100 protein-coding genes (1 of these 100 only partly in view) are annotated in these 115,059 nt (G+C 66.5%); 49 read left to right on the top strand and 51 right to left on the bottom strand.

The window, feature by feature from the left end:
- From JYP50_RS16460 to JYP50_RS16470, 3 genes are all read left to right on the top strand, one after another.
- On the top strand, positions 1-211 hold a 211-nt coding region (locus JYP50_RS16460), incomplete at its 5' end, for a hypothetical protein (protein ID WP_206561655.1).
- An 11-nt stretch (positions 212-222) separates the two neighbouring features.
- On the top strand, positions 223-1,371 hold the full coding sequence (locus JYP50_RS16465) for an efflux RND transporter periplasmic adaptor subunit (RefSeq protein ID WP_206561656.1): 1,149 nt from the start codon (positions 223-225) through the stop codon (positions 1,369-1,371).
- 11 nt (positions 1,372-1,382) lie between these two features.
- Positions 1,383-4,544: a multidrug efflux RND transporter permease subunit gene (locus JYP50_RS16470; protein ID WP_206561657.1), complete on the top strand. Its 3,162-nt coding sequence runs from the start codon at positions 1,383-1,385 to the stop codon at positions 4,542-4,544.
- 225 nt (positions 4,545-4,769) lie between these two features.
- On the opposite strand, the gene JYP50_RS16475 is transcribed toward JYP50_RS16470, so the two are convergent.
- The 3 genes from JYP50_RS16475 to rep form a co-directional block, all read right to left on the bottom strand.
- Positions 4,770-5,816, bottom strand: coding sequence for an amidohydrolase family protein (locus JYP50_RS16475; protein ID WP_347136823.1), 1,047 nt, complete (start codon positions 5,814-5,816; stop codon positions 4,770-4,772).
- 77 nt (positions 5,817-5,893) lie between these two features.
- Positions 5,894-7,618 carry a potassium/proton antiporter gene (locus JYP50_RS16480; RefSeq protein ID WP_206561658.1) on the bottom strand — a complete coding sequence of 575 codons (1,725 nt, stop codon included), beginning with the start codon at positions 7,616-7,618 and terminating at the stop codon, positions 5,894-5,896.
- 10 nt (positions 7,619-7,628) lie between these two features.
- Entirely contained in the window at positions 7,629-9,626 is a 1,998-nt protein-coding gene (gene rep, locus JYP50_RS16485) for a DNA helicase Rep (RefSeq protein WP_206561659.1), read from the bottom strand.
- Positions 9,627-9,824: 198 nt separating this feature from the next.
- Between rep and JYP50_RS16490 the strand changes: the two genes are divergently transcribed.
- From JYP50_RS16490 to JYP50_RS16500, 3 genes are all read left to right on the top strand, one after another.
- A complete protein-coding gene (locus JYP50_RS16490; RefSeq protein WP_206561660.1) occupies positions 9,825-11,027 on the top strand; it encodes an acetyl-CoA C-acetyltransferase in 1,203 nt (400 codons plus the stop codon).
- 11 nt (positions 11,028-11,038) lie between these two features.
- Positions 11,039-13,195, top strand: coding sequence for a 3-hydroxyacyl-CoA dehydrogenase NAD-binding domain-containing protein (locus tag JYP50_RS16495; protein ID WP_206561661.1), 2,157 nt, complete (start codon positions 11,039-11,041; stop codon positions 13,193-13,195).
- Between the two features lie 126 nt (positions 13,196-13,321).
- A complete protein-coding gene (locus JYP50_RS16500; protein WP_206561662.1) occupies positions 13,322-16,186 on the top strand; it encodes a S8 family peptidase in 2,865 nt (954 codons plus the stop codon).
- On the opposite strand, the gene JYP50_RS16505 is transcribed toward JYP50_RS16500, so the two are convergent.
- From JYP50_RS16505 to JYP50_RS16535, 7 genes are all read right to left on the bottom strand, one after another.
- Positions 16,183-16,860 carry an NUDIX hydrolase gene (locus tag JYP50_RS16505; protein WP_206561663.1) on the bottom strand — a complete coding sequence of 226 codons (678 nt, stop codon included), beginning with the start codon at positions 16,858-16,860 and terminating at the stop codon, positions 16,183-16,185. The genes JYP50_RS16500 and JYP50_RS16505 overlap by 4 nt on opposite strands.
- Before the next feature lie 93 nt (positions 16,861-16,953).
- Entirely contained in the window at positions 16,954-18,474 is a 1,521-nt protein-coding gene (locus JYP50_RS16510; RefSeq protein WP_206561664.1) for a tannase/feruloyl esterase family alpha/beta hydrolase, read from the bottom strand.
- Between the two features lie 109 nt (positions 18,475-18,583).
- The gene (locus JYP50_RS16515; protein WP_206561665.1) at positions 18,584-19,777 is read right to left on the bottom strand and encodes an acetyl-CoA C-acyltransferase; all 1,194 of its coding nucleotides are present in this window, start codon (positions 19,775-19,777) and stop codon (positions 18,584-18,586) included.
- On the bottom strand, positions 19,774-21,006 hold the full coding sequence (locus tag JYP50_RS16520) for an acetyl-CoA acetyltransferase (protein ID WP_206561666.1): 1,233 nt from the start codon (positions 21,004-21,006) through the stop codon (positions 19,774-19,776). Before JYP50_RS16520 ends, JYP50_RS16515 begins: the two co-directional genes overlap by 4 nt.
- Positions 21,003-22,679: a class I adenylate-forming enzyme family protein gene (locus tag JYP50_RS16525; RefSeq protein ID WP_206561667.1), complete on the bottom strand. Its 1,677-nt coding sequence runs from the start codon at positions 22,677-22,679 to the stop codon at positions 21,003-21,005. The genes JYP50_RS16520 and JYP50_RS16525 overlap by 4 nt, the downstream gene beginning before the upstream one ends.
- A gap of 1 nt (position 22,680) precedes the next feature.
- On the bottom strand, positions 22,681-23,598 hold the full coding sequence (locus tag JYP50_RS16530) for an NAD(P)H-dependent flavin oxidoreductase (protein WP_206561668.1): 918 nt from the start codon (positions 23,596-23,598) through the stop codon (positions 22,681-22,683).
- A 72-nt stretch (positions 23,599-23,670) separates the two neighbouring features.
- Positions 23,671-24,465, bottom strand: a complete 795-nt coding sequence (locus JYP50_RS16535; RefSeq protein ID WP_206561669.1) for a DUF1295 domain-containing protein — start codon at positions 24,463-24,465, stop codon at positions 23,671-23,673.
- Between the two features lie 94 nt (positions 24,466-24,559).
- Here JYP50_RS16535 and JYP50_RS16540 point away from each other — a divergent pair, with 94 nt between their 5' ends.
- From JYP50_RS16540 to JYP50_RS16570, 7 genes are all read left to right on the top strand, one after another.
- Positions 24,560-26,083 (top strand): carotenoid oxygenase family protein, encoded by a 1,524-nt coding sequence (locus tag JYP50_RS16540; RefSeq protein ID WP_206561670.1) that lies wholly within the window; start codon positions 24,560-24,562, stop codon positions 26,081-26,083.
- Positions 26,084-26,150: 67 nt separating this feature from the next.
- Positions 26,151-28,466 (top strand): TonB-dependent receptor, encoded by a 2,316-nt coding sequence (locus tag JYP50_RS16545; protein ID WP_206561671.1) that lies wholly within the window; start codon positions 26,151-26,153, stop codon positions 28,464-28,466.
- Positions 28,467-28,575: 109 nt separating this feature from the next.
- On the top strand, positions 28,576-29,517 hold the full coding sequence (locus JYP50_RS16550) for a winged helix-turn-helix transcriptional regulator (RefSeq protein WP_206561672.1): 942 nt from the start codon (positions 28,576-28,578) through the stop codon (positions 29,515-29,517).
- A 103-nt stretch (positions 29,518-29,620) separates the two neighbouring features.
- Positions 29,621-31,291, top strand: coding sequence for a phenylacetic acid degradation protein PaaN (gene paaN, locus JYP50_RS16555; protein WP_206561673.1), 1,671 nt, complete (start codon positions 29,621-29,623; stop codon positions 31,289-31,291).
- 68 nt (positions 31,292-31,359) lie between these two features.
- Positions 31,360-32,601 (top strand): thiolase family protein, encoded by a 1,242-nt coding sequence (locus JYP50_RS16560; protein ID WP_206561674.1) that lies wholly within the window; start codon positions 31,360-31,362, stop codon positions 32,599-32,601.
- A 1-nt stretch (position 32,602) separates the two neighbouring features.
- Positions 32,603-34,117 (top strand): class I adenylate-forming enzyme family protein, encoded by a 1,515-nt coding sequence (locus tag JYP50_RS16565; protein WP_206561675.1) that lies wholly within the window; start codon positions 32,603-32,605, stop codon positions 34,115-34,117.
- Positions 34,118-34,165: 48 nt separating this feature from the next.
- A complete protein-coding gene (locus tag JYP50_RS16570; protein WP_206561676.1) occupies positions 34,166-34,612 on the top strand; it encodes a PaaI family thioesterase in 447 nt (148 codons plus the stop codon).
- Positions 34,613-34,707: 95 nt separating this feature from the next.
- Here JYP50_RS16570 and JYP50_RS16575 read toward each other — a convergent pair whose 3' ends face one another.
- Both JYP50_RS16575 and JYP50_RS16580 read right to left on the bottom strand, forming a co-directional pair.
- Complete coding sequence (locus tag JYP50_RS16575) at positions 34,708-36,216, bottom strand: YifB family Mg chelatase-like AAA ATPase (RefSeq protein WP_206561677.1); 1,509 nt, start codon at positions 36,214-36,216, stop codon at positions 34,708-34,710.
- A 110-nt stretch (positions 36,217-36,326) separates the two neighbouring features.
- Positions 36,327-36,590, bottom strand: a complete 264-nt coding sequence (locus tag JYP50_RS16580; RefSeq protein ID WP_206561678.1) for an accessory factor UbiK family protein — start codon at positions 36,588-36,590, stop codon at positions 36,327-36,329.
- A gap of 315 nt (positions 36,591-36,905) precedes the next feature.
- On the opposite strand from JYP50_RS16580, the gene JYP50_RS16585 reads away from it, so the two are divergent.
- The 5 genes from JYP50_RS16585 (at position 36,906) to JYP50_RS16605 (ending at position 40,392) form a co-directional block, all read left to right on the top strand.
- Positions 36,906-37,625: a TorF family putative porin gene (locus JYP50_RS16585; RefSeq protein ID WP_206561679.1), complete on the top strand. Its 720-nt coding sequence runs from the start codon at positions 36,906-36,908 to the stop codon at positions 37,623-37,625.
- Positions 37,626-37,690: 65 nt separating this feature from the next.
- Positions 37,691-38,029 (top strand): P-II family nitrogen regulator, encoded by a 339-nt coding sequence (glnK, locus tag JYP50_RS16590; RefSeq protein ID WP_116366988.1) that lies wholly within the window; start codon positions 37,691-37,693, stop codon positions 38,027-38,029.
- A 36-nt stretch (positions 38,030-38,065) separates the two neighbouring features.
- On the top strand, positions 38,066-39,337 hold the full coding sequence (locus JYP50_RS16595) for an ammonium transporter (RefSeq protein WP_206561680.1): 1,272 nt from the start codon (positions 38,066-38,068) through the stop codon (positions 39,335-39,337).
- A gap of 421 nt (positions 39,338-39,758) precedes the next feature.
- The gene (gene glnK / locus JYP50_RS16600; protein WP_206561681.1) at positions 39,759-40,097 is read left to right on the top strand and encodes a P-II family nitrogen regulator; all 339 of its coding nucleotides are present in this window, start codon (positions 39,759-39,761) and stop codon (positions 40,095-40,097) included.
- Between the two features lie 91 nt (positions 40,098-40,188).
- Positions 40,189-40,392: an SHOCT domain-containing protein gene (locus JYP50_RS16605; RefSeq protein ID WP_206561682.1), complete on the top strand. Its 204-nt coding sequence runs from the start codon at positions 40,189-40,191 to the stop codon at positions 40,390-40,392.
- Between the two features lie 49 nt (positions 40,393-40,441).
- Here the strand turns inward: JYP50_RS16605 and JYP50_RS16610 are convergent, their stop codons facing one another.
- Genes JYP50_RS16610 through lptM form a run of 5 tightly spaced genes read right to left on the bottom strand, consistent with a single transcriptional unit; the run spans position 40,442 to position 44,244 of the window.
- Entirely contained in the window at positions 40,442-41,158 is a 717-nt protein-coding gene (locus tag JYP50_RS16610; RefSeq protein ID WP_206561683.1) for an HAD-IA family hydrolase, read from the bottom strand.
- A gap of 45 nt (positions 41,159-41,203) precedes the next feature.
- A complete protein-coding gene (locus JYP50_RS16615; protein WP_206561684.1) occupies positions 41,204-41,926 on the bottom strand; it encodes a DUF484 family protein in 723 nt (240 codons plus the stop codon).
- 53 nt (positions 41,927-41,979) lie between these two features.
- The gene (gene dapF, locus JYP50_RS16620) at positions 41,980-42,810 is read right to left on the bottom strand and encodes a diaminopimelate epimerase (RefSeq protein ID WP_206561685.1); all 831 of its coding nucleotides are present in this window, start codon (positions 42,808-42,810) and stop codon (positions 41,980-41,982) included.
- 8 nt (positions 42,811-42,818) lie between these two features.
- Positions 42,819-44,075, bottom strand: coding sequence for a diaminopimelate decarboxylase (lysA, locus tag JYP50_RS16625; RefSeq protein ID WP_206561686.1), 1,257 nt, complete (start codon positions 44,073-44,075; stop codon positions 42,819-42,821).
- 13 nt (positions 44,076-44,088) lie between these two features.
- Positions 44,089-44,244 carry an LPS translocon maturation chaperone LptM gene (lptM, locus tag JYP50_RS16630; RefSeq protein WP_206561687.1) on the bottom strand — a complete coding sequence of 52 codons (156 nt, stop codon included), beginning with the start codon at positions 44,242-44,244 and terminating at the stop codon, positions 44,089-44,091.
- A 161-nt stretch (positions 44,245-44,405) separates the two neighbouring features.
- Here lptM and JYP50_RS16635 point away from each other — a divergent pair, with 161 nt between their 5' ends.
- A complete protein-coding gene (locus tag JYP50_RS16635; RefSeq protein WP_206561688.1) occupies positions 44,406-45,401 on the top strand; it encodes a DUF3187 family protein in 996 nt (331 codons plus the stop codon).
- 88 nt (positions 45,402-45,489) lie between these two features.
- Here the strand turns inward: JYP50_RS16635 and argH are convergent, their stop codons facing one another.
- Entirely contained in the window at positions 45,490-46,890 is a 1,401-nt protein-coding gene (gene argH, locus JYP50_RS16640) for an argininosuccinate lyase (RefSeq protein ID WP_206561689.1), read from the bottom strand.
- Positions 46,891-46,996: 106 nt separating this feature from the next.
- Between argH and JYP50_RS16645 the strand changes: the two genes are divergently transcribed.
- The 6 genes from JYP50_RS16645 to JYP50_RS16670 all read left to right on the top strand — a co-directional run bounded on the left by JYP50_RS16645 (position 46,997) and on the right by JYP50_RS16670 (position 53,059).
- On the top strand, positions 46,997-48,064 hold the full coding sequence (locus JYP50_RS16645; RefSeq protein WP_206561690.1) for a sensor histidine kinase: 1,068 nt from the start codon (positions 46,997-46,999) through the stop codon (positions 48,062-48,064).
- Positions 48,061-48,795 (top strand): response regulator, encoded by a 735-nt coding sequence (locus JYP50_RS16650; RefSeq protein WP_206561691.1) that lies wholly within the window; start codon positions 48,061-48,063, stop codon positions 48,793-48,795. Before JYP50_RS16645 ends, JYP50_RS16650 begins: the two co-directional genes overlap by 4 nt.
- A gap of 100 nt (positions 48,796-48,895) precedes the next feature.
- The gene (gene hemC, locus JYP50_RS16655) at positions 48,896-49,825 is read left to right on the top strand and encodes a hydroxymethylbilane synthase (protein WP_206561692.1); all 930 of its coding nucleotides are present in this window, start codon (positions 48,896-48,898) and stop codon (positions 49,823-49,825) included.
- 40 nt (positions 49,826-49,865) lie between these two features.
- Positions 49,866-50,591 carry a uroporphyrinogen-III synthase gene (locus JYP50_RS16660; protein ID WP_241263238.1) on the top strand — a complete coding sequence of 242 codons (726 nt, stop codon included), beginning with the start codon at positions 49,866-49,868 and terminating at the stop codon, positions 50,589-50,591.
- Complete coding sequence (locus JYP50_RS16665; protein ID WP_206561694.1) at positions 50,592-51,815, top strand: uroporphyrinogen-III C-methyltransferase; 1,224 nt, start codon at positions 50,592-50,594, stop codon at positions 51,813-51,815.
- A gap of 2 nt (positions 51,816-51,817) precedes the next feature.
- Positions 51,818-53,059: a heme biosynthesis HemY N-terminal domain-containing protein gene (locus tag JYP50_RS16670; protein WP_206561695.1), complete on the top strand. Its 1,242-nt coding sequence runs from the start codon at positions 51,818-51,820 to the stop codon at positions 53,057-53,059.
- Between the two features lie 581 nt (positions 53,060-53,640).
- On the opposite strand, the gene ubiD is transcribed toward JYP50_RS16670, so the two are convergent.
- From ubiD to trxA, 3 genes are all read right to left on the bottom strand, one after another.
- Positions 53,641-55,128 carry a 4-hydroxy-3-polyprenylbenzoate decarboxylase gene (gene ubiD / locus JYP50_RS16675; RefSeq protein ID WP_206561696.1) on the bottom strand — a complete coding sequence of 496 codons (1,488 nt, stop codon included), beginning with the start codon at positions 55,126-55,128 and terminating at the stop codon, positions 53,641-53,643.
- Positions 55,129-55,267: 139 nt separating this feature from the next.
- A complete protein-coding gene (rho, locus tag JYP50_RS16680; protein WP_206561697.1) occupies positions 55,268-56,536 on the bottom strand; it encodes a transcription termination factor Rho in 1,269 nt (422 codons plus the stop codon).
- A gap of 253 nt (positions 56,537-56,789) precedes the next feature.
- Positions 56,790-57,116, bottom strand: coding sequence for a thioredoxin TrxA (gene trxA, locus JYP50_RS16685; protein WP_206561698.1), 327 nt, complete (start codon positions 57,114-57,116; stop codon positions 56,790-56,792).
- Positions 57,117-57,332: 216 nt separating this feature from the next.
- Between trxA and JYP50_RS16690 the strand changes: the two genes are divergently transcribed.
- Both JYP50_RS16690 and JYP50_RS16695 read left to right on the top strand, forming a co-directional pair.
- A complete protein-coding gene (locus JYP50_RS16690) occupies positions 57,333-59,468 on the top strand; it encodes an FAD-dependent oxidoreductase (protein ID WP_206561699.1) in 2,136 nt (711 codons plus the stop codon).
- Between the two features lie 7 nt (positions 59,469-59,475).
- A complete protein-coding gene (locus JYP50_RS16695) occupies positions 59,476-59,736 on the top strand; it encodes a GIY-YIG nuclease family protein (RefSeq protein WP_347136824.1) in 261 nt (86 codons plus the stop codon).
- On the opposite strand, the gene JYP50_RS16700 is transcribed toward JYP50_RS16695, so the two are convergent.
- The gene (locus JYP50_RS16700) at positions 59,733-61,637 is read right to left on the bottom strand and encodes an ABC-F family ATP-binding cassette domain-containing protein (RefSeq protein ID WP_206561700.1); all 1,905 of its coding nucleotides are present in this window, start codon (positions 61,635-61,637) and stop codon (positions 59,733-59,735) included. The two genes, JYP50_RS16695 and JYP50_RS16700, sit on opposite strands and share 4 nt — an antisense overlap.
- Positions 61,638-61,685: 48 nt before the next feature.
- Here JYP50_RS16700 and JYP50_RS16705 point away from each other — a divergent pair, with 48 nt between their 5' ends.
- Together JYP50_RS16705 and JYP50_RS16710 are read left to right on the top strand one after the other, a co-directional pair.
- On the top strand, positions 61,686-62,150 hold the full coding sequence (locus JYP50_RS16705; RefSeq protein WP_206561701.1) for a TIGR02444 family protein: 465 nt from the start codon (positions 61,686-61,688) through the stop codon (positions 62,148-62,150).
- A 253-nt stretch (positions 62,151-62,403) separates the two neighbouring features.
- Positions 62,404-63,165, top strand: coding sequence for an FKBP-type peptidyl-prolyl cis-trans isomerase (locus JYP50_RS16710; protein ID WP_206561702.1), 762 nt, complete (start codon positions 62,404-62,406; stop codon positions 63,163-63,165).
- Positions 63,166-63,185: 20 nt separating this feature from the next.
- On the opposite strand, the gene JYP50_RS16715 is transcribed toward JYP50_RS16710, so the two are convergent.
- From JYP50_RS16715 to gshA, 4 genes are all read right to left on the bottom strand, one after another.
- On the bottom strand, positions 63,186-63,674 hold the full coding sequence (locus JYP50_RS16715) for a sigma D regulator (protein ID WP_206561703.1): 489 nt from the start codon (positions 63,672-63,674) through the stop codon (positions 63,186-63,188).
- An 89-nt stretch (positions 63,675-63,763) separates the two neighbouring features.
- Positions 63,764-64,270 carry a disulfide bond formation protein B gene (locus JYP50_RS16720; RefSeq protein ID WP_206561704.1) on the bottom strand — a complete coding sequence of 169 codons (507 nt, stop codon included), beginning with the start codon at positions 64,268-64,270 and terminating at the stop codon, positions 63,764-63,766.
- Between the two features lie 64 nt (positions 64,271-64,334).
- On the bottom strand, positions 64,335-64,922 hold the full coding sequence (locus JYP50_RS16725) for an ACP phosphodiesterase (protein ID WP_206561705.1): 588 nt from the start codon (positions 64,920-64,922) through the stop codon (positions 64,335-64,337).
- Between the two features lie 14 nt (positions 64,923-64,936).
- A complete protein-coding gene (gshA, locus tag JYP50_RS16730) occupies positions 64,937-66,523 on the bottom strand; it encodes a glutamate--cysteine ligase (protein WP_347136827.1) in 1,587 nt (528 codons plus the stop codon).
- Positions 66,524-66,750: 227 nt separating this feature from the next.
- Between gshA and JYP50_RS16735 the strand changes: the two genes are divergently transcribed.
- Positions 66,751-68,463 carry a BamA/TamA family outer membrane protein gene (locus tag JYP50_RS16735; protein WP_206561706.1) on the top strand — a complete coding sequence of 571 codons (1,713 nt, stop codon included), beginning with the start codon at positions 66,751-66,753 and terminating at the stop codon, positions 68,461-68,463.
- 414 nt (positions 68,464-68,877) lie between these two features.
- Here JYP50_RS16735 and JYP50_RS16740 read toward each other — a convergent pair whose 3' ends face one another.
- Entirely contained in the window at positions 68,878-69,945 is a 1,068-nt protein-coding gene (locus JYP50_RS16740) for a phosphotransferase family protein (protein ID WP_206561707.1), read from the bottom strand.
- A gap of 235 nt (positions 69,946-70,180) precedes the next feature.
- On the opposite strand from JYP50_RS16740, the gene JYP50_RS16745 reads away from it, so the two are divergent.
- Positions 70,181-71,320, top strand: coding sequence for a PilT/PilU family type 4a pilus ATPase (locus JYP50_RS16745; protein WP_206561708.1), 1,140 nt, complete (start codon positions 70,181-70,183; stop codon positions 71,318-71,320).
- Here JYP50_RS16745 and JYP50_RS16750 read toward each other — a convergent pair.
- The 6 genes from JYP50_RS16750 to moaA form a co-directional block, all read right to left on the bottom strand.
- On the bottom strand, positions 71,317-71,685 hold the full coding sequence (locus JYP50_RS16750; RefSeq protein WP_206561709.1) for a PilZ domain-containing protein: 369 nt from the start codon (positions 71,683-71,685) through the stop codon (positions 71,317-71,319). The genes JYP50_RS16745 and JYP50_RS16750 overlap by 4 nt on opposite strands.
- Before the next feature lie 9 nt (positions 71,686-71,694).
- Positions 71,695-73,359, bottom strand: coding sequence for a DUF1631 family protein (locus JYP50_RS16755; RefSeq protein WP_206561710.1), 1,665 nt, complete (start codon positions 73,357-73,359; stop codon positions 71,695-71,697).
- A gap of 113 nt (positions 73,360-73,472) precedes the next feature.
- Positions 73,473-73,679, bottom strand: coding sequence for a hypothetical protein (locus JYP50_RS16760; RefSeq protein WP_206561711.1), 207 nt, complete (start codon positions 73,677-73,679; stop codon positions 73,473-73,475).
- A gap of 3 nt (positions 73,680-73,682) precedes the next feature.
- Positions 73,683-75,092 (bottom strand): vWA domain-containing protein, encoded by a 1,410-nt coding sequence (locus JYP50_RS16765; protein WP_206561712.1) that lies wholly within the window; start codon positions 75,090-75,092, stop codon positions 73,683-73,685.
- A 13-nt stretch (positions 75,093-75,105) separates the two neighbouring features.
- Entirely contained in the window at positions 75,106-76,047 is a 942-nt protein-coding gene (locus tag JYP50_RS16770; RefSeq protein ID WP_206561713.1) for an AAA family ATPase, read from the bottom strand.
- A 33-nt stretch (positions 76,048-76,080) separates the two neighbouring features.
- Positions 76,081-77,088, bottom strand: coding sequence for a GTP 3',8-cyclase MoaA (gene moaA, locus JYP50_RS16775; RefSeq protein WP_206561714.1), 1,008 nt, complete (start codon positions 77,086-77,088; stop codon positions 76,081-76,083).
- Between the two features lie 114 nt (positions 77,089-77,202).
- Here moaA and JYP50_RS16780 point away from each other — a divergent pair, with 114 nt between their 5' ends.
- The 5 genes from JYP50_RS16780 (at position 77,203) to JYP50_RS16800 (ending at position 82,059) form a co-directional block, all read left to right on the top strand.
- Complete coding sequence (locus tag JYP50_RS16780; protein WP_206561715.1) at positions 77,203-78,282, top strand: hypothetical protein; 1,080 nt, start codon at positions 77,203-77,205, stop codon at positions 78,280-78,282.
- A gap of 62 nt (positions 78,283-78,344) precedes the next feature.
- Positions 78,345-79,664, top strand: a complete 1,320-nt coding sequence (locus tag JYP50_RS16785; protein WP_206561760.1) for an SLC13 family permease — start codon at positions 78,345-78,347, stop codon at positions 79,662-79,664.
- Positions 79,665-79,758: 94 nt separating this feature from the next.
- On the top strand, positions 79,759-80,748 hold the full coding sequence (locus JYP50_RS16790; RefSeq protein ID WP_206561716.1) for an aromatic ring-hydroxylating oxygenase subunit alpha: 990 nt from the start codon (positions 79,759-79,761) through the stop codon (positions 80,746-80,748).
- A gap of 80 nt (positions 80,749-80,828) precedes the next feature.
- Positions 80,829-81,449 (top strand): paraquat-inducible protein A, encoded by a 621-nt coding sequence (locus JYP50_RS16795; RefSeq protein ID WP_206561717.1) that lies wholly within the window; start codon positions 80,829-80,831, stop codon positions 81,447-81,449.
- Entirely contained in the window at positions 81,442-82,059 is a 618-nt protein-coding gene (locus JYP50_RS16800) for an SRPBCC family protein (protein ID WP_206561718.1), read from the top strand. Before JYP50_RS16795 ends, JYP50_RS16800 begins: the two co-directional genes overlap by 8 nt.
- 4 nt (positions 82,060-82,063) lie before the next feature.
- Here the strand turns inward: JYP50_RS16800 and JYP50_RS16805 are convergent, their stop codons facing one another.
- Positions 82,064-82,543 (bottom strand): peroxiredoxin, encoded by a 480-nt coding sequence (locus tag JYP50_RS16805; protein WP_206561719.1) that lies wholly within the window; start codon positions 82,541-82,543, stop codon positions 82,064-82,066.
- A 51-nt stretch (positions 82,544-82,594) separates the two neighbouring features.
- Between JYP50_RS16805 and JYP50_RS16810 the strand changes: the two genes are divergently transcribed.
- Entirely contained in the window at positions 82,595-83,242 is a 648-nt protein-coding gene (locus JYP50_RS16810) for a class I SAM-dependent methyltransferase (RefSeq protein WP_347136828.1), read from the top strand.
- Positions 83,243-83,270: 28 nt separating this feature from the next.
- On the opposite strand, the gene JYP50_RS16815 is transcribed toward JYP50_RS16810, so the two are convergent.
- A complete protein-coding gene (locus tag JYP50_RS16815) occupies positions 83,271-83,945 on the bottom strand; it encodes a TetR/AcrR family transcriptional regulator (protein ID WP_206561720.1) in 675 nt (224 codons plus the stop codon).
- A gap of 11 nt (positions 83,946-83,956) precedes the next feature.
- Positions 83,957-84,505, bottom strand: a complete 549-nt coding sequence (locus tag JYP50_RS16820; RefSeq protein WP_206561721.1) for a phasin family protein — start codon at positions 84,503-84,505, stop codon at positions 83,957-83,959.
- A gap of 452 nt (positions 84,506-84,957) precedes the next feature.
- Between JYP50_RS16820 and JYP50_RS16825 the strand changes: the two genes are divergently transcribed.
- Positions 84,958-85,626: a hypothetical protein gene (locus JYP50_RS16825; protein ID WP_206561722.1), complete on the top strand. Its 669-nt coding sequence runs from the start codon at positions 84,958-84,960 to the stop codon at positions 85,624-85,626.
- A gap of 320 nt (positions 85,627-85,946) precedes the next feature.
- On the opposite strand, the gene JYP50_RS16830 is transcribed toward JYP50_RS16825, so the two are convergent.
- The 3 genes from JYP50_RS16830 to JYP50_RS16840 form a co-directional block, all read right to left on the bottom strand.
- Complete coding sequence (locus JYP50_RS16830) at positions 85,947-87,497, bottom strand: arylsulfatase (RefSeq protein ID WP_206561723.1); 1,551 nt, start codon at positions 87,495-87,497, stop codon at positions 85,947-85,949.
- Positions 87,498-87,910: 413 nt separating this feature from the next.
- Positions 87,911-88,240: a hypothetical protein gene (locus JYP50_RS16835; protein ID WP_206561724.1), complete on the bottom strand. Its 330-nt coding sequence runs from the start codon at positions 88,238-88,240 to the stop codon at positions 87,911-87,913.
- Between the two features lie 885 nt (positions 88,241-89,125).
- Positions 89,126-89,698 carry a hypothetical protein gene (locus tag JYP50_RS16840; RefSeq protein ID WP_206561725.1) on the bottom strand — a complete coding sequence of 191 codons (573 nt, stop codon included), beginning with the start codon at positions 89,696-89,698 and terminating at the stop codon, positions 89,126-89,128.
- Positions 89,699-89,981: 283 nt separating this feature from the next.
- On the opposite strand from JYP50_RS16840, the gene JYP50_RS16845 reads away from it, so the two are divergent.
- From JYP50_RS16845 to JYP50_RS16855, 3 genes are all read left to right on the top strand, one after another.
- Complete coding sequence (locus tag JYP50_RS16845; RefSeq protein ID WP_206561726.1) at positions 89,982-91,178, top strand: efflux RND transporter periplasmic adaptor subunit; 1,197 nt, start codon at positions 89,982-89,984, stop codon at positions 91,176-91,178.
- A 14-nt stretch (positions 91,179-91,192) separates the two neighbouring features.
- Positions 91,193-94,288 carry an efflux RND transporter permease subunit gene (locus tag JYP50_RS16850; RefSeq protein WP_347136829.1) on the top strand — a complete coding sequence of 1,032 codons (3,096 nt, stop codon included), beginning with the start codon at positions 91,193-91,195 and terminating at the stop codon, positions 94,286-94,288.
- A gap of 553 nt (positions 94,289-94,841) precedes the next feature.
- Positions 94,842-95,912 (top strand): class I SAM-dependent methyltransferase, encoded by a 1,071-nt coding sequence (locus JYP50_RS16855; protein ID WP_206561727.1) that lies wholly within the window; start codon positions 94,842-94,844, stop codon positions 95,910-95,912.
- 70 nt (positions 95,913-95,982) lie between these two features.
- Here JYP50_RS16855 and JYP50_RS16860 read toward each other — a convergent pair whose 3' ends face one another.
- Both JYP50_RS16860 and hslO read right to left on the bottom strand, forming a co-directional pair.
- Positions 95,983-97,542 (bottom strand): phosphoenolpyruvate carboxykinase, encoded by a 1,560-nt coding sequence (locus tag JYP50_RS16860; protein WP_206561728.1) that lies wholly within the window; start codon positions 97,540-97,542, stop codon positions 95,983-95,985.
- Positions 97,543-97,741: 199 nt separating this feature from the next.
- The gene (gene hslO, locus JYP50_RS16865; protein ID WP_206561729.1) at positions 97,742-98,620 is read right to left on the bottom strand and encodes an Hsp33 family molecular chaperone HslO; all 879 of its coding nucleotides are present in this window, start codon (positions 98,618-98,620) and stop codon (positions 97,742-97,744) included.
- A 200-nt stretch (positions 98,621-98,820) separates the two neighbouring features.
- On the opposite strand from hslO, the gene JYP50_RS16870 reads away from it, so the two are divergent.
- Positions 98,821-99,690 carry a TIGR03619 family F420-dependent LLM class oxidoreductase gene (locus tag JYP50_RS16870; RefSeq protein WP_206561730.1) on the top strand — a complete coding sequence of 290 codons (870 nt, stop codon included), beginning with the start codon at positions 98,821-98,823 and terminating at the stop codon, positions 99,688-99,690.
- Positions 99,691-99,953: 263 nt separating this feature from the next.
- A complete protein-coding gene (locus tag JYP50_RS16875; RefSeq protein ID WP_347136831.1) occupies positions 99,954-100,229 on the top strand; it encodes a polyhydroxyalkanoic acid system family protein in 276 nt (91 codons plus the stop codon).
- 77 nt (positions 100,230-100,306) lie between these two features.
- Here the strand turns inward: JYP50_RS16875 and JYP50_RS16880 are convergent, their stop codons facing one another.
- Together JYP50_RS16880 and JYP50_RS16885 are read right to left on the bottom strand one after the other, a co-directional pair.
- The gene (locus JYP50_RS16880) at positions 100,307-101,392 is read right to left on the bottom strand and encodes a patatin-like phospholipase family protein (RefSeq protein WP_347136832.1); all 1,086 of its coding nucleotides are present in this window, start codon (positions 101,390-101,392) and stop codon (positions 100,307-100,309) included.
- The gene (locus JYP50_RS16885) at positions 101,385-102,383 is read right to left on the bottom strand and encodes an AraC family transcriptional regulator (protein ID WP_206561731.1); all 999 of its coding nucleotides are present in this window, start codon (positions 102,381-102,383) and stop codon (positions 101,385-101,387) included. The genes JYP50_RS16880 and JYP50_RS16885 overlap by 8 nt, the downstream gene beginning before the upstream one ends.
- 115 nt (positions 102,384-102,498) lie before the next feature.
- On the opposite strand from JYP50_RS16885, the gene JYP50_RS16890 reads away from it, so the two are divergent.
- On the top strand, positions 102,499-103,677 hold the full coding sequence (locus JYP50_RS16890; protein WP_206561732.1) for a ferritin-like domain-containing protein: 1,179 nt from the start codon (positions 102,499-102,501) through the stop codon (positions 103,675-103,677).
- 323 nt (positions 103,678-104,000) lie between these two features.
- Here the strand turns inward: JYP50_RS16890 and rpsT are convergent, their stop codons facing one another.
- Together rpsT and JYP50_RS16900 are read right to left on the bottom strand one after the other, a co-directional pair.
- Positions 104,001-104,267 carry a 30S ribosomal protein S20 gene (gene rpsT / locus JYP50_RS16895; protein ID WP_206561733.1) on the bottom strand — a complete coding sequence of 89 codons (267 nt, stop codon included), beginning with the start codon at positions 104,265-104,267 and terminating at the stop codon, positions 104,001-104,003.
- A gap of 141 nt (positions 104,268-104,408) precedes the next feature.
- Positions 104,409-104,855, bottom strand: a complete 447-nt coding sequence (locus JYP50_RS16900) for a diacylglycerol kinase (RefSeq protein WP_347136834.1) — start codon at positions 104,853-104,855, stop codon at positions 104,409-104,411.
- A gap of 137 nt (positions 104,856-104,992) precedes the next feature.
- Between JYP50_RS16900 and JYP50_RS16905 the strand changes: the two genes are divergently transcribed.
- Together JYP50_RS16905 and JYP50_RS16910 are read left to right on the top strand one after the other, a co-directional pair.
- Positions 104,993-105,643 (top strand): TetR/AcrR family transcriptional regulator, encoded by a 651-nt coding sequence (locus JYP50_RS16905; RefSeq protein ID WP_206561734.1) that lies wholly within the window; start codon positions 104,993-104,995, stop codon positions 105,641-105,643.
- Between the two features lie 57 nt (positions 105,644-105,700).
- Positions 105,701-106,702 carry a tyrosine-protein phosphatase gene (locus JYP50_RS16910; protein WP_206561735.1) on the top strand — a complete coding sequence of 334 codons (1,002 nt, stop codon included), beginning with the start codon at positions 105,701-105,703 and terminating at the stop codon, positions 106,700-106,702.
- Positions 106,703-106,750: 48 nt separating this feature from the next.
- Here JYP50_RS16910 and JYP50_RS16915 read toward each other — a convergent pair whose 3' ends face one another.
- Positions 106,751-107,023, bottom strand: a complete 273-nt coding sequence (locus JYP50_RS16915) for a hypothetical protein (protein ID WP_206561736.1) — start codon at positions 107,021-107,023, stop codon at positions 106,751-106,753.
- A 275-nt stretch (positions 107,024-107,298) separates the two neighbouring features.
- Positions 107,299-107,520, bottom strand: coding sequence for a hypothetical protein (locus JYP50_RS16920; protein WP_206561737.1), 222 nt, complete (start codon positions 107,518-107,520; stop codon positions 107,299-107,301).
- Positions 107,521-107,689: 169 nt separating this feature from the next.
- Here JYP50_RS16920 and JYP50_RS16925 point away from each other — a divergent pair, with 169 nt between their 5' ends.
- From JYP50_RS16925 to JYP50_RS16935, 3 genes are read left to right on the top strand one after another with little or no spacing between them, the layout of a single operon-like run.
- On the top strand, positions 107,690-108,865 hold the full coding sequence (locus JYP50_RS16925) for a 1-acyl-sn-glycerol-3-phosphate acyltransferase (RefSeq protein ID WP_206561738.1): 1,176 nt from the start codon (positions 107,690-107,692) through the stop codon (positions 108,863-108,865).
- Positions 108,859-110,985, top strand: coding sequence for an ATP-dependent DNA helicase DinG (gene dinG, locus JYP50_RS16930; RefSeq protein WP_206561739.1), 2,127 nt, complete (start codon positions 108,859-108,861; stop codon positions 110,983-110,985). Before JYP50_RS16925 ends, dinG begins: the two co-directional genes overlap by 7 nt.
- 9 nt (positions 110,986-110,994) lie before the next feature.
- The gene (locus JYP50_RS16935) at positions 110,995-111,312 is read left to right on the top strand and encodes a YqcC family protein (RefSeq protein WP_206561740.1); all 318 of its coding nucleotides are present in this window, start codon (positions 110,995-110,997) and stop codon (positions 111,310-111,312) included.
- Between the two features lie 46 nt (positions 111,313-111,358).
- On the opposite strand, the gene JYP50_RS16940 is transcribed toward JYP50_RS16935, so the two are convergent.
- The 4 genes from JYP50_RS16940 to JYP50_RS16955 all read right to left on the bottom strand — a co-directional run.
- On the bottom strand, positions 111,359-112,912 hold the full coding sequence (locus JYP50_RS16940; RefSeq protein ID WP_206561741.1) for a cation:proton antiporter: 1,554 nt from the start codon (positions 112,910-112,912) through the stop codon (positions 111,359-111,361).
- Between the two features lie 95 nt (positions 112,913-113,007).
- Complete coding sequence (locus JYP50_RS16945) at positions 113,008-113,382, bottom strand: hypothetical protein (protein WP_206561742.1); 375 nt, start codon at positions 113,380-113,382, stop codon at positions 113,008-113,010.
- A gap of 98 nt (positions 113,383-113,480) precedes the next feature.
- On the bottom strand, positions 113,481-114,386 hold the full coding sequence (locus JYP50_RS16950) for a hydroxymethylglutaryl-CoA lyase (RefSeq protein WP_206561743.1): 906 nt from the start codon (positions 114,384-114,386) through the stop codon (positions 113,481-113,483).
- Positions 114,387-115,059, bottom strand: the 3' end of a protein-coding gene (locus tag JYP50_RS16955; protein ID WP_206561744.1) for an acetyl/propionyl/methylcrotonyl-CoA carboxylase subunit alpha. Its footprint extends 1,325 nt past the window's final position; 673 of the gene's 1,998 nt are visible here — the last part of the coding sequence; its start codon lies beyond the right edge, outside the window — the gene reads right to left on this strand; the stop codon is at positions 114,387-114,389.

Raw genomic sequence — 115,059 nt, forward strand, 5'->3', positions numbered from 1 at the left:
AAGCGAATCTGTTCTCGAAGAAAGACCTGATGACGTTGATCAGGCCTTTTCCACCCGAGCAGCCGGGGAGCCCTCCGCAGCTGGCGCTATGGGCGTGAAAAAATGTGGGACAGCAGTGGTATCCGGCCCTGTTTTCCAAGTATTGCTATTCTGTAATGCAACCTTTGCCGGACTGCACGGTCGGTTTGGTACACTTTTTTTCCGTTCCTAGGGGGAATGCCTGTGAGACTCCGAATTCTGGCCCTGGCGGCCGCGCTACTGTTGGTGGCGGGCTGCAGCGAGGAGGTCGCGACACCGCCCGTGGTGCAGGTGGTGGTCAGCGATGTTATCGCCAGGCCCTACCAGCCGAAATCCACCTACGTGGGGCGCCTGCAGGCCCGTGACGACGTGGCCATCCAGGCCAAGGTCACCGGTTACCTGGCCTCCCGTGAGTTTCGCGAGGGCGAGTTCGTGGAGGCCGGCGAAGTCCTCTACACCATCGACGATTCGGAATACGTGGCGGCCCTGGCCCGGGCCAAGGCGCAGCTGGCCTCGGCCACGGCGGCCCAGGCCAACGCCGAGCGCAATCACCGCCGCGGCAAGGAGCTGCTGCCCAAGGGGGCGATTTCCCAGGCGGAAATGGACGACCTGCTCGCCGCCAAGCTCGACGCCGACGCCCAGATCGAATCCGGGCGGGCCCAGGTCACCAGCGCCGAGGTCAACCTCAGCTACACGGTGATCAAGGCGCCGATCAGCGGCCGCATCGGCCGCAGCAGCGCCAGCCCGGGCGACCTGGTGGGGCCCAACACCGGCAACCTCACCACCCTGGTCAGCATCGACCCCATCGAGGCGCTGTTCCAGATCAGCGAGGCCACCTACGTGTCCACCGTGGGCGAACACATGGGCGGCGATCTCACGCCGGAGTCCCTGCGCAGCATCCGCGTGACCCTGGAGCTGGCCGACAACATGGTCTACCCCGAAACCGGCCGCATCGATTACTTCTCCAACCGCATCGACACCACCACCGGCACCATGGAGGCGCGGGCGGAAATCCCCAACCCCTCGGCCATTCTGGTGCCGGGGCAGTACGTGCGGGTGATCCTGCAGGACACCAATCCCCTGCGGGGCCTGTTCATGCCCCAGGCGGCGATCCAGGCCGACCAGCAGGGGCCCTTCGTCCTGGTGGTCAACGACAGCGGCGTGGTGGAGCGGCGCAATGTGGGCCTGGGCGACCGTTTCGGCCAGCACATCCTGGTGCGCCGCGGCGTGGAGGAGGGCGAGTCGGTCATCGTCCGCGGCCTGCAACAGGTGCGCCCGGGCATGCCGGTGGAGGTGAAGGTGCTGCCCGAGACGGGCGCCGGCGACATTCCCGGCGCGATCGTCGAGAGCTGAGGGGGTAGCGCGTGTTCAGTGCATTTTTTATTCGCCGGCCCAAGTTCGCGCTGGTCCTGGCCATTGTGATGACCCTGGTGGGGGGCATCGCCATCTCCGCCCTCCCGATCACCGAGTACCCGGCCATCTCGCCGCCCAATATCGTGGTCAGCGCCAACTATCCCGGCGCCTCGGCCGAGGTGGTGGAGGCCACCGTGGGCACGCCGATCGAGAACGCGGTCAACGGCGTGGAGGACATGATCTACATGTCGTCCAAGAGTGCCAACGACGGCAGTTACCGCCTGACCGTGACCTTCGCCGTGGGCACCGACGCCGACATGGCGCTGGTGCGGGTGCAGAACCGGGCCAAGCTAGCCGAGCCGGCGCTGCCCCAGGAGGTGACGGCCACCGGCCTCAGCGTCGACGAGCGCTCGCCGGACATCCTCAAGATCATCAGCTTCATGTCGCCGGACGAGTCGCTGGATTACAAGTTCATCTCCAATTACGTCAAGATCAACGTACAGGCCGCGCTGGCGCGCCTGGAGGGCATCTCCTCCGCCGACATCCTCGGCGAGGCGGATTACTCCATGCGCCTGTGGCTGGACCCGGACCATATGGCCAAGCTGGGCCTGTCGGTGACCGATGTCACCGCCGCCCTGCGCGAGCAGAACGTGCAGGTGGCGGCGGGCAAGGTCGGCGCGCCGCCCTTTGAGGGGCCCCTGCAGGCGGAGTTCACCCTGCAGACCAAGGGGCGCCTGAACGATGTGGAGGAGTTCGAGCGCATTGTGCTGCGGGCGCGGGAGGACGGCTCGGCGGTCTACCTGCGCGACGTGGCGCGGGTGGAACTGGGCCAAGCGGGTTACAACTTCTTCGGCGAAGTGGACGGCACCCCGGCGGTCAACGTGGCGCTCTACCAGATGGCCGACGCCAACGCCCTGGCGGCGGGTGAGGCGGTGGACGCGCTGGTGGCCGAGCTGGCGCAGAGTTTCCCCGAGGGCCTGGACTACAAGATCGGCTACGACACCACCCGCTATGTCTCCACCGCGGTGTCCCAGGTGGTGCAGTCGCTGTTCGCGGCGGTGGCCCTGGTGGTGCTGGTGACCTTTATCTTCCTCGGTAGCTGGCGCAGCACCCTGGTGCCCACCGTGGCTATCCCGGTGTCGCTGGTGGCGACCTTCGCGGTGCTGCTGGCGCTGGGCATGTCGATCAACACGGTGACCCTGTTCGGCCTGATCCTGGCCATTGGCATCGTGGTGGACGACGCCATCCTGGTGATCGAGAACTGCGACCGCCACCTGCGCGAGGAGCCCGGAATATCGCCGGTGGACGCCGCGCTGGTCACCATGCGCGAAGTCGGCGGCGCGGTGATCGCCACCACCCTGGTGCTGCTCGCGGTGTTCGTGCCGGTGACTTTCCTGCCCGGCATTACCGGCGAGATGTACCGGCAGTTCGCGGTTACCATCTGCGTGGCGGTGGTGTTTTCCTCGATCAACGCGCTCACCCTCAGCCCGGCGCTCTGCGCGCTGCTGCTGAAACCGGGCCAGCCGCAGGAGGCGCGCTGGTACCGCGGTTTTCTCGCCGGCTTCGGCAAGCTCACCGGGGGCTACGATGCCGGCGTGCAGTGGGTGCTGCGGCGCCTGCTGGTGGTGGCCGCCATCTTCGGCTTGTGGATGGGGGGGCTGGCCCTGGGCATGATCAAGGTGCCCACTGCCTTCGTGCCCGCCGAGGACAAGGGCGCGCTGCTGGTGAATGTGCAGCTGCCGGACGCATCGTCCCTCAACCGCACCCGGGACGTGATGGACAAGGTCCGGGAGCTGATCGCCGCGGACCCGGCGGTGGAGAGCGTGACCGCGGTGACCGGTTTCTCGGTGCTCACCGGCGCGCTGTCGAGCAACGGCGGCACCCTGTTCGTGGTGCTCAATCACTGGGATCAGCGCCCGGAGAGCAAGGACAGCGTGTTTAGCGTCACCCGGCGCATCAACGCCGGGGCCTTTGCCGCGATCCCCGAGGCCCAGATCATCGCCATCGCGCCGCCGGCGGTGCCGGGCATGGGCGCGGTGGGCGGCCTCGAGGTGATGGTGCAGGACACGCTGGCGCGCTCGCCGGCGGAGCTGGCCAGCGTGCTCAACAATTTCGTGGTGGAGGCCAACCAGCACCCGGCGCTGCAGAGCGTGTTCAGCACCTACCGCGCCAACGTGCCGCAGTTCTTCGTCGATGTGGACCGCATCAAGGCCAAGAACCTCGGCGTGCCCCTGAGCGAGATCTTCACCACGCTGCAGGCGCAGATGGGTTCGCTGTACGTCAACGACTTCAACATGTTCGGCCAGACCTACCGGGTGATCATGCAGGCCGAGGCGGAGTACCGCTCCGACCTCAACGACCTCGATCACTTCTACGTGAAGTCGAGCCAGGGCAATATGGTGCCCCTGTCGACCCTGGTGACCACGCGGCCAATCCTCGGCCCGGATGTGAGCTCGCGCTACAACATGTTCCGCGCGGCTTCGGTCAGCGGTGGACCGGCCCCCGGCTATAGTACCGGCGAGGCGATGCGGGCCATGGAGTCCGTGGCCGCGGACGTCCTGCCCCCCGGCTACCGCATTGAGTGGACCGGCATGGCCTACCAGGAGCTGCAGGCCGGGCAGACCGCGTCCATTGCCTTCGCCCTCGCGCTGGTCTTCGTCTACCTGTTCCTGGTGGCCCAGTACGAGAGCTGGTCGATCCCCGCGGCCATTATCCTGGTGGTGCCCATGGCCATCGGCGGCGCTATCGCGGCGCTGTTGCTGACCAACCACGCCCTCAACCTCTACGCCCAGATCGGGCTGGTGTTGCTGATCGGCATGGCGGCCAAGAACGCCATCCTGATCGTGGAGTTCGCCCGCCACCGGCGCGAGCAGGAGGGCGAGGCCATCCTGGTGGCGGCGCGCACCGCCGGCCGGCTGCGCTTCCGCGCGGTGTGCATGACCGCCATCTCCTTCATCCTCGGCATCCTGCCGCTGGTGTTCGCCACCGGCGCCGGTTCCGCGGGCCAGCGTTCCCTGGGCATCACCGTGTTTGGCGGCATGCTGGCGGCCTTGCTGGTGGGCACCTTCTTCATCCCCGGCTTCTACGCCATCGTCCAGGGCACGCGGGAGCGGGTGAAGGCGAAGCTGGGCATGGCGGGGCCGGAGCGGGTGACCGAGCAGGCGGCCGAGTAAGCCCACCCCCCAAAAAGGGGTCAGAGCCCTTTATGACTTTTCAACAAAGGGCTCTGACCCCTTTTTTCGGACCCCTTTTTTCGGTGGGTGATTGCACGTGCGGTTGGTCGAATGAATTCGACCCTACATGGTGTGGAGGTATCCCCCTGTAGGGTCGAATTCATTCGACCGGGGACCCAGTCCCACCCTGTCGAATTCATGCGACCACGTCCCCCGTGCCCACTCTTAATCCGCGCTGACACCACTCCCCGGCAACAGGCCCAGGAAATTATCCCGCGCCACCTGGCGCGCGACCGGTGCCGGCAATGCCTTGAGGAAGGGCTCGAAAGCCCGCATTTTCTCCCCCTGCTTCTGGTACTTGCCCAGCGCGTCGGAGCCGATCACAAAGCGCTCCGGGTAGCGCTCCACCAGCGCGACCCAGTCCGGGTCGGGGCGGTCGTCATCGTCCAGCAGGTAGGGGCGCAGCACGGTCCAGGACAGGTCCACGTAGAGGTTGTCGTGCGCCGCCAGCAGGCGGCTCAGCTCGGGCAACAGGAAGTCCATCTTGCCCTGGAAGCGGTGCAGGGTCTTGCTGGTGCCGGCGTGGGCCCAGATCACATTCACCGCGCGGTATTTGGCCAGGGCGTCCTCCAGTTCCCCCACGTACAGCGGGTTGCGCTCGCGCTTGGAGGTGATGTTGCTGTGCAGCAGCACCGGCAGGCCGTGGCGCCCGGCGAAGGCGTAGACCCGGTACATGGCCTCGCTGTTGGCGCGCGGGGTTTCGCCCTCGGTGAGGGCGGTGAGGTCGTCGTGGCGGGTGATCACCTCGCCGATGCCCTGCCACAGGCCCGGGTACAGGGCGACCATGCGTTCCAGGTGCAGGTCGGCGTTCTTGTCGGTGGGGTTGAAGCCGCACAGGAAGGGGCGCAGGCGGGCGCGTTGCGCCGGCGCCAGGGCCTCCAGCGCCTCGGCGAGGTAGGCGTCGGTGGCGCTGAACCAGTAGGTGGCGGCGTCATCCCCGGCGTAGGTGTCGGGGCGCTTGGGTTCGTCCTCCTGCCACTTCTTCATCAGCGCCATGCCCGAGACCATGCTGTCGCCGATACCGGCGGCGTCCATCGCCTCCAGCAGCTGCGGCAGGGGTGCGCCCTGCTGGAAGAAGTCCACCGCGTGCAGGTGGGCGTCACTGTAGCGGAAGTCGTTATCTCCGGCGATGCTGGCGGCGGATACGGCCAGGGCGAGCGCAAGGGCGGCCCGGCGGCGTAGTGGCAATGGGGAGAGGCGCTGCGGCGGCACGGCTACGGTATCCCTTCGGGTGATTACGGATGGCCGCGCCAGTGTAGCAGCGCCACCGCCGGTGTTCACCGGGCCGCTCAATGCGCGTGTAACTTGAGCCCCAGCTGCAGCACTTTGCCCTGCGCCATCTTCTTGACCACCAGTTCGAGGCTGTCGAGACGCAGGCGGTCGCCGACCACCGGCAGGTGGTGCACCCGTTTGCGCATCACGCTGTCCAGGTCGAGGCCGCGCAATTCCTCGGGGATGCGAACGCCATAGGCGGCGCCCACGTCGTCGATCAGGGCCTCGGAGCGCAGTGTAAAGGGGCCGAAGAAGTCGTGGGCCAGCAGGTGGGTGGGGGTGGGCAGGGCGGAAAACAGGTCCGGCAGTTCGCGCGTTTCGTGCGCCGGGGTGAGCAGGACTAGGTAGTCCCCCGGGCGCAGGTTGAGATCGGGGGCCGGCGGCAGGGCCTCGCCTTCGCGTATCACACCCACCACGCGCACCGCCTCGGGGAGCGGCAGGCGATCCAGGCGGTAGGCGTCCGCGGGGCTGCCCGGGTAGATGTGGTAGGCCAGCAATTCCCGTCCATCCTCGCCGGGCAGCGCCACTCCCAGGTGTTCGCGATCCTCGGCGTGGGGCGGCACGTCGAGGCCCAGGCGCCGGGCCAGGGGCGCGATGGTCCAGCCCTGCAGGCACAGCGACAGCAGCACCACGAAGAAGGTCACCTCGAAATAGGTGTCGCTGTACTCCAGTCCCGACAGGTAGGGAAACAGGGCGAGGATAATCGGCACCGCGCCCTTGAGCCCCACCCAGCTGATAAACACCTGCTCGCGCAGCGGAAAGCGGAAGGGCAGCAGGCACAGCAGCACCGCCGCGGGCCGGGCCACGAGCATCAGCACCGCGGCGATCACCAGCCCCGGGTAGATGATATCCACCAGGTTAGAGGGGGTGACCAGCAGTCCCAGCAGCAGGAACATGCCGATCTGGCTCAGCCAGGCGAGGCCGTCCATCAGCCAGCGGATATCGTGCAGGTAGTTCAGCGGGCGGTTGCCCAGCAGCAGCCCGATCAGGTAGATGGCCAGAAAGCCGGAGCCGCCCCACAGGTTGCTGAGGCCGAAGATCGACAGCCCGAAAGTCACCGCCAGCAGGGGGTACAGCACCCGCGGCAGGGTCAGGCGGTTGAGCAGTTGCAGCAGGACCCAGCCGCCGCCCAGGCCGAGCGCCGCGCCCAGGCCCATCTGCTGGAAAAACTCGGCGAACAGGGCCACGCCGATGCCGTCCTGCCCCGCGCTCAACAGCGACAGCAGGGACACGGTGAGGAAAATGGCCATCGGGTCGTTGGTGCCCGACTCGATCTCCAGGGTGGCGCCGCTGCGCTGTTTGAGCTGCAGGCCGGCGGCGTGCAACAGGCCGAACACCGCCGCGGCGTCGGTGCTGCCGACAATGGCGCCGAGCAACAGGCCGTTGAGCAGCGGCCAGTCCAGCACCCAGCAGGCGACCACGCCCACCAGGGCGCCGGTGATGGCGACGCCGAGGGTGGACAGCACCAGCGCCGGCCGCAGCCCGACGCGGAAACTGCTGACATGTGTGCGCAGGCCGCCGTCCAGCAGGATAACCGCCAGCGCGATATTGCCCACCAGGAAGGCGGTGCTCACGTCGTCGAAGCGGATGCCGCCCGGGCCGTCCTCCCCCGCCAGCATGCCCACCACCAGGAACAGCAGCAGCGAGGGCGCGCCGAGCCGCTGGGACAGCCCGGTGATGCCAATGCTGACCAGGCCCAGGAAGGCGCAGATCAGGATGAGCTGGTAGCTGGCGTCGATCACGGTTTGTGGATTAGGCGAACAGGGACTTGAGCCCCGCCAGGGTTTCCGCCGCCCGCTCCTCGTTGGCCTGCTCCGAGGGCTCGCCGCCGCCCTGCCACTGCAGGTCGTCCGGGGGCAGCTCGGCGAGGAAGCGGCTGGGCTCGCAGGGAATGGTCTCGCCGAACTGGCGCCGCGTGGACGCCAGGGTCATGGCCAGGGTCTCCCGGGCGCGGGTGATGCCGACGTAGGCCAGGCGGCGCTCCTCGGCGATATTGTCCTCTTCCACGCTCACCCGGTGGGGCAAAAAGCCCTCCTCCATGCCAACGATGAACACGTGGGGGAACTCCAGGCCCTTGGAGGCGTGCAGGGTCATCAGCTGCACGCAGTCGGGGCCGGCCTCCTCCTCGTCCTGCTGCTCCAGCAAATCGCGCAGGATCAGGCGGTTGATGGCCTCGTCGAGTTCCAGCTCCTCGTCGCGCATCAGGCGGTCGACGCTGTCCACCAGAAAGTGCACGTTGCCCATGCGCCGCTCGGCCACCCCCTCGCTGGAGCTGAGCTGCAGCAGCCAGTCCTCGTAGTTGATATCGCGGATCAGCTGGCGCACGCCGTCGGCGCCGGGCTTGCTGGCGCTCAGGCGGCGCATCTGCTCCAGCCAGTGCTGGAATTCCCGCAGGCGCTTGAGGCTGGCCTCGGGCATCACGCCCTCGCCGATGCGCTCGCAGGCGCCGCTCAGGCTCAGCTGGTGCTCGTTGGCGAACTCGCCCAGCGCTTCCAGGGTACTGGCGCCGAGCTTGCGCCGGGGCACGTTGGCGATGCGCAGGAAGGCGTTGTCGTCGTCGGCGTTCACCAGCAGGCGCAGGTAGGCCATGATGTCCTTGACCTCGTTGCGGGCGAAGAAGGAGGTGCCGCCGCTCAGGTGGTAGGGCACCTGGGCCTGCTGCAGGGCCAGCTCGATCAGCCGCGACTGGTGGTTGCCGCGGTAGAGGATGGCGTAGTCGCCGAAGCGGGTGCGCTTGCGCAGTTTGTGGTCCTGGATCTCCGCCACCACCTGCTCCGCCTCGGCGCGCTCGTCGGCGCAGCGGATCACCCGCAGCGGCTCGCCGTAGCCCAGCTCGCTCCACAACTGCTTGTCGAACACGTGCTCGTTGTTGGCGATCAGGGTGTTGGCGGCCTTGAGGATGCGCGAGGTGGAGCGGTAGTTCTGCTCCAGCTTGACCAGCTTCAGGCCCGGGAAATCCTCCTGCAGCAGCGCCAGGTTCTCCGGCTTGGCGCCGCGCCAGGCGTAGATCGACTGGTCGTCGTCGCCGACCACGGTGAGGCCGCCGCGCAGGCCCACCAGCTGGCGCACCAGCAGGTACTGGCTGGAGTTGGTGTCCTGGTACTCATCCACCAGCAGGTAGTGCAGGCGGTTCTGCCATTTCTCCAGCACCTCCGGGTGGTGTTCAAAGAGAATGGTGGGCAGCAGGATCAGGTCGTCAAAATCCAGCGCGTTGTAGGCCCGCAGGGCCTTCTGGTAGCGCAGGTAGGCCTGGGCGCAGAGCAGGTCCGCCGGCGAGCCGCCCATGGCCACGGCCTGTTCCGGCAGCACCCGGTCGTTCTTCCAGTTGGAAATGCGCTGCTGGATCACCCCCGCCTGGTCGCCCTCGGCGCCGTGTTCCTGGATCAGCAGGTCCTTGATCAGGTTCTTGCTGTCCTCCGAGTCGAAGATGGAGAAGCCGTTTTTGAGGCCCAGGTGCTTGCGCTCGAGGCGGATGACCTGTAGCCCCAGCTGGTGGAAGGTGCTCACCGTGAGGCCCTTGGCCTTGCTGCCCCCCAGTATCTTGCCCACCCGCTCTTTCATCTCCCGGGCCGCCTTGTTGGTAAAGGTCACCGCGGCGATGCGCTTGGCCTCAATGCCGCACTGCTCCACCAGGTAGGCGATCTTGCGGGTGATCACGCTGGTCTTGCCGCTGCCGGCGCCAGCCAGCACCAGCAAGGGGCCGTCGATATAGCGCACGGCTTCGCGTTGGCGGGGGTTGAGTTGGGTCACGCGGGATACTTCGGCCAGGATAAAAAAGAGGCGCCAGTGTAGCAGGAATTCCGGTGTCGGTTTCAGGCTGGCTGAAGGTTTAAGTCAACGCCAACTGACCTCTGCGGCTATGGTCCCGTGGCGCGAGTTTCGGTGAACTTGTTCCCCTCTGTAAAGCGGGCCGCGCGAGGTTCCGCGCCGGCATATTCGAGGAGAACTATGAGCCAAGACGCCTATATCTACGACGCCATCCGCACCCCCCGGGGCAGGGGCAAGCCCGGGGGCGGCCTGTACGAGGTCAAGCCCATCGACCTGGTGGTCACCCTGCTGCGCGAGATGCGCGAGCGCCACCAGTTGCCCGAGGCCCGGGTCGAGGACCTGCTACTGGCCACCGGCGAGCCGGTGAAGGAGCAGGGCCAGAATATCGCCAAGACCGCCCTGGTCTATAGCGGCTGGGACGAGGCGACGGTGGGCGCGCAGCTGAACCGCTACTGCGCCGGGGGCCTGGACGCGGTCAACACCGTGGCGATGAAGATCATGTCGGGCATGGAATCCCTGGGCCTGGCCGGCGGGGTGGAGAGCATGTCGCGCCTGGGCATCGGCGCTGGCGGCGCCGCCGCCGGCGACCCCTGGGTGGCGATGCACAGCTACGGCATCTCCCAGGGCCTGGCCGCGGACCTGATGGCCCACCTCGACGGGTTTACCCGCGAGGATGTCGACCGCTACGCCTGCGAGTCCCAGCGCCGGGCCGCGGCGGCCCGGGACGCCGGCTATTTCGACCGCGCCATCGTGCCGGTGCGCGATCTCAACGGGGTGACGGTACTGGACAGGGACGAGCTTATCCGCGCCACCACGGTCGACGACCTGGCCGGTCTCAAGCCCTCGTTCACCCTGTTCCAGCAGTACGGCCACGGCGAATTCCTCAAGTTCAAGTACCCGCAGGTGGAGCGCTTCGAGTGCATCCACACCCCCGGCAACAGCTCCGGGGTGGTGGACGGGGCCTCCCTGGTGCTGCTGGGCAACCGCCAGGCGGGCGACGAGCTCGGCCTGCGCCCCCGCGCGCGTATCCGCGCCTGCGCCCTCACCGGCAGCGAACCCACGCTGATGCTGGGCGGCCCGGCGCCGGCCTCACGCAAGGCCCTGGAACTGGCCGGCATGGGCGTCGGCGACATTGACCTGTTCGAGCTCAACGAGGCTTTCGCCGCGGTGGTGCTGCGCTACCAGCGGCTGCTGGATATCCCCGACGAGCGCATCAACGTCAACGGCGGCGCCATCGCCATGGGTCACCCGATCGGCGCCACCGGCGCCATGATCCTGGGCGCGGCGCTGGACGAACTGGAGCGGCGCGATTTGAACACCGCGCTGGTGACCCTGTGCGCCGGCGGCGGTATCGGCATCGCCACCATTATCGAACGGGTTTGAGGGAGACAACGATGAGCTACATTCGACTGCAAAAAGACGCCGACGGCATCGTCGAGTTGATCTTCGACCAGCCCGGCAAGTCCGTGAACGTCATGGGCGACGAATACGCCGAGGCCATGCCCCGGGCCCTGGACGAGCTGGAGGCGATGAAGGGCGAGATCGCCGGCGTGTACGTGCGCTCGGGCAAGCCCGGCCAGTTCTTCGCCGGCGGCGATATCACCAAAATGCTGGAGATGGACCTGGACCCGCCGCCGGCGGAGCGCGAGGCCCTGTTCCGCGGCCTGCTGGAGAGCAAGGCGCCCCTGCGCCGGCTGGAATCCCTGGGGGTGCCGGTGGTGGTGGGTATCAACGGCGCCGCCCTCGGCGGTGGCTACGAGATCGCCCTGGCCTGCCATTACCGTATCGCGCTGGATGACAGCAAGGTGCAGATCGGCCTGCCGGAGGCCATGCTGGGCCTGATGCCGGGGGCCGGCGGCGTGGTCCGCCTGGTGCGCCTGCTGGGCATGGAGAAGGCCCTGCCGCTGATCGCCCAGGGCAAGCGCCTGCGCGCGGCCCGGGCGCTGGAGGCGGGCCTGGTGCACGAGCTGGCCGACAGCGAGGACGCCATGGCGGCGCGCGCCAAGGCCTGGATCAAGGCCAACCCCGAGGCCAGGCAGCCCTGGGAGCAGCCCGACTACCGGATGCCCGGCGGCAGCCCCGACGACGAGGCGGCCCAGGGCCTGACCTATTTCGGCCCGGTGAACGTAATGAACCAGACCCGGGGCAACATGCCGGCGCAACAAGTCATCTTCGCCGCGGTGGTGGATACCGCGCGGGTGGACTACGACACCGCCCACCTGGTGGAGGCGCGCTACTTCCAGCGCCTGCTGCTCGACCCGGTCTCGCGCAACATGATGACCACCTTCTTCGTGCAGATGAACCAGCTCGACGCCGGCGCCTCGCGCCCGTCGGGCATCGACAAGCGCGCGGTGAAAAAGCTCGGCATCCTCGGCGCGGGGGTGATGGGCGCGGGTATTGCCTTCAATGCCGCCAAGGTGGGGATCGAGGTGGTGCTCAAGGATCTCGATCTGCAGCGCGCTGAAAAGGGCAAGGCCTACGCGACCGCCGCCTGCGAGCGCGACCGCCGCCTGGACGAGGCGGCCGCGCGGGCGCTGCTGGGGCGTATCCACCCCACCGGCGACGCCGCGGATTTGGCCGGTTGCGACGTGGTGATCGAGGCGGTGTTCGAGGATCGCCGCGTCAAGGCCGCGGTCACCCAGGAAGCCGAGGCGGTGCTGGGCGCCGACGCGGTGTTCGCCAGCAATACCTCGGCATTGCCGATCACCGAACTGGCCGGGGCCTCGGCGCGGCCGGCCAATTTTATCGGCATGCACTTCTTCTCCCCGGCGGAGAAAATGCCCCTGGTGGAGATCATCACCGGCCAGCAGACCTCGGACGAGGCGCTGGCGCTGGCCTTCGACCTGGCCCAGCAGTTGGGTAAAAAACCCATCGTGGTGAAGGACGCCCCCGGGTTCTTCACCACTCGGGTGATCGGCCAGACCATCACCCAGGGCCAGCGCATGCTGGCGGAGGGCGTAAACCCGGCGCTGATCGAGAACGCGGCGGCCTTCAACGGCTCCCCCATGGGCCCGCTGGAAACCCTCGACAGCATCTCCCTGGAAACCGCCTACCACAGCATGCAGGCGCAAAAGGCCGACGCAGAGGCGCGGGGCGAGGCCTTCGCGCCGGCGCCGGAATCCGAGGTGATCCGCATGATGGTGGAGGACTGCCAGCGCACCGGCCGGCAGGCCGGCGGCGGCTTCTACGACTACGACGACAAGGGCAGGAAGGTCGCCACCTGGCCGGGCCTGCGGGAGCGCTTCGCCCCCGAGGGCTATACCGATATCCCCTTCGAGGATGTGCGCGACCGCCTGTTGTTCCCCCAGGTGCTGGAGGCCATCCGCATCATGGAGGAGGGCGTGCTGACCAGCGTGGCCGACGGCAACATCGGCTCGATCATGGGCATCGGCTTCCCGCCCCACACCGGCGGGGTGTTCCAGTGCGTCAATGCCTATGGCGCCAGGGCCTTCGCCGAACGCGCCAGCGAGCTGGCCGAGCGCTATGGCGGGGACTTCGCGCCGCCGCGCCTGCTGTTGAAGATGGCGGAGCGGGGCGAGCAATTTCTCTAGGTTGTGGTAATGTGATATCGGGCTCGGGCATTCGAGTAGCGGCGGCGTGCCAGGTGGATTGGCTGGCCGCCCCGTCAGTGCCGGCTACACGGGCGATAACGCAGGGAAGCAGCAGGGAGAATAGGGATGTTGTTGACTCGACAGATACTTGTCGCCGGCCTGGTGCTGTCGGCGTTGGGAGGCTGCAAGGTCCGTATTGACGTGCCCGAGGGCGGCCGGGTCGAGACCGAGTCCGGCCGCTATCAATGCGACGAGGGCACCGTGTGCGAGCTGGATGTGCGCGACACGGATTTCGACGAGCGCTTCCTGGCGGTGGCGGACGGCGAGCATGTATTTCGGGGCTGGCGTCGGGGCGACGGCCATTTCTGTGGTGGCAGCCTGGACGCCTGCGCGCTCAGCACCACCGGTTTTCCCGGCAATGCCTCGCTGATGGAGGTGTTGCGCTCCGAGCAGGTCTTCCACCTGGCGCCGGTGTTCGAGCCGGCGGAATTTTACCCCGTTGCCGGTACGGTCACCGTGGCCGCGCAGTCCCGCGCGGACGGCGACGTCAACGACGCCATTGCCTCCTACACTCCCAACGACCTGCCCTCACAGGCGCAGCCGGTGTCCAACCCCGCCACCATCGGCGGCTACGCCAATGTGATTGATGTCGGCGAGCCGGGACCGTCGACCGAATTCGGCGACCCGGACGATTTTTACGCGGTGGACCTGCTGGCGGGGCAGGTGATCGCCCTGAACGTCGCGGACCCGGAGCAGGGCGACCTGGACCTCTACCTCTTCGACAGCAATGAACAGATTGTCGATTTCTCGCTCAATACCAGCTACCACGAATCGATCACCGTTGCGCGCAGCGGCCGCTATTCGGTCAACGTTTATGCCTATTCCGGGGCCTCCAACTACACGCTGTCGATAGGCCAGCCCGCCTCCGAAGCGGCCGGCGGCTTCACCGCCTCCGCGGACTTCGACCCCGAGACAGTGGTGGTGCAGTACCGGCAGGCGAACAACCAGCAGGCGCGGACGGCCTCCGCGGATGAACCGCAACCGCGTCTGGAAAACCTGACGAGCCTGTCGGCGGCGAGCGCGGCCCGGGCCGCCGGCGGCCCTGGCAAGGCCGGCCAGTTCCGCGGCGGGGAGCTGGAGCGCAAATGGCGGGCCCTGTCCGCGATCAAGGCCCTGAATACCCGGGCCGATGTGGCGTTCGCCGAACCCAATTACCGCTACCGGGCGAGCGCCCGACCCAATGACCAGTACTACCCGCTGCAATGGCACTACCGCCAGATCAACCTCGCCGAGGCCTGGGACATTACCCGCGGCAGCAGCGATGTCGTCGTCGCGGTGATCGATACCGGGGTGCTCGGCGGGCACCCCGACCTGGGCGGCAAATTCGTCGATGGCTACGATTTTATCAGCGACCCCTACCACTCGGGCGACGGCGACGGTATCGACCCGGACGCCGGGGATCCCGGTGACGGTGGCGTGGCGGGGCAGAGCAGCTATCACGGCTCCCATGTCAGCGGCACGGTGGCCGCCGCCACCAACAACGGCCGCGGTGTGGCCGGGGTTGGCTGGCGCACACGGGTCATGCCGATTCGGGTCCTGGGCGAGGAGGGCGGCACGGTTTACGACATTGCCCAGGGCATCCGCTACGCCGCGGGCCTCGGCAACGACTCGGGCACCGTGCCCGCCAGGCGGGCGGATGTCATCAATCTCAGCCTTGGTGGCGCCGGCAGTTCCCAGGCCCTGCGTAATGCCATTGCGCGTGCGCGAGAACGCGGCGTGATCGTCGTGGCCGCGGCGGGCAACGAGAACAGCAGCCAGCCCAGCTACCCGGCCGCCTACCCCGGGGTTATCTCGGTGGGCGCGGTGGGCCCCGACGGCGTGCGTGCGCCGTACTCCAATTTTGGCGCCACCCTCGATTTGGTGGCGCCCGGCGGGGATATGGGGGTGGACCTTGACGGCGATGGCAACACCGACGGCGTGATCAGCACCGTGGGCAGCGATACCGGGTCCGGGGTCAGCTACGAGATTGGCCTGCAACAGGGCACGTCCATGGCCAGTCCCCACGTCGCGGGCGTTATCGCCTTGATGAAGGCGGTGCGGCCGTCGCTGACACCGGCAGAGTTGGATCAATGGCTGCTGCAGGGGCGCCTGACCATGGACCTGGGCGAAGCCGGTTGGGACGGGCAGTACGGCCACGGCCTGCTCGATGCGGCGAAAGCCGTGCGCACCGCCCGCACCGCGGGGAGCGGCCCGGACACCTCGCCGCCGGTCCTGCGGGTCTACCCCAGGGATGTGGCCCTGGGCGTCGAATCCCAGCTCATTACCATTGGCAATGGCGGTGGCGGCGCGTTGCGGATCGACGGCATCGCCAGCTCGGTGGCCTGGCTGGAAGTATTGGCGGAGGCCGTGGACGACAATGGCCTGGGCCAGTACCGCCTGCGACTGCTGCCGGGCGATCTGTCCCCCGGGGTCTACGAGACCACGGTGCGGATCAACAGCTCCGCGGGGAGCGAGGTGGTGCGGGTGATCGCCAGCGTCGACGAAAGCGGGGCATCGGCAACCAGCGCGGGGGTGCTGTACGTACTGTTGATCGACCAGGCCGGGGAAACCGTCGACCAGCGTGTGCTGCGGCCGGAAGATGGCGGCTATGGTTTCCGTTTCGACCGCGTGAAGGAGGGCCGCTACCGCCTGACGGTTGGTTCGGACATGGATAACGACTTCTATATCTGCGACGCTGGCGAGGCCTGTGGCGCCTATCGCACCCTGTTCAACCCCGATGAAATTGTCCTCGATCGCCCGCGGCGGGGCCTGTCGCTCAATGCCAGCTTCAGTCCCAATATCAACAGCGCCGCCGCCGCCAGCGGGGAAGGCGTCCAGCAGGCCCCGCTGATGATCCGGCGCACGGGGCGCGAGGGGGGTGTCGACGACGGGGGAGAGCGGCTGCCCACACGCCGGCCGTGGACCGGGGAAAGCCGGGACGCCGGGCCTTAGTCGTCGCTGAAACAGGGCCTGTGGTGCTCCACCAGCTCCCGGTTCATGACCTCGTCCATGACCTGGCGCAGCGCGGTGTCGTGTTGCCTGTTCACCGCCGCAGGGGCAAATGTTCGCCGCAGCAGTTCAATGATCACTTGCGTAATGCCGATCATCGGCAGCGCCGCGGCTTCTTCCAGGGGAACCCAGCGAAGATCGTGCAGTTCGCCGTTGCCGCGCAAGGTGCCTTGCAGGTGGCGGGCGTCGGCCAGGAAAAAACGCGCGTCGAAGCGACGCGGGGGGCCGGGCGGGGTGATGGCGCGGGCGAAATAGTGCAGCCGGTCCAGGGCGGGCGCCACCCCTTGCTGGTAGATCGGCCGCCAGCTGGCCGAGCGGCTGTTCACCGGAGCCGGGGTGGGGCGGGTCAGTAGCAGCCCGGTCTCCTCGAAGGTTTCGCGCACCGCGGCCATGCCGATCCCCCGGGCCCGGCTGGGACTGGTGCTGCGGACCAGGCGGTCGCGCGCGGTGGTGTTCAGTTCAAAGGGCGCCGGCACCCGGGCATCCCCGGGGTCGACCCGGCCGCCCGGGAACACGTAGTTGTTGGGTACGAACACATGCTTCGCGCTGCGCAGTCCCATCAGCACTTCGCGCTGGTCACGCAGGATAATCAGTGTGGCGGCATCGACGGGGCGCATGCATTTTCCGGTTCGCGGTCAAACAGTGCCGCCAGTGTAGCCTGGACGCAACGCGCGGCCCAGGCTCTTTATCGCGTTTCGGTCCGCCTGGAATCAGGGCGTCTCGCAGGCAAAGTTCTCCGCCCGGCTGGTGTCACCACCTTGATAAACGGCGCGGGCCGGCAGGGCGCAGAGCGGGCGGCTGCGCTGGACCTCGCCGTCCGCGTCGCGTTGCAGTGCGCGTATGCGGTCCGGGGCCTCGCCCTGCTCCACCCAGCGATCGATAATGTCCAGCGGGTCGAATTCATCGGCGGTGAGCCCGGTGCGCTCCCAGCAGTGGCCGAAACCCGGAACGGTAACGAAGCGCGTTGTCTCCGCCAGCGACGATTCGCCGGTCACTTGCCGGGCCTGTTCGACGTAGTCGAAAAAGCGTTCCGGGAGCATCATCGGGTCCGCCAGGCCGTGGTAGTAGAACAGGCGGGTGCCGGCGGCGTTGAGGCCGCCGAGATCCGGGTTGGTCGCGTCCAGCAAGGGCGAGAGGGCGCGGATATTGTCGATTTCATCGGCCAGCGCATAGTCGTGGGGCCGAAAGGGCTCGCTGGAGGGAATGCCGTAGGCAAGACGCAGGTAGCCCTCGCTGGCGCGCTCGCCCCAGGCCCTGTCGTCGTCGGTGCCGACGAGCCACACGGTCCAATAGTCTTCCGATCCGGGCGCGACCCCGGGGAACAGTTGCTCGCCATTGGCGTTGGCGCCGCGGTAGAGGCGCTCGATGGCGGAGACTTCCGCGTCGGTGAGGCATTCGGCGGTTTCGCCGGCGCGGCAGCGCAGGGCGGCCACGTCGGGCTCGCACTGCTGTGGCCGTGAAACGATACCGTCCTCGACCCCGTCCAGCGCGTCGCAGCGCTGTTTCACGTGCCGGCTCAGCAGCGGAACCTTGGCCTGGTCGATGACGGCGCGCCCGTCCCGGTCGCGGGTGGTCTGCAACAACCACAGTCCGTAGATACCGCCATAACCGCTGAGGTCGAACACGCCATCGCCAGCGGCGATACCATCGAACAGGTCGGGGTAGCGCTGGGCGGCGTACAGGCCGAGACGGCCGCCGTTGGAGCAGCCGGAGAAGTAGGTGCGGCGCGGTTCCCGCGCGAAATAGGTCGATGTAATGTGTTGGCCGGTGGCCACCGCCAGCGGCATCCAGGCTCCGGCGAACAGCTCGAGCGCGCGCGGGTCGCCGATCGCCCAGTCCGTGTCGGTGTTCACCGCCTGGTGCCCGCTGTCGGTCTGGATGGCCGTATAGCCCGCCGCCAGCGCGGAGTTAAGGGTATTGCTGTGGCCGGGTTTGTCCGGCGCCAGGTAGCCGCAGAATCCGCCGCAGCCGGCCACCACGAACTTGCCGTTCCAGTCGGAGGCCGGCATGCGCATTACAAAACCGATCCGCTCCTCGATACGGCCTTCCACCTGGCAGAAGTCCGGTAGGTCCTCGCGGTCGGTGACCAGGGACGCCTTCTCGATTTTGGTGGCGGGGGCGTCTGTCGCGGCCAGGTTGGCGCAGGCCTCCGCGGGGGTGTTCGCCTGGGCGGGAAGTGTGCCGGCCACGGCGAGACCCAGGCCGGCCAGCAGCGCGGTACGAAAGCGCATGGGCATTTCCTTGTTAAAATTTTGGCTGTGGAGGAAAGACGCCCCGTTGTATCGCCATGGCGATTGCGGCAACCCCCGCGGCTAGCGGGGCGTCCTGGCTATCGTTCGATCAGGCGATGCGCTCGATCAACATCGCGCTGCCGGTGCCCGCGGCGCCAGCGGCGGACACGATGCCGCGCTGCAGGTCGCGGCGCTCGAGTTCGTCGAGCAAGGTGCCGAGCATCATCGAGCCGGTGGCGCCCATGGGGTGGCCCAGGGCGATCACGCCGCCGTTGACGTTGAGTTTGTCTTCGGGGAGGTCGAGTTCGCGCAGCGCCATCACCGAGATCGCGGCAAAGGCCTCGTGGATCTCGAACAGGTCCACGTCGGCGGCGGTCATGTGTTGCGCGGCCAGCAGGGCGCGGGTGGCCTCGACACAGCCGGACAGGACCTGGGTGGGGTCCGCCGCCACCGTATTGCTGGCCACGATGCGGGCCCGGGGCCTGGCATCCAGTGCGCCCTCGGCGGCCACCAGCACCAGCGCCGCGCCGTCGGCCATGGCCGGGGAATTGCCGGGGGTGTGGATGTGCCGCACGACATCCAGGCCGGCATGGGCGGCCAGCTGGAAGGCGTCGACACCGGCGGCGCCGGCCTTGGCGAACACGGGTTCCATGGCCGCCAGGCTTTCGGCGGTGGTGTCCGCTCGGATGCACTCGTCCGCCTCGCAGCGCGTGCCATCCGGCCGGTCAATGGGCACGATGGAACGGAAATAGCCGTTCTCCCTGGCGTGGGCGGCGCGCTGCTGGCTGAGCGCGGCCACCGCGTCGGCCTGTTCGCGGCTGACATCGTGCAGGGTGGCCACCAGGTCGGCGCCGTTGCCCATCATCAGCATTTTGCAGCGGGCGGCGAAGGCCGGGTCCTTGAACGCCCGCGCCTCGTCCGCCAGCATCGGCACCCGCGACATCATTTCCACGCCGCCGGCCACCGCGGTGTCCACCAGCCCCGCTTCGACCTTGAGCGCCGCCAGCGCCACGCTGTCGACACCGGAGGAGCAGTAGCGGTTGATGGTCATGCCGGGCACCGCGCTGGGCCAGCCGGCGTAGAGGGTGGAGGCCTTGGCGATATTGCCCGCCTGCTCGCCGTGCTGGGTGGCGCAGCCGAGGATCACGTCCCCCACCCGGGCCGGGTCCAGCCCGGCGCGCTCGCCGAGGGCCGCGTAGAGCTGCTTCAGCAGGTCGTGGGGCGTGAGCGGGTGCAGGCCGCCGGTATCCTTGGCGCGGCCGCGGGGGCTGCGAATGGCGTCGTAGATCAGGGCTTGGGTCATGCGTCGACTCCGATAATCAGGCTGGCGCAGGTGGTGGCGCTGCCGCCGAGGTTGAAGGTGGCCAGGTTGCGGGCATGCGGCAATTGGCAGTCACCGGCGCGGCCGGTGACCTGCCGGGCGCAGTCCAGGGCCATGCGCACGCCGGTGGCGCCCACCGGGTGGCCGAGGCCGATCAGGCCGCCGCTGGGGTTGATGGGAAAGTCGCCGTCGGCGGCGATGCGGCCCTCGACGACGGCCTTCCAGCTTTCACCGGGGGCGGTGAGGCCGCTGTGGTCGATGGCCATGTACTCGGTGACCGAGAAGCAGTCGTGGGTTTCCAGGCCGTCGAGGTCGGTGACCGCGGCCATGCCGGCGCGCCGCAGGGCGTCGCGGAACATATCGTTGACGTGGGGGAACAGCAGCGGGTGGCCGGCGCTGAGCCGCAGTTTATGTTCCAGCGACAGCGGCGCCGAGCGGTGGCCCCAGCCCTTGATGCGCGGGATGTCCGCCAGTTGCAGGCCGCGGCGCTCGGCGTGCTCCCGGGCGGCGGCCTCGCCGGCCAGAATCACGCAGGCGGCGCCGTCGGTGATCTGCCCGCAGTCCATTTTGCGCACCCGGCCCTCGATCACCGGGTTGAGGTCGTCGTCGGCGCTGAAACAGCCGGCGGGAAACTGCCAGTTGCGGCTCTGGGCCAGGGGATTGCGCTTGGCGTTGCCGAAATTGATCTCGGCGATGCGCGCCAGGTGATCGCCCTCGATACCGTGGCGGCTGTCGTACTCGCGGGTGATGCGGTCGAACATGAAGGGCCAGGGGTAGTTGCAGTCGGTGGCCTCGTGGCCGGCCCAGGCGGCGGCGCCGAGGTACTCCGCCCCGGTTTTGCCGTCGACATTGCGCATCAGCTCAAGGCCCACCACCGCCGCGGTCTGGTAGTGTCCGGCCTCGATGTCGCGCATCGCCGCCAGCAGGGCCATGGAGCCCGAGGCGCAGGCGGCCTCGTGGCGCGCGGTGGGGATGCCGTTCAGTTCCGGGTAGACCTCGGCGAAGAAGCCGTTGATCAGGCCCTGGCGGGCGAACAAATCGCCGACGAAGTTGCCGACATGCCCGACCTCGATCTGCGCCGGCTCGATGGCGGCGTCGGCAACACCGGCGGCCAGCGCCTCGCGGAACATGTCGTAGATTTCCAGGCCCTCGCGGGCCCAGTTGCGGGCGAAGTCGGTCTGACTGCCGCCCAGGATGTAGACGTGACTCATGATGGGGTCTCCTCGCTGACCAGATCCTGCAGGTTGCCGCGCACCACCTTGCCCACCGGGTTGCGGGGCAGGGCGTCCAGCACCACCAGGCGCTCGGGCAATTTGAATTTGGCGATGCCCTGTTCCAGCAGCCACTGGCACAGTTGTTCCAGGCTGGGGGGCTCGGTGTCCGGCGCGGGCACCACGCAGGCGCAGACTTTTTCGCCCAGCATCGGGTCGGCGTAGGCGCACACCGCCGCCTCCGCGAGGCCGGGGTAGCCCTCCAGCACGGTGTCGATGTCGCTGGGTGAGATCTTCATGCCGCCGCGGTTGATGATGTCCTTGCAGCGGCCGACGATGCGGTAGTAGTTGGCGGGCTCGCCGCAGATTTCCACCAGGTCGCCGGTGCGGAACAGGCCGTCGTCGGTGAACACGCCCTCGCCGCTGTGGCCGAGGTAGCCGTCGAACACCGCTGGGCCGCTAATGCACAGTTCGCCGGGGGTGCCCGGCGCGGTGATTTCGGCGCCGCTCTCGGTATCGATCACCCGGGTGATCGTGGAGGCGTGAGCCTCGCCCTCCCAGGGCATGCCGGGCACGCCGAGCCGCGGGAACATGGCGGCGCGGTATTCGGGGCTGGGGGCCGTCGCCGGGGTGGAGAACAGGCTGATGCCCTCGTTGGAGCCGTAGAAATTGACGATGGGCTTGCCGTAGTCGCCCTCAATTTTGGCGATCATCGCCGGCGACAGGGGCACCGAGCCGGAGCCGAAGGCGCGCAGCGAGCCGAAGTCGCATTGCTGCCATAGCTCGGGCCGCTGGGCCAGCTGATTGAGCAGAGCCGGCGGCGCGATGGTGAAGGTGGCGCGCTCCTGTTGCAGCTGGCGCAGGTACAGAGGCGGGTCCATGGGGTGGTGCAGCACCAGGTTGGCCCCCAGCAGGGCCGAGGGGAACAGGAAGCCGCCGATGGCCGCCATGTTGATCAGCGGGAAGGGCGCCAGCAGGGTTTCTCCCTCGCGGTAGTCGCCGGCGGCCATGGTATTGCGGGCGATGGCCAGCCACATATTGTGTGAGCGCGGCACGCCCTTGGGGGTGCCGGTGGTGCCCGAGGTCCAGGCCACGGTGACGATGTCGTTGGCGTCCGCCGGGTGCGCCGCCAGGTGGGCCGCGAGGGCTTCCCGGTCGAAGGTCTGTCCCGGGCCGCCGGCGGCGAGATCCGTGCCCACCGCCCACACCGGGCTCTCGGGCAGGGCCTCGCGGGCGCGCGCCGCCAGCTCCTGGTCGCGGAAGCGCGCCAGGGTAATCACCGCCGCCGGTTCCAGCACCCCGGCGAACTGCTTCAGCTCGTGGGCGCCGTACTGCACCGGGATCGGCGAGATGATCGCGCCCAACTGGCTGGCGGCGTAGTACAGCGCGACCAGCTCGCTGATGTTGGGCAGTTGCACCAGCAGGCGGTCGCCGGCGCCCACGCCCCGCGCCAGCAGTTCCGCCGCGAGCTGCTCACTGAAGGCCGCGAGGGCGGCGAAGTCCAGGCGGTGCGGCGGCAGGTCGGTGAGTTCTTCCTTGTTGGGTTGGTCGACCACCGCCGGGGCCTCCGGCGTGCGTCGCGCCCAGCCCGCCAACAGGGCGTGCAGGGTATCGCCGCCCCAGTAGCCGGCCTCGGTCATCGCGCGAATGCGCTCGGGTGTACTGGTGCGCATGTCAGCCTCCCTCGCGGGCGTTGTGGTATTCGGAAACGAGCCTATCGACCAGGTCGGCGATGGGCAGGATCTCGTCGATGGCGCCGGCGCCCTGGCCCGCGGCCCACACATCGCGCCAGCGCTTGGCGTCGCCGGCCGAGCGGGTGATGTCGATGGCGCCCGCCGCGGGCATGTTGTCAGGATCATAGCCGGCCTTTTCCAGGCTGCCGCGCAGCCAGTTGGCCTTGACTCCGGTGAGGGCGTCGGAGCAGATGATGTCCTCGCCGCTGGCGTCGACCACCATCTGCTTGTAGTCCTGCTCCGCCATGCTCTCGTGGGTGGCGATGAAACGGGTGCCCAGATAGGCGTAGGTGGCGCCGAGGACTTGTGCGGCGCGGATGGCGCGGCCGGAGGAGATGCCGCCGCCGAGCACGATGGGGCCGTCCCAGAAACGGCGCACCTCCTCCACGAAGGCGAAACCGGACAGCTGGCCGGTGTGCCCGCCGGCGCCCGCCGCCACCAGCACCAGCCCGTCCACGCCGGCGTCGATGGCCTTGCGCGCGAAGCGGGTGTTGATCACGTCGGCGTAGATCTTGCCGCCGTAACCGTGGATGGCTTCGACCGCGTCCCGGGGGCTGCCCAGGGCGGAAATCATGATCGGGGCCTGGTATTTCACCGCCAGCGCCAGGTCCTCGTCACGGCGGGCGTTGGAGCGGTGCATCATCAGATTGATGGCCCAGGGCGCGTCGCGCGCCGGGTCCAGCTCGCCGGTGATCTGCTGCAGCCAGGCCTCGAGGTCGTCGGCGGTGCGGGCGTTCAGCGAGGGGAAACTGCCGACCACTCCCGCCTTGCAGCTGGCGATCACCATATCGGGACCGGATTGCAGGAACATCGGGGCCTGGAAGGCAGGGATGCGCAGGTTGGGTAATGGTTCAATCATTGTGGCTTACCGTTTATCCGTATTAAAAGTTGCGATGCAGGTGCGATGGGGCCGGGCTTGGCCGGGCCGGACTCAGGCGCGCCGCCGCGGCGGCCAGGGCACCAGGCCGCTGGTCGCCGCCATGTAGTCCCGGTAGCCGGGTTTTTCCCGGGCCATTTTCTTGTCGAGGGTACGCTGGCCGGTGACATTGATCACCAGATGACTATAGGCCAGCGGACCGATAATGGTCAGCGCGCCCCAGGGAGCTTCGCAGGCAATCAGGAAAATACCCCACCAAACGCAGAGTTCACCGAAGTAGTTGGGGTGTCGTGAATAGCGCCACAGGCCGGTGTCGAGTACGGTGCCCCGGCGGGAGGGGTCGGCGCGAAATCGAGTCAGCTGGATATCGGCCACGGTCTCGCAAGCCAGTCCCGCCAGCCACAGCGCCGCGCCGCCGATGGCCAGCCAACCGATCCCGGATCCGGCGGGCGCCAGCATGCCCACCTGCACCGGCAGCGACACCAGCCAGATCACCACGCCCTGGAGCAGGAACACCTGGCGCAGGCTGAGCCAGGTAAAGGCGCGATCGTTGTCCACCCAATCGCGCAGGCGGCTGTAGCGCGGGTCCTCCCCGTGGCCCCAGTTGCGTCGCACCAGGTGTGCGCTCATGCGCAGGGCCCAGGCCAGTACCGCCGCCAGCAACAGCCATTGCAGCGGCCCCTTTTCAGGGCTCAGCCACAGGCTGAAGCCGGTGACGGCCGCCAGGATGCTGGCGAAGGCCATGTCGATGATGCTGATGTCGCGCAGGGGGATACTGGCCAGCCACAGCAGCAGCACGGCGGCCAGGACCAGGGCGGCATTCAGGGCCAGGAGGGTGATCAAATCCACGATTTGGCGACTCCGGGTGAGGGGGGGTTGTCACTTTCGTAAATAGACTATATTCTTAAGTCTCGTTACGCAAGTACCTGGTCGGGAGTCTGTTATGCAATCACTCAGCAAGGTCACGGAGTACCCCTCGGTGGATCAGTGCATCGGTGGCGTCGCCGAATTCGACGATACCCAGCCGTGGATCTACACCCTGGATAATCCCTATCTTCACGGCGTTTACGCGCCCACCACCAGCGAGCTGGATGTCGCGGGGCTCGAGGTCGAGGGAGAGCTGCCGGCGGACCTGGGCGGCGCCTATTTCCGCAATGGGCCCAACCCGGTGTTCCAGCCCAAGAACCGCTACCACCCCTTCGACGGCGACGGCATGATTCACGGGGTTTACTTCCGCGACGGGGTTGCCAGCTACCGCAATCGCTATGTCGATACCCTGGCGCTGCAGGGCGAGCACCGTGACGGGCGCTCCATTTCCCCCGGTGTCATGGGGCCCTTTGACTACGAGCTGTCGCCCTTCGGCATCAAGGACACCTCCAACACCGATGTGTTCTTCTACGACGGCGACCTGATGAGCCTGTGGTACAACGCCGGCCACCCCTATCGGGTCGACGCGCACAAGCTGAACACGCGCGGCTATTTCGATCTCAAGGGGCGCGACCAGCGGCGCCTGTCCGCCCACTCCAAGGTCGATCCGGCGACCGGGGAGCTGCTGTTTTTCGACTACGGCAACGAGCCCCCCTACATGACCTACGGCGTGGCCAACGCCCGCGGTGAAGTGCAGCACGAGGTGGCCATCGACCTGCCGGGGCCGCGCCTGCCCCACGACATCGGCGTCAGCCGCAACTACACCATCCTGCACGACCTGCCCTTCTTCCACGACATGGACGTGCTGCGCAAACACGGTTACCGGGTGCTGACTTTCCACCGCGACATCCCCACCCGCTTCGGCATCATTCCGCGCCACGGCGCCGGCAGCGAGGTGCGCTGGTTCGAGTGCGAGCCCTGCTACATCCTGCACACCAGCAATTGCTGGGAAGAGGGCGACTGGGTGATCATGGACGGCTGCCGCTCCATCAACCCGATGCCCAGCGCGCAGCCCGGCGAGGGCGAGCTCGCCCACATGCTGGCCTACATGCGCCTGGAGGCGAACAACTACCGCTGGTGTTTCAATATGCGCACCGGCGAGGTGCGCGAGGGCGACATCGACGACCTCAACACCGAGTTCAACAAAACCAACCCCCTGTATATGGGGCTCAAGAGCCGCTTCGCCTATCACCAGCGCATTCCCCTGCACCACGAGGGCGGCTACACCCTGCGCTTCACCGGCCTGGTGAAGTACGACAACGACAGCGGTCGCCGCTGGCAGTGGGATTACGGCCCCGGCGTATTCGGCAGCGAGGCCGTGTTCGCGCCCAAGCTCGGCGCCACCGCCGAATCCCCGGAGGATGACGGCTATGTCATCACCCTGGTGACCGACAGCAACAACTGGCAGTCCCAGTGCCTGGTGTTCGACGCCACCGACATTGAGGCCGGCCCGGTGGCGCGGGTGCGCCTGCCCCATCGGGTGCCCTACGGTTTCCATGCCACCTGGGCCCGGGGCGAGGAAATTTACGCCGGCGGCTGAGCGCCGGCGCTTTTTGTTCCCGCAAAACACATTCAATAAACCATAAACGCATTACCAAGAGGCTCCAATGACGATGAAAACATTGCGTCCGTCCGCGTTCGCCCTGCTCCCGCTCGCATTTGCGGTTACCCACGCCGCCCAGGCACAACTGGAGGAGGTGGTGGTTACCGCCGAAAAACGTTCGCAAAGTATCCAGGATGTACCGCTGTCGGTCGCCGCGCTGTCGGGTAGCGACATCGAAGTGGGCAAGATCGACGGCATGAACGACATTGCCTTCCGCACGCCGGGGCTCAGTTTTGTCGAGGCCAACATTGGCGAGCCGCGGGTCTACATCCGCGGTATTGGCAACGGTTCCGACTCGGCGGCTTCCGACCAGGCGGTGGGGATCTTCCTGGACGAGGTCTATATCGGTCGCACCGGCGGGGTCGGCTTTGACCTGTTCGACCTGGAGCGCATCGAGATCCTGCGCGGGCCCCAGGGCACCCTGTACGGCAAGAACACCAATGGCGGCGCTATCAATATCGTCACCTCCCGCCCCTCGCGCGAGCCGGAAATGCGGGTGCGCGGTTCGGTTGGCAGCGACAGCCTGCTGCACCTGCAGGGCCTGGCCTCCGGTCCCCTGGGCGATAGCGCGGCGGGCAAGCTGGTGTTTTCCTGGCGTGAGCGCGATGGCTTTGGTGAAAATGTGATTACCCCCGGGGAAGTTGCCACCGCGGGTGATTTCTCCGCCAGCAAGTTAATTGGCGGCACCATTGGCGCGGCCAATGGCGGCGAGGAGTTGGGCGATCTGGAAAACTGGAGCGTACGCGGCCAGTTGCTGTTTGATGTCGGCGCCAATGGCGAGCTGTTGCTGGGTGCCGATTACGCCAAAAACAAGACCAACGGCAATTGTCGCCACATCCAGAACCTGGACAAGGCCATTGCCGGTCTCGCGCCCTTCTGGGAGGGGGCGATGTCGGACCGCTACAAGGCCGACGAGCGCAATTGCGCCAGTCAGTTCGACACCAGCCAGGAGCGCGAGGTGAGCGGACTGATGGCCCGCTTCGAGTACGATTTCAACTGGGCGACGCTGACCTCCATCACCGCCTGGCGTTCCAGCGACTACAACCTGGTGGACGACCTGACCGGTCTGCCGTTGATCGACCTGGATGCGCCTTCGCCAGAAGGGGTGCCGCTGCCTCCGGGATCGTTCACCGGCCCCGAAAACGTGGTCGACGCCGTTGATGAGAAAGCTTCCCAGTGGTCGCAGGAGCTTCGCCTGGCCGGCGGTAGCGACCGCATTGACTGGTTGGCGGGCGTGTTCTTCATGCAAGAGGACGTCGAGCGCGACGAGGAGTACTACACCCAGTACAGTTCCCTGCTGCAGGGGCTGGGTTTGGCGCCGATCGGCAATGTGCTGTTCACTCAGGACAACACCACCGAGAGCATCGCGGTTTATGGCCAGATGGACTGGCACCTGACCGAGCAACTGACACTGACTTACGGCCTGCGCTGGGCCGAGGACGAGAAGGACATCACCCAGAATGCCCTGGACCTGCTGGGTACCTCGCCTTCCGGTGTGCCGCTGATCCTGCCGGAATTCCCGGCGCCCGCCAGCGCCAGCGACTCCTGGTCCAAGGTGACCCAGAAAGTGTCGCTGTCCTATAACCTGACCGACGACATGATGTTCTACGCCACCTACTCCGAGGGCTACAAGAGCGGCGCCTTCCAGTCCCAGACCAACACCGTCGAGGCGGCCATCCAGCCCGTGGACCCGGAGTTCGTGGAAAACATCGAGTTCGGCATGAAGTCGTCCTGGTGGGACAACCGCGCGCAGTTCAACCTGTCCTACTTCGACATGGACTACGAAGACCTGCAGGTATTCGAACTCAACAGCCGGTTCCTGCTGGTGCTGCTCAACGCCCAGGCGCAGTCCGAGGGTGTCGAGGCCTCCTTCGACATCATGCCGGTGGACAACCTCACCCTGAGCGCCAGCTACAACTGGAACGACGCCAGCTACGAGGAGTTCATCAACGCCAACGGCCTGGACCTGTCCGGCAACAACCTGTCCTACGCGCCGGAGCAGTCCTACACGGTGACCGCCAATTACCGCTGGCCCCTGGCCGGTGGCTCCACCCTGGACCTTGGCGCGACCTACAGCTGGAAGGACGACTACTTCCTGGGGCCACAGAACCGCGAGCGCGAGACCCAGGAAGCGGTGGGCATTCTGGACGCCAGCGTCAGCTGGACCAGCGTGGACACCAGCCTCTCGGTGGACGTGTGGGGCAAGAACCTCTCCGACGAGCTGGTGCTGGCCCACCAGATTGTGGATCCGACCGGCGTGACGTCCGAGTATTACATGGAGCCACGCACCTACGGGGTTACCTTCACCAAGCACTTTTGAGGCGTGAAGGCCTAGAAATGTCCGCCACCGCCGAAGGCGGTGGCGGCAGCCGGCTGAATTCCCGCCCGGGTTTGTGCACAATGCTTTGTTTGGCAACCTGGTCGGGGACATGACGGAACTCACCACACGCGCCAGCTCCATCAACCGGGCGCTGGACCAGATCGGCGACAAATGGTGCCTGCTGATCCTCCAGGAGGTGTTCTGGGGGATCCATTCCTTCAGCGCCATCCTGCAGGAGACGGGGATTTCCCGCGGCGTTCTGTCCGACCGCCTGAAGTGGCTGCAGGACCACGACTGCCTGCGCCGGCGCGGCGCCGGGCGCAACACCAGCTACCACCTCACCCGCAAGTCCGTGGACCTCTACCACAACGCCCTGATGGCGGTGGTGTGGGAGGACCGCTATTTCGACACGCCGGCCATCCAGGCCGTACACCTGGTGCACCGGAGCTGCGGCAAACCCTGCACCCCGCGCATGGAATGCGCGCACTGCCACCGCGACGTGGACGGCCGCGAGGTGGAATACCACCCGGGCCCCGGCGCCACCCGCGATGTGCGCGACAAGAAGGTGCGCCGCCGCTCGTCGCTGTCGGTCGACGACGTGCCCAGCGCGCGCAGTGTCTACCGCAACCTGATCAACTTGATCGGCGATCGCTGGACGGCCAATGTGATCGCCCTGGCCTTTCACGGCCTGCACCGCTACGAGGAGTTTCACCGGGAATTGCCGGTGGCGACCAACATCCTGTCGGACCGGATGCGTTTTCTGGTGGAGGAGGGCATTTTCGAGACCCGGCTCTACCAGCAGCGCCCGCCGCGACACGAATACCACCTGACGGCCAAGGGCTGGGATCTTTTTCCCTGGTTTCTCACCGTGCTGCAATGGGGAGACCGCTGGTGCGATCCCAGCGGCGCCGGGCGGCCGATGTGCCTGGAGCACACCGCCTGCGGCGAAACGCTGCACGGGCGGGTGGTCTGCGATGTCTGCGGCGGCGAGCTGCGGGCCCACGAGGTCGATTTCACCATTGAAGCCGCGGGGCAGGGCAGGGCGCGCTAGCGGGCTGGCCGCGCCTGGCGCATGCGGGGACCATGTTGGTTGCATAAACAGACTTAAGTGTGGCATCGTTACCGCCCCTTGATATTCTGCCCGGGACGATTCCATGACTGACTGGTTTGCCAAGCACCGCGACACCCTCGACAAGGCCCTCGACGCCTGCGCCAAACGCTATTCCTGGAGCGGTTGGCCGGAAAGCCCCAGCACCAAAATCCACGGCGAGGACAAGCCCGCCGCCGGCAAGGCGGATTTCGAGGCGCTGCTGGGCGGCGACTTTCCCCTGGAGCAGCCGGCGGAGGCGGGCCGCGTCGGCGAGGAGGTTTCGCCCTACACCGGTGAGCCCCTGGGCATCCGCTACCCGAAAGTGGACGTCGATACCCTGTATGACGCTATCGATCAGGCGCGCCCGGCCTGGGCCGCGGCCGCGCCCGCCGAGCGGGTCGGCGTGTGCCTGGAAATCCTGCATCGCTGCGGCGAGCAGCTGTTCGCCAACGCCCACGCCACCATGCACACCTCCGGCCAGTCCTATGTCATGGCCTTTGCGGGCTCTGGCGCCAATGCCCTGGACCGGGGCCTGGAAGCCCTGGCCTGCGCCCACAAGGCGATGGCGGACGTGCCCGCCAGCGCCCACTGGGAACGCAACTTCGGCGGTGACGGCGCGGCGTCCCTCGACAAGCGCTACCGCCTGGTGCCCCGCGGCGTCAGTGTGGTGATCTGCTGCGCCACCTTCCCGCTGTGGAATACCTACCCGGCGCTGTGCGCCTCCCTGGCCACTGGCAACCCGGTGGTGATCAAGCCCCACCCGGCGGCGACCCTGCCGGTGGCGATGGTGGCGAAGGTGTGCCGGGAGGTGCTGGCGGAGGCGGGTTACGACCCCAACCTGGTGACGCTGGCGGTGGATACGCGGGAGGATCCGGTGGCCCTGCAACTGGTGGCGCATCCGGACACCGCGATCGTCGACTTTACCGGCAGCCCGCGCTTTGGCAGCTACCTGGAGCAGAATTGCCCGGGCAAGCAGGTGTATACCGAGACCGCTGGCTGTAACGCCGTGGTGCTGGAATCCACCCACGACCTGGACGCGACCGCCCGGGCCATCGCCCAGTCCCTGTGCCAGGCCTCGGCGCAGATGTGCACCAGCGTGCAGAATATCCATGTGCCCGCCGAGGGTGTGCGCGTGGGCGATACGCGGGTGCCGCTGGCCGAGGTGCAGGCGGCGATCTGTCGCGCCGTGGACGGCTGGCTGGAAAACCCCAAGCGCGCGGCCACGCTGTGCGGCACGCTGTTCGACCCCTCGGTGCAGGACAACGTGGACCGCTACCGCGAACTGGCCGGCGAACGCCTGCTGCGCGACTCCGCGCCCTATGCCAACCCCGACTTCCCGAATGCCCGCACCGCCACGCCGCTGGTGATCGCCGCCACCGGCGCCGACCGGGAGTGGTACCGCCAGGAGGTGTTCGGGCCGGTGTCCTTTGTGATCGCCAACGACTCGGCGCAGGCCTGCATCGAGGACGCCGCGGGCAACGCCCGCGACTGCGGCGCGATTGCCTCCCACGTGTACTCCGTCGACGAGGACTTTATCGAGCGCGCGGTGGAGGCCTACCACGCCGCCGGCGCCTCGGTGGCGGTCAACCTGCACGGCATGCCGATCAATTTCGCCGCGGCCTACTCGGACTACCACGTCACCGGCCTGAACCCCGCGGGCAATGCCTGCCTGGCGGACCTGGCCTTTGTCACCTCCCGTTTCCGTATCGTGCAGTGCAAGGTGATGCGGGGCTGAGTCCCTGCGCGCCGGCGGTCGTCGGCGCGCCAACTTCCAACCACTTAACTTCATTTCAGGGCACGGTGATGACGGACGATGTGTACATCGCGGGTATCGGTATGACCGCGCTGGGGAAATTTCCCCAGCGCTCGGTAAAACAGTTGACGCAGGAGGCGGTAGCCCAGGCACTGTCGGACGCGGGCCTGGCGCGGGAGGACATCCAGGCCGCCTGGTTTTCCAATACCCGCCAGGCGCTGCTGGAGGGCCAGAACACGATTCGCGGGCAGTGCGCCCTGCGCGCCATGGGCTTCGAGGGCATTCCCATTGCCAATATCGAGAACGCCTGCGCCAGCGGCAGCACCGCGCTATTGCAGGCCTACGCCCATATCCGCGCGGGCCTGTGCGACATCGCCCTGGTGGTCGGTGCGGAAAAGATGTTCTTTCCGGAAAAAAAAGCGGCGATGCTGCAGGCCTTCATGGGCGGCACCGATATCCACACCATCGAGGACACACGGGCCGGTCTTGCGGCCATGGCGCCGGAATTGATTCCCGCATCGGTCCGGCAGCCGGGTGCTGGCGAGCACAGCTTCTTCATGGACATGTACGCTGCTTTCGCGCGCCTGCACATGCAGACCTTCGGTACCACCCAGCGGCAGTTGGCGGCGGTGGCCGCCAAAAACCACTGGCACTCCACCATGAATCCCCTGTCCCAGTACCAGCACGACATGACGGTGGATGAGGTACTGGCGGACAAGCTGATCAGCTGGCCGTTTACCCGCTCCATGTGCGCGCCGATCAGCGATGGCGCCGCTGCGGCCGTCATCTGCGGCGAGCGTGTGCTTTCGCGCTTTCGTGAAAACCCGCCGGTACGTATCGCGGGTATCAGCCTGGTCAGCGGTACCCGTCGCGAGCCGACGGACTACGCCAATCACCTGGGCCGGCGCGCCGCCTTCGCGGCCTACGAGCAGGCCGGGATCGGTCCGCAGGACGTGGATGTGGTGGAGCTGCACGACGCCTCGGCCTTCGCCGAGATCCAGCAGGTCGAAAACCTCGGCTTGTGCGATATCGGCGAGGGCGGCGCCTTTGCCGAGAGCGGGGCCACGCGCCTGGGTGGCAAGGTGCCCGTGAATCCTTCCGGCGGCCTGGTATCCAAGGGGCACCCTGTTGGAGCCACCGGTGTCGCCCAGCTGGTGGAGCTCACCCAGCAGCTGCGCGGGCAGGCGGGCAAGCGGCAGGTCGAGGGCGCCCGGGTGGCGGTGGCCGAGAACGGCGGCGGGTTCTACGAGGTGGAGGAAGCCGCCACCGTGGTCACGGTATTGAGTCGCTGATATGAGCCAGGATTTGCAGCAATACCATCCCGTCGACTGTTTATACAAGGGGCTGGCGATGGATCCCGAGGCCATTGCCGCACAGGACGAGAATGACTGCCTCAGCTATCGCGAGCTGAGCGCGAAGAGTGAGGCCCTGGCCGCCGCCATCGCCGAGCGCGTGCCAGAGGGCGGCAAGGTCGCGATCTGCGCGCGCAATAGCTGCGACCACCTCTGCGCCTTTCTGGCGATCGTACTTGCCGGGCGTATCTGGGTGCCGATGAACCCGCGCAACGGTCGGGAGCAGAACGCCGCGGCCCTGGCGCGGGTGCGGCCCGAACTGTTGTTGGTCGACAGCTATTCCGCCGGAGCGCTCGATGCGCCGGGTACGCCGACGATTTATCTCGACGGGGCGCCCGCGGGTGGCGAGAGCATGGACACGGTGTGCGCGCCACACCGGGGGCGGCCATTCACCGCGGCGAGGCCCGCCCTGGATGCGGTGATGGCGATCAAATTTACCGGCGGCACCACCGGGGAGCCCAAGGGCGTGGTGCAGACCCACCGCAACGTCGCCGCGGTCATCGCCAGCTTCCAGGACTTCTACCAGCTCAAGGCGCGGGACATCAACCTGGCGGTGGCGCCGCTAACCCACGGCGCCTCGCACTACGTGCTGCCCATCCTCGCGGCGGGGGGCAAGCACCTGTTGTCCACGAAGGTGGACCCGGATGCCCTGGTGGCGGCGATACGCGACGCGGGTGTCACCGTCACCTTCATGCCGCCGACACTGATCTACAAATTGATCGAGTCCCCCCTGGCCACACCGGAGGCGATGCGCTCCCTGCGTCACCTGACCTACAGCGCGGCACCCATGCCCGGCGAGAAGATCGCCGCGGCCCAGGCGGCCCTGGGGCCTTGCATTTCCACCGTTTACGGCCAGACCGAGGCGCCGATGATGATCTCCGCCCTGGGACCCGAGGAAATGCGCCTGGACCACCTGCGCGCCTCGGTGGGCCGGGCTGCCCCGTTTGCAAGCGTGTGTATTCGCGACGCGGGGGGGCGGCCCTGTGAGCCCGGCGCCGTGGGCGAAATCACGGTGCGCGGCGACATCGTGACGCCCGGTTATTTCGAGTCCCCCGACAAGACCGCCGAGGCGATCCGCGATGGCTGGCTGTACACCGGTGATCTGGGCTATCTCGATGAGCAGGGCTACCTCTACATTTGCGGTCGCTCAAAGGAGGTCATCATCTCCGGGGGATTCAATGTGTATCCGGCGGAAGTTGAGAGCGCGCTGATGGAGGTCGACGGCATCCTGGAGTGCGTGGTGGTCGGGGTGGCCGACGACTACTGGGGAGAGCGCGTGGAGGCGGTTATTCGCGCGCGGGAGGGTTCGCTCCCGCTCGACGATTTGCGCGAACGGATCAAGGCCAGGGTGGGGCCGGTCAAGGCGCCCAAGCAATACCATGTGTGGAAGGACATTCCGCGCAACCCCGTGGGCAAGATTGTACGCCGGGATATTTGCCAGTTGCTGGCGCAGTGACACCGGGTGGATCGCCGACACTGCCAGTACAGGACGAAGTAAATTTCTATGATCAATTACCATGAACGGTACGGCCACCTCAGCGGTCTGGAACGGTTGAAGGTCTTCGAGGAGGCCGGCGACGCACGCTTTGGCATCGCGCAAAACATGGGTTACGACGTGCTTGCAATCGACGAGGGCAGCGTTGTTTACCGCTATACCCCACAGGAAGCGCATGTGAACCTCATTGGTGGCATTCACGGCGGGGTGATGTCGACCCTGCTCGATACCGCCATGGGGGCCGCGGTCATGACGACCCTGGCGCCGGGGGAGAGCCACACCATTATCGACCTGGCGGTGAAATTCCTCCGCCCCATTCGCCTGGACCACGACCCGGTCATCGTGGAGGGGCGGCTGGAACACCGCGGGCGCCGGACCGCGACCGCGGAGGGCTGGATTCGCAACGGGGCGGGCAAGCTCATTGCAAAGGGATCGGCCACGGCCATTATGCTGTGATGCGTCGCGCGCAACCGGTCTCTCTTTCGGCGCTTCGGCGGCCGGCGTTCCGGCGGCCGGCGCCCCGGCGGCCGGCGCCCCCGGCCTCGTTGCTTTCATCCCACGCTATATTCGCCATCCTGCGCCCGATAGGCCAGGGCCTCGGCGATATGCCCCTCGTCCACCCGTGTCGCGCCGGCCATGTCCGCCAGGGTGCGGGCCACCCGCAGGGAGCGGTGCAGGGCGCGCACCGATAACTGCATCCTGTCCGCCGCCTGCTCCAGCTGGCGGCGCTCCGCGGGTTCCAGCCGGCACACCACCATCAGGCGTTCACTCGCCAGCTCGGCGTTGGTGCAGTGCTGGCGCAGCTGTTGCCGCTCCCGGCACCAGGCCACCCGCTGGCGCACCGTGGCGGAATCCTCCGCCCGCTGCTCGCCGCGCAGGATGACGGCGGCGCTCACCCGCGGCATGCCGACCTGCAGGTCGATGCGGTCCAGCAGCGGCCCCGAGATGCGCTGACTGTAGCGGTGTATCTGGTCCGTGGTGCAGCGGCAGGCGCGCTCCGGGTCCCCCAGGTAGCCGCAGGGGCAGGGGTTCATCGCCGCCACCAGCTGGAAGCGCGCCGGAAAGGTGAACTTGTGGCTGGCCCGGGACAGGGTAATCTCCCCCGACTCCAGCGGTTCGCGCAGGACCTCCAATACATGCCGGCTGAACTCCGGCAGCTCGTCGAGGAACAGCACGCCGCCGTGGGCCAGGGAGATTTCCCCCGGACGGGGGCGGCCGCCGCCGCCCACCAGGGCCGCGGCGCTGGCGGTGTGGTGGGGCTGGCGAAAGGGGCGCCGGCGGATATTGCCCGGGTTGTGGTGATAGAAGTTCTGCAATGCCGCATTGGTAAGTGCTTGCTCCGCGGTCAGCGGTGGCAGGATACCGGGCAGGCGGCTGGCCAACAGGGTCTTGCCGGTACCGGGCGGGCCGCTGAGCAGGAGGTTGTGGCCCCCGCAGGCGGCCACCTCCAGTGCGCGGCAGGCCAGGGGCTGGCCGGCGACCTCGTTCAGGTCCGGGTAGTGGGGCGGCGCCAGGCCGTCGTCGCCGGGCGCGCAGGGCGACAGTGGCGCGCGGCCGTTCAGGTGGGCGCACAGGTCCAGCAGGTGGTCGGCGGTGAGTACCCGGCTGCCCGGTACATGGGCGGCCAGCGGGGCGCAGGCCGGCGCGACGACCAGTGCCCGCCCCGATTCGGTGCAGGCCTGGGCGGCGGGGATCACCGCCGGAGACGGCCGCAGGTGGCCGTCCAGGGCCAGTTCGCCGAGAAACTCGTGCCGCTCCAGGGTGTCGTCGGGCAATTGCCCGGAGGCGGCGAGGATGCTCAGCGCGATCGGCAGGTCGAAGCGCCCGCCCTCCTTGGGCAGTTCCGCCGGGGCCAGGTTGACGGTAATGCGCCGGTCGGGAAACTCAAAGTTTGAATTCAACAGGGCGCAGCGCACGCGATCCTTGCTTTCGCGCACCGCGGTTTCCGGCAGGCCGACGATGTTGAACGCGGGCAGGCCGTTGGCCAGGTGGGTTTCCACCTGCACCAGGGGCGCCTCGAGGCCGACCGAGGCCCGGCTGTAGACAACGGAAAGGTCCATCGCTCGTCCGTGAGCAGGCGCCGCCGGGGCGGCGCGGTTGTTGGCGGGCTCTTTTGCCGGCCGCCAGCCAGTGGCCGGGCCGGTCTAGCTGGGCCCGTATAGCCGGGCTGTTATTGCCGGGTTTTCTCCAGGGCTTCCAGCTCCCGGGTGAGGGCGTCCAGCTCCGCTTCCAGTGCCGTGACCTTGGCCCGCGTGCGTTTGAGGATCGCGGCCTGGGCGTCGAATTCCTCCCGGCTCACCACGTCGAGCCGGGTCAGCGCGGCCTGGGCCAGGCCGCGCAGGCCGCGGTCCACCTCGCCCTTGAGCCCGCTGTCGCCGACCAGCGTGTTGACCTGCTGGATGACGTCGCCGATGGGGGGTGGTTTGAGTGCCATGTGCCGGGCCTGTGCTGTGTGTTTGAAGTCTGCGCCAGTCTAGTGGATTTCGCGGGGCGGGCACAGGTCATTTGGGTGCACTGAATGGGGGCGTTGCACAGTTGTGGTGCTTTGGCGCGGGCCTTATGCCGGCCATCGGTTGCGCCCGATACGTCGATAAAACCTCTATCCTTTTGATTTTCATATAAAAAAATTTACCTGGCACAGCATGTGCAATTTCCGTTGTGCAAGTTTCGCGATATGTGCCCCGTGACGTACGCAGCAAGCTACACAACAAATCGCGGCACAGGGGCCCACTACAAGGAGAACGGAAATATGTCTTACAAGAAACTGCTTCCCGCCACTGTCGCGGCCTCCCTGCTGGCCGGGGCTTCGTCCGCCATGGCGGAGCCGGAGATCAGCGCCAACGTCGCGCTGACCAGCGACTACCGCTTCCGGGGCATTTCGCAGTCCAACGAGGATATCGCCCTCCAGGGCGGCTTCGACCTGGCCTTCGACAGTGGCATTTATATCGGGACCTGGGGATCAACGGTCGATTTCGACAGCAACGACGGCTTCGACGGTTCGCTGGAGCTGGATTACTACGTTGGCTGGTCGATGGAAACCGAAAGCGGCGTCGGGGTGGACGTCGGCTATCTGTACTACGACTACCCGGGGGACGAGGGCGCCGAGGGTGATTACCAGGAAGTTTACGGCAGCGTGTCGTTCTGGGACGTGACCCTGGGGATGGCGTACTCCGACGACTACTACGGCGAGACCGAGAAGTTCTTCTATTACTACGGGGACTACAGCCTGGGTTTGGGGGAAAACCTGTCGCTGGATTTCCATGTCGGCTACAACGACCTCGATGAGGACGGCGGCTTCCTGGCCACCGACGAGGGCTCCTACATCGATTATTCCGTCGGCCTGACCTACTCCTTCCTGGCGGTCGACTGGAGCCTGGCCTACGTCGGCACCGACCTCGACGAAGAGGACGTGTTCGGTACCGAGTGGGGCGACGACACGGTGGTGTTCACTGTCTCCAAGAGCATGTAAGCGGCAGGCCTGACATTCCGTAACCGGCGCCCGCGAGGGCGCTCACAAAGAACCGGGAGAGTTCCATGAAACTAATCACGGCGATCGTAAAGCCATTCAAACTGGACGATGTGCGCGAGGCCTTGTCCGAGATCGGTGTCCAGGGGATCACCGTCACCGAGGTCAAGGGCTTCGGACGGCAAAAGGGGCATACCGAGCTCTACAGGGGGGCGGAGTACGTGGTCGATTTCCTGCCCAAGGTGAAAATCGAAGTGGCGGTGGCGGACGGCGTGGTCGACCAGACCATCGACGCCATCACCAAGGCGGCGAATACCGGCAAGATCGGTGACGGCAAGGTGTTCGTGTCCGACCTGGAACAGGTCATTCGCATTCGCACCGGCGAAACCGGCGAAGACGCGATCTAAACCTTCCGGACCCCTTAAAAGAGAGAGTCTATACCCATGGAAAACAATATCTTCGAATTGCAGTATGCAATCGACACCTTCTATTTCCTGGTGTGCGGCGCGCTGGTGATGTGGATGGCCGCCGGCTTTGCCATGCTCGAGGCCGGGCTGGTGCGGGCCAAGAACACGACCGAAATCCTGACCAAGAATGTGGCCCTGTTCGCGGTGGCCTGCACCATGTACCTGGTCTGCGGCTACCACTTCATGTACGACGGCGGCTGGTTCCTGTCCGGGGTGACCACCGTGGCGCAGATGGACGACGCCGCGGTGGCCCAGGTGCTGGCGGATTCCGCCGAGGCCGGCTTTGACGGTGACTCGGTTTACTCCGGGGCGTCCGATTTCTTCTTCCAGGTGGTCTTTGTCGCCACCGCGATGTCGATCGTCTCCGGCGCCGTGGCCGAGCGCATGAAACTGTGGGCCTTCCTGGCCTTCGCGGTGGTGATGACCGGCTTCATCTACCCGATCGAGGGCGGCTGGACCTGGGGCGGCAAGGACGTGCCCCTGATCGGTGCGTTGAACTACAGCGACTACGCCGGTTCCGGCATCGTGCACATGGCCGGTGCGGCCGCCGCCCTGGCCGGCGTCCTGCTGCTCGGTGCGCGCAAGGGTAAGTACAAGAGTGACGGCAGCATCAACGCCATCCCCGGCGCCAATATGCCCCTGGCCACCCTCGGCACCTTCATCCTGTGGATGGGCTGGTTCGGCTTCAACGGCGGTTCGACCCTGAAATTGGGCGGTATCGCGGTGGCCAACGAGGTGGCCAACGTGTTCCTCAACACCAACGCGGCGGCCGCCGGTGGCCTGATCGCGGCCCTGGCCCTGGCGCGCATCCTGTTCGGCAAGGCCGACCTCACCATGGCCCTGAACGGCGCCCTGGCGGGCCTGGTGGCGATCACCGCCGAGCCTGCGGACCCCTCGCCCCTGCTGGCCACCATCATCGGCGCCATCGGCGGCGTGGTCGTGGTGCTCAGTATCGTGACCCTGGACAAGCTGAAGATCGACGATCCGGTGGGCGCCATTTCGGTGCACGGCGTGGTCGGCCTGTGGGGTATCTTCGCGGTGCTGCTGTCCGATGCCGACGCCACCTTCATGGGCCAGCTGATCGGCGCCCTGGTGATCTTCTCCTGGGTGTTCGTGACCAGCTTCATCGTCTGGTTCGTGCTGAAGATGATCATCGGCCTGCGGGTCAGCGAGGAAGAGGAATACGAGGGTGTGGACCTCTCCGAGTGCGGCCTGGAGGCCTACCCGGAGTTCGTCACCGCCAAATAAGCTTGCGGGCGCATTTTCGGATGCGTGTTTGGGGGGCCTTTTGGCCCCCCTTTTTTATTTGTATTACGGCAAGGGTAAAGGTCGAATGAATTCGACCCTACAGTAGAACCATGCCCGGGCCCTTGCTTGGTCGCATGAATTCGACCAGCAAGGCTTGTGGATGGCTCCCGTAGGGTCGAATTCATTCGACCAGCAAGGCTTGTGGATGACCCCCGTAGGGTCGAATTCATTCGACCAAAGGCAGGCTGGCCGCGTCTCATGCAGTGGGCGTGGCCCCCGCCCGTTTTCGGGCAGAGGCTCATTCTTCTTCGTGGTCATTCATTCCACCGCGCCCCCGATCGAGCGACATTGGGTAAACTACTTGCGAATCACCCCACACCTCCCATAATTACCCATTCGAACCGACCGGAGGTATAACGTCATGAAATTGGTTACCGCAATTATCAAGCCCTTCAAGATGGACGACGTGCGCTCGGCGCTGTCGGAGATCGGGGTCCAAGGCATCACGGTGACCGAGGTCAAGGGGTTTGGCCGCCAGCGCGGCCATACGGAATTGTATCGGGGGGCGGAATACGTGGTGGATTTCCTGCCCAAGCTCAAGCTGGAAATCGCCGTGGGGGACGACCAGGTGGACTCGACGATCGAGGCCATCACCAACTCCGCCAACACCGGTAAAATCGGTGACGGCAAGATTTTCGTGTCCGACCTCGAGCAGGTGATCCGGATTCGCACCGGTGAAACCGGCGAGGACGCTATCTAGGGCCTGTGCGCGGGCCCTGGAGGTCGCCCGCCGGTTTCGGGGGCATTCAGCCCGGCCGTCTGGCCGGGCCGGTATAACAAGGAGAACAACAATGTCGTTGAACAAAGCACTCGCTTTCGTGGTGGTTGTTGCCTCACTGGCGCTCTCCGGCTGCGGCAGCAGCACCGAGACCCGGGTCGAGCAGGTCGATACCCAGGGCCAGCAGCTGATCGACCTCAAGGCCGCCTACGACCAGGGCATCATTACCGAGAAAGAATACGAACGGGCCAAGAAAGACATCCTGAAGGGCAGCTAGACACCCCGGGACCGGGCGGCGCCACGCCGCGAAGCGGCGTCGGGGTCCCTCAGTCTGGTGCCTGCGCCGCGGCGATGGACGCCACGGCGGAGGGCAGCTTGCGCAGGTTGTCGATTTCCCGGTCGGGGGCGGTGCCGCCCGCCCAGGGCAGCCCGGTCGGGTTCATCCACACCGTGTGCATGCCCACGCCCTGTGCCCCGGCGATATCGTGCTCGGGGTTGTCACCCACGTGGACGATGTGCTCGGGCCGCGCGCCGGTCAGGTCGAGGGCGGCGTGGAACATGTCCGGCGCCGGTTTGCTGGCGCCGACGTTTTCCGCGAGGAAGGCGAAGTCGAAGAACTCACCGGCGTCGGTCTTGAAGATGTCGGCGTTGCCGTTGGTCAGGGCGCCCAGGCGGTAGCGCCCGGCCAGCTCCGCCAGCACTTCCAGCGCCTCCTCGTAGAGTTCCACCGCGTGGCGCTGCTCCAGGAATACCGCGAAAGCTTCCTCGGCGCCCCGGCTGGCCTCAGCCTCGCCGTAGCCCGCCTCGATCTGCAGCTCGAACAGGGTGCGCACGCGCAACTGGCTCACGTGATGGGCGAGTTCCGGGTGGCGTTTCCACACGCCCTTCTTGAACGCCCACAGGCTTTGCTCGTCGTGGTGCTCGATCGCGCCGGGGCGGTGCTGCAGCAACCATTCCCGCTGGGCGGCCTCGGCCCGCAGCAGGGCCGGGTCGACATCCCACAGGGTATTGTCCAGGTCGAAGGTGATCACTTCGATGCTCACCGCATGTACTCCTGCGGCGCGTGGCCCCCGCGGGAGCGGGCGCCGCTAGTCATTGTCCGCCGTCGCCGGCAGGCGGTCCAGGAGCCGCACGATGACCTCGCCGAGATAGAGCAGGAACAGGGTCCCCATGCCGGCGTGATAGCGGTTGGCGTCGGCGCTGCCCACCGCGATCAAGCCGCGCTTGTCGGTCGCGCCCAGGGGCATGACCGCCGCCGAGCCCGACCCGGGAGCCCCGGCCCCGCTGGCGTTGGGAAACAGGAAGGCGAGCTCCTCCCCGCGCAGGGCGCCGCACAGGGGTTTGCGCCCCTTGAGCAGGCCGCCGACCTCGAGCTTGAGCTTTTCCGGCGTTTCGTAACGGGTGCTGCCGCCACTGTCGTCGGGGTCGCCAAACAGGATGATGCTGGCGTACTCCACCGCGAAGTCCTCGCGCATGCCCTGCAGGAAGCTATGGCACAACTGGTCGAGGTCGCTGGCCTCGAGCAGCTTCAGCACCAGCTTGCGGGTGTGTTCGTAGAGTTTGTCGTTGTCCCGCGCGTTGGCGGTAAGGGCGTTGAGGCGGTGGCGCATTTCCATGTTGCGCTCGCGCAGCACGCTGACCTGCTTTTCCACCAGCGACACCGCGCTGCCGGAGGCGTGGGAGACGTGCAGGAAATCCAGCAGGTCCGGATGGCGTTGCAGGAAGTCGCTGTTGTTCTTGAGGTATTCCCGCACCTGTTCTTCATCGAGTGCGGTACCGCTGCGGGCGACGGCGTCGTTGCTGGCGGACATGGCGTGTTCTCCCCTGTTCGGACTGCGACCCGCGACGGTTGGCCCGGCGGGTGTCAGAGTTTTATCGTGCCCTCGAAAACCACCGCGGTGGGGCCTGTCATCATGACATTGTGCCCCGGCCCCCGCCACGATATGGCAAGCTTACCGCCGGGCAGGTGAACTGTCACGGTATCGTCCAGCCAGCCGCGGCTGTGGCCGTAGACCACCGCGGCGCAGGCGCCGGTGCCGCAGGCCAGGGTTTCGCCGACCCCGCGCTCGTAGACCCGCAACCGGATCTCGCCGCGCGAGACCACCTGCATGAAGCCGGCGTTCACCCGCTGCGGGAAGTCGGGGTGTTTTTCAATCCGCGGGCCCAGGCCCTCGACATCGGCGCTGTCCACGTCATCCACCCGCCACACGGCGTGGGGGTTGCCCATCGACACGGCGCCGATCTCCAGCTCCCGCCCGGCCACCGCCAGGGTGTAGCTGGGCGCGAGCGCCGCGGCCTTGAACGGGATCTGTTCCGGCTCGAAGGTGGGCGGGCCCATGTCCACTTCCACCTGGTTGTGGTCGCGCGCGTTGAGCACGATGACGCCGGCCGCGGTTTCCACCGAGATGCGTCGCTTGGCGGTGAGCTTCTTGTCGCGCACAAAGCGGGCGAAACAGCGCGCGCCGTTGCCGCACTGTTCCACCTCGTCGCCGTCGGCGTTGTAGATGCGGTAGCGGAAATCGACATCGGGACGGCGCGGCGGCTCGACCACCAGGACCTGGTCGCAGCCGATGCCGAGGCGGCGGTCGGCCAGTTTGCGAATGTCCCGGGGGCGCAAGCGGCACTTCTGGCTGATCAGGTCGATGACCACGAAGTCGTTGCCGGCGCCGTGCATCTTGGTGAACTTGAGCATCATCGGCGCAGCTACGCTCCGGCCGGGAGGCGATGCTCCAGGCGCAGCTGGTCCTCGATGGTCTCGCGTTCCCGGGCCAGGTGGACCTGCTCGCCGTCCACCACCACCTCGGCGGCGCGGCCGCGGCTGTTGTAGTTGGAACTCATCACGAAGCCGTAGGCCCCGGCGCCGAACACCGCCAGCAAATCGCCCGCGGCCAGCGCCAGCTCGCGCTGCTTGCCGAGGAAGTCGGCGGTCTCGCACACCGGGCCCACCACGTCCCAGGCCTGGGTCTCGGTATCCGTGCGCGGTACCACCGGGCGGATATCCATCCAGGCCTGGTACAGGGCGGGGCGGATCAGGTCGTTCATGCCGGCGTCGACCAGCGCGAAGTTGTGATCCGGCGTCTGCTTGGTGTACTCCACCCGGGTGAGCAGGATGCCGGCGTTGGCGGCGATGGAGCGGCCGGGTTCCAGCACCAGTTCCAGTTCGCGCGACCCCAGCTGCTCGCGGATGGCGCCGATGTAGTCGGCCACCGATGGCGGTTGTTCGTCGCGGTAGCGCACGCCGAGGCCGCCGCCCAGGTCCAGGTGGCGCAGGGCGATGCCCTCCGCGGCCAGCTGGTCCACCAGCGCCAGCAGGCGCCGCAGGGCGTCGACAAAGGGGCTGAGCTCGGTCAGCTGCGAGCCGATGTGGCAGTCCAGGCCCTGCACGCTGATATGCGGCAGCTGTGCCGCGCGGCGGTAGACCCGCAGCGCCTCGTCGACGGTGACGCCGAATTTGTTTTCCTTGAGCCCGGTGGAAATGTAGGGGTGGGTGCGGGCGTCCACGTCCGGGTTGACCCGCACCGACACCGGCGCCTGCCGGCCCAGTTCCCCGGCGACCCGGTTCAGTACCTCCAGCTCGGCGGCGGACTCCAGGTTGAAGCAGCGGATGCCGTGTTCCAGGGCCCGGGCCATTTCCGCGGCGGTTTTGCCGACCCCGGAGAACACGGTCTTCGCCGGGTCGCCGCCGGCGGCGATGACCCGCTCCAGCTCGCCGATGGAGACGATGTCGAAGCCGGCGCCGCGGCGGGCCAGGATGTCGAGCACCGCGAGGCTGGAATTGGCCTTGACCGCGTAGCAGACCAGGTGGGGGCGGTCGGCGAGCGCGTCGAGGTATTCGTCCAGGGACCGCTCCAGCGCGGCGCGGGAGTACAGGTAGCAGGGCGTGCCGAAACGCTCGGCAATGGCGGCGGCCGCGAGACCCTCGGCGAAGAGCTCGCCCTGTTGGTAGTGAAAGTGTTCCATGGTGATTCGATCTTCAGTTGACCGGCTCGGGACCGCCATCGCCCTCCGCCCCGTCCTGGGCGTTGGTGGGCGGTGCTTCGTCGGGCATGTAGAGCGGGCCGGTCTGGCCGCAGCCCTGGAGTCCCAATACCAGGCAGGTTGCGGCGAGGGCGGCTAGAAGCTGTCGCATGGGGTCCGATCCGGGTTCAAAACGCCCGATTATACCCATCGCGCGCCGGCAAATCTCGCGGCGATTTGCAATTGACGCCGCCAGCCGGTCGCGGCTAGTCAGGTTCACGGGCAGTCCGTATCATGACGCGCTTCCATTCCCCGGGCAGGAGTGCAAAGCCTGTGACTCAAAAACCCGCTCTGTTCGGCGCGCTGCTGTCGGCCCTGGTGCCGGCGATCGCGACCGCCGCCGACCCCCTGCAGGACCCGCTCCACGTACGCAATATCAGTCCCGTCACCGGGCTGGTCGGCCTGCCGGCCCAGCGCGCGGCGACGACGACCCCCAGTGGCACGCTTCAGTGGACGCTGCACGCCGCTGTCGCCAGCCACTACGTCAGCGACCGGGCCGGGGTCGAGCAACTCAACCTCGACGGCGAGACCCAGCGCCTGGCCCTCGAGCTGCGCTACGGCCTGGCCGAGGGATGGGATGTGCAGCTCGAGCTGCCCTGGCTGCGCCAGGACGGCGGCGCGCTGGACGGCGCCATTGACGGCTGGCACGAGTTCTGGGGCATGCCGGACAACGGTCGCGGCGACGCCCCGCGGGACCGCATCGACTACCGCTACGCCGATCCGGATTTGCGCTTCGCCGTGCTGGACAGCGGTTCCGGTATCGGCGATGGCAGCCTGGCGCTGCAGCGGCGGCTGTACCGCGACGGCGGCGTGGAAGTGGCCGCCAGCCTGGGCTACAAGTTTGGCAGCGGGGATGTGGACGACTTTAGCGGCAGCGGCGAGGGTGATGTCTACGCCGCACTGCGGGTGGCGGGCAGCGGCGATGGCGCGCTGGGCTGGTACGGGCAGGCGGGCTACCTGCGGGCCGGCGAAATCGCCGAACTGGGGCCGCGCCAGGAGCGCGATCTGTGGTTCGCCGGTGCCGGGCTCGCCTGGCGCCTGTCGCCGTCCTGGTCCCTGCTGGGCCAGCTGGATGCCCACGCCGCGCCCATGGACAGCGCCCTGGACGCCCTGGGCGGCGACGCGGTGATGCTCTCCGCCGGCGCCCGCTGGCGCTTCGCGCCGCGCTGGGCGGTGGATGTCTCGCTGGTCGAGGATATCGCGGTGGAAACCGCCCCGGACGTGATTTTCCAGGCCAGCCTGCGCTATCTCGGCGCTGGCACGCCTTAATCCAGCAGCCAATGCCGCGGGCACAGTAGCGGCGCGGGGACGTACCGCAAGCACTCGCTGCGTTTATGGGGCAGGCTCTGCCTGGTTACTAGCCTCTCGATTGCACCAGGTCGCGGGCCCGCTCCGCCGCCGCGCGCACCTGGGCCGGGGCGGTGCCCCCCAGGTGATCGCGGGCCGCCAGTGAGCCCTCCAGGGTGAGCACCTCGAACACGTCCGCCTCGATCTGCGGGTAGAAGCCCTGCAGCGTCGCCAGGTCCATCTCCGCCAGGTCCAGTCCCTGGGCCACGCCGTGGGCGACGGCCTTGCCCACCACCTCGTGGGCGTCGCGGAAGGGCAGGCCGCGGCGCACCAGGTAGTCCGCCAGGTCGGTGGCGGTGGAAAAGCCCCGCCGCGCCGCCTCGCGCATATTGTCCTGGCGCGGGCGGATGTTGGGCACCATGTCGGCAAAGGCGCGCAGGCAGTCGCGCACCGTGTCGATGGTGTCGAACAGGGGCTCCTTGTCCTCCTGGTTGTCCTTGTTGTAGGCCAGGGGCTGGCTCTTCATCAGGGTGAGCAGGGAAATCAGGTGGCCGTTGACCCGCCCGGTCTTGCCGCGCACCAGTTCCGGTACGTCCGGGTTCTTTTTCTGCGGCATGATCGAGGAGCCGGTGCAGAAGCGGTCCGGCAGCTCCACAAAGTCGAACTGGGCGGAGGTCCACAGCACCAGCTCCTCCGACATCCGCGACAGGTGGGTCAGCAGCAGCGCGGCGAAGGCGCAGAATTCGATGGCGAAGTCGCGATCGGACACCGAGTCGAGGGAGTTTTCGGTGGGCTTGTCGAAACCCAGCGCCGCGGCGGTCATCTCGCGCTTGATCGGGTAGGTGGTGCCGGCCAGCGCGGCCGCGCCCAGCGGCGACTGGTTCAGGCGCTTGCGGCAGTCGGCCAGGCGCCCGTGGTCGCGCTCCAGCATCTCGTTCCAGGCCAGCAGGTGGTGGCCGAAGGCGACCGGCTGGGCGGTCTGCAGGTGGGTGAAACCGGGCATCACCGTGTCCGCGTGCCGCGCCGCCAGCTCGATGGTGCCCAGTTGCAGGCGGCCCAGCTCGACGGCGATGTCGTCGATGGCCCGGCGCAGGTGGAGGCGGATATCGGTGGCCACCTGGTCGTTGCGGGAGCGGCCGGTGTGCAGCTTCTTGCCGGTGGCGCCGATCAACTGAGTCAGGCGCGCCTCGATGTTCATGTGCACGTCTTCCAGCTCCACCGACCAGGCGAAGCTGCCGCCCTGGATCTCCTCGCGCACCTGCTCCAGTCCACCCTGGATCTGGGCCAGTTCATCGGCGCTCAACACGCCCACCGCGGCCAGCATCTCGGCGTGGGCCAGGGAGCCCGCGATATCCTCCTGCGCCATGCGCTGGTCGAAATCCACCGAGGCGGTGAAGCGCTGTACGAAACGGTCGGTGGCCTCGGTGAAGCGTCCGCCCCACAGTTTGCTGGTGTCCTGGTCTTTGCTCATGGTGCTCCCGGGTACTGACCGCCGCTTGCGGCGCGTGGTGGTTTTACACTTGTCGGTGCGAATAGGGGATGCAAGTATACCAGTAACCATTAGAGGGGGCGCGCGAATGCGGCTGGCGGTAACGCGGCGTGACGACACGATAACGACACAAACCACCGGGGAGTTTTTCATTCCCGACCTCTGTGGCACCCGCCAGGTGTTTGTCATTGTGCTGCTGACGGAATTGCTGGTGCTGGTGTACACGCTCGCGGTCAGCGGCCTGCCCGACTACGATTGGACGTTGCTGGCGGAGGCGTCGCTGTTCGCGCAGTGGGTGGTGCTGCTGAGCGCGGCGCTGCTGTGTCTGCTGCGCAGCGGTTTTCCGGGCATGGGGCTGGTGGCGGCGAGCGTCGCGGGCCTGTCGCTGGTGCTGGTGGTCACCGCGCTCAGTACCCTCGGCGCCTTCTACTTTTACCCCCGGGCCCCCGGCGAGGTCTTCGACAGTTGGGCCCTGTTGCGCAACCTGCTGATCGCCCTGGTGGTGACCGGTATCGCGCTGCGCTACTTCTTCCTGCAGCACCAGCTGCGCCTGCGCGAGCGTTCAATGCTCCAGGCCCGTCTGGATGCCCTGCGGGCGCGGATTCGTCCGCACTTCCTGTTCAACACCCTCAACAGCATCGCCAGCCTGATCGACAGCCGGCCGGAGAGCGCCGAGCGCGCGGTGGAGGACCTGGCCGAACTGTTTCGCGCCAGCCTGCGCGAGAGCGGTGAGCCGGCGACCGTGGCGGATGAGCTGCGCCTGTGCCGGCGCTACCTGGGGATCGAGCAGCTGCGCCTGGACGAGCGCCTGGCGGTGGACTGGGATGTTGCCCCGGAGGCGGAGGGTGTCGCCATGCCGGGCCTGGTGTTGCAGCCGCTGGTGGAAAACGCGGTGTACCACGGTATCGCCCGCCTGCCGCGGGGGGGGACAATTCGCGTGTCGGTGGCGGTCGACGCCAACACGTTGCGGGCGGAGGTCCGCAACCCGATGCCCCCGGAGCGGCATTCCGGGGGGCTGCACATGGCCCTGGAAAACATTCGCCAGCGCCTGCAGGCCCTGTTCGGCGAAGCGGCGGGGCTGGAGATCGATGATCGCGAGGGCGAATTTCGCGTGCGCCTGTTCTACCCACTCACTGTCCCGAAGGAGCAGCCGTGAAGGTCTTGGTTGTCGACGACGAGTCCCTGGCCCGTGATCGCCTGCGGCGCCTGCTGGCCCGCCTGGACCCGGCTGTCGAATGCCTCGAGGCTGACAGCGGCGAGGGGGCGCTCGAGGTGCTGGAAGCGTTTGATCCGCAACTGGTGTTGCTGGATGTGCGCATGCCGGGCATGGGGGGGATTGAACTGGCGGCGCGGCTGGCGGAGCTGGAGCGGCCGCCGGCGGTGATATTCTGCACGGCCTACGACGAATACGCCCTGGACGCCCTGCGCCAACAGGCCGCGGCCTACCTGCTCAAACCGGTGCGCGAGGAGGAACTGGCGCAGGCCCTGCGGCGCGCGGCTCGCGTCAATCGCGTGCAGGTGGCGGCGTTGCGCGACGATGGCGAGCGGGCGGGAGCGCGGCGCCAGGTCTCCAGCCAGGGGCACCGGGGCCTGGAAACCCTGCCGGTGGAAGAAGTGCGTTGCTTCCTGGCGGAGCAGAAGTACGTTACCGCCTTTGCCCCCGGGCGCCAGTTGCTGCTGCCGGACTCCCTCAAGGACCTGGAAGGGGAGTTCGGCCACGCCTTCCTGCGCGTGCACCGCAATGCCCTGGTGTCGCTGCACCACGTGAGGCGGCTGGCCCGCAACGGGGACGGCGGCTGGTGCGTGGAGCTGGAGGGCGTGACCTTGCGACCGGCGGTCAGCCGGCGGCACCTGGCCGCGGTCAAGGAGCGGCTGCTGGATCGCTGAGGCTTTTGTCGTTGATATCGCCGAGGCTCTTGTCGTCAGTATCGCTGAGGCTCCTCGCGACTGGTATCATGGGCGGTTCACTTTTTACCGATGCAAGCCTATGCCCCGCCCGCTGACCATTGCTACCCGAGAATCTCCCCTGGCCCTGTGGCAGGCGGAATATGTACGCGACGCCCTGCGCGCCGCGCACCCCGGACTGGACGTGGCGCTGCTGGGCATGACCTCCCGCGGCGACCGCCTGCTGGATGTGCCACTGGCCAAGGTGGGGGGCAAGGGCCTGTTCGTGAAGGAGCTCGAGACCGCCCTGCTGGACCGCAGTGCCGATATTGCCGTGCACTCGATGAAGGACGTCCCCATGGCCTTCCCCGAGGGCCTGGGCCTGGGGGTGATCTGCGAGCGCGAGGATCCCACCGACGCCTTTGTCAGCAATCACTTCGACAGCGTCGACGCGCTGCCGGCCGGCAGTGTGGTGGGGACCTCCAGCCTGCGGCGGGAGTGCCAGTTGCGCGAGCGGCGCCCGGACCTGGAGGTCAAGTTCCTGCGCGGCAATGTGCAGAGCCGCCTGCGCAAGCTGGACGACGGCGAATACGATGCCATTATCCTGGCCACCGCGGGCCTGTTGCGGCTGGAGATGAGCCAGCGCATTCGCCAGCGCATTCCGGCCGAGGTGTCCCTGCCGGCGGGCGGGCAGGGTGCCGTGGGCATCGAGTTGCGCAGTGACGACACGCAAACCCTGGCGCTGCTGCAAGCCCTGCACCACGAACCCACCGCGCAGCGGGTGACGGCCGAACGCGCCCTCAACCGGCGGCTGGAGGGCGGCTGCCAGGTACCCATCGCCTGCTATGCCGAATTTACCGGGCGCGGCGAGCTGTGGCTGCGGGGGCTGGTGGGGCGGCCGGACGGCACGCTGCTGCTGCGCGCCGAGGCCACGGCCCCGGTGGCGCAGGCCGAGGCCCTTGGCATCGGCGTGGCGGAGGAGCTGCTGTCGCAGGGGGCCGGCGAGATCCTGGCCGAGGTCTATGGCCGCTAGCCGGGTATTGGTTACCCGTCCCGCGGGACAGGAAGCGCCATTGCGCGCCGCCCTGGAAGCGCGTGGTCTGCAGGTTTTCCACCAGCCCTTGATCGAGCTCCAGCCGCGGGCGGAGCCCGACCCCGCCCAGCGCGCCATATTGCAGCAACTGGATCTCTACCAGCATGTGATCTTTATCAGCACCAATGCCGTCCACTACGGCATGGCCTGGCTGGAGGACTACTGGCCGCAGTGGCCGGTGGGGCTGCACTGGTACGCGGTGGGTTCCGGTACCGCCCGCGCCCTGTCCGCCTTCGGTATCCAGGCGCTGGTGCCGGAGCGCGACATGAACAGCGAGGGCTTGCTGCGCCTGCCCCCGCTGCGCGATCTGCACGGCCAGCGCGTCCTCATCGTCAAGGGCGAGGGCGGGCGGCTGGTGCTGCGCGATGAAACACGGCGCCGGGGCGCCAGGGTAGACCAGTTGGCTTGTTACCGGCGGGCCCCGGTACGACTGCCCGCGGGCGAGATGGCCGCGCGGCTGGCCGAGTGGCGGGCCGATTTGTTATTGCTGAGCAGCGGCGAGGGGCTGGATAACCTGCTGGCGTTGCTTAGCCCGGAAGAAACCTCTAAGTTAGGACAGCGCGCCACCCTGTTGGTGCCTTCGCGCCGGGTGGCCCAGGCGGCGGAGGCCGCCGGCCTCGGCCGCGTGCGGGTGGCCGAGAACGCCTCCGACGAGGCCATGTTGCAAGCGGTTGAACGGTGGTTGCGAGACAGTGGAGACGATTGAGTGAGCGACGACAAGGACAACAACATCATCTCCCCGGACAATGTCCCGCCCACGCCCGGCGGCGAGCCGGAGCCCGCGCAGCCCGAGCCTCCGGCACCGGCGGTGGCGGAGCGGCGCGACGACGAATACCGCCCGCCCGCCCGCGGCGGTGGCTTTCCGGTGGTTGCCACGCTCGCCCTGCTGCTGGTGCTGGCCCTGGGCGGCGCCGCGGCCTGGTTGCTGCTGGAGGCCCAGCGGCGCGAGTCCGCCCTGCTCGATCGCCTGGCGATGCTCGAGGCGGTTACCGAGCGCGAGGTCATGGAGGCCAGCGAGCAGCAGGCCCAGTTGCGTGAGCTCAACGATACACTGGAAACCGAGCTGCAGGGCGAGCTGCGCGAGGGCCTGGCGGAACTGGAGCCGCGCCTGGCGGAGCAGGCCGGACGCCTGCGCGAGTTGTCGTCGCAACTCGAGGGCATCGACAGCCGGGTGAGCGCACACGGCGAGGAGCTGGCCCGCTACAGCGCCGCCGATCGCGAGAGTTGGCAGCTGGCGGAGGTGGAGTACCTGCTGCGCCTGGCCAACCAGCGCCTGATCATGACCGGCGATGCCGAGTCGGCCCAGGCCCTGTTGCGCAGCGCCGATGCGATTCTCCGGCAGCTCGACGACACCCGCCTGCACTCCGCGCGCCGCGCCATCGCCGCCGATCTCGCGGCCCTGCGCGCGGTGCCTAGACTGGACACCGAGGGCCTGTACCTGCGCCTGTCGGCCCTGGCCCAGGAGGCCGGACAACTCGCCATTTTCGAATTGCCGGAGGCGGAGCGACGCCTCGCCGAGGCTCCCGCCGAGGACTGGCGCGGTCGCCTGAAGCAGGGCTACCAGGCGGCCCTGCAAAAACTCTCCGACTACATCATCATCCGCCGCCGCGAGGTGCCGATGCAGGCGCTGATGGACCCGCAGTGGGAAGGGTTGGTGCGGCAGAACCTGCGCATGCTGCTGGAGCAGTCCCAGGTGGCCCTGCTGTCGGGTAACGCGCGGCTGTATCGCGAGAGCCTGCAGCGCGCCCGCCATTGGGTGGCCCAGTTTTTCGAGTCCGACGGCCGCGCCGCCCGTGCCGTGGACGCCGAACTGGAACAGCTGGCGGGGGAGACCGTGACCGTGGCGCTGCCGGATATTTCCCGCTCCCTGCGCGCCCTCGACGAGGCCCTGGCCCGGCGCGAGCGCGACGCCGCCGGGACGGGTAACTAGCCGTGCGTAGCGTATTCGCCCTGATCCTCATCGCCCTGCTGCTGGGCGTCGGCGTGGTGGCCGTGATCGAGACCGATCCCGGCTATGTGCTCATTGCCTATGGCAATTACACCCTGGAGACCAGCCTGTGGGTGGGGTTGGTGCTGCTGGTGCTGTTCACCCTGCTGGTCTACGGCGCGGTGCGCCTGGTGCGCAAGCTGTTTTTTGGCCAGCGCTCGGTGGCGCACTGGATGGGCGCCCGCCGGGGGCGGCAGGCCGCGCGCCTGACCAATCGCGGCCTGATCAACTATATCGAGGGCAACTGGCAGAAATCCCGCCGCCAGCTGCTGCGCGGCGCCCGCCACAACGAAACGCCGATGATCAACTACCTGATGGCGGCCCGCGCCAGCTCCGAGTTGGGCGAGCAGGACAAGATGCGCGAATTCCTCGGCGAGGCGGAGCGCTCCGACGCCCAGGCCGGCATCGCGGTGGAGCTGACCCAGGCGGAGATCAAGCTCGACGCCGGCCAGTACGAGCAGGCGGTGGCCACCCTGGTGCGGGCCCGCCGCAACGCCGCCCGCCACCCGCACGTGCTCGACCTGTTGCGCCAGGCCTACCTGGGCCTGGAGGACTGGGACAACCTGGCCGCCCTGCTGCCGGACCTGACCCGGCACCAGGTGCTGCCCGCCGCCGACCTGGCAGCCCTGGAGCGCCAGGTGCACCGGCGGCGCCTGCAATTGGCGGCCCGCGGCGGCGATGCGACACAGGCGCTGCAGCAGCGCTGGCAGGAGCTGCCGGCCCAGTGGAAGCGCGATCGCGACCTGCTGCGCGCCTATGTGGCGCTGCTGATTACCCAGGACGCCCACGACGCGGCGGAAAAGGTCTGCCTGCGCGCGCTGAAGCGGGACTGGGACAGCGAGCTGGTGCGGCTCTATGCGTTTGTGCACGGCGCCAGCGACAGTAAGCAATTGAGCCAGGCGGAGAGCTGGTTGGAGGAGCACCGTGACGATGCGCAGTTGCTGCTCTGCCTGGGTCGGCTGGCGGCCCGCTGCGAGCTGTGGGGCAAGGCCCGGGACTACCTGGAGGCGAGCTACAAGCTGCAGCACACGCCGGAGGTTTGCGCGGAGCTGGGCCGCCTGCTGGGGGCGCTGGGCGAGCCCAAGGTCAGCGCGCGCTACTTCGAGGAAGGGCTGCTACGGGACGTGAAGCTGCCGGAACTGCCGATGCCCAGTGCCGGCGCCAAGCGGCTCGGCAACGAATCCTGATCCGCCCCCTGTAGGGCCGACAGCGGGCCCTCTTTTCGGGTCATTCATTCGGCCTTCCATTCGGCCTTCCATTCGGCCTTCGCTTCGGTCCATCGTTTAATCGAGTCCGGTGGCGGCCGCGAGCCGGAAGGGGCCGCTACGCGACACGCTAAAAGCATGACATCCCTGTCGCGCTCGGCTACGGCCATCCATGGCCGTAGACGGTCGCTACACGGCCCCTTCCGGCTCGCGACCTTCTATTTGAACTGTCGGCGTGTTTTCCGAATACGGCTGACGCAAAAGCTGAACGAAACTGTTTCGGCTCAACGCGAAGGCGTGTGGAGCGGGTGCCCCTTTGCCAGACCGTCAGCGGCCATGGATGGCCCGGTCCGGCGTCCCGGCTGCCGAGCCTACAGGGACGTACTTGTGTGCGTGTCTGGCAAAGGGGCACCCGCTTCGCGCGCCGCCACTGGGCTCGAAGGTGGCGCCAGTACAATGAGTAAGCAACCTGTTGGAGCCTACGTGATTTGGCTGAATGACCCGAAAAGCCGGGCCTGTTGTGCCCGAAAAAGAGGGGCGGGCTCTCGGCTCCAAAGGGAGGATTATTTGGACAGAATGCCCAACTCATCCCACAGCTCGTCCACCCGCGCCTTCACCGCCTCGTCCATCACGATCGGCCGCCCCCACTCCCGGGAGGTTTCCCCCGGCCACTTGTTGGTCGCGTCCATGCCGATCTTCGAGCCCAGCCCCGACACCGGCGAGGCGAAATCCAGGTAGTCGATCGGTGAGTCGTCGATGAACGTGCAGTCGCGGCGCGGGTCCATGCGCGTGGTGATCGCCCAGATCACGTCCTGCCAGTCGCGGGCGTTCACGTCGTCGTCGGTGACAACCACGAACTTCGTGTACATAAACTGGCGCAGGAAAGACCACACCCCCAGCATCACCCGCTTCGCGTGTCCCGGGTACTCCTTGCGCATGGTCACAATCGCCATGCGGTAGGAGCAGCCCTCCGCCGGCAGGTAGAAATCCGTGATCTCCGGAAACTGCTTGCGCAGGATCGGCACAAACACCTCGTTCAGGGCCAGGCCCAGCACCGCCGGCTCGTCCGGCGGGCGCCCGGTGTAGGTGCTGTGGTAGATCGGGGCCTCGCGGTGGGTGATGGCCTCCACCGTGAACACCGGGAAGCGCTCCACCTCGTTGTAGTAGCCCGTGTGATCGCCAAAGGGCCCCTCGTCCGCCATCTCGCCGGGTTCCAGGTAGCCCTCCAGGATGTACTCCGCGGTGGCGGGGACCTGCAGGCCGTGCTCGCGGCACAGCGCGGTGTGGCACTCGGCCACCTCGGTCTTGCCGCCGCGCAGCAGGCCGGCGAAGGCGTATTCCGAGAGCGTATCGGGCACTGGCGTGACCGCGCCCAGGGTGGTGGCGGGATCGGCGCCGAGGGCGACCGCCACCGGGTAGCGCTTGCCGGGGTGCTTGAGTTGCCAGTCGCGGTAGTCCAGGGCGCCGCCGCGGTGGGACAGCCAGCGCATGATCAGCTTGTTGCGGCCGATCAACTGCATGCGGTAGATGCCCAGGTTCTGCCGCTCTTTTTCCGGGCCGCGGGTGATCACCAGCGGCCAGGTGACCAGCGGCCCGGCGTCGCCGGGCCAGCAGGTCTGGATCGGCAGCTGGTACAGGTCCACCGCGTCGCCCTCCTTGGCGTGGTACTGGCAGGGCGGGTTGCGCACCAGCTTCGGACTCATGTGCATCACCTGCTTGAGCAGGGGGGCTTTTTCCCAGGCGTCGCGCATGCCCTTGGGCGGGTCCGGTTGTCGCAGGTAGGCGAGGATCTCGCCGATTTCGCGCAGCGCTTCCACGCTGTCGGCGCCCATGCCCAGGGCCACGCGCTGCTCGGTGCCGAACAGGTTGGCCAGTACCGGTGTACTGTAACCTTTGGGATTTTCAAACAGTAGCGCGGGGCCGCCGGCGCGCAGGGTGCGGTCGGCGATTTCGGTCATCTCGAGGTGGGGGTCCACCTCGGCGCTGATGCGCTTGAGTTCGCCGCGCTGTTCCAGCATGTCCAGGAAGCTGCGGAGATCGGAGTAATTCACGGTGTGCCGGCCTGTTGCGGATGGAGGAGGGGACAGTAACCCCAGTCTTTCAGGAGTGCAACGTCGGTGGCGGAGGATATTGGCGCGGGGGCGCCGTGCAATAGACGGGGGTGTCTATTGCACGGCCGTGGAGCGTGTTTTACTTGCGCTTCATCGACATGAAGAACTCGTCGTTGGTCTTGGTGTCGCGCAGTTTGTCGAGCAGGAACTCGACCGCCGGCAGGTCTTCCATGCCGTGCAGCAGCTTGCGCAGAATCCACATGCGCTGCAGCTCTTCCTCGCCGGTGAGCAGTTCCTCGCGGCGGGTGCCTGAGCGGCGAATGTTGATCGCGGGGTAGACGCGCTTCTCGGCGATCTTGCGGTCCAGGTGCAGCTCCATGTTGCCGGTGCCCTTGAACTCCTCGTAGATCACCTCGTCCATCTTGGAGCCGGTATCGATCAGCGCGGTGGCGATAATCGACAGGCTGCCGCCTTCCTCGATGTTGCGCGCCGCGCCGAAGAAGCGCTTGGGGCGCTCCAGGGCGTGGGCGTCGACACCGCCGGTCAGCACCTTGCCGGAGCTGGGCACCACGGTGTTGAAGGCGCGGGCCAGGCGGGTGATGGAGTCCAGCAGGATCACCACGTCGCGTTTGTGTTCCACCAGGCGCTTGGCTTTCTCGATCACCATGTCGGCCACCTGCACGTGGCGGGCCGGGGGTTCGTCGAAGGTGGAGGCGACCACTTCCGCGCCGCGGGCACCCACCGAGCGCTGCATCTCGGTCACTTCCTCCGGGCGCTCGTCGATCAGCAGCACGATGATGTAGCACTCGGGGTTGTTGCTGATGATGGCCTGGGCGATGTTCTGCATCATGATGGTCTTGCCCGCCTTGGGCGGGGCCACCAGCAGGCCGCGCTGGCCCTTGCCGATCGGGGCGACCAGGTCGATGACGCGACCGGTCAAATCCTCGGAGCTGCCGTTGCCCTTTTCCAGTTGCAGGCGCTCGTCGGGGAACAGCGGGGTGAGGTTTTCGAACAGGATCTTGTGCTTGGAGTTCTCGGGCTTGTTGAAGTTGACCTCGCCGACCTTGAGCAGGGCGAAGTAGCGCTCGCTGTCCTTGGGTGGGCGGATCTTGCCGGAAATGCTGTCGCCGGTGCGCAGGTTGAAGCGGCGAATCTGGCTGGGGGAGACATAGATGTCGTCGGGTCCCGCCAGGTAGGAGCTGTCGGCGCTGCGCAGGAAGCCGAAGCCGTCCTGCAGTATCTCCAGCACCCCGTCACCGTAGATATCCTCGCCGCTCTTGGCGTGGCGCTTCAGGATGGCAAAGATAATGTCCTGCTTGCGCGAGCGGGCCATGTTCTCCAGGCCGATTTCCTTGGCAATATCAATCAGTTCCTGGGTGGATTTGGTCTTGAGATCAGTCAGATTCATAGGGTGTAGGAGTGAGAATTAGAAAACGGAGTAGGTAAGGCGCTACAGACCGGCATGCCGGTGGGCCCAGCCCGCATGAGACGGAAGTCCAAGCAGTACTAAACAGTAATAAAGTGAGTAGCGGATTTATTATTGCCGCACGGAATGGTGTGACAGCAGAAAATGTAGCACGCCCCGGTGGGTCCGTCTACAGGTTTTTTTCGTGTTTCGGGAGGGGTATGGGGCCCGCTCGTGGCGGGCCCGGCCGAGGTATTCAGAGGACTTCCTGGACAAAGTCGGCGAGCTGCGACTTGGACAGGGCGCCGACCTTGGTCGCTTCGGCGTTGCCATTCTTGAACACAATCAGCGTGGGAATGCCGCGAATGCCGAACTTGGGCGGGATGTCCGGGTTGGCGTCCACGTCGACCTTGCACACCTTGAGTTTGCCGTCGTACTCGCTGGCGATTTCATCCAGCACCGGTGCGATCATCTTGCAGGGGCCGCACCACTCGGCCCAAAAGTCCACCAGCACGGGCAGGTCGGATTTCAGGACTTCATCGTCAAAGCTGGCATCGGTGACGTGTACGATTTGCTCACTCATCGTGTTCTCCAGAGTTTTTTGGCCGGGGGCCGCTTGAATTAAGGCCTGCTATCATACCACCGGCCGAAGGGGGCACAACCAGCCCCCTAGAGTATTTGGTCATGCATATAGACTGGCCGGCTATAACGCCAGGCTGGGCGCAGCGCGGCCGGACCGGTAAAAAAATCAACGCCCGGCGTTTCGCGCGGGCCGGGCACAATAAGGCCGGAGGGGACATTGCAGCGCAAACGCATCCTGGTACTGCTTATCATCGCCGCACTGATCGGCGCGTGGTTTGTCTTTGGTTTGGGCGACCTGCTGCGCCTCGAGGCCGTCAAGGCCCATGTCGAAACCCTGCAACACTGGTGCGCCGCGCGCCCGCTGCTCGCGGGCGCGCTCTATCTGCTGGCGTACATCGCGGTGACCGCATTGGCGTTGCCTGGCGCGGCGTTGATGACGCTCGCCGGCGGCGCCCTGTTCGGGTTTTGGTACGCGCTGTTGCTGGCTTCCTTCGGCAGCACTATTGGCGGCACGCTGTGTTTCCTGGTGTCGCGCTGGCTGCTGCGCGACTGGGTGCAGGACCGTTTCCGTCACCAATTGCGCGCCATCAATCGCGGTTTCGCCCGGGACGGCACCTTTTACCTGCTCACCCTGCGCCTGGTGCCCCTGTTCCCTTTCTTCCTGGTCAACCTGGTAATGGGCCTGTTGCCGGTCGGTGCCGGGCGTTTCTACTGGGTGTCCCAGCTGGGGATGCTGCCAGCCACCGCGGTGTTTGTGAATGCCGGCACCCAGTTGGGCCAGCTGGAATCCGCCGCCGGCATCATGTCGCCCGGCCTGTTGCTGTCCTTCGCGCTGCTGGGGCTGTTTCCCCTGGTGGCGCGACGCTTGGTGGATGGCTTGCGCGCGCGCCGCATGTATCGCGAGTTCCGCCGCCCGCGTTCCTTCGACACCAACCTGGTGGTCATTGGCGCCGGGTCCGCCGGCCTGGTAACGGCATTGATCGCCGCCACGGTAAAGGCCCGGGTCACCTTGATCGAGCGGGAGCGCATGGGCGGCGACTGCCTGAATACCGGCTGCGTGCCCAGCAAGGCGCTGATCCGTTCTGCCCGGGCGGCGCGGGAATTGCGCCGCGCCACGGAGTTTGGCCTCGCGGCGGTACCGGTACGCGTGGACTTCGCCACGGTGATGGCGCGGGTGCGGGGCGTGATCCGCCGCATCGAGCCCCACGATTCGGTGGAGCGTTTCACCGGGCTCGGGGTGGACTGCGTGCACGGCGCCGCGCGCCTGGTATCGCCCTGGGAGGTGATGGTGGGCGAGCGGCGGATTACCGCGCGCCACATCGTGATCGCCAGCGGCGCCCGGCCGCGGGTGCCGGATGTGCCCGGGATACGAGCCCTCGACTACCTGACTTCCGACACGCTGTGGTCCATGGAAACCCCGCCCCGCCGCCTGCTGGTGCTCGGCGGCGGCCCCATCGGCTGCGAGCTGGCCCAGGCCATGGCGCGCCTGGATGTGCAGGTCACCCTGGTCACCCGTGCCGAGCGCCTGTTGCCGCGCGAGGACCCGGAGGTGGGCGAGCTGCTGGCGGCGCGTTTCGCCGCCGAGGGTATCGAGGTGCATACACTGAGCGTGCCGGTGGCCTTCGGGCGCGCGAGCGGCGCCCAGTTCTGCCGCTTCGAGCGTGGGGGCAGGGCGGTGGAGCTGCGCTTCGACCGCCTGCTGGTGGCCGCCGGCAGGCGGGCCAATACCGAGGGCCTGGGCCTGGAGGCGCTGGGTATCGAATTGGCGGAGGACGGCAGCCTGCCGGTGGACGATTTCCTGCGCACCCGGGTGCCGAACATTCTCGCCTGCGGCGATGTCACGGGCCCCTTCCGCTTCACCCACATGGCCAGTCACCAGGCCTGGTACGCCGCGGTGAACGCCCTGTTCGGCGGCTGGCGGCGCTTTGCCGTGGATTACTCGGTGGTGCCCTGGGCCACCTTTACCGATCCCGAGGTCGCCCGGGTGGGGCTCAGCGCGGCCCAGGCGGGTGCCCGGGGCCTGCGTTTCGAGGTGACCCGCTTCGACCTGGCGGAACTGGATCGGGCGCTGACCGACGGCGAGGAAGGCGGTTTCATCAAGGTGCTGACGCCGCCGGGCAGCGACCGCATTCTCGGGGCCACCATTGTCTCGGCCCATGCCGCGGAGCTGGTCAACGAATTCGTGATGGCGATGAAGCACGGCATCGGCCTCAACCGCATTCTCGGCACCATTCACATCTACCCCACCTTCTCCGAGGCCAACAAGTTCCTCGCCGGGGAGTGGCGCAAGGCGCGCAAGCCCGAGCGCCTGCTGCGCTGGGCGCAGCGCTACCACGCCTGGCGGCGGGGCTGAGCGGGTCGTGGCGGACTGGTGTGTCTATATTCTCGAGTGCGCCGACGGCAGCCTGTACACCGGGATCGCCCGCGACCTGGAGCGGCGGCTGGCCCAGCACAATGGCGAGCTGGCCGGCGGCCCCAAATACACCCGCGGGCGGCGGCCGGTCAGCCTGTGCTGGCGCGAGGTCGCGGCGAGCCGGGGCGAGGCCCTGCGACGGGAGGCGGCGATCAAGCGGCTGACCCGGGGGCAGAAACTGGCGTTGGTGGCGGTGGCGGGGGACTAGCCCAGCTCCTCCAGCGCCTCCTGCTGCGCCAGCCACTCGGCTTCCAGGGTTTCTAGCTGCTGTTGCAGCGCGCCCTCCCGCTGGGTGAGTTCCGTCACCCGCTGCTTGTTGTCGCCGTCGTACAGCGCCGGGTCGGCGAGCTCCTCGCGCAGGGCGGCGATGGCGGCCTCGGCGGCGCCCATGTCGCGCTCGATGCGCTTGATGGCCTGCTTGATCGGGCGCAGCTGCTCCCGCGCGGCAGCGGCCTGCTGGCGTTGGGAGCGGCGGTTGCCGCGCTCGTCGGCGGCCGCCGGCGTCCGCTCGCCCGCGTCGGTGTCGCCGGCGCCGGCCCCGTAGGAAGACAGCACCCAGCGCTCGTACGCGCGCAGGTCATCCCGGTATTCCTCCACCACGCCATCGTGCACCAGCAGCAGTTCATCGCAGGTATTGCGCAGCATGTGGCGGTCGTGACTGACCAGGATCAGCGCGCCGGGGTAGTCCTGCAAGGCCATTTCCATGGCGTTGCGCATGTCGAGGTCGAGGTGGTTGGTGGGCTCGTCCAGCACCAGCAGGTTGGGTTTTTGCCACACCACCAGGGCCAGTGCCAGGCGCGCTTTTTCGCCCCCGGAGAAGGGGCGGATGGCGGCGGTGGCGGCGTCGCCGCGGAAGTTGAAGCCGCCCAGGAAGTCGAGTACCTCCTGCTCCCGGGCCTCCGGACTCAGGCGCTGCACGTGCAGCGCCGCGCTGGCCGCGAGGTCGAGCGATTCCAGGGTCTGCTGGTGGAAGTAGCCGATCCGGCAGTGCTCGCCCGGCTGGCGGCTGCCCGCCAGCAGCGGCAGTTCGCCCACCAGGCTTTTGAGCAGCGTGGACTTGCCGGCGCCGTTTTTGCCCAGCAAGCCGTAGCGACTGCCCGGGCGCAGTTGCAGCTCGACCCGGCGCAGCACCGCGGTGTCGCCGTAGCCCAGGTTCGCCTCGTCCAGGCGCAACAGGGGGTCGGAGCTCTTGTCCGGCGCCGGGAAGGAGAAACTGAAGGCCGAATCCAGGTGGGCGGGCGCCACTTTCTGCATGCGCTCCAGCTCCTTGAGGCGGCTCTGGGCCTGGCGCGCCTTGGTGGCCTTGTAGCGGAAGCGGCGCACGAAATCGTCGATCTGCGCGATGCGCTGTTGCTGCTTCTCGTAGGTGGCCTGCTGGTTGGCCAGCCGCTCCGCCCGCAGGCGTTCGAAATCCGAGTAGTTGCCCTTGTAGGCGTTCAGGGCCTGGTGCTCGATGTGCAGGATGCGCTCGCAGGTGGCGTCGATGAAGTCGCGGTCGTGGGAGATCATCAGCAGCGTACCCGGATAGCGCTGCAGCCACTGTTGCAGCCACAGCGTGGCGTCCAGGTCGAGGTGGTTGGTGGGCTCGTCCAGCAGCAGCAGGTCGGAGGGCGCCATCAGCGCGCGCGCCAGGTTGAGGCGGATGCGCCAGCCGCCCGAGAAGTCGCTGACCGGGCGGTCGAAGGCGTCCCCGGCGAAGCCCAGGCCCTGGAGCAGGCGCTGTACCCGCCGTTCGGCGCTGTAGCCGTCCATCGCCTCCATGGCGCTGTGCAGGGGGGCGGTGGCGGCGTAGTCGCCCGCGTCTTCCAGGCGCGCGATGTCGTCCCGGAGTCGCGCCAGGGCCTCGTCGCCGCGCAGCACGTACTCCCCGGCGGGGAGGTCGGTGCTCTCCACTTCCTGGGCCATGTGCGCCAGGCGCAGCCCGTTCATGCCCTCGATCTCGCCGGCGTCGGCGGCCAGTTTGCCCAGCAGTAGGGCGAACAGGCTCGACTTGCCGCTGCCGTTGGCGCCGATCAGCGCCAGCCGCTGGCCCGGCTGGATGGTGACCGCGGCGTGCTCCAGCAACAGGCGGCTGCCCCGGCGCAGGGATAGTTCGCGTAGTATAATCATCAGGCGGCGAATTCTACGCGCTGTCACCGGTACAGTCGATGGAGCGACATGGACAATCCCCTCTGGCACTTTTCCCTGCGACACTACGCCCGGCCGGGCGTCGAGTCGCTGTGCCTGGAGGCCCAGGACCGCCATGGCGTGGACGTCAATATCCTGCTCTACGCCGCCTGGCTGGCGCGGGGCGAGCGCGGGGTCGATAGGGCGCACTTGCAGGGCCTGCTGCTCGCCACCGAGGGCTGGCGCCGCGACGTGGTGGCGCCCCTGCGCGAGCTGCGGCGCCAGTGGCGGCAGGTGCCCGACGTGGCGGCGCTGCGGGGGCAGTTGAGGGCCCTCGAGCTGCAGGCCGAACGGGCGCAGCAGGACCGCATCTGGGAGTACAGCGTGGCCCATCCGCCGCGCGCCGCTAGCGCCGGTTTGCGCGCTAATTTGGACGCGGTTTTTGACGCCAGTGGCGTCGGGGAAACCGCCTCGGCGGCCCTGGTGGAGGCCCTGGCGGAGGCGCTTGCCCCCTGAGCGCGCTCCAAAGCGGGCGATGCCAGCGAACGCGGGGCCCCCGCCGCGTTCTGGCGGGGGTGGCCCAAGCGGTGCCATGGGTAGTATGATCGGTGCCCATTATGCAAGTGCTCCCCGAAGGGGCATGAGCCCTGCCCGTGATTTCCATCGCTGAGTGGCCACCGGCACTGGCGGCAGTTCCAGTGGCCATCGTGTATTAGCCGCGGCAAGGGCAGGCGACGACGATTCACTCACCCACAAATGGAATGACTTTATGAAGAAGTACGCACTGCCCCTGGCGCTGGTCTCCGCGGTGGCCCTGACGGCCTGCAACGAAGAAGCGTCCACGCCGGATACCGAGCAGGCCGCCGCGGCCAGCCTGGAAACCACCGGCGAGCGCCTGAGCTACGGTATCGCCCTGGGTCTTGGCCAGCGTATGGCCACCGACAATGTGCCCCTGGACGTGAACGCCTTCACCGCCGGCCTGCGCGATGGCCTGGAGGGCAAGGAGCCGCGCCTGACGCCGGAGGAGATCCAGGCCGAGATGCAGGCCTATCAGCAGAAGGTGCAGGCCGAGGCCCAGGCGGCCCGCGATGAGGCGGCCAAGGCCAACGAACAGGCCTCTGCCGAGTTCCTGGCCGAGAACGCCGCGCGCGAAGGCGTGGTAACCACCGAATCCGGCTTGCAGTACGAAGTGCTCGAGTCGGGTGACGGCGAAACCCCCAGTGCCGATGACACCGTGGACGTAAACTACCGCGGCACCCTGATTGACGGCACCGAGTTCGATTCGTCCTACAAGCGTGGCCAGTCGGTACAGTTTGGCGTGGGTCAGGTTATCGCCGGCTGGACCGAGGCGCTGCAGCTGATGCCGGTCGGTTCGAAGTGGAAGCTCTATATCCCCTCCGACCTGGCCTACGGCGCCGGCGGCGCGGGCAACCTGATCGGCCCCAACGCGGCGCTGGTGTTCGAGGTGGAGCTGCTCGACATCGTCGACCAGGAAGGCGGCGAGGAAGCGAACGCGGACGAAGCCGGCTGATATCCGGCGCTAGCGTCCCTCTAGGACGCTGATTGCACCGGCGCCTCCATCAGGCGCCGGTGGCTGCCGTGAAGGCCGGCGATCAGCCGGTCTTCCAGCTCGAAACGCGTCTCCAGAATCTCACCCAGGGCGGACAGGTCCCGCGACAGTTTGTCGCCATTCCCCGCGCTGCCCGTGTATTTTTCCTCATAGGCCAGGATGAACTCGGTGGTGTCCCCGATCGCGGGCATCAGCCCGGCCGCCAGGGCATTGCTGCCGTCGGCGAAGCACTCGGCCTCCTCGATCAGCTGGTGAAACACCTCGAAATGTCCGGCGGAGACGTAGTCCACCAGTAGCTCGCACAGCGCCTGTTGCCGGCGATGCTGGCTGTCGGGTGACGGACCGTGATCCACATCGACCGCCATCGCGGTGTAGGTCGTCAGCAGGGCGCGCCGCTCCTTGAGCCACTCGGTGATCAGTGATTCCACGGCCCGGTACTGTTCCCGGGGGTCCTTGTGGCTGTTCGGCATGGCCCGGCCTCGCGCAGGGGAAGGGGATGCGATCTACTATAAGCCCGCCCCCGGGCCGCGGGCAAGGGCCGGGGGCGCGACGGCCGAGTTCAGGAGCGGGGGGCGGTCCGCAGCAGCTGCCACAGGCTGATGGCCAGCAGCACCAGGAACAGGCCCAGGGTCTGCTCGGGGATGCTCAGGCCGAGGAAGGTCCACATGGTCTCGGCGCAGTTGCCGTCGCCCATCATCACCATCTTTACGGTTTCCGCGAAGGGCAGGGTTTCGAGCATGTACTCCAGGCTGGGGCCGCAGGCCGGCACCTGGTCCTCGGGCAGGTACTGTAGCCACACGTGGCGCCCGGCGATGGCGGCGCCGAAGGTCGCCGCCACCGCGCACAGCGCGGCGTAGATCCGTCGCCCGTTACCCGTCGGGTTGTGCAGCGCCGCCAGCAGCGCGAAGACCCCGAGTGCCACCACGGCGACGCGCTGGGTCATGCACAGGGGGCAGGGCGCCAGGCCCAAGTGCTGCTGCAGGTAGAAGTAGGCGAACAGCATGGAGACCAGGGCCAGCAGGGCCAGGCCGAAAAATACCAGGCGGGGAGAGAGGGTCTGTAGCATGAATTCAAGCTTCCTGTTGTTGGTTGTGGGGCCGCGCGCAGCGTTTTGATGCCGGCGGGGCGGTTTAGTTCAGGCCCTGTCGGAAGTGCCGGCTGAAAGCCACCAGGTCCGGGTAGAAGGCGAGAAAGGCCGACTCCAGGGCCGGCTTCAGCGGTTCCAGCGGCGCCGCCACCCCCCGCAGGGCATTGCCCCGCCGCAGTCGCGAGCCGACGCGCTCGGCGCTGTCGGTGACCGTGTCCCAGCGGTGATAGCGGTTGAGCAGATCGTATTCCACCAGCCGCGCCAGCATGCGTTGTGAGCCCGGTCCCAACTCCGCCTCGCGCTCGCGCAGCAGGCGGTAGATCGAGGCGTTGAATGAGGCCAGTTCGCGATCGCTGAAGCGCCGCCAGTGGCGGGTCAGGTAGTGATCGAAGCCGAGGTCGATGAGAATGCCGGCATAGCGGCGCAGCTCGCCGGGGAAGCGCTCCCGCAGGCGGCACAGTTCGGGGTGCGTGTCGGTGAAGGCGTCCACCGCCCGGTGCAGCCGCACGCCGGCCTCGATATCGGCGGTGAGCGCCCCGCGCAACGGGCCCTTGCAATAGTCGCCTTCCAGCGCGCCCGCCACCAGGCCGGGATCGGGCCAGGCGAGGTGGAAGTGGGCCAGGAAATTCACCGCGGCAACGGCGTCTATACCGCCTGGTACTGGGCGTAGAATTGCTCGAGGTACTGCTCGAAGCTGATCGTGTCCGAGGCCTCGATGTCGCGCTGGGCCGCTAGGGACTCCTCGGTCTCGCGGGCAAAGCGCGCGGCGGTTGTGGCGGGCAGCGGCTCGGCGCGGAAATGCCGCGCCCACTGCTGGCTGTAATCCAGCGCCAGGCGGAAGTAGGGCAGGTCCCGCTCGCGCATCTCCCGCAGCAGGCGCGCCGAGGGGGTGAGGTCGGGATCGTCGATCTTGCGCCGTTGCGCCGCCACTGTCTCGCGGTGCTCGCCCGGTTCGTGGGCGGTGTCGAGCAGCGCCGCCACCTGGTCGATGCCCGCCAGCAGCTCCCGCGCCAGCTCCTTGAGCGGCCGCTCCCCTTGCGCGGTCCGCAGGCACAGGCCGGGTTCGCGGCCGCGATTGACCACCGCGGTCAGGTTGGCCTGCAGCCGGGACTGCTCGTCGTCGTCGCAGGGCGGGCTGTCCCCCAGCAGGCAGTACAGCAGGAAGGCGTCCAGGAAGCGCACCTGGGCGGCGTCGATACCGACCGGGGTAAAGGGGCTGACATCGATGCAGCGAACCTCGATGTACTCGATTCCGCCCCGGCGCAGCGCGTGCAGGGGCGTCTCGCCGGAGTAGGCGACCCGCTTGGGCCGTATGGTGCTGTAGAACTCGTTCTCGATCTGCAGCAGGCTGTCGTTCAGCTGCTGGTAGTCGCCGTTCAGGCCGGTGGGGATGCGGCCGTAGTCGGCGTGGGGCTGCATGATGGCGCTGCGCAGCGTATCCACGTAGTTGTCGAGGGAGTTGTAACACACCCGCAGGCCGCGTTGGGCCGAACTGTTGTAGCCCAGGTCGCCCATGCGCAGCGCGGTGCCGTAGGGTTGGTACAGGGTGCGGCCCTCGGGGTCGAAGGCTTCCAGGCCGTGGCTGTCGCGGTCGCGCAGGAAGCTCGAGCACACCGCTGGCGAAGCGCCGTAGAGGTAGATGAGCAGCCACGAATAGCGGTGGAAATTGCGAATCAGGCCCAGGTAGCGCTCGGTGATCCAGTCCTTGAGCGCGCCGGGCTGGCCCGCGGCGCGCCAGTCCTGCTCCCAGTAGGCCTGGGGCATGGAAAAATTGTAGTGAATACCGGCAATGGCCTGCATGGCCCGCCCGTAGCGGTGGCCGAGGCCGTAGCGGTAGATGGTTTTCATCCTCGCCACGTTGGAGCTGCCGTACCGTGCCACCGGTATGCTGTTGTCGCCGGCCACCACGCAGGGCATGCTGGCGCTCCACAGCAGTTCGTCGCCGAGCTGGCTGTACACGTAGCGGTGCACGTCCTCGAGTGTCTGCAGGGTATGTTCCACGCTGGTGTCCACCGGCGTGATGAACTCCAGCAGCGCCTCGGAATAATCCGTGGTGATGGAAGGGTGGGTCAGGGCCGAGCCGAGTGCCCGCGGGTGCGGTGTTTGCGCCAGTCGCCCCTCGGGGGTGATGCGCAGGCTTTCTTTCTCGATTCCGCGGTGAATCTGGCGAAGCAGTTGCCGCGTGTCGGGGGCCGCCAGGGCCTGCAGGTAATGTTGCAACTGAGGTGACACTGAACACTCCTTTTTTCAACGGCCTGCTGGACGGGGCGCGGGGACGGGCCCGGTGGCGGCGGGCCTGGCGTGAAACCGGGGCCAAGTTTATCGCCCCGCCGGGCGCGAGTACAGCGGCCGCGGTTGCCGGATTCGCCGCGGGTGTATTGTCCCGCGGCCCGCTCGGAGCTATCTTTGCCAGTATGGCTATTGTCCCGAGAGCGCCCCGTCATGGCGGCGCCGATTCAGTGTGGTATCGGGCCCGGGGCCAACTCGGGCCGGCGCTGGCGTTGCTTGGCTGCGTCGCGGGCTGGCCGGTGTTGGCGCAAGCGGCGGTGGACAACTGCGTGGTGGTGCCTGACCAGCCGCCCTCGGAGAGCTTCCGCTTTCGCGACTCCGCGGAACACAGGGCCCTGGCGGAGCGGCTGCCGCCGGGCGTGGCGATTGGCAGTATCCGCATCCGCCGCTTCGCGGTGTTCGACAACAACGATCCGGCGGAAAGCGGGGCCCTGTACCGCTGGGCCAACAATTTCCACTCGGTGACCCGGGAATGGGTGGTGCGCGACAATCTGCTGGTGGAGGAGGGGGAGGCCTACGAGCAGCGCCGCATCGAGGAGTCCGAGCGCATCCTGCGCAACCTCAAGTTCATTTACGACGCCCGGGTGCGGCCCTGGCGCTGGTGTGGCGACACCGTGGACGTGGAGGTCGTCACCCGCGATATCTGGACCTTCCTGCCGTCGATATCCTTCAGCCGCAGCGGCGGGGAGAATACCTATGCCCTGGGCTTTCGCGACAGCAACTTCCTCGGCACCGGCAAGCAGGTGCTTTTGGAGTACGACAGCGACGAGGAGCGCGCCGGCTACACCCTCAACTATTCCGACCCCAACGTGATGGGTACTCGCTGGCAGCTGCGCGCCCGCTACACCGACAACGACGATGGCTACGACCACAATCTGCGCATCAACCGGCCGTTTTTCTCGATCTATGAACGCTGGGCCGCCGGCGGCGAACTGGGCGAGCTCAAGCTGGAGGAAAAACTGTGGTTCCGCGGCGACGAAGTGGCCGAGTTCGACCACGAGCAGGACGATTACCGCCTGTTCGGCGGTTACGCCGCCCACCCGGAACCCGGCAAGCGGGTCAGCCGCTGGCTCTACGGCTACACCTACCAGCGCCACAATTTCAGTTTCAGTGATTCGGATATCCCGCCGTCCAGCCTGCCGGAAGATCGCACCTACAGCTTTCCCTATTTCGGTTACCAGTCGGTGGAGGACGAGTTCGCCGAGCTGCACAATTTCGACTACCTGAGCCGCACCGAGGATGTGTTTATCGGCGAGCGCTACCAGTGGAGCCTGGGCTACTCGTCCGAGGGCCTGGACGCGACCCGCGACCAGGTGGCGTTTCAGGGCAGCTACGACAATACGCTGCTGGCGGGAAATGGCCAGCTGTGGGTGGTCGGCTCGACCCTGTCGGGGTTCTGGACCCTGGACGACGAGTCTTTCGAGAACCTGTGGTGGCACGTCGAGAGCCGCTACCACTACAAGCAGACCCGCCAGTGGGCGCTGTACTCGGGCCTGCGCCTGGAGTACACGGACGGGCTGACCGGGGAGAACCAGGTGGTATTGGGCGGCGCCACGGGGCTGCGCGGCTACGACCGCAACTACCAGGCGGGGGACCGCTCGGTGGTGTGGAACCTGGAGCAGCGTTACTACTCGGACTGGCACCCGTTCCGGCTGTTCCGGGTGGGTCTGGCGGCCTTTGTGGACGTGGGCCGCGCCTGGTACGAGAACCGCGACAACGGCTCCAACGGCGGGGTGCTGGCGGACGCGGGTATCGGCCTGCGGCTGAATTCCAGCCGCGCGGAGAAGAGCGCGGTGGTCCATGTGGATGTGGCCTTTCCCTTCGTCAAGGACGACGATGTGGACGGGGTGCAGGTGTTGTTTACGGTCAAGGACCGGTTTTAATTGGGTGCGTCTCTAGGTTTTTAGCCCGGCTGGACCAGCCGCTCATTTCAGGTTGGGTGGCGGCCGCGAACCGGGAGGGCCGTTACGCGACACGCTATAAGCATGACATCCCTGTCGCGCTCGGCAGCGGCCATCCATGGCCGCTGACGGTCGCTACACGGCCCTCCCGGCTCGCGGCCTTTGAATTGAACCATCGCGTACTTGCAGAGTGGGGGAAGCTCAAAGGCCTGTCGAATCCGGCGAAGTGCAAAGCGAAGGTGCGGGGAGCGGGTGTCCTCTTGCCAGACCGTCAGCGGCCATGGACGGCCGCTGCCGAGCCTACAGGGACGTACTTGTGTGCGTGTCTGGCAAGAGGACACCCGCTTCCCGTGCCGCCACCAATCTCTTTGTGGGCATCCCTTCTACTGCCCGCTTTCAGGTCAATTTATCCAGATATCGCTCCAGCATCTTGCACACAAAGTTCTCCTGCACCTCGCCCTCCTGCCCCGTGGCGAGCATGATGCGCGACATGATCAGCGCGTAGCGCGTGCCGGCGAAGATCCAATAGTAGTCGTAGTGCCCGGCCTCGCGCCCCGTGGCGGCCTCCCACTGGGCGATGGTGTCCTCGTAGCTCGGCAGGCCCGGCAGGCGCGGCATGCCCAGGCCCTCGGCGAAGGTCGCGTCCAGGTAGTTGAACCAGGCCAGGTCCTGCACCGGGTTGCCCGGCACCGCCATCTCCCAGTCCAGCACCGCCTCCACCCGGTCCAGGCTGTCGGCGAACATCATATTGCCGATGCGCGAGTCCCCCCAGCACAGCCCCACCGGCTCGTCGGCCGGCTGGTTGGCCCGCAGCCAGTCCAGGGCCCGCTGGCCGATGCGGTGGGTGCGGCCCTCCAGGCCCCAGTCGTGGTAGTGCTGCCAGTAATCCAGCTGCGCCTGCAGCGCGGTCTTGCCCGCCGGCAGGGCCGTGTGCGGCAGGTCGAGCGCGCGGTGGTCGATGCCGTGGAACCGGGCCAGCGTGTCCACCGCGGCGCGCCACAGGGTCGCGCGCTGCGCCTCGCTGGTGTCGTTGAGCAGCCAGCCGTCCATATTGTAGGGCGGCATGTCGCCGGGCACCCGGCCCTCGATGCGGCCCATGATATAGAACTCCACCCCCAGCAGGCCGGTGTCGGTCTCCAGGCCCAGCAGCTCCGGGACCGGGATGTCGGTGTGGCGCGCCAGCGCCTCCATGACCCGGTACTGGGGTTCCAGGGCATAGCTGGGGAACACCGGGCGCTCGATTTCCGGCTGCAGGCGGCCGACGCAGGACTGGCGCTGTGTCTGTCCCCCTTCCTCCCACTGTATGTCGAACATCAGGGTCACATTGGACATGCCGTTGGTTTCGGGGATGCGAAGTTCGTCGATGGTGACCGGGTAGCCGCGCCGTTCGCTGAACCAGCCGGCGAGCTTGTCGCGGGTGCCGTCGATATCCTCGAGCAGGGGGGTGGGGCGCGCCTCTTCCATTGCTGTTATCCTGTTATTGACTATACGCCTGTATAGCATAGGGCAGTTGGCAGCCGGTCGCCAGGCTGTTTTGCGACAGCCTGTTAAAGCGGCCAGGCGGCCTATTTGGTATTAAGTCCAGAAAGCACGGCCGCGGCGCTTGTCCGCCGGGGGCAAGCTGTTAGAGTTAAAGCGGCGCTGGCGATGCGCCGATCAATGACAACAACCGGTACATCGGGCCTAGGGGGCAGGGAAGATGCAACGCATTACCGAATGGCTTAAATTTCTCGCGACCAAGGGTGGCTCGGACCTCTACTTGAGCACCGGGGCGCCGCCCTGCGCCAAGTTCGAGGGCACCCTGCGTCCCATCGGCAGCGAGATTCTCAAGCCCGGGGAGATCAAGGAGATCGCCTACGCGCTGATGGACGCAACCCAGCGCCAGGAGTTCGAGCAGGAGCTGGAGATGAACCTGGCGACCTCGATTTCCGGCTTCGGCCGCTTCCGGATCAATATCTTTGTGCAGCGCAACGAAGTCGCGATCGTGGCGCGCAATATCGTCGCGGACATTCCCAGCTGGGAGACGCTGCGGTTGCCGCCGATCCTGCCGGAGGTGGTGATGCGCAAGCGCGGCCTGGTGCTGTTCGTCGGCGCCACGGGGTCGGGCAAGTCCACCTCGCTGGCGGCGCTGGTCGACTACCGCAACAGCAACAGCTCGGGCCACATCGTCACCATTGAGGACCCGGTGGAGTATGTGCACAAGCACAAGAAATCCATCGTCAACCAGCGCGAGGTGGGTGTGGATACCCGCAGCTGGCACAACGCCCTGAAAAACACCCTGCGCCAGGCGCCCGATGTGATCCTGATCGGGGAGATCCGCGACCGGGAAACCATGGAGCACGCCATCGCCTTCGCCGAGACCGGCCACCTCTGCCTCTCCACCCTGCACGCCAACAACGCCAACCAGGCCCTGGACCGGATCATCAACTTCTTTCCCGAGGAGCGCCGCGCCCAGCTGTTGATGGATCTGTCGCTGAACCTGCAGGCCTTTGTGTCGCAGCGCCTGATACCCACGGTGGATGGCAAGCGCTGCGCGGCGATCGAAATCCTGATGGGTACGCCGATGGTGGCGGACCTGATCCTCAAGGGCCAGATCGACGGCATCAAGGAGGTGATGGAGAAGTCCGAAAACGCCGGCATGAAAACCTTTGACGGCGCCCTGTTCGACCTCTACCGCGAGGGCCTGATCAGCGAGGAGGAGGCCCTGCGCAATGCCGACTCGCCCAACAACGTGCGCCTGAAGATCAAGTTCGCCAAGGAAGAGGCCCTGCGCGACGACGGCAATGTCGAGCTCAGCCTGCAGAGCCTGGACGAAGAGGAAGCGCCGGGGCCTTTCTAGCCGGCCTCGTCCTCGCCGACCAGCTGCCGCAGCAGGGCGCGCCAGCGCACGAAATCCGAGTCGCTGGCGTGCAGTATGGTGAAGCCCGCGCGCCAGCCATCATCGCCGGGCTTGCACCAGACCACTTCGGCGGCAAGGAAAATCGTGTTGAAGCCCTCGTCCGCCAGGTCGATGCCCACCTGCAGCACCGCGCCGACCGCGACCGCCCGTTCAAGGCCCAGGCTGAGACCGCGCTCGGAAATGTCCGCGCTGCGACAGCGCAGTATGGTGGACTGGCCCTCGCCGGTTTCCGCCCTGGACTCGACTTCCAGGAACACAGTGCTCTGGAGGGGGAGTCGGCGGTAGTTGCGTTTGTCCTCGGCCATTTTTTATTCTCACCCCGGGGTATCCGATTTTAGTCGCCGCACGTGATCGTTGAAGCTGGAGCGGGCCTCGAAAATGTCGACGAGGTTCCGCTCGGCCAGCGCCAGCAGGTCGGCATTGGACAACTGCCGCAATTTCAAACCCTGGCGATTGACGAAAATATACATACCCCGCTCCCGGTCGTGGGCCGCAAGCCTGGCCAGCATGGGCGGGTCGCAATCGTGAAAACCCATCCAGGTGCCAGTGGCCAGGCCCAGCGGTTCCGGCTCTGGCGGGTTGTCGCCCGCGGCGAAGTCCTGTTCCGGTGGCAGGCCGGGGTCTCCGTCAAGCGGGTCCCGCAGTGCGTCCGTCGCGCTTGCCCGGGCGTGTCGCTCGGGGGGCGGCGCCGCGTCGGGGGTGGCGGACGTAGGCGCGGTCCCGCCGCTGTCGCTCCGGGGCGGCGGTTCCGCCAGGGCGCGCAGTTGCTCCACGGTGGTGATGCCCGCGGCGCGCATCAGGCACAGGCTGAAACTGCCGCCGCGTTGCAGCTCGCGGGCGGTTTTGCGGCTCAGGGCCGCGTCGAATTCGGCGTAACCCAGGCTGAAGGCCTTCATCCCCGCGCGGTTGGCAAACAGCAGTTCCTGCGACTCGTCCTGTTTCAATGCCAGTTGCACCCGGGCGGCACCGCGCTCGCCATCCCCCTGCACCAGGAACCACTGGCCGGTGTCGAGGCGGGCGATGGTGCCGGGAATGCTCCGGTCCTGGTCCGCGGGCCCTTCCACTGGCAGCGGTTCCACCGGATACAGTTGCAGCGGTTGCTGGCGGAGCAGTCGCAGGTGCGAAAACTCGATCAGTCCGACGGCCTCGCTGACCGCCTCCTCGTCGTGTTGCAGGCTCAGCAGGTAGTCGCGCAGCTCTCCCGGCAGGCGTTTGATGCGCGCGAGCCACAGCGCCCGCTGCTCGTCCTCCTCCGGGCTGACCGCGTCGGGCTGCAGCGAATGCGCCAATTCGTCGGTGATAGTGCTCACCTGCCGCCACTGCGGTGACTGCTCGCCGAATTTGAGCAATACCAGCCTCACGCTGTCGTACCACGGGCCCCTGATAAAGTGTCCGACCTGGGCCGGCAGGGAGTGGCGACTGAGTACCGTGTTGATCATCTGCGCGGCGCGGGCGCGCGCCGCGGCGGTTTTCTGGTGGCCTCGCGCCTTTTCCGCCAGGCGTTGGACCATGCGCAAATTGCGGCGCTCCTCCGCTATCGCGGATTTTTCCAGCCCGGCGGCCAGTGCGTCGAGCGCGCTGTCGTCGCCGTGTTCCAGCGCTTCGCGCAGGGACTCGATAGCGGATTGCAAATTGCCCAGCAGGGTGTCGCCGGCGCGGCCCATGCCCGGTTGCCAGCCCACCGCGTCCGCCTGCAGGGTGTCCAGTACCCGGTGCGCCGGGTGCAGCCCGGGGCGGGTGAAGGCATCGTCCTCGAGCGCGCGCCTGGCGAGTTGGGGCAGCAAGCTGCGAACGTGATCGCGAAGTTCGACAGCCAGGGGGTAGCCGACTTCCCAATAGGCCAGCGACTGCAGCAGCCACTTCAGCAGCGCTGTCTGGCGGGCGCTCATCGCCGGCCAGTTGCCGACCGCCTCGTCGAGTGCCATTACCGCCGCGGCCGGCTCGAGCTCGAAGAACTTCCTCGCCTGCAGGGATCGCAATAGTTCGCGGTTGTCGACGATGACGCCAACGGTCGCGGTGGGGGCCTGGGTGAAGCGCCGCTGTATTTCAGCCAGCAGGGACGCTGGACAGGGTAGATGGTTCGCGGTGAGTTTCAGGTGAACAGCTTCCAGACGACGAGACCGAGAAAAACGGCCCAGGTGACAACGAGCAGGGCCAGGCGGATGTTGCCGGGTGGCTGCGCCACCTCCGCCCGCGATGCGCCCTTCAATACCACATTGAACGAACCACAGGCCGGGCAGCCACCCAGCTGGCCTCCTTGCTTACCCCGGTAACTACAGTCCTTGCAGATATAGGCCATGGTTCAGGCGGTCTGCTTCAGCAGTTGGTCGACGATTCGTTCCAGTTGTTTAAGGGTATTGCATTCGGCCGTGAAATGACAGGCGCTTTGATAGCGCAGCATTTCCGAGTCGCCGGTGCCCCAGGCGCGGCGCGATTCCGGGTTGAGCCAGATTACCCGTCGGCTGCGCTGGTAGATACTCTGCATGATCTCCAGTTTGGGGTCGCCGCCGTTGTTGCGCGCATCGCCGAGGATGATCACCGTGGTGCTGCTGTTGATGTCGTCCAGCGCCAGCGCGGCAAAATCCAGCAGGCTGCTGCCGTAGTCGGTGGCGCCGCCGTAACGCCAGTTCACCAGTTCCACGGCTTTCTCCACCGGATGTTCGCGGAACAGATCGCTGACTTCGCCCAGATGGCTTGAAAAGGCGAAACTGCGCACGCGCGGCAGTACGTCCTGCAGGCTGTAGAGAAACATCAGCAGGAAGCGGGCATAGGACGCCACCGAGCCCGAGACATCGCAGATCGCCAATACCTGGGCCTTGTCCCGGCGCTGGCGGCGCCAGTAGGTGTGGAACATCACGCCGTCGTGGGGGATGCCGCGGCGCAGCGTGCGGCCCATGTCCAGCCGCCCGCGTTTTTGCGTCCGCGGCTTGCGCGAGTGGCGCGCGGCGAGTTTGCGGGCCATCTTGCGCACCAGTTCGTGCACTTCGTGCAGGTAGCGGTGCTCAAGGTTGTTGAGTCGGGTGCCGGCGAGGATCTCGTCCTTGAACTGGCGGTTGTGCCCCTCGGCCTGGATCAGGTACTCCCGCGCTACGTATTCCCGCACCTGTTCGCGCAGGGTGTCGCGGTAGCCGCGCACCAATTCCAGCAGCGGGTTGTCGGCCTGTTCGAGCGCCACCACGGCATCGCGCAGCACCTCCTCTCCAAGGGCGTCCAGCATGCGTCGGGTGTATTGGCCCTTTTGGGTGAACAGGCGGATGTTGCCGAGCCCCGCCTCCGCCGCGGCCTGCCCCAGCGCCAGCGAGAGCTGCGCGCGGTCGTTGTCCAGCAGCTGGCGCATCAGGTCGGACTGCAGGGCCCGATCCAGGGCCGGCACTTCGGTGGCCGCGGCTTCCAGCATGTCCCGGGTATTGTCTTTGCCGGCCGGGGGTTCCGCCGACAGGGGGGGCTCGGTTGCCTCCGAGTCCATTGTGGTTTCGCCCGCGGCGCTAAAATCCGGCAGCTGGCCGCTGAAGTACTGGTCGAAGCAGCGCAGCAGCACGGCTTCCTCGTGAGGGGTTTTGGCCAGGGTCAGGGCCAGCCCGTTGCGCAGTCGCTCGCGGTCGGCGTAACCCAGCGCGCTCGCCGCGGACATGGCGTCCAGGGTTTCCGCCGGGGATACGCGCACATCGTGGCTGCGCAACAGGCGGATAAAACCGGTGAGGCCTGATTGCATCGCGGCGGCGGCGCTAGCTGGCCGCCCGCGCGGGTAGCAGGGAGGTCAGGTCGGACTCGGCGTTGCGGATATCGTCCTCGAACTTCAACAATACGTTCAGTGTGCCGCGCACCAGGTCTTCCTCGAGGTGGTCGGCGTGCAGCAGCAGCAGGCTGCGGGCCCAGTCCAGGGTCTCGGAGATGGCCGGGGCCTTTTTCAGGTCCAGGTCGCGCAGGGCGTGGACGAATTCCACCAGCTGGTGGCGCAGGGTTTCGTTGATGTCCGGCACGCGACTGAGCACGATGCGCTCCTCCAATTCCACACTGGGAAAGGGAATGTACAGGTGCAGGCAGCGCCGCTTGAGGGCGTCGGAAATATCGCGGCTGTTGTTGCTGGTGAGGAAGACCATCGGCGAGACGTCCGCGCGCACCGTGCCGATTTCGGGAATCGACACCTGGTAGTCCGACAGAATCTCCAGCAACAGCGATTCAAACTCGTAGTCCGACTTGTCCACCTCGTCGATCAGCAGGACGGCCCCGCGCTCCTGCTGCATGGCCTTGAGCAGCGGCCGCGGCTCGAGGAAATCCTCGGAGTAGAAAATGTCGCCGAACTGGTGCAGTCGCTCCACCGACTCCGCCAGGTCTTTCGCGCCGTGCAGCAGGTCGCCCAGCTTTTCCTTGAGCACCTGGGTGTAGAGCAGTTGCTTGCCGTACTTCCACTCGTACAGCGCCTTGGCCTCGTCCAGGCCCTCGTAGCACTGCAGGCGGATCAGCGGTACGCCCAGCAGCTCGGCGCTGGTTTTGGCCAGCTCGGTTTTGCCCACGCCGGGAGGGCCCTCCACCAGGATGGGCTTGCGCAGCTGGAAGGCCAGGTACACCGCGGTGGCGATTTTGGGGCTGCAGATATAGCCCAGGGCCTCGAAACCCTGGGCGATGCGCTCGATGGAGCTGAGCTGGGGGAAATCCTGGATATTCAATGCTTGTCCTTGGTCGATGGGCCGTGGGGCTGGCTAGCCGCCGGTCATGTTCATGAAGCGCACGATGTCGGGGGCGTCCTGTTCGCCGAAATGGTGGCGCTCGGGTTTGATCGCCATGGCGCCGACGATAGTGTCCGCCAGTTGTTGCTCGCAGTAATCCGGGCGGCGCAGGACTTCCCGCAGGTCCACTGAATGCTCGTTGCCCAGGCACAGCAGCAGCCGGCCGGACACGGTCAGGCGCACGCGGTTGCACAGGTGACAGAAGTTATTGCTGTGGGGGGAGATAAAGCCCACCCGGCTGGGGTGGCCGGCCATGGTGAAATAGCGCGCGGGGCCGCCGTTGCCATCGGGCTCACCCTGGGCGGTGAGCGGGTAGGCGCGCTCAATCTGCGCGTGCAGTTCGTCGCTGCTGGCCAGGCTCAGCACCCGGTCGTGCTCGACGATGTGCCCCAGGGGCATCTCCTCTATAAAGGCGATGTCGATGCCCAGGGAGCGGGCGTAGCGCACCAGCGCCAGCACCTCGTCGTCGTTGCGACCCTTGAGGATCACCGCGTTGAGTTTGATGCGTTCGAAGCCGGCGGCCACCGCGGCCTCGATGCCCCGTTGCACCTGCGCCAGGTCACCGCTGCGGGTGAGCTGGCGAAAACGCGCCGGCTGCAGGCTGTCGAGGCTGATATTCACGCTGTTGACGCCGGCTTCGCGCAGCGGCGTCGCCAACTTGTCCAGCTGCGAGCCGTTGGTGGTGAGGGCCAGTTCCCGCAGGCCCTCCAGCGCGCCCAGGCGCTGGACCAGGCCCAGCACGCCCCGGCGCACCAGGGGCTCGCCGCCAGTGAGGCGGATCTTGCCCACGCCCATCTTCACGAAGACCCGCGCCACCTCGTAGAGCTCCTCGAGGCTGAGCACTTCCCGGCGGGGCAGGAACTGCATGTCCTCCGCCATGCAATACACGCAACGGAAGTCGCAGCGGTCGGTGACCGACAGGCGCAGGTAGTCGATGCGGCGCTGGAAGCGATCGACCAGGGTGTTGGGAAATTCGATCATGGCACCAAGCAGTGTAATGCTTCCCGCGGCGGGCCTCTACTCACACTTTTTGGGGGTTTACAGCCGCCCGGTGCTGCGACAGGATGTTGGGCGCCATGGGATTGGAGAATTTTAATGATAAAGGCCATTAATGGAGTGTGGGTGGCGGTGCTGTTGACCCTGGGTTCGGGGCCCGCCTCGGTGGCGGCCGACCCGGCCCCAGCGGCCCCCGGCTGCGAGCCGCGCGACGGCATTGAGTCCATCTGCGGCCTGCGCGCGCCGGAGGATATCGTGCTCGCCCCCGACGGGCGGCATTTGATCTTCGGTCAGATGGCGGCGCCGGGCGGTCTGTTCCTGCTCGATACCCGGGATCGCTCCACGGCGCCGCTGGCGGCGCCGGCCAGCGACCCGCGCGGCGGCGAGCGCTGGGGCGATCCCGCCTGCACCGCGCCGCCGGCCACCCTGCTGGCCCACGGTATCGACCTGCGCCGGCGCGGCGACGGCCGCTGGCAACTGCTGGTGGTGAACCACGGCGGCCGGGAGTCGGTGGAGTTCTACGAGTTGCTGGGCGCGGCGCAGGGCTTCCGCGCCGCCTGGCGCGGTTGCGCCGAGGCGCCGGCGGACGCCAGCCTCAACGATGTCGCCGGCCTGCCCGGTGGCGGCTTCCTGGTCACCCGCATGACCTCCCGGGAATCGCCGATGTGGGAGCTGTTCCTGGCGGTGCTGGGCTTTGACAACGGCCTGGTTTATCGCTGGGGTCGCGAGGAGGGTTTCGCCGGGCTGCCCGGTACCGAGGGCCGTTTCCCCAACGGTATCGCCCTGGCCGCCGACGGCCGGAGTTTTTTCGTCAACATGTATCTGGGCAACCGCATGCGCCAGTTCAGCCTGCCGGATGCCGAACCGCTGGGGGAGGTGGCCATCTCCAAGCCCGATAACGTCACCCTGGGGGCGGACGGCAAGCTGCTGGTCGCCAGCCACTTCGGCTCCCTGCTGCAGTTGAACGACAGCTTGACGCAGGACCCGAGTCTCCCCAGCCTGCTGCCCTATGCCATCGTTGAGGTCGATCCGCGGAGCCTGGCCAAACGCCAGCTATTCCGCCACGAGGGGCCGCCCATGGGCGCCGGCACCGCAGCGGTGCGCCACGACGGTGCGCTCTATGTGGGCTCCTACGTGGGGGATCGCATCGTCCGGGTGCCCCTCGCAGCCGACCGGTGAGTGCGCTCCTGATCCGCCGGCTGGCGCTGCCGGCGGGGCCGCTGCTGGCCGCCGGCCTGGCGATGGCCCTGCACCTGGCGGGTTATCCCCGCGACATGGTCATCGTCACCCTGGTGGCGGTGTGGTGTGTGGTCTGGTGGGTGTTCGAGCCCATCCCCATCCCGGTGACCTCCCTGCTGCCACTGGCGCTGCTGCCATTGCTGGGTGTACTCACGCCCGCCGAGGTGGGGCAGGCCTATGGCTCGCCGCTGATCCTGCTGCTGTTGGGGGGCTTTTTATTGTCCAAGGCGATGGAACACTCCGGGGCCCACCGCCGCATCGCCCTGGGCATGGTGAACCTGTTCGGGGCATACAGCGGCCGGCGCCTGGTGCTGGGTTTTATGGTGGCGGCGGCGACCCTCAGTATGTGGATCTCCAATACCGCCACCACGCTGATGTTGCTGCCGGTGGCCCTGGCGGTGCTGGACGGCACCGGCGAGCGCGAGCGGCTGGCGGCGCCGCTGTTGCTGGGTGTCGCCTACGCCGCCAGTGTCGGCGGCCTGGGCACGCCCATCGGCACCCCCCCGAACCTGATTTTCATGCAGGTCTACGCCGATGTCACCGGGCAGGCGGTGACATTCACCCAGTGGATGGCCTGGGGGGTGCCGGTGGTGGTATTGATGATTCCGTTGATGGCGCTGGCCCTCACCCGCGGCATGGACGCACGCCTGCAGGTGGAGCTGCCCGACGTGGGGGCCTGGCGCACCGAGGAAAAGCGGGTGATGTTGATCTTCGGCCTCACCGCCCTGGCCTGGATCACCCGCGCGGAACCCTTCGGTGGCTGGAGCGCCTGGCTTGACCTGCCCACCGCCAACGACGCCTCGGTGGCCCTGCTGGCGGTGGCGCTGATCTTCGTGACGCCGGATGGTCGCGGTGGCCGCCTGCTGACCTGGGAGCGGGCCAGCACGATCCCCTGGGGCGTATTGCTGTTGTTCTCCGGGGGCATCTGCCTGGCGAAGGGCTTCGTCAGCTCCGGTCTCAGTGACGAGCTGGGCCAGTGGCTGGCGGGGATGACGGGCCTGTCCCTGTGGCTGCTGATCGTTTTGGTGTGCCTGATGGTGACCTTCATGACCGAGGCCACCTCCAACACCGCCAGCACCACGCTGTTGATGCCGGTGCTCGCCGCCGCGGCGCTGGCCGCCGCTATCGAGCCGCGCCTGCTGATGGTGCCGGCGGCGATGAGCGCCAGTTGCGCCTTTATGCTGCCGGTGGCCACGGCGCCGAATTCGGTGGTCTATGGCAGCGGCCTGATCACCACCGCGCGGATGGCGCGGGAGGGTCTGGTACTCAATTTTGTCGGCGTGGCGGTGATCAGCTCGGTGTGCTACCTGCTGCTGGCCTGACGGCAGATGCAACTCCCGGTGACTGGATCGGTCATTGTTATTGGCCACCGGGAGCGTAACTTGTTAACACAGGATTTAAAACAAGGTCGCTGCCATGAGTAAACGTTATCCGATGCCCATTCCCCACGGCTGGTATGCCGTATGTTATTCCGACGAGCTTGCCACGGGCGAGTCTCGCGCGGTGACATATTTCGGCAAGGAGCTGGTGCTGTTTCGCACCGAGTCCGGCCGGGCCCGCCTGCTCGACGCCTATTGCCCGCACCTGGGTGCCCATCTGGGTTACGGTATCCACGAAAACAGCGGCCAGGGGGGGCGCATTGAAGGCGAGTCCATCGTCTGTCCCTTCCACGCCTGGAAGTTCAACGGCGAAGGGGAGTGCACGGAAGTGCCTTACGCGCGCAATATGCCGCCCAAGGTACAGGGCAAGCAATGCCTGCGGTCCTACCCTACTGCCGAGACCAATCAGGTGGTGTGGGCCTGGTACCACCCGGAGGATGAGCCGCCCATGTGGGATGTGGTTGAGCACGAGGAGGCCAACAGCGACGGCTGGGCGCCCCTCAAGCGCTTTGAGTGGCATATCTCCACCCACCCCCAGGAAATGGCGGAGAACGCCGCCGACCCGGCGCACTTCCTGTTCGTGCACCGCACCGCCAACATGCCCGAGTGGGAGACCACTTACGACGGCCCCACCTCGCGCGGGGTGCAGCGCGCCAAAATGCCCACCCCCCGGGGCGAGGTGGATGGCGCCATCCACACCGGTTCCCAGGGGCCGGGGCAGGGTTTCACGCGCTTTGAGGGGATCGCTGACACCTTCCTGATGGGCCTGACCACGCCCATCGACGACGAGAACGTGATCCTGCGCTTTGCTTTCACCCAGCCCAAGGTGGACGGCGAGGCGAAGAGCAGTGGTGTCAACGATGCGATCATCGCCAATATCGTTGGCCAGCTGGAGGAGGACAAGCCGATCTGGGAGCACAAGATCTACCGCCCCCTGCCGGTGCTGTGCGACGGCGACGGTCCCATCGCCAAGTTCCGCAAGTGGTACTCGCAGTTCTACTCTAACTTCGACGCCGGCGCGATGTAGTAAACCACCGGGCCGGCGTCCGCCGCCGGCCCTTTCTCCCGGCCCGCTTTCCGGTATCATGCCTCGCATTAGGAGGAACCATGAACCGAAATCGCGGCCTCACCGCACTGCTGCTGATGGCGCTCGCCATCGCCCTGCTGTACCCGGGTGTGAGCCAGCCGGTGCTCACGCTGACCGGAACCATCGAGAAATCCGCCGTGGTCAATCTGGGCATCGAGTTGATGGCCGGGGACAACGCCGATGCCCAGGGCCGGCAGATGCTCACCGCCATCAGCCGCTTCCTCGGCCTCGACCAGATCCAGGGCCGGGTGACCGTGTACGATCATACGCGCTCGATCTGGGGCACGGTGGAGGAACTCGCGCGCACCGGTAACCTGGCGGTGGCGCTGTTGATCGTGTTGTTCAGCCTGGTGATTCCCGTGTTCAAGTTGCTGTTGCAGGCCATCGCCCTGGCGCCGGCCAGCGGCGCGCTGCGCCAGCCGCTATTGCGCGTCAACGCGGCGCTGTCCAAGTGGTCGATGGCGGACGTGTTCGTGATGGCGATGCTGGTGGCCTACATGGCCGGCCGGGCCTCGGGGCAGATGGGCGACCTGCTGCTAATGGAGGCCCGGCTGGAACCGGGCTTCTGGTTCTTTCTGGCCTATTGTCTTTTTTCCATCGGGGCCTCGGCCCTGATCCGCAGGGAGTACGCCAATGAATAAGACGCTCAAGATCATCCTGTTGGTGCTGGCCTTGCTGGTGGCGGTGCTGGCGGTGGCCGCGCTGCGCCCCGGCCAGCCCATCGCGGTGGCGGTGGCCGCGGACGTCGATGTGCCGCACACCAGCGCCTGGCGGACCATGCGCGACCTGTCGGTGGCGCACAACTATGTGCCGGGCCTGACGGCCACCGAAATCATTACACCGCGGCGCGAGGGGGTCGGCACATCGCGCAAGGTCTACCAAACCGGCACCGACTACCTGCAGGAAACGGTCACCGCCTGGGACGAGGGCCACGGTTTCGTGATTCGACTGCACCGTGGCGAGGAGCCGATGAAACCCTTCAGGCACGCCGAGTTTCACTACCGTATGGCGGCGGTCACCGACCGGGTGACCCAGGTCGTCCTGGTCATCCAGGTGGAGATGCCCTTCGGGCAGTTGGGTAGCTGGCTGGGCAACAGTTTTGCGCGCCCCGCGCTGGAGGGCGAATTGACCCGGGTGCTGGCGGGCCTGAAGTACTACTACGAGACCGGTGAGCGGGCGACCGACGCCGATCGCGAACGGCTGGCGGGAGCCGTCGAGGTGATTCCCGCCAGCGAGGCTTTAGAGAGTTAGCAAATTAGAGCAGCGCCATCATGGTTTCGGCGGAGCTGACGTCCACGCCGCCGGCGGGCTCGACGTTGAGGTGGGTGACGGTGCCGTCGTCCACCAGCATGGCGAAGCGTTTGCTGCGGGTGCCCAGGCCGAAGCCGCGGGCATCCATCTCCAGGCCCAGGGCGGCGGTGAAGTCGCCGTTGCCGTCGCCCAGCATGAGGATCTCCTCGGCGTTCTGGGCCTTGCCCCAGGCGTCCATGACAAAGGCGTCGTTCACCGCCATGCAGGCGATGGTGTCGACGCCCTTGGCCTTGATTTTGTCGGCGTTGACCACGTAGCCCGGGAGGTGCGTCATGCTGCAACCGGGGGTAAAGGCGCCGGGCACGGCGAACAGCAGGACTTTTTTGCCCTTGAAAATCTCATCGGTGGTAATGTCCACGGGCCCTTCGGCGCCCATGGTTTTGAGGGTGCTGGCGGGGATTTTGTCACCGGCGTTGATGCTCATGGCACGATTCTCCATCGGGTGGTTAATGTCGAGTGCAGCCAAGCATAGCAGATGATGACGAAGCTGCACTGCCCCCTGTGCGCGGGCCCCGACACCGCGCCCTTTCACACTGACCGCCGCCGGCACTACCTGCGCTGTGCCGACTGTGCGCTGGTGTTCGTGCCGCCACGCTACTACCTGGACCGGGCGGCGGAGCGCGCGGAATACGACCTGCACGAGAACGCGGTGGACGACCCGGGTTACCGGCGCTTCCTGTCGCGCCTGTTCGATCCCCTGGCGGCGCGCCTGCGGCCGGGTGCCGAGGGACTGGACTTCGGTTGCGGCCCCGGCCCGGCGCTGGCCGCCATGCTGCGCGAGGCGGGCTTTGCGGTGAATCTCTACGACCTGTTCTACCACCCCGACGCGGCGGCGCTGGCGCGGGATTATGACTTTATCTGCGCCACCGAAGTGGTGGAGCACCTGCACCACCCGGGGCGGGAGCTGGAGCGCCTGTGGCGGTGCCTGCGGCCGGGGGGCGTGCTGGGTATCATGACCAAGCTGGTGCGCGACCGCGAGGCCTTCGCCGGCTGGCACTACAAGAACGACCCCACCCATGTGTGTTTCTTCAGCCGCGAGACCTGGCGCTGGTGGGCGCGGCGGCGGGGCGCGTCGCTGGTGTTCGAGGGGGCGGATGTCATCCTGGTGACCCGGCCGCGCTAGCCGCCCTCCAGCGACTCTCCATCGGTCCTCAATCGTCCCCGGTGTCGGCTTCCGCCTGTTGCAGCATGTCGGTGTAGATGGCTTCGCAGTCGCGGTAGAAGTCCAGCTCCTCGTCGCCCAGGTAGGGGGCCACCATGGTCATCATCTGCAGCACGCCCTGGTGGATGGTCAGCTGCGGCGGCCGTGCGCCGTGCAGCAGCTGGGCGTAGTTGAACCAGAAGTTGAGGGTCAGCGTCATGTTGTCCACCAGGCCCAGCAACTGCTGGCCGCGGGTGTCGATGACCGATTGCTCCAGCAGCGACTGGCAGATGGCGTAGAGGGCGGCGCGCTTGAGCTGTACCAGGCGGCGGAAGCCGCGCCGGACGTCGGGGTAGCGCTGCAGGATGTCGTCGAGGTTGTGGTAGAGAAAGCGGTACTGGTACATCTCCTCCATCACCACATAGAGAAAATACCAGTTCTCCTCGACGTCGCCGCGACCCGCGGACAGGGGCTTTTCGATCGGCGCGGCGAGGGTGGAGCTCAGGGCCAGCTCGTACTGCGCGAACAGTTCGGCGATGATCTGGTCCTTGCCCTTGAAGTGGTAGTACAGGTTGCCCGGACTGATGTCCATCTCGTTGGCGATGTCGATGGTGGTGGTGTGGGCCTCGCCCTCGTCGTTGAACAGGGCGAGGCTGGTGACCAGGATGCGGTCGCGGGTTTTCACCTATCGGAGACTCAGCCGCGCCGGGTTTTGGCTTTGGTTTTCGCCGGGGTTTTAGCCGCCGTGGTTCTTTTGCCGGGGCTCTTTTTAGCGGGGGCCTTTTGGCGTGCCGGGGCTTTTTTCTTCGCCGCGGCCTTTTTGGCGGCGGCCTTTTTTGGGGCGGCTTTGGCCGGCGCCTTTTTCCCGGGCGCCTTGGCGCCGATGCCGCTTGTGGCCAGGGCCGCCTGGAGTTCCTCGACCTTGGCGCTCAGGCGGTCGATTTTTCGGTGCAGGGCCCGCAAGTCGTCATCCTGGGCACCGCGCTGCAGGCGGAAGTTTTCCCGCACGCGGTTGATGCGCTCCTCGACGGAAGAGCGGGCTTCCTGGCCGGCGGAGAGGGCGCTGCGGGCCTCGTCCTCCAGGGCGGCGCCGGCTTTGACGAGGTCGCGGAACAGCTTGGGGGTTTCCACGCCGGCCTTTTCGAGCCGCTCCTGGGCCTCGCCGACGGCGCGGCCGTAGGCGCCGACACCTGCCAGCCAGATGTTCCTGGCGATTTCACTGGGTTTGTTTTTGTCGTCGCTCATGGGGTGGTTCTCCTGCGTTGGCCTGGCCTTGGCTTGTGTGGGTCATTAAACCAGAGTCGTCGAGGAGAAAAAATGGGGGTTCCTGGCGGGGAGGTCGGCGCCGGGCCAGTAACGACCTGATCTATTCCGGATCAATGCGTGATGCAGGTGGGAAGTGAGGGGGTACCGTAAGACCTCTGGAGCAATGCAGTCGCTATGCAACGTACGCTGAACTGAATTAGTTCGGCTCAGATCTGATAGGCATGGTTCGGTTTGTCCTATTAGCGGGAGTCGGGAAAAGGGCTTTGAATGCATTTACCTCGCGACTGATCTAGCAGGAAAATTCCACTAAGCTGCAATTATTCCCTTGCCCCATGACGGCTGTTTTGTATAGTTTTGATTCGCAGTGCGAGGGGGGATGGTGGATTCCGTCTCGCGGATGATAAAAACACTCTGGCAAAAAAAGATATACAATGGGTTGGTTTTCATTCAAGCGAAAGTTTCTGGTCTCGCTTGCACTTCTCTCACTGACAGCCTGCACAAACACGCAGCAAGTTGAGACGGACGCTCAGACCACGTTTTCGTTCAAAGTCCCAGAAGGTTACGAAATACCCAAGGCGCCATCTCTTTCCTTTTCTATTCCAAGCGCCGAATTTCCTTCACCGAAAGTTACTCGGTATTTGAAGAATAGTTACTGCGGCCTTAGCTTTACGACGCAGATACAATCAATAGATCAGTCGATAGAAGATCAGGCTTTTGCAGGTGCGCTATTTCAGGCAGAGGATTCTGACAAGTCCTTGTACTTAATAATGCTTGTCGATAGAGAGACGAGAGAAGTTCTTCCCGTAATCGCGCATAGTGATGATGCGGGTGCAGCCGAACCAGTTGCCCCCGCGTTTCCCATGCATATCCCGCTGTTTACATCCATTTATCCAGTAAAGGATGGCCTTGGTATCCTAGTGAGCGATGAAGGGCTGCTCAATCCAGCACCAGGCAGAGAGATCGGCGAGCGTGAATTTAAAGTACAGATAGTCAACACTGGCTTTAGTGTTGGTTCGGTTGTGTTTTCTGGCCAAGGAGCTGTTGTGGATTTTACTGATATTCGTTTTAGCGAAGAATGCGCTGACAGCCCGAATTATTAGTGGGTTCAGCCCCCTAATTTCGTCGCAGATTGTCAGGTTGGTTAATGACTACTGCGGCCGAACGAATAGTCAACGTCCATCGTGCTGAAATGCTGAAGGGGCTCCTTCGCGCGGTGCGAGCGCCGAGCCAGTGCGGTGATAAGGCGACTACTCGCCCCACCAGCGCTATACCGAGGTTGCGAGGTGTAAATGCCATGGCTGATAATCAGGCCATTCTAAGCCAGGAGCAACTCGCCAAATTAAGAAGCAAAGAGGCAGGCGCGCCGTGTTTTGCTTTGCCTAAAGGGGTCGAATAGACCCCTTTTATGCTCGATGTCGCCTCACTGGGTTTTTCGCAGCTTGAAAAGCTGATCCTGTATGCCCTCGACGGTTTTGCCGACATTCCCACTCATGCCCATCTGGCGGATCGGATACTCTTTGAATGTCTCCAGGTGCTCCTGGGCAATGTTGATGATGGGCGTCAGTACCCAGGTCTTGTGCTCCGCGTACTGCCTGTTCAGGTCGCCAGTTTGACGTTCGAACGGATCCATTCTCAGGTTTGTTATCCACGGCCGACCAAGGTGCATCAAGGGGCTGTCCCAGTGATCGCCAAGCTTGGCGGAAAAAGTGACTTTGAACTGCTTGTAGCGAATGGCCGTTAGTACCGCCTCGTCGTAATAAAATACAAAGTCCCGTGCCGACGCATCACTCTTGCCGGAGAAAAGCGCAGTCTGGTCAAAACCATCCAGATGCAGCTTATAGCTGCGGCCGCCATAGGACGCGCCTTTCTTCAGTTTGCCGACGACATCGGGCTCGCCGGCGGCGGTGGCCAGGGTTGGCAAGAGGTCGGTCATATCCACAATCTCACTGCTGACCCGCCCCGCGGGCGCTCCGGGCCAGCGGACGATGGCGGGAACGCGCACACCGGCCTCCCAGGTTGTGCCTTTGTCTCCCCGAAAGGGAGATGTCCCGCCTTCTGGCCACATGTACTGGTAGGCGCCATTGTCGGTGGTGTAGATCACGATGGTGTTGTTGTCGAGGCCGGTCTCTTTCAGTTTGTCGAGGATCTCGCCTACATGCCCGTCGTGTTCTTTTAGGCCGTTTCCGTAAATGTCCTCTTTGCCTGCCCGCGACTGGCCTTTCGACTCCTGCTTGAGGTGCACAAACACATGCATGCGGGTGGCGTTGTGCCACAGGAAAAATGGTTTCTTGTCCTTGGCGCGGCGCTCGATAAAATCGACAGACCTGGCCGTCACTTCATCATCGAATGTTTTCATGCGCTCAGTGGTCAGTGGGCCCTCGTCGTCGGTGCGGCCATCGGCGGTACCGGAAATAATGCCTCGTGGATCGTATTTGTTCCGAAATTCCGAGTTGGTTGGCCGATCCGGATCTTCCAGATCCTCGTTGGCGTTGAGGTGGTAGAGGTTGCCCCAGAATTCATCGAAGCCATGTCGATGAGGCAAGTGCTCTTCGAGATCGCCGAGGTGATTCTTGCCGTACTGGGCGGTGACATAACCGCGGGTCTTGAGGATTTCAGCCAGGGTAATATCCTCTTTTTGCAGGCCTGCCGGCGAGCCCGGCGTGCCCACCGTTGTCATCCCCGTGCGCACCGGAAGCTGGCCGGTCAAGAAGGCCGCACGTCCGGCGGTACAACTGGGTTGGGCGTAAAATGAGGTTAATTTCAGGCCCTCGCTGGCAAGCCTGTCGATATTGGGGGTTCTGACCCCCATGATATCGCCGCCAAAGGACGATACGTTCATGTAGCCGATGTCATCGCCAAATATCACAAGAATATTGGGTTTTCCGTCTTGAGCCAGCACCGGAGCCTGGTTGATCAAGCCCAGCACGAAAATTAGTGCGGTGATAATCAAAAAGCGCTTACGGTTTTGCATTCCTACAGCTCTCTCTGTTGCCAGACTTATTGAAGAGATAAACCTGATTTACGTTGTTGCCCGGGATACCCAGAGGATAGTCCAACAGGAATGAGAATGCGCGTGTATTTTGCCGGAATAAATGGCCGCGCCTCTTCAAGGGCCAGGCTTGGGCAGGGTGAAGGATATACCGGTCCACCACGGGGTGAACGCCGCCGTCAAACTGCCGCTGAAAAGTGCGGTGTCGCCCGGGGACTTCGTTGGTTTTGTTAATGGGGTCTGACCCCTTTATCTTCTACCGCGCGAAGATCGGGGGTTGCCCCGCTGTAGGGCGCAATTTATTGCGCCGCTTGTGGTCGAATGAATTCGACCCTACAGGAGGGAGGCATTTTTCGCATTGTTATAGTATTGCCAAGTTACTCGGGAGAGTTGAGTCAAGAGCCGTTGGCATTTTTGTTCGAAAGATCGTTATAGAGTTCCTGCAGCAGTGGAATTAACTTCTTAACATTTTGCTTTGTGGAATCGCAGGTCTTTTCTGCAGAGTTTCCAGTCCCAAGTACGGCCCCTATCTTGTCGACAGCCTCCCCCCGGCCGGCCTCATATGCAATTGCATCATGGGTGGATATGCTCAACACCTTGGCGACCCACAAGCCGTAATCTTCGAATATCGAAGATGGTTGGCCCAGCGCAATACAGGTTTTTATCATCGCATCGTACGCGCCAATCCCGTAAGACCACTTATCATTCAGGGACACCTTGGTCATCGTTGGTACAGTCCTTGTAGTCGTGCAACCGGATAGTAAAGCGGCGACTAATGTCAGAACGAAAGATATTTTGGGCATCCTTTCCCTTGGGGCTATGGAGATGTAGTAACAGCGTACACTAGGTAAAAATATGAGGCCATATTCACGGGCGGTATCTTCGGTAATGCAATATCAGCGTTGTCGGCATGAGATCTTGTGGCTTCAATGTACAGTCGGTGGTTGATTGTTTGAGTGGGACTAATGGCTTGATCTGCTTGATTGGGCTGTCTGGTAAATCCGATATCGTGCTAATGGGGTCTGCCCCTTTATCTGCTACCGCGCGAAGATCGGGGGTTGCCCCGCTGTAGGGCGCAATTTATTGCGCCGCTTGTGGTCGAATGAATTCGACCCCACAGGAGGGAGGCGTTTTTCGCATTGCTTTTTTGGTCGATGAAATGATCGGAGAAGATGATCCGGCTCTCGACCCCTCACGGAACACGGCAATACTTGCACCGAATGAATCGTCAACGCCCTCCGCGTTGGGACGCGGTGGGTGGTGCCTCTTTTGTGCAGCGCAGGGGAGTCGGTGCGAGCACCGCATCGGCTTAGTGGCAACGCGGCTGCAATACCCTCCGGCGGACTACTGAAGTTACAAAGCCTTTTGGCCCTGGTTGGCGCTTAGGCCATTCGAAGTTAGGAGCAACTCGCCACCCAGGCAATAAAGAGGCTGACGCGCCGCATGCTTCCCGGAGTGGAGCAAAAGAGGCGCCGCCTGCCGGGGCACGACGCAGCGGCCGAAGGCCGCCACCTTAGAAAGAGCCCACCCAAGAACGCCAGTAACAAAAAAGGGGCCCCAAAGGACCCCCGAAAACAGCTCCCTGAAGTTCAGGGAGAAATACTTCAGCCTCAGGCCGCGGACTTAAAGCCCATGGAGCCCTTCAGCTCGGCGAAGCGCTCGCGGGCTTGTTCCAGCCTGGCCTCCAGGGCCTCGCGGTCGGTCAGGCTTTCCAGCGTCGGGAACTCGATGTCGTCGATCGCATCGCGGGCGTCGGATTCCACTTTCTCACCGCGCTTCACCAGTTCCTCGTAGAGCTCGGAGGCCTTGCTGCGGCGCTCTTCCAGCTGCTCCTGAACCGTGCTGAATTGCTCCTGCACCTGGTCGAAGGCCTTGCCGTAGAAGCCCAGGCCGGCCAGGAAGGCCCGGCGGCCGGTTTCCTGGGCGCGCTCGGCGAACTTCAGCGCGGACTTTTCAGCGGCTTCGGCTTTCTTGCCGGCCTTGCGCGCGGTCTTGCGCACGTCGCGCTCGTAGGCAGCGGCCTTGTTTTCCACCTTGCGCACGGTGGAGCGCACCGTGGACTTCTTCGCGGTGGTTTTGCGCTTGGCGGCGGTTTTACGCTTGGCCGGGGCCTTGCGCGCGGTGGTTTTGCGCTTCGGGGTCGCCTTGGTGGCGGCTGCTGCCGTCTGGTTCTCTTCTGCCATGTCTCAACTCCTTCCTAGCGGTTGATTGGGGTTTGCCCCATCCAGTGACAGGCAGGTTACGTAAGAAAATTAGAATAAACATACTAGAATGTTGTCCATTATTTGACCGTTCCGGTTTGGCGGGTGTTTGCAGCTGGCGCGGTGTCGCCAGCCGCCCTGGGAGCGATGGCGAGATCAATGCGCCAAGTCGTTGATTTTCAGCCTGTTAATGGCGCGTTGTTCAGCAAGGGTTCAGTCCGCGGCCGGAAACTGGCGGGCAGATTCCCGGTTTAGAGGATTTCGCATGAGCGCAAACGGTCGGCGACAGGCCGTCCTGACAAGTCTGGTGTTGGCGGTGGGGCTGGGCCTGGCGTATGCCCTGTTGGTGGGCAAGCCGGGGCCGGACCCCAGGCCCGCCCCCGAGCTGGCGCCCCCGGTGGTGGATATTGTCAGTGTGCAGCCGGCTGCCCGCGCGATCGCGGTGGATACCCAGGGCAGCGTGCAACCGCTGCGCCAGGTCAACGTGGTCAGCCGGGTGGCGGGGCAGGTGGAGGCCGTGGCGCCGGGCTTTGCCGAGGGCGGCTTTTTTCGCGCGGGGGAGGAGCTGGTGAAAGTCGAGGATGTGGATTACGGCTTCGCCATCGCCCGCGCCGAGTCCCAGGTCGCCGCCGCCCGCCAACGGGTGGCGGAGGAGCGGGGGCGGGCGCGGCAGGCCAAACGCGAGTGGCGCGACCTGGGCAGCGAGACGGCCAATGCGCTATTCCTGCGCAAGCCGCAGCTGGCCGCGGCCGAGGCGGCGCTGGCGGCGGCGGAGGCGGATCTGGCGGCGGCCCGCCTGGACTTTCAGCGCACCAGCATCAGCCTGCCCTTCAATGGGCGGGTCAGTCGCAAACTGGTGGACGTGGGGCAGTATGTCGCCCCGGGCAGCGCCATCGCCGAGGTGTACTCCACCGATGCGGTACAGGTGCGCCTGCCGCTCACCGACCGCCAGGTGGCCCTGCTGGATTTGCCCCTGACCTACCAGGGCGAGGACGGCGCCGCCAGGGCCCCCGTGCCGGTCACCCTGGAGGCCCGCTTCGGCAACCGGCAGTGGCAGTGGCGGGGCGCGGTGGTGCGCACCGATGCCAGTATCGACGTCAGCAGCCGCGTGGTCTACGCGGTCGCCGAAGTCACCGAGCCCTTCGCGCGCCGGGCGGGCAGCGAGCGGCCGCCGCTGGCGCCGGGGCTGTTCGTGCACGCCCGCATCGAGGGGCGGGAGCTGCCGGGGGTGGTGGTGCTGCCGCGCAGCGCCCTGCGCAGTGACGATTCGGTGCTGCTGGTCGATGGCGGTGAACGCATTGCTTCCCGCGAGGTACAGGTCCTGCAGGGCGACGCCCGCCAGGTCTGGGTACAGGGCCTGCGGCGCGGCGACCGCGTGGTGGTGAGCGAACCCGCGGTGATGACCGCCGGCATGCGGGTGGCGGTCAACGAGGTCAGCAGCGTGGCCGGGGTCGACTACTGATGTTGGGGGGGCCGGTGCGCTGGTTCATCCACAACCCCATCGCGGCCAACCTGTTGATGGTGTTTCTGGTGGTGGGTGGTCTGTGGAGCCTGCCCGCCCTGGACAAGCAGTTTTTCCCCGAGTTCGAGATCAACCAGGTGCGGGTGAGCCTGCCCTATCCCGGCGCCGGCCCGCGCGAGGTGGAGGAGCAGATCTGCCAGCGCATCGAGGAGGCGGTCCACGATCTCACCGGGGTGAAGGAAATCCGCTCCGAGGCTCGCGAAGGCCTGGGTACCGTGTTGGTCGAGGCGGAGCCGGGCTACGACATGCAGCGCCTCACGGCGGAGGTCAAGACCCGGGTCGACGCGATCAACACCTTCCCGGTGGATGCCGAGCGGCCGGTGGTCAGCGAAGTTGCCTGGCGTCACCACATGGCGATCGTGACGCTGGCGGCGAACCTCGGCGAGCGCGACCTGAAGGAGCTTGCGGAGCGCCTGCGGGATGATCTGGCGTCGCAGCCCGACGTTTCGGTGGTGGAGCTGGACACGCCGCGCCCCTACGAGGTGTCGGTGGAAATTTCCGAGTACACCCTGCGCCGCTACGGGCTGACTTTCGACGACGTGGCCGCGGCCATTCGCGCCGCCTCGCTCAACCTGCCGGCGGGCGCGATCAAGGACACGGGGGGCGATATCCGTTTGCAGACCCGCGGCCAGGCCTACACCGGCGCCGATTTCGCCCGCATCCCCCTGTTGACCCGCCGTGACGGCACCCAGGTGCTGCTCGGCGAGGTGGCCACCATCGTCGACGGTTTCCAGGACGTCGATGTGCGCAACCGTTTCAACGACCGCCCCTCCATCAACATGCACGTGTTCGTGACTGCCAATCCCAATACCCTCGCCACCTCGGAGACGGTGCACGACTGGGTGGAACGCACCCGGCCGGGGCTCCCGGACGGAGTGCGGCTGGCGGTGTGGCGGGATTCCTCGGTGCCCTTCAAGGGCCGGGTCGATACCCTGCTGAAAAACGGACTCGGCGGCCTGGTGCTGGTGTTCCTGGTGCTGGTGCTGTTCCTGCGCCCCTTGCTGGCGATGTGGGTGTGCGTGGGCATTGGCGTGGCCTTCATGGGCACCCTGTTCCTGCTGCAATACACCGGCACCAGCCTCAACATGATCTCCCTGTTCGCCTTCCTGTTGATCCTCGGTATCGTGGTGGACGACGCGATCATCGTCGGCGAGTCGATTCACGCCCGCCAGAGCGCCGGCGAGGGCGGCACCGGGGGCGCCCTGGCGGGGGCCCACACGGTCATCAAGCCGGTCATGTACGCGGTGATCAGCACCATGATCTTTTTTACGCCCATGTTCTTCATGCCCGGCGACATGGCCCAGGCCGCCACCGCCATTCCGATGGTGGTGATCATCGCGCTGTCGCTGTCGCTGGTGGAGTGCCTGCTGATCCTGCCGCCGCACCTGGCCCACATGCGGCCCCAGCGCCCCAGCCGCTTTGCCGTGCTGCGGCGGCTGGAAGGCTTCCGCCTGGCCTGCGCCGAGGGCATGACCCGCTTCGCCCGCGAGCGCTACCGCCCCTTCCTCGAGCGCTGCCTGCGCCACAACATACTGGTCAGCGCCCTGTTCCTGTGCCTGCTGCTGATCAGCCTGGCCATCTACGGCGGCGGCTGGATTCGCTCCGGCTTCTTTCCCTCGGTCAATTCAGACCACGTGGATGCCGAAGTGGAGCTGCCAGAGGGAGGCGCCTTCGCCGACACCCTCGCCGCCCTGCGCAAGATCGAGTCGGCTGCTCTGCAGTTGAAGGCCGAATACAACGCTGATCCCGCTTACGCCGCCAATGGTCCCGCCATCGGCCACATCGACTCGCGCGCCAATGAGAACGAGATCAAGGTGGTGATGGAGACCCTGTCGGACGCGGTGGATACCGCGGAAGTGTCCCGCCGCTGGCGGGAGGCCATCGGCGAGTTGGGCCCGGTGGAGGACTTCAAGATGGACTACACCATCAACGAGAAGGGCAAGCCCATCCGCCTGGTGCTGGCCGCGCCGCGCCTGGAGGAACTCAACGCGGTATCCGAGGAGTTGCGCCGCTTGCTGGAAACCTACCCGGGTGTGTACAACATCAACGACAGCCTGCAGGCGCCGCGGCAGGAAATCGTGCTCGACCTGAAACCCGCCGCGGAGAACCTGGGCATCACCCTGGCCGACCTCGCGCGCCAGGTGCGCGAGGCCTTCCACGGCGCCGAGGCCCAGCGCATTCCCCGCACCAAGGAGGACGTGCGGGTGATGGTGCGCTACCCGGAGGAGGAGCGGGTGTCGGTGGCCAACCTGCAGGACATGCGGGTGCGCACGCCGGAGGGCGCCCAGGTGCCCTTTGCAACGGTGGCGGAAATGCGCTTTGAACCGGGCTATATGACCATCGAGCGCCTGAACCGCAAGCGCACCCTGGAGGTGTCCGCCGACGTGTTGCCGGGGGCATCCGATCCCCGGGCGGTGGTGGAGGACATCATGGCCGCTCACCTGGGCGGCTGGCAGCAGCGCTATCCGGGGCTGACGGTGGCGCTGGACGGCGAGCTGGAGGAGGAGACGGACTTTCAGGCGGCGCTGCTGAAGTATTCGGCGCTGGCGATGCTGGTGATCTATGCGCTGATGGCGATTCCCTTCCGCTCGTATTTCCAGCCGCTGCTGGTGCTGACGGCGGTGCCTTTCGGGGTGATGGGCGCGATCTTCGGCCACCTGATCCTGAACTGGCAGATCAGTATGTTTTCGCTGTTGGGGGTGATCGCCTGCGCGGGGGTGGTGGTCAACGATAACCTGGTGCTGATCGACCGCATCAACCAGTTGCGCGCCGCAGGCCACGGCGTGATGGAGTCGCTGCTGCAGGGCGGCCAGGACCGATTCCGCCCGATCATCCTGACGTCCCTGACCACGTTCGTGGGCCTGGTGCCGATCATGTCGGAGACCAGCGTGCAGGCCCAGTTCCTGATCCCGATGGTGACGTCCCTGGCCTTCGGGGTGTTGTTCGCGACGGGTATTACGCTGTTGCTGGTGCCCTGTTTGTACCTGATGGGGGAGCAAGTGTCCGCCCGGCTTCTGCGGCGCGGCCGCGTGGTTCTCGATACGCCGTAGTGATGTTGTTGGTGTGGATTAGGGATTCTATTTGGTTCGTCTTGGACATGATGAGTAGACGCTATATCCGAACTTGGGCGCTGCGTCGCGGCCGCGATGGTGGCCTCTCGGCGGACTCGCCGTGAATACATCCATGTAGGCTCGTATCGGACATCCATGTCCTCAACGGTCCGCCGAGGGGCCACCACCCCGTCCGCGCCGCTCGACTCTCAGTGTTCTATCCGGCCAGAGCCAAATATCGTTACGGATCTGAACCGTGCTGAGATAGTCGAGCGGCGCCCGGGAGCGGGAGGGCCCTTGTCGGACCGTGTGAGACATGGATGTCGAGCTCGAGCCCCCATGGATGGGTTTACGGCGTGTCCGACAAGGGCCCTCCCGCTTTCGGGTGACGCAGTGCCCAAACTAGAACCAGGCGCTTACCCACTAAGCCCGCAAAGCAGCGCTCAAGCCCGAATCTCGCGTTTACCCAAACCGCAACTACACTCACTGATCACCACCCCCATGCCGGGGCGTGGCGCTGTACATTCATCAAGCCAACCCACAGGTGATCGACATGAGCGAATCAGCGGCATTTGATGAGGTAAAGTTCGAGCAGTTATTTGGCAAGGTGCTGGCCGACGTCGGCGGCGCCATGGGCCTGTTCATGGCCTACCTTGGCGACCAGGCGGGAGTCTACGCCGCCCTGGAAGAGGCCGGCCCCATCAGCCACACCGACCTCGCCGTGCGCACCGGCGTCGACGCGCGCTATTTGCGCGAGTGGCTGTCCGCCAACGCCGCCTTCGGCTACATCGACTACGACGGCGGCAGCGACACCTTCTCCATCGGCCCCGAGCAGGCCGCCCTGTTCGCCCACGAGGGCGAGCCCACCTGTATGCAGGGCTTCTTCCAGGCCGTTGTCGGCCAGTACGCCACCCACGACACCGCCCTCGAAGTCTTCGAGAGCGGTCGCGGGCGGCCCTGGGGCGAGCACCACGGCTGCTGCTTCTGCGGCACCGACCGCTTCTTCCGGCCCGGCTACGCCGCCAACCTGATCGATGCCTGGATACCGGCGCTGGACGGGGTCGAGGAGCGGCTGAAGGCCGGGGCGAAAATCGCCGACATCGGCTGCGGGCTGGGGTCGTCCAGTATCCTTATGGCGCAGGCCTACCCCAATTCCGAAGTGCGGGGCTTTGATTTTCACGCGCCCTCGATCGAGACCGCCAGCGAGCGGGGGCGGGCGGCGGGCCTGTCCAACCTCGGCTTCGCGTGCAGCGCCGCGACGGAATATCCCGGGGAGGGCGAGTACGACCTGGTGTGTATCTTCGATGCCCTGCACGACATGGGCGACCCGGTGGGCGCGGCCCGCCATATCCGCGAGTCCCTCAAGCCCGGAGGCACCTTCATGCTGGTGGAGCCGCTGGCCGGCGACAGCCTGGCGGACAACCTCAACCTGCTGTCGGGAATCTTTTACGGCTTTTCCACCACCGTCTGCGTGCCCACCTCCCGGGCCCAGGACGTCGGCCTGGGGCTCGGTGCCCAGGCCGGGCAGAAGCGGCTGACGGAGGTGCTCAACGCGGCGGGTTTCGAGCAGGTGCGCCGGGCCACGGAGACACCCACCAACATGGTGCTGGAGGCCATCGCCTGACAGGCTGCCGGCGGCGCAACGAAAAAGGGCCCACCAACAGGTGAGCCCTTTGCTTCGGGACGTGGTGGCCCTAGTCGGCTTTCGGCCCGGCCGCCACGACCGCCGCCGACACGTCGAAGTTGGCGAAGTTCTGCACGAACAGGGTGGCCAGCTTGCGCGCCTGCTCGTCGTAGGCCTCGACATCGCCCCAGCTGTTGCGCGGGTTGATGTACTTCGGATCCACGCCGGGGATGGAGGTGGGGAAGTCCAGGTTGAGGATGTCCAGGTGCTCGGTGGGCGCGTTCATCAGGGCGCCGCTCTGGGCCGCCGCCACCACCGCGCGGGTCACCGGGATGGGGAAGCGGGAGCCGGTGCCGCCGGGGGCGCCGGAGCCGCCGGTCCAGCCGGTGTTGATCAGGTAGACCTGGCTGCCGAAGTCCTCGATGCGCTTCATCAGCAGCTCGGCGTAGTCGCCGGCGGGGCGCGGCATGAAGGGCGCGCCGAAGCAGGTGGAGAAGGTCGGGTGGATGCCCGCCTCGGCGCCGAGCTCGGTGGAGCCCACGCGGGCGGTGTAGCCGCTCAGGAAGTGGAAGGCCGCCGCCTCTTTGCTGAGGATGGAGATCGGGGGCAGTACGCCGGACACGTCGCAGGTGAGGAAGATCACGCACTTGGGCTCGCCGCCGGCGTTGGACTCGGTGCGCTTGGCCACGTGTTCCAGCGGGTAGCAGCAGCGGCCGTTCTCGGTGAGGCTGGTGTCGCTGTAGTCCGCGTGGCGCTTGTCGTCCAGCACCACGTTCTCGATGATGCTGCCGAAGCGGATGGCGTCCCAGATGACCGGTTCGTTTTCCTGGCTCAGGTCGATGGTCTTGGCGTAGCAGCCGCCCTCGATGTTGAACACCGAGCCCTTGGCCCAGCCGTGTTCGTCATCGCCGATCAGGTAGCGCTCGGGGTCGGCGGAGAGGGTGGTCTTGCCGGTGCCGGACAGGCCGAAGAACAGGGTGGTGTCGCCCTCTTCGCCCACGTTGGCGGAGCAGTGCATGGGCATCACGTCTTTCTCGGGCAGCAGGAAGTTCTGCACCGAAAACATGGCCTTTTTCATCTCGCCGGCGTAGCGCATGCCCGCCAGCAGGACCTTGCGCTGGGCGAAATTGATGATCACCACGCCGTCGGAGTTGGTACCGTCGCGCTCGGGCTCGCACTGGAAACCGGCGCAGTTGAGAATGGTCCACTCGGGCTTGCGGCCGACGTTGAAATTCTCCGCGCGGATAAACATGTTGCGCGCGAACAGGCCCTGCCAGGCGGTTTCGGTCACCACCTTGACCGGCAGGTAGTGGTCGCTGTGCTCGCCGACATGCAGGTGGGAGACGAAACGGTCGCGCTCGCTGATGTAGGCCTCGACGCGATCCCACAGGGCGTCGAATGTGTCGCTGTCGAAGGGGCGGTTGACCGGGCCCCAGTCGATGCTGTCCTCGGTGCTGGCCTCGCGCACCACGAAGCGGTCGGCGGGGGAGCGGCCGGTGCGCTTGCCGGTGGTCACCAGCAGGGCGCCGGTATCGGCCAGTATGCCCTCGCCCCGTTTCAGGGCCTCTTCGATCAGTTGTGATGTCCCCAGGTCGGTCAACTCCCTGGTGGTCTGGATGTCGGCGGTCATTGTGTGTCCTGTTTTTCGGTGGGCGCGGGCCTGCATCGGGCCCGCCTGGCCTCTGTACTGGGTCTTTGGGGGGCCGTAATTATGTCAGAAACGCGACACTATGCGAACCGAATAGGTGAAAATTTCGCCGATCCTGCAGCCTCTCACCGGCGCCCCGGGGGCGCCGCGAGCGGGGCGGTTCAAGCGTACCTGGCGGCGCTCAGTGGAGGCTGCTGTCGGGGCTCGTGCCCAGCAGCCCCCCCAGGTCGTCGCGGGTGTAGCGGTAGCGGCTGTTGCAAAACTCGCAGTCCATGGTCACCGCGCCCTGTTCCGCGAGGATGGATTCGATCTCCCCGGGCCCCAGGGAGGCCAGGGCGCCGAGGGTGCGTTCGCGGGAGCAGGTGCACTGGAAGCGTACCGGTCGCGGTTCGAACAGCCGCAGCGGGTCTTCGTGGAACAGGCGCTGTAGCAGCTGCCCGGGCGCCAGGTGCTGCAACTCCTCGGGGGTGACGGTTTGCGCCAGCGCACAGGCGTGCTCCCACTGCCTTTCCCGCTCCGCGGGGTCCTTTATCACCGTGGCCGGCAGCTGCTGGATCAGCATGCCCGCGGCCCGGTCGCCGTCACAGGCCAGCCACAGGCGTGTTTGCAGCTGCTCGGACTGCTCGAAGTAGGTGTCCAGGCAGGCGGCCAGCGAGGGCTGGTCGAGGGGCACGACCCCCTGGTAGCGCTTGCCCGCGTGCGGGTCGATGGTAATCGCCAGGTGGCCCTGCTCGAGCAGCTGGCCGAAGGACTCGCTGGTGGCCTGTTGCGCGCCGCGGGCGATGCCGCGCACGCCCAGGTCGCTGCTGCACTCCGCCATCAGCAGCGGCAACTGGCCCTCGCTGCGGGCCTGGAGAATGAGCCGGCCATCGAACTTCAGCGTGGTGCTCAACAGGACCGCGGCGCCGAGAAACTCGCCCAGCAACTTGCTGACCCCGGGGGCGTACTGGTGCAGGGCGATGAGGTCGTTGAAGGCGCGGTCGAGTTGCACGATTTCGCCGCGGATGTCGGCCTGCTCGAAGAGGAAGCGCTGGCTGTGGTCGGTGTTTGCGGTGCTCATGGCGGTAGTGTAATCCATATTTCGATGTGGGGCCGGCGCGCGGCGATGATGATCCTGTTGGCGTCCGCGGGCGTAACGTTGGCGAGGGTTCAGTATTTGAGGCCAGCCCGGGCAAAATTCAAGGCCGCGATGACGGCCGCGGCCGCCCCGTCTAGAGTGTAGGCCCACCACCGAGAGTCGATATCACGAGGAGTACAGGTATGAGATTCAGTTACCAGATTGGCATGAGCGAGGCCGATCACTACGTCCCCCTGGCCAAGGCCGCCGAGGCCGCCGGGTTCGATGGCCTGACCATTCCCGACAGCATCTGCTACCCCAGGGATGCCAGCTCCAAGTACCCCTACAACAAGGACGGCAGCCGGGAGTTCCTGGAAAGCGTGCCCTTTATCGAGAGCCTGATCGCGGTGGCCCACGTGGCCGCGGTCACCGAAAAAATCCGCTTTGCCACCTTCGTCTACAAGCTGGCGGTGCGCCAGGCGGCGGTGGTGGCCAAGCAGGTGCAGAGCATCCAGGCGCTGTCGAACAACCGCTTCGATTTCGGTATCGGTATCAGCCCCTGGGAGGAGGACTTCGCGGTCTGCGGGGTGCCCTGGGAAAAGCGCGGCAAGCGTTTTGACGAGCAGATCGAGATTCTGCGCGGCCTGGAAACGGGCGAATTCTTCGGCTATGACGGCGAGCTGATCCAGATGCCGGCCAACAAGATGTGTCCCGCGCCCACGGCGCCCACGCCGCTGTTGATCGGCGGTCACACCGAGCCCGCGCTGAAGCGCGCCGCCCGCACTGGCGACGGCTGGATGTGCGCGGGCGCCGGGCTGGAGGACCTGCGCGCCTACATCGGCCGTCTTGGCGAGCTGCGCGAGGAGTACGGCACCGCCGACCGCCCCTTCCGCATCTATACCACCGGCCAGGACGCCTTTAGCCGGGAGGGCATCGAGCAGCTGGAGGCGATTGGCGTCACCGATGTGATCATCGGCTTCCGCAATGTCTACGAGATGGAACCCGACAAGCCGCTGAACGAGAAAATCGACATGCTCAACTGGTACGCCGGGGAGTTCATCCAGGGCCGCTAGTCGTCGCACGCCATGTAGGGTCGAATTCATTCGACCACGGCCGCATGCGGCCGATCGAATCCGTCCCTGCAAGGGGTGAATATACCCCTGTAGGGTCGAATTCATTCGACCAAAAAACGGCGCAATAACAATAAATGGCCCCCTACAGGGGCGATCCCGGAAAATCGAGGCCAGGGTCTCGCCCCGGCGGGCGCAGGGCACCGGTATCCAGCCCCGCGGCGCCTGTCATATACTGCGCGTGATTGAGACGTGAGAACACAACCGTGGCCGGATTTCGCCTGACCAAAGCCTACACCATGCCCAAGCAGGACCTGCGCGAGGCCGCCGAGGATTTCGCGCGGCAGCTGGAGCGCGAGCACGGCGTGCGCTCGCGGTGGCAGGGCGATACCGTGCAGATCAAGGGCGCCGGGGTGGACGGGCGGCTGTCGATCGAGGACGGCGTGGTCGACGTGTCGGTGAGCCTGGGCCTGCTGGCCTCCGCCTTCAAGGGCATGCTCAAGGCTGAGGTGCAGCGCTACCTCGACGAGCACGTCAGCTGACGCCGGCCAGCGGTTAAACCGGCGCTATCATCGCGGTTTGTCCAGGCGCCCGTGCCACTGAGCGCCGCGCCTTCCGGTCAGATAAGGGTGACCCCGGCCAGCGGGTCGCCACCCCCGATCAAATCTGTGAATTCCTCCGCCAGGGCCTGGCTGCGCGCCACGCACTGCTCCCAGTACCGCACCCGCTCCTCGTGTGCCAGCCGCGTGAAGTCGCCGCGGTCGGGGATCTTGCCCCGTGGCAGGTCGGCCACGAAGTCGGCGCTGGGGCACAGCAGCACCAGGTGGTCCACGGTCTGGCGCCGTAGCGGGCGGGTGCGCCAGGGCAGGAATTTGTCGAACCAGCCGGGGGTGATGCCCGGGCGGAAGTGGGGGTAGAGGATCAGCCCGTCGCCGCGGTACTGGGCGAGGTCGAAGTGGTAGTCGATGATGCCCCCGTCCCAGTACTGGCCCGGGGGCGCGCCGGCGATGTCGCGCTCGCCGCGCAGCACGAAGGGGATGGCGCCGCTGGCGTGCAGAGCGGCCCCCAGGTTGCGCTCGGTGAGCGGCGCGTAACAGGTCTGGAAGTCCGCTAGCGACAGGCCCGGTAAGTGCCCCGCGCCGCTGTGGAACACCACCCGCTGGAAAGCCAGGCGCAGCAGGCGCCGGTCGACGGTATTGCCGAGGGCGGCGGCGCCCATGGCGGTGGCCAGAACCGGCCCGGAGCGCGCGCCCGCCGCGCCGCGGCCCCGGGCGGTCACGATATGGCTGTGGATGCGCGGGTTGGCGACCACTTCGGCAGCGCCGCGGGGGCCGAGGGTTTCACCGAGGATGCGGGCGCTGGCGGCACTCACTTCGGCCGGGCCGGGCGGGGTGGCGTAGTGCTGGTAAAGGTAGCCGCGCTCCAGCCGGGCGATCGCGGCGGCGGGGTCGGCCACGCCCAGGCAGGCGTTGCGCCAGGCGCCGATCGACGAGCCGAGGGTGGACAGCGGCGCCTCGCTGCGCTGCAGGAAATCCCCGAACAGCACCCGGTCCAGCTGGCTGAGCACGAACCACTTCGGCCCGCCGGAGGCGCCGAGCAGGAGGCTGAACAGGGATGGCTCCCAGCCCTCGGCGGCGATGCGCGCGGCGGCGGTGCGGCCCATGTACACCGACAGGGCGCGCCCGGTCGCGCCGGATTCAGCCACCACCGCGCACCTCCCGCGGCGAGCGGCCGGTCCAGCCCTGGTAGGCGCGGCGGAAATTGGAGGGGTCGTTGAAGCCCACCAGGTAGGCGATGGTCGCCAAAGGCAGGCGGGTGTTCTGCAGGTAGCGGGTGGCGTGCTCGGCGCGCACTTTGTCCAGCAGTTGCTGGAAGGAGAGGCCCTCCTGCTCCAGGCGGCGGCGGTAGGTGCGAGGGCTGAAATTCAGCATCTTGGCGATCTGCGGCATCTGCGGGTACTGGCCCTCCAGCTTGCGCAGCAGCCGCAGGGTCTGCTCCGCCACCGAATCCTCTTCCTCGAGGTCCGCCAGCAAGCGCGCGCACTCCTCTTCGTACAGCGCGCGCAGGGCCGGGTTGGACGAGGGCAGGGGCGTATCCAGCAGCGTCTCGTCGAAGGAAATGCGGCCGCGCACGGCGTCGAAGTGCACGTCGTCGCCGAATACCCGGTTGTATTCGGCGGCGTAGCCCGGGGCGGCGTAGGGGACCTCGATGCGCATGCGCAGGTCCGGCATGTTCAGCAGGCCGCGCAGGGTGTTGAGCGTGGCCGCGTACATCAGTTCGTAGGCGAAGGAGATGGGGTTTTCCTCGGGGGTGCTCACCGTGGTCAGGATGAAGCGCCCGTCGCGGACCTCGAACTCCAGGTACAGGGCCGGCGACAGCAGGTGATAGTACTTCAGGAACAGATCCATCACCTGGCGCAGGTCGCGGCAGGTCATGAAGGCCTGGCCCAGCACCGCATGGGCCGACAGGTTCAGGCGCAGGCCGAGGTGCAGGCCCAGGGCGGCGTCGCCGGTCAGTTCGAAGGCATTGGCCACCAGCCGGGCGAAATCCTCCTCGTTGACCCGGGCGCCGATGCCGTGGATGCCGGTGCTGGCCAGGCTGGTGCCGGCCAGCAGGCGTTCGCGCGAATGACCCTGCTCCTCGACCATGTCGATCAGGATCAGGATGTACTGGGCGGGTGTGGAGGTCTTCGGCATGGCGCTATTTGGCCACAAATGACCATATAATGACAAGACTTCACCTTGTTGACCCGGCGGGTATCTCCCATAGTGGAATTCGGCTTGTCTAACAACCCTAAATAGGAGCTCAGCCATGCACGTGCAATGGGAAGCGGAAACGCCGCGCAAGATCCAGAAATTTGCCGGGGCGGATTACCCCAGCGACAACCCCGACCTGGAGGAGCTGCTGACCGCCGGCGACGTCGATCACATCGCGGAAATTTTCCAGACGCCCCTGACCGGGTCCTACAACTGGGACTACAAGGTGCAGGACGATCGCATCAAGAAGCTCTATGACCTGGGCAAGCAGCTGAACTGGGACCCGGAAATGGACATCGACTGGAATCGCCCCTGGCCGGAAGAGGAGCGGATGCCGGAGCTGTTCAACCTGCACACCTATCAGCCCTACCTGGACCTGGACGAGGCGGGCCGCAAGGAATTCTGGCTGCACATGAACGCCTGGAGCCTGTCCCAGTTCCTGCACGGCGAGCAGGGCGCGCTACTGGTGGCCTCGCAGCTGTGCTCCTGCGCCCCGACCCTGAACGCCAAGCTCTACGCGGGCTCGCAGACCTTTGACGAGGCCCGCCACGTCGAGGTGTTCAACAAGTACCTGCAAAAGCGCATCGGGCTGATGTACCCGATCAACACCCACCTCAAGAGCATCATCGACAAGATCCTCACCGATGCCCGCTGGGACATGAAATTCATCGGCATGCAGATCGTGATCGAGGGCCTGGCCCTGTCGGCCTTCAACACCACCCGCGAAACCACGCCGGACCCGGTGCTCAAGGACGTGGTCTACCTGGTGACCCGCGACGAGGCCCGCCACGTGACGTTCGGCGTCAACTACCTGGAGGAGTTCGTCAAGACCCTCAGCGAGGAGGAGCGCGAGGAGCGCGCCCAGTTCGCCTACGAGGCCTGCGTGGTGAGCCGCGAGCGGCTGGTGGCCACCGACGTGTTCCGCCACTTCGGCTGGGACGTGGAAGCGACCCGCAAGCAGGTGTTGGAGGGCTTTGTCATGTCCACCTTCCGCAACCTGTTGTTCCAGCGGGTGATCCCCAACCTCAAGCGCATCGGCCTGCTGACCGACCGCATCCGGCCCAAGTTCGAGGAGCTGGGTATCCTGGAGTTCGAGAACCTCGCCACCGACGGCGACATCGACTGGGCGACCCTGGAGCGCCCCCTGGATACCGAGGAAGCCCAGAGCTACGAGCAGAGCATGATGGAGGACTTCCACCAGCTGAAAGAGGCCGAGACGCGCGAGGCGAGCTGAGCATGGGCGAGGTCGAATGAATTCGACCCTACAGGGGGCGAGGATTCCCCTCTTGTAGGGCGGAATTCATTCCGCCGGCTCGGAGGTCGATGAGATGGTCTCCTCCCCTCTCCAACGGCGTCGCGATGCGCCAAGATAAGGATGTACGTCCTATCTGCACGGGATGAGGAGGAGACCATGAACAAGACTACGGTAATTGGGCTGGATTTGGCAAAGCACAGTTTTGAGGTCGAATGAATTCGACCCTACAGGGAGGGGGTTTTTCCAAGTTTCAGGCACAAAAAAGCCGGCGTGAGCCGGCTTTTTTGTGGAAAGCGGAAGGCTTACGCCGCCAGGGCCTTGACCCGGGCGTTCAGGCGGCTCTTGTGGCGAGCGGCCTTGTTCTTGTGGATGATGCCTTTGTCGGCCATGCGGTCGATGACCGGAACGGCAGCAGCGTAGGCCGCCTTGGCCTGCTCCACGTCGCCGGTGCTAACCGCGGCGGCGACTTTCTTGATCTGGGTACGCACCAGGGAGCGCAGGCTGGCGTTGTGGCTGCGGCGCTTCTCGGCCTGGCGGGCGCGTTTGCGGGCTTGTGGTGAATTGGCCACGTTGTCTGTCCTCTCGGGGGTCGAAATTCAAAGAGGCGCGATTATTCACATTCAGGTGGCACTTGTCAACACCACGGCGAAGCCCGCGGCGGATGCCCGCGGCGGATGCCCACGGCAAATGCCTGCGATGGGGCTGTCCCTTCAGCCGCCCCCGCCCCGCCACCAGTGCCAGATCGACAGGCCCCAGGCCGCCGTGAACAGGATCAGGGCAACCAGTACCGCGGCGGAGCCCAGGTCCTTGGCCTGGCCCGAGAGAGGGTCGTGCTCCGGGCCGATGCGGTCGATGGCGGACTCGATGGCGGTATTGAGGATCTCGGCGAGAATGACCAGGGCGCAGGTGACCAGCAGGGCCAGCTGGTGGCCGATGTCCGCGGTTACCACAAAGGCCAGTGGCACAAAGGCCAGCGCCAGGGATACCTCGATGCGAAAGGCCTCTTCGGAGCGCCAGGCGGCGCGCAGGCCGGACCAGGAGTGCCCGGTGGCGGCGACCAGGCGCGCCAGGCCGCGCTTGCCCGGCTTGCTCATCGCCGGTGGGTGGCCGCCGGGGAAGCGGGTGACGTTGCTTTTTTGCCTATCGGATTGTGACACGTCGTCCCTCCTGGCCGGTGGCGGGCGCCGGCAGGTCCAGCGGGCGCCAGCAAAAGGCGTTCCCGGCGTGAATCCCGCAGGGTAGCTGGGGTATACTAATGGCCATTAGTCTAGCCCGTTTGGTGAGAGCCGCTATCATGCCCGAACCCGTCGCCTCTGTCGTCCCCGATCCAGGTTCCACCGCGGAGCGCATTCTGGATGCGGCGGAGGATTTGTTCGCCGAGCGCGGTTACAGCGCCACTTCCCTGGGTGACGTGGCGGACAGGGTGGGCATTCGCTCCCCCAGTCTCTACAATCATTTCCGTAACAAGGAGGCCCTGTACACGGCGGTAATGGAGCGCCTGCTGGACGACTTCAGCGGCCCCATTGCGGAGTTGCGCAGTGGGCCAATCACCCATGACCGGGTGCTGCTGTGGCTGGAGACGATTGTCCGCAAGCACCACGCCAACCCCAATCTCGCCCGCCTGTTGCAGCATGCGGCGCTGTCCGGCGGCCCGGGGACCAGCGAGCTGGTCGATCGCTTCTTTCGGCCCATGTTCGACAGCGAGCACCCGATCGAGGACGAGCCGCGGCCGTTGTTGGGGGATGCCGGTTTGCAGCCCTGGGCGGTGATGGCCTTCAATAACCTGGTGATGTCCTACGTCACCATGGCCCCCATGTACCGCGACCTGCTGGGCCAGGACCCCTTCAGCCAGTCGGCGCTGGACAAGCAGCTCAAGCTGGTTACCACCCTGTTGCAGGCGGTCTTCGATTTTCGGACGCCGGGCGAGCGCGCCGGCGACTCCTGAGACAAAAACTTAACGCGGGCCGCTTACACTGGCCCCGGCAATTAACTGGAACCATCGATGTTATTAACCGACGCAGTACAGATATGGCGCGCCCCCGGCGGCGACTACCACATTGAGTGGGACGCCAGCGCGCCCGACACCCGTGTTCTCATCGAGGCGGTGGCCGCCAGCGCCCCGGTCGAGGCGCATTACGCCGAGCCGCCGCAATACCGCGCCCGGGTCAGCGGGCTGCCACCCGCGCGCCGCCACTACTTCCGGCTTCGCGACCAGCATGGCAACGAGGTGCTGGCCCCGGAGCGGCGCCTGGGGCTGGAAGGTTCGCCCAACTTCCGCGATTTTGGCGGCTACGCCACCGCCGACGGGCGCCGGGTTCAGTGGGGCTACCTGTTCCGCTCCGGTCACCTGGCCAGGCTGACGGATCCCGACCTGGAGCTGCTGGCCAGCCTGGGTCTCGACATGGTGTTTGACTTCCGCCAGGAGGCTGAGCAGCAGCACGAACCCTCCCGCCTGCCCGCGGCCAATCCGCCGCGGGTGCACAGCCTGCCGATCCTGCCGGGCAACAACTCCGGTTTCCTGCAGCAGCTCGACGGGCCGATACCCGGGCCCGAGGTGATGTTCGAGTTCATGGTCACGGTCAATCGCGAGCTGGCCAACGAGGAGGCCGGTGTCTACCGGCGAATGTTCGCCGAGATCCTGGCGCGCGACGACGCCCGCTATCTGGTGCATTGCGCCGCGGGCAAGGACCGCACCGGCTTTGCCGCCGCGCTGATGCTGCTGGCCCTGGGCGTGCCGGAGCAGGTGGTGATTCGCGATTACCTGTTGAGCAGCCGCTTCTACAATGCCGAGGCCGAGGTGGAGCGGGCCCGCGTCAAATACGGCATGAACGATTCGGACAGCGCGGCCATCATGCCCATGCTGCGGGTCGACGAGGCCTATTTACGGGCGGCTCTGGATAGCATTGACGAACGCTATCCCGACATCGAGAGCTATCTGGAAGAGGTGATGGGTGTGGGGGCGCCGGAGCGCGCCGAACTGCGCCGGCGCTACCTGGAGCCCTGAGGCCGGCGGCGGGTCGGCACCGCGCGGGGGCGGTGCCGGCAGGCGGTATCAGGCGGCGTCGCAGGCTTCCTTGGCGGCCTTGATCTGCTTCTTCTCGCAGTTTTCCGCGCTGGCCTCTCCCACGCACCACTTGCGGCGCTTGTCCCAGGCGGTCAGCGGCATTTGCTTGCCGTTGGAGCATTTCACCGTGTATTCGGCGAAGGGGGTGCCGTCGGCGGTTTCGCTATTGCCCTTGAACACGATGCTGGTGGGTTTGGCTGCGAAGCTGCCCGCGGAGACGATCAGCAGGGTGGCGGCCGCGGCGGTTTTGATCAGGTTCATGGTCTACCTCTATATGCGCTATGGACTGGTGAGGGTTGCTCGGGCGCAATGGCCCGCAATATGTGGCCATAGTGTAGGGCAGATACGGCGCGTGTAACGTTACGGATTTGTAAGGTAGGTGGGTGCTTTGGTAACGGCCGTTGATGTACTTGCGCGAACCGAAGGCAAGTTATTGATAACTAAAAAATAATTCTTGCCGCGGTCGGGTGCGGGCAAGGGTATTACAGTTCTGTAATGCCGGACGCGGTAACAACCGCGCCCGGTGGCGAGGCCACTCAGGCGAGGGCGATGAACACGCAGCCCACCAGGGCCACCAGCAGGGCCTGGCCCGCCTTGTCCAGGCGGAACAGCCCGTACAGGTAGGAGAGCGGCGGCAGCAGGGTGGTGCACAGCCCCCAGGCGTAGTCCTCTTTCCAGGATGCGATCAACAGCAGTATCCAGCTGGTCAACAGGGCGGCAACCCCGAAAGTCATTAAAGCGGCAGAGCCAGCGTCCATGTGTCCTCCAAGGATATTATGTCAGGCCGGCGCAAGATTAGCAGAAAGCCCTTGTGCCGGTCACCCGTGCCGGACCTATTCAACTTCGGCCAGTGCGGGCGCGCCCTGATGACTCGCCCCGGGAATTTGGGTATGGTGTCCCGCTTTCCAGGCCCCGAGAGAACCCCGCTTGACCGACACTTTCGCCGACACCTTCGCCGACATCCGACCCTATCGCGATGAGGAAGTGCCCGCGGTGCTGTCCCGTCTGCTGGGCGACCCCGAGCTGCTGGACGCCCTGGCCAAGTTGCGTTTGGGGCGCCTGGCGCGGCTGGCGCCGGGCCTGTGTCGGCCGCTGGTGCGGGCCTACCTGTGGCGCGAGCTGCGCGGGGTGCACGATGTGCACGGCATGCAGATGGTGATCAAGGCCTACATGGATCGCATGATCGGGGACACCACCGGCGGTTTCAGTGTGTCCGGCCTGGAACAGCTCGACCCCTCCCGGCCCTACCTGTTTATGAGCAATCACCGCGACATCGCCATGGACCCGGCCTTCACCAACTACGCCCTGCACCTGGGCGGCCACGACACGGTGCGCATCGCCATCGGCGACAACCTGCTGACCAAGCCCTGGGTGTCGGACCTGATGCGCCTCAATAAAAGCTTTATCGTCAAGCGCTCGGTGAGCGGGCCGCGGGAGCTACTGGCCGCCTCGCGCCAGCTGTCGGCCTATATTCGCCACAGCCTGCTGCAGGAGGGGGCGCCGGTATGGATCGCCCAGCGCGAAGGGCGCGCCAAGAACGGCGTCGACCGCACCGAGCCCGCGGTGGTCAAGATGCTGGCGATGAGCCGCGACAAACAGGCGCAGAGCCTGGCGGATTTCATTCGCGAACTGGGCATCGTGCCGGTGGCCATCTCCTATGAACTCGACCCCTGCGACGCACTGAAGGCCAATGAGCTCCACCAGTTGGCGACCACCGGCCGCTACGAAAAGGCGGAGCAGGAGGACGTGTCCTCGATCGCGCGCGGTATCGCCGGGGCCAAGGGCCGGGTGCACGTGTCTTTCGGCACGCCTTTGGATGGCGACTACCAGGACGCGGACGAGGTGGCCGCGGCGGTCGACGAACAGGTGGTCGCCCTGTACTGCCTGCACCCCTCCAATCTCTACGCCTACCGCATGCTGAACGGCGAGGATACGGCGCTGCCGGACGATATCCACCAGGAACAGGGCGACTGCTCGCGGGCGGCGTTCGAGGCGCGTATCCAGGCCATGCCCGAGGCCCACCGGCCGTACGCCCTGGGCATCTACGCCAACGCCGTGACCAGCAAGCTGGCCCTGCTCGAGGACCGGCGCGGCTCGTGCTGAGCGAGGAACTCAAGGACCGCATCCGCGCCGCCTACGCCGCGGTGATCGAGGGCAAGTCCCTCAGTCCGCGCTGGGGACAGCGGCAGATGATCGCCGAGATCGCCAACGCCCTGGCGCGCATTCCCGGCCCTGGCGAGGCGCCCCCGGCGGAGCCGGCGGTGTGCGTGATCGAGGCCGGCACCGGCACCGGCAAGACCATCGCCTACGCGGTTACCGCGATCCCCATGGCCCAGGCCCTGGGCAAGCGCCTGGTGGTGGCCACCGCCACGGTGGCGCTGCAGGAACAGTTCGTAAACAAGGACCTGCCCGACATCAAGCGCCACAGCGGCCTGGACTTCAGTTACGCCCTGGCCAAGGGCCGGCGGCGCTATGTCTGCCTGTCCAAGCTGGATCGCCAGCTGGCCCAGGGGCAGGGGGAGAGCGGCGTACTGCCGCTGTACCCGGACGAGTTCGAGCTGCCCCAGTCGGCGGAGGCCCTGCCGATCTATACCGCGATGCTCGACGCCCTCGGGCGCGGCGAGTGGGACGGCGATCGCGACAATTGGCCCGGCGCGGTGCCCGAGGTGGTCTGGTTCGGCGCCACCACCGACCACAGCCAGTGCAGCGGTCGCCGCTGCCCCAATATCGCCCAGTGCAGTTTCTACCGCGCCCGCGAGGAACTCACCCACGCCGACGTGATCGTCGCCAATCACGACCTGGTGCTGGCCGACCTCGCCCTGGGCGGCGGCGCGATCCTGCCAGAGCCCGAGAATTGCATCTACGTCTTCGACGAGGGCCACCACCTGCCGGACAAGGCCCTGTCCCATTTCGCCAGTTTCTGCCGCCTCCACACCACCATCGCCTGGCTGCAGGACAGCGGCAAGTCGCTGGCCCAGGGCGCCGCGACCCTGGGTGCCCTGGAGGGTATCCGGCACTGCCTGAAACAGCTGCCGGAGCAGCTGGAGTCCAGCGCCGAGAGCCTGAAGGTGGCGGAGCAGGTGGTGGCGGGGCTGTTTGAGGGGCATGAGGCCCGGGACGGGCGCGACGAGGTCCGCCTGCGCTTTGAGCACGGCCTGGTGCCCGAGTCCCTGATCCCGGTGGCCGGCGGCCTGGCGGGGCAGTTTCGATCGCTGGCGAGCAACCTGTCGCGCATCGAGTCCGCCCTGGAGGACGCGCTGGAGGACGAGCACGCGGGGGTGGACAAGGGCGAGCTGGAAACCTGGCACCTCAGCATCGGCGGCATGCTGGGCCGGGCCGAGTCCACCCTGGCCCTGTGGGAAGCCTACGCGGTCAGCGGCGAGGGCGAACAGCCGCCGATGGCGCGCTGGATCACCCTGCTCGACGGCGGCGGCGGGCACGGTTTCGAATTGCGCTGCAGCCCGATCCTGGCGGCGGACCTGTTGAACGATTACCTCTGGCCCCGGGCGGCGGGGGTGATTGTCACCTCCGCCACCATTACCGCGCTCAACTCCTTCGAGCGCTTCATCCTGCATTCCGGCGTGTCCCGCGAGGCCCGCTTCAAGGCGGTGGCCAGCCCCTTCGACTACAGCCGCGCGGTGTTTGCGGTGCCGAAGATGGACTGCGATCCGGGGGATGCCGAGCGCCATACCGCGGCCATGATCGAGCTGTTGCCCCGGGTGCTGGACCCCGGGCAGGCCAGCCTGGTGCTGTTTTCCTCCCGCCGGCAGATGCTCGAGGTCTTCGCGGGGCTTGACGATACCTGGCGCGAGCGCACCCTGGTGCAGGGCGACGCCAGCAAGCAGGAGGTCCTGCGCCGCCACCGGGAGCGGGTGGACAGCGGGCGGGGCAGCGTGATTTTCGGCCTCGCCAGTTTCGCCGAGGGGGTCGACCTGCCGGGGCGCTACTGCGACCATGTGGTGATCGCCAAGATTCCCTTCGCGGTGCCCGACAGTCCCATCGAGGCCTCCCTGGCCGAGTGGATCGAGGACCGTGGCGGCAATGCCTTCATGGAAATCAGCGTGCCCGACGCGGCCCTGCGGCTGGTGCAGGCCAGTGGTCGCCTGCTGCGCTCGGAGAGTGACAGCGGCCGAGTCACGCTGATGGACCGCCGCATCCTGACGCGGCGCTACGGGCGCGCCATCCTGGACAGCCTGCCCCCCTTTCGCCGCGAACTGCAGTGAGGCAACGGTATGCGCACCGAGGTCGCCGAGGTATTGATCGACATTGAGGCCCAGCTCCGGCAGCTGGGCCTGTGGGACCGGATTCCGCCTTCCAGCGAGGCCCTGGCCAGTACCGAACCCTTTTGTGTCGACACCCTGACCCTGCCCCAGTGGCTGCAGTTCGTGTTCCTGCCCACCCTCTACCAACTGCTGGAGGAGGAGCAGCCGCTGCCCGGGCGCTGCGCGATCACGCCACTGGCGCAGGAGTATTTCCGCGGTGCCGGACTGCACATCGACGGCCTGATGGCGGCCTTGCAACGGGTCGACGACCTGCTATCGGGGGAGTGATCCCGGTTTTCCGCGGCGCCCGGCTGGCGCCATCGCGCGCCGCGGTTTATTGACCCAGTTGCGCCGCGGCGTGCGCGGCGAAGCCCGAGCCCGCCTGGGCGTAAAGGTTGAAGGCCGAGATGCCGGCGCTTTCCAGCTCCTCGGCCTCCTCGCTGAAACGCACCACCGCGGCGATACGCCCCTGGTAGCCGAGGTCCCCGAGCAGCTTGCCGACCAGCTTGTTCTCCTCGTGGTTGGTAAGCGCCAACATGATCAGTTCCACCCCGTCCAGGTCGATGCGCTGCCAGAAATCCGGGTCGGAGGCGTCGGCGGCCACCACGCGCCGGCGCGCCCGCTGGTGCTGGGCCAGCTTGCGGTCGTTGTCGTCCACGCCCAGTACCGCCTCGCCGAAGCGCTCCGCCATGGCCTCGTAGGCGCCGGTGCCGATATTGCCCATGCCCAGCACGATGACCCGCACATCGCGCGTGTCGGGGTAGGCGGCTCGCACCACCTCGGTTTCGAAGCCCTGCAGCTGCCTGTGCCAGCGCCGGTACAGCACATGCGCCATACGGTTCAGCGGCGAGGCGATGATGAAGCTGATGGCGATGGCCAGGGAGATGGCCGCGGACCACTGCGCGTCCATCCATCCGGCGCTGGCGGCGATGGCCACCACGATCAGCCCGAATTCGCTGTAGTTGGTCAGCGGCAGGGATGCCAGCAGGGCGGTGCGGGGCGGGGTGTGCAGGCGTGTCATCAGCAGGAAGTAGAGCGGCGGCTTGACCAGCGCCAGCACGCCCAGCACCGCCGCCAGCAGGATCATCTCCCGCTGGGGCCAGCCCTCCAGGCCGATGGACAGGAAGAAGCACACCAGGAACAGGTCCTTGAACTGCAGCAGGTTGCGCGACAACTCCTTGGCCTTCTGGTGGCCCGCCAGCACCGCGCCGATGATCAGCGCGCCCAGGTCCCCCTTGATGCCGGTGGCCTCGAACAGGCCGGCGCCCCCCAGGGCCAGGGTCAGCCCGAACAGGGTGAACAGCTCGCCGTGGCCGCTGAGCGTCAGCAGGCGCAGGATAAGCCCGCGCAGTGGCAACAGCAGCAGTAACAGCAGGGCCTCGGGTCCCGGTACCTTGCCGGCGGAGAAGCCGAGGAAGATCACCGCCGCCAGGTCCTGGATGATCAGGATGCCAATCGCCAGCCGGGCGTGGCGGGAGGCCATCTCGCCGCGCTCCTGCATCACCTGGATCACGAATACGGTGCTGGAGAAGGTCAGGGCGAAGGCGCCCACCAGGCCCGCGGTGAAGTCGATGGTCAGCCCGGGTATCAAAGCATCGGCCAGGTAGAACACGCCGAGGAAAAACAGCTGCATGGCCGCCATGTGGGCCACGGTGGTGCCCCAGATGTGGGTGCGCAGGAGGTCTCGGGGATTCAATTTGAGGCCGATGGTGAACAGCAGCAGGGTAATGCCGATCTCCGACAGGGTGGCGAGAATGCCGCCCCCGCCGATGTCCAGTTCATGCAACAGGAAGCCGGCGGCGAGGTAGCCGATCAGGGCCGGAAGCCCGGCCGCCCGGCTTGCCATGCCACAGGCCAGGGCGATGACGATGATCAGGGGGTCCAACATAGAGTGCGTCGTTTACTGTGCGAAAGGCGGCATTATACCCGCGCCACGATAAATGATTGTGGCAGTCCGGCCGCCGCGGTTCACGGGAGGGGCAATTAGATGCTTGGTTGGTGGCGCAGGGCCCACAGCACCCGGGCGCTCAGCGCGATGACCAGCGCGTCGACGGCGCCGCGCAGGACGTTGGCGGTGGTCCAGGTGGCTTCTGTCCACGGCGGCGATGTCCACGGGGCATTGCCTGACAGTGCCAGCCAGAGCATGGCCGCCGGCAACGCGATGGCGACAAAGAGGGTGAAGCGCGACTGCCCGAACAGGCCCAGGCCGATCAGCAGGTAGGCCGCGCCGACCAGGGCGGTGAGCAGGTGCGCCGCGTCGAGCTCGCCGAGCCACAGGCCCGCGATTTGCCACAGGCCGCTGGCGGTGATCAACAGCGCGGCGAGTTGGCGCATCAGGTAGGTGTACCGGGTCGGCATGGTGTCTCCACGAAATTTCCGCGAATGTAGCACAGCGCCCCGGTCGGGGGAAAAGCGTTTACGGCGCCGGCCCGGCTCGCTCCGGCGCGCCATTGGGTCTAGTTTTCCCGGGCGAGCAGCGCGCGGGCGGCGCGTGAGGCTGGCTCCCGACCCAGCGCGCGGGAGATCCGCGCGCCGGCGCGCACCAGGGCGTCCAGGTCCAGCCCGCAGTCGATGCCCAGGCCCTGCAGCATGTACACCACATCCTCGGTGGCCACGTTGCCGGTGGCGCCGCGGGCGTAGGGACAGCCGCCGAGGCCGGCCACCGAGGCGTCCACGGTGGCGATGCCGTGCTGCAGGGCCACCAGGATATTGGCCAGGGCCTGGCCGTAGGTGTCGTGGCAGTGCACCGCCAGTTGTTCGGCGCGGTAGCTCGCCAGCAGGGTGTCCAGCAGCCGCGCCATGCTGCCCGCGGTGCCGGTGCCGATGGTGTCGCCGAGGGAAACCTCGTAGCAGCCCATATCGAGCAGGGCGCCGGTGACCTTTGCGACCTGCTCGGGCGGGATGTCGCCGTCGTAGGGGCAGCCCAGCACGCAGGAGACATAGCCGCGCACCGGCAGGCCCGCTTCGCGGGCGGCCGTCGCCACTGGCGCGAAGCGCTCCAGGCTCTCGGCCACCGAGCAGTTGATGTTCTTTTGCGAGAACCCCTCGGAGGCGGCGGCGAACACCGCTATTTCGTCGGCGCCGGCGGCCAGGGCGCGCTCGAAACCCTTGAGGTTGGGGGTGAGGGCGACGTAGCGCACGCCGGGCCGGCGGGTGAGCGCGGCGAATACCGCCTCGCTGTCCGCCATCTGCGGCACCCACTTGGGGTTCACGAAGCTGCCGGCCTCGATCACCGTGTGCCCCGCCGCCGCCAAGTCGTCGATCAGTCGCACTTTGTCCGCCAGGGCGATGGTGGCCTTTTCGTTCTGCAGTCCGTCGCGGGGGCCCACCTCCACCAGGGTGACTGTGTCCGGCAGTGTCATTCAGGCCTCCTCATCGGGGGTGAAACGCAGCAGTTCGGCGCCGCCATCGACCAGCTCACCGGGCTGGAACAGGAAGCTGTCCACGGTGCCCGCCGCCGGGGCGCGGATGGTGTGCTCCATTTTCATCGCCTCCATCACCAGCAGGGGCTGGTCCGCTGCCACCGCGGCGCCCGCCTCCACCAACAGGGTGACCACGGTGCCGTTCATCGGCGCGTTGAGGCCGCCGGCCGCGCCCGAGGCATCCAGCTCCCCGGTGTCGGGCCGCACCTCGCTGAACTGCACCGCGCCGGCCGGCAGGTAGAGGGTGAAGCCCTCGTCGGTGGCGGCGAGCGTACCGCGCTGGCGGTGGCCGGCGAGTTCAAAGCGCAGGCAGTCGCCCTCCAGCTCGCCCTGGACCACGGTGTCGTGACCGTTGACCCGGATGCGGTAGCCCTGGCCCAGCCATTCGGCGACCGCCGGGAAGTCCTGTCCGTGGCAGTGCAGCACCAGGTGCTGGGCGTGGGGCTCGTTCAGGCGCCAGCCGTTGTGCGACTGCCAGGGCGTCCAGGGGTCCAGGCAGTTGCGGCTGGCGGCCTGTTGCTGGCGGTACAGCAGCAGGGACAGCGCGGCCAGGGTCAAATCGAGCTGCAGGTCCTGTTCGCGCTGGTGGAAGATCAGCTCGCCGTGGCGGGTG

This window comes from Parahaliea mediterranea (assembly GCF_017255185.1).
Classification (GTDB): domain Bacteria; phylum Pseudomonadota; class Gammaproteobacteria; order Pseudomonadales; family Halieaceae; genus JAFKCZ01.

Excerpts from the sequence above, each read along its gene's own strand:
- JYP50_RS16490 (WP_206561660.1), top strand. The coding sequence starts at position 9,825 with ATGAGCCAAGACGCCTATATCTACGACGCCATCCGCACCCCCCGGGGC.
- JYP50_RS16495 (WP_206561661.1), top strand. The coding sequence starts at position 11,039 with ATGAGCTACATTCGACTGCAAAAAGACGCCGACGGCATCGTCGAGTTG.
- JYP50_RS16500 (WP_206561662.1), top strand. The coding sequence starts at position 13,322 with ATGTTGTTGACTCGACAGATACTTGTCGCCGGCCTGGTGCTGTCGGCG.
- JYP50_RS16505 (WP_206561663.1), bottom strand. The coding sequence starts at position 16,860 with ATGCGCCCCGTCGATGCCGCCACACTGATTATCCTGCGTGACCAGCGC.
- JYP50_RS16510 (WP_206561664.1), bottom strand. The coding sequence starts at position 18,474 with ATGCGCTTTCGTACCGCGCTGCTGGCCGGCCTGGGTCTCGCCGTGGCC.
- JYP50_RS16515 (WP_206561665.1), bottom strand. The coding sequence starts at position 19,777 with ATGACCCAAGCCCTGATCTACGACGCCATTCGCAGCCCCCGCGGCCGC.
- JYP50_RS16520 (WP_206561666.1), bottom strand. The coding sequence starts at position 21,006 with ATGAGTCACGTCTACATCCTGGGCGGCAGTCAGACCGACTTCGCCCGC.
- JYP50_RS16525 (WP_206561667.1), bottom strand. The coding sequence starts at position 22,679 with ATGCGCACCAGTACACCCGAGCGCATTCGCGCGATGACCGAGGCCGGC.
- JYP50_RS16530 (WP_206561668.1), bottom strand. The coding sequence starts at position 23,598 with ATGATTGAACCATTACCCAACCTGCGCATCCCTGCCTTCCAGGCCCCG.
- JYP50_RS16540 (WP_206561670.1), top strand. The coding sequence starts at position 24,560 with ATGCAATCACTCAGCAAGGTCACGGAGTACCCCTCGGTGGATCAGTGC.
- JYP50_RS16545 (WP_206561671.1), top strand. The coding sequence starts at position 26,151 with ATGACGATGAAAACATTGCGTCCGTCCGCGTTCGCCCTGCTCCCGCTC.
- JYP50_RS16550 (WP_206561672.1), top strand. The coding sequence starts at position 28,576 with ATGACGGAACTCACCACACGCGCCAGCTCCATCAACCGGGCGCTGGAC.
- paaN (WP_206561673.1), top strand. The coding sequence starts at position 29,621 with ATGACTGACTGGTTTGCCAAGCACCGCGACACCCTCGACAAGGCCCTC.
- JYP50_RS16560 (WP_206561674.1), top strand. The coding sequence starts at position 31,360 with ATGACGGACGATGTGTACATCGCGGGTATCGGTATGACCGCGCTGGGG.
- JYP50_RS16565 (WP_206561675.1), top strand. The coding sequence starts at position 32,603 with ATGAGCCAGGATTTGCAGCAATACCATCCCGTCGACTGTTTATACAAG.
- JYP50_RS16570 (WP_206561676.1), top strand. The coding sequence starts at position 34,166 with ATGATCAATTACCATGAACGGTACGGCCACCTCAGCGGTCTGGAACGG.
- JYP50_RS16575 (WP_206561677.1), bottom strand. The coding sequence starts at position 36,216 with ATGGACCTTTCCGTTGTCTACAGCCGGGCCTCGGTCGGCCTCGAGGCG.
- JYP50_RS16580 (WP_206561678.1), bottom strand. The coding sequence starts at position 36,590 with ATGGCACTCAAACCACCCCCCATCGGCGACGTCATCCAGCAGGTCAAC.
- JYP50_RS16585 (WP_206561679.1), top strand. The coding sequence starts at position 36,906 with ATGTCTTACAAGAAACTGCTTCCCGCCACTGTCGCGGCCTCCCTGCTG.
- glnK (WP_116366988.1), top strand. The coding sequence starts at position 37,691 with ATGAAACTAATCACGGCGATCGTAAAGCCATTCAAACTGGACGATGTG.
- JYP50_RS16595 (WP_206561680.1), top strand. The coding sequence starts at position 38,066 with ATGGAAAACAATATCTTCGAATTGCAGTATGCAATCGACACCTTCTAT.
- glnK (WP_206561681.1), top strand. The coding sequence starts at position 39,759 with ATGAAATTGGTTACCGCAATTATCAAGCCCTTCAAGATGGACGACGTG.
- JYP50_RS16605 (WP_206561682.1), top strand. The coding sequence starts at position 40,189 with ATGTCGTTGAACAAAGCACTCGCTTTCGTGGTGGTTGTTGCCTCACTG.
- JYP50_RS16615 (WP_206561684.1), bottom strand. The coding sequence starts at position 41,926 with ATGTCCGCCAGCAACGACGCCGTCGCCCGCAGCGGTACCGCACTCGAT.
- dapF (WP_206561685.1), bottom strand. The coding sequence starts at position 42,810 with ATGATGCTCAAGTTCACCAAGATGCACGGCGCCGGCAACGACTTCGTG.
- lysA (WP_206561686.1), bottom strand. The coding sequence starts at position 44,075 with ATGGAACACTTTCACTACCAACAGGGCGAGCTCTTCGCCGAGGGTCTC.
- lptM (WP_206561687.1), bottom strand. The coding sequence starts at position 44,244 with ATGCGACAGCTTCTAGCCGCCCTCGCCGCAACCTGCCTGGTATTGGGA.
- argH (WP_206561689.1), bottom strand. The coding sequence starts at position 46,890 with ATGAGCAAAGACCAGGACACCAGCAAACTGTGGGGCGGACGCTTCACC.
- JYP50_RS16645 (WP_206561690.1), top strand. The coding sequence starts at position 46,997 with ATGCGGCTGGCGGTAACGCGGCGTGACGACACGATAACGACACAAACC.
- hemC (WP_206561692.1), top strand. The coding sequence starts at position 48,896 with ATGCCCCGCCCGCTGACCATTGCTACCCGAGAATCTCCCCTGGCCCTG.
- rho (WP_206561697.1), bottom strand. The coding sequence starts at position 56,536 with ATGAATCTGACTGATCTCAAGACCAAATCCACCCAGGAACTGATTGAT.
- trxA (WP_206561698.1), bottom strand. The coding sequence starts at position 57,116 with ATGAGTGAGCAAATCGTACACGTCACCGATGCCAGCTTTGACGATGAA.
- JYP50_RS16700 (WP_206561700.1), bottom strand. The coding sequence starts at position 61,637 with ATGATTATACTACGCGAACTATCCCTGCGCCGGGGCAGCCGCCTGTTG.
- JYP50_RS16705 (WP_206561701.1), top strand. The coding sequence starts at position 61,686 with ATGGACAATCCCCTCTGGCACTTTTCCCTGCGACACTACGCCCGGCCG.
- JYP50_RS16710 (WP_206561702.1), top strand. The coding sequence starts at position 62,404 with ATGAAGAAGTACGCACTGCCCCTGGCGCTGGTCTCCGCGGTGGCCCTG.
- JYP50_RS16715 (WP_206561703.1), bottom strand. The coding sequence starts at position 63,674 with ATGCCGAACAGCCACAAGGACCCCCGGGAACAGTACCGGGCCGTGGAA.
- JYP50_RS16720 (WP_206561704.1), bottom strand. The coding sequence starts at position 64,270 with ATGCTACAGACCCTCTCTCCCCGCCTGGTATTTTTCGGCCTGGCCCTG.
- JYP50_RS16740 (WP_206561707.1), bottom strand. The coding sequence starts at position 69,945 with ATGGAAGAGGCGCGCCCCACCCCCCTGCTCGAGGATATCGACGGCACC.
- JYP50_RS16745 (WP_206561708.1), top strand. The coding sequence starts at position 70,181 with ATGCAACGCATTACCGAATGGCTTAAATTTCTCGCGACCAAGGGTGGC.
- JYP50_RS16750 (WP_206561709.1), bottom strand. The coding sequence starts at position 71,685 with ATGGCCGAGGACAAACGCAACTACCGCCGACTCCCCCTCCAGAGCACT.
- JYP50_RS16760 (WP_206561711.1), bottom strand. The coding sequence starts at position 73,679 with ATGGCCTATATCTGCAAGGACTGTAGTTACCGGGGTAAGCAAGGAGGC.
- JYP50_RS16765 (WP_206561712.1), bottom strand. The coding sequence starts at position 75,092 with ATGCAATCAGGCCTCACCGGTTTTATCCGCCTGTTGCGCAGCCACGAT.
- moaA (WP_206561714.1), bottom strand. The coding sequence starts at position 77,088 with ATGATCGAATTTCCCAACACCCTGGTCGATCGCTTCCAGCGCCGCATC.
- JYP50_RS16780 (WP_206561715.1), top strand. The coding sequence starts at position 77,203 with ATGATAAAGGCCATTAATGGAGTGTGGGTGGCGGTGCTGTTGACCCTG.
- JYP50_RS16785 (WP_206561760.1), top strand. The coding sequence starts at position 78,345 with ATGGCCCTGCACCTGGCGGGTTATCCCCGCGACATGGTCATCGTCACC.
- JYP50_RS16790 (WP_206561716.1), top strand. The coding sequence starts at position 79,759 with ATGAGTAAACGTTATCCGATGCCCATTCCCCACGGCTGGTATGCCGTA.
- JYP50_RS16795 (WP_206561717.1), top strand. The coding sequence starts at position 80,829 with ATGAACCGAAATCGCGGCCTCACCGCACTGCTGCTGATGGCGCTCGCC.
- JYP50_RS16800 (WP_206561718.1), top strand. The coding sequence starts at position 81,442 with ATGAATAAGACGCTCAAGATCATCCTGTTGGTGCTGGCCTTGCTGGTG.
- JYP50_RS16805 (WP_206561719.1), bottom strand. The coding sequence starts at position 82,543 with ATGAGCATCAACGCCGGTGACAAAATCCCCGCCAGCACCCTCAAAACC.
- JYP50_RS16810 (WP_347136828.1), top strand. The coding sequence starts at position 82,595 with ATGATGACGAAGCTGCACTGCCCCCTGTGCGCGGGCCCCGACACCGCG.
- JYP50_RS16820 (WP_206561721.1), bottom strand. The coding sequence starts at position 84,505 with ATGAGCGACGACAAAAACAAACCCAGTGAAATCGCCAGGAACATCTGG.
- JYP50_RS16825 (WP_206561722.1), top strand. The coding sequence starts at position 84,958 with ATGGGTTGGTTTTCATTCAAGCGAAAGTTTCTGGTCTCGCTTGCACTT.
- JYP50_RS16830 (WP_206561723.1), bottom strand. The coding sequence starts at position 87,497 with ATGCAAAACCGTAAGCGCTTTTTGATTATCACCGCACTAATTTTCGTG.
- JYP50_RS16835 (WP_206561724.1), bottom strand. The coding sequence starts at position 88,240 with ATGACCAAGGTGTCCCTGAATGATAAGTGGTCTTACGGGATTGGCGCG.
- JYP50_RS16840 (WP_206561725.1), bottom strand. The coding sequence starts at position 89,698 with ATGGCAGAAGAGAACCAGACGGCAGCAGCCGCCACCAAGGCGACCCCG.
- JYP50_RS16845 (WP_206561726.1), top strand. The coding sequence starts at position 89,982 with ATGAGCGCAAACGGTCGGCGACAGGCCGTCCTGACAAGTCTGGTGTTG.
- JYP50_RS16855 (WP_206561727.1), top strand. The coding sequence starts at position 94,842 with ATGAGCGAATCAGCGGCATTTGATGAGGTAAAGTTCGAGCAGTTATTT.
- JYP50_RS16860 (WP_206561728.1), bottom strand. The coding sequence starts at position 97,542 with ATGACCGCCGACATCCAGACCACCAGGGAGTTGACCGACCTGGGGACA.
- hslO (WP_206561729.1), bottom strand. The coding sequence starts at position 98,620 with ATGAGCACCGCAAACACCGACCACAGCCAGCGCTTCCTCTTCGAGCAG.
- JYP50_RS16870 (WP_206561730.1), top strand. The coding sequence starts at position 98,821 with ATGAGATTCAGTTACCAGATTGGCATGAGCGAGGCCGATCACTACGTC.
- JYP50_RS16885 (WP_206561731.1), bottom strand. The coding sequence starts at position 102,383 with ATGCCGAAGACCTCCACACCCGCCCAGTACATCCTGATCCTGATCGAC.
- JYP50_RS16890 (WP_206561732.1), top strand. The coding sequence starts at position 102,499 with ATGCACGTGCAATGGGAAGCGGAAACGCCGCGCAAGATCCAGAAATTT.
- JYP50_RS16905 (WP_206561734.1), top strand. The coding sequence starts at position 104,993 with ATGCCCGAACCCGTCGCCTCTGTCGTCCCCGATCCAGGTTCCACCGCG.
- JYP50_RS16910 (WP_206561735.1), top strand. The coding sequence starts at position 105,701 with ATGTTATTAACCGACGCAGTACAGATATGGCGCGCCCCCGGCGGCGAC.
- JYP50_RS16915 (WP_206561736.1), bottom strand. The coding sequence starts at position 107,023 with ATGAACCTGATCAAAACCGCCGCGGCCGCCACCCTGCTGATCGTCTCC.
- JYP50_RS16920 (WP_206561737.1), bottom strand. The coding sequence starts at position 107,520 with ATGGACGCTGGCTCTGCCGCTTTAATGACTTTCGGGGTTGCCGCCCTG.
- JYP50_RS16935 (WP_206561740.1), top strand. The coding sequence starts at position 110,995 with ATGCGCACCGAGGTCGCCGAGGTATTGATCGACATTGAGGCCCAGCTC.
- JYP50_RS16940 (WP_206561741.1), bottom strand. The coding sequence starts at position 112,912 with ATGTTGGACCCCCTGATCATCGTCATCGCCCTGGCCTGTGGCATGGCA.
- JYP50_RS16945 (WP_206561742.1), bottom strand. The coding sequence starts at position 113,382 with ATGCCGACCCGGTACACCTACCTGATGCGCCAACTCGCCGCGCTGTTG.
- JYP50_RS16950 (WP_206561743.1), bottom strand. The coding sequence starts at position 114,386 with ATGACACTGCCGGACACAGTCACCCTGGTGGAGGTGGGCCCCCGCGAC.